The following is a 115,343-nucleotide window of genomic DNA, read 5'->3' as shown; positions in this document are numbered from 1 at the left end:
GCCAATTTGCTTAAGCGACAATTTAGAGCGGTTCTCGTCAATGGTTTTAAAGAACTGGTTCTGCGCCTTGTTTACCAGCAGGAAATCACCAAAGGTCGAGTTCAGGATATTCATGTTACCTAACGCAGTGATGGTTTTTTCGTAACCGGTATCGTCACCGCCGGTAACAAATAATATCTCGGTAGGCACAACTTCCTGGGCAATAGTTTTTACAGGTTTAAATCTGCCGCCAACATCCACCATACGGGTTATGGTATCGGTAGTGGTGCTTAGTGCCTTGTGCAGGTAAAACAATCCCTGGCCTTTTTGAGGAGTAACTTTTATAAACGGGCGTTTGTCTGCCGTGAACGAAGACACGTTACCCACCATTATGTAATTCTTAATACTGTCTGGCAGTTTACCCGCTTCGTACACGCCAATACTTCTTTGCTGCGTTTTTTTCATACGCGAATACGCCCAGGCTACCGCTTTAAGGTCATGCAGGGTTGGGTTAGCCGGGTATACTATTGCCTGTTTGGAATCAAAGCAGTTGCTAATATTGATGTTGTTAAAGAAGTTCTTGTTGCTTTTAATCAGCGACAGGTATGAGTAGTTTTTAATCTTAAGCCACATAGCCGGGTTATCCAGGTCGCGGCACTGGTCATCCGTAATGGTTAGCAGTGTTTTAACGGTGATCTTAAGAAAGTTATCAGGAGATACATCTGCACGGGTGAGGTTAAGCGTTATCTTCTGGATAGAATCTGCATTTAAACGCCCACTGAAAACCGGCTTAGAACCGATGAATACGTTAATGTAAGATTTATCGCGCAGCAATGCCTGCGACGGCTCATAATACAAAACTAGCTTGCTGCCATTTATTTCATACTGAGGTGTTATCTTGAAATAAAAGGAAGTGGCGCCACTCATGCCGAAAATAGGTTCGTCATCATTATGGCCCATAGCTTTAAACGAGATTATACTCTGCGCGAAAGTAGCACTGCTTAAAAGTATAAAAGCTAAAAAGGTAAAAAATCTCTTATTCATCCGATTGGTATCTGTTAGTTTATTACGTAAAATTCTACTCTGAAATAGTTACCGTTATCATCACTACGGTAGGTAAGTTCACCACCAAGTTCTTTGGTCATGAGTTTGGCAATAGAAAGGCCCAAGCCAAGTCGGCTCTCTACGTTGCCAGATGATGCATCGTTAAGCGTTTTAAGCTTGTTAAACATCATATCAAGTTCCTGCTGGCCTATAGCCACCCCTTCATCAATTATTTCGAAAACAAATTTCTGGCGCTGCAGGCTGGTAACAACCTTAATATTGTTATTCGTCTGCGAGAACTTGATGGCGTTTGATAGCAAATTTTGGAATACCTGCCCGGTGAATACCCTATCTAATTTAACATTAAGCGGCAGCTTAAGTATATTATCTACCAGGTGAATGTTCTTCATCTGGGCAGTTTCCTGTAAGCCTCTAAACACGTGCGTTACCTCGGAGTTTATATCAAATATCTCCATGTTAAACTTCATCTCCGGCGACTCAATCTCCTTAACGTCCATCAGCTTGTTCAGCATGTAAAGCATCTTATCGGCCGATTCGGCTATAAAATTGCTAAACTCCTTTTGGTCAGTACTAAGGCGATAATCTTCCTCGCGGAGCATATTGTTACTCATGGTTATCTGCCCAATAAGATTTTTCAGGTCGTGCCCGGCAATGTTTATAAAACTGTTTTTCTGATCATCCAGCTTGCGCAGTTGCTCATACTGGCGGTCTATAATGTTGTTCTTTTCGTTAATGTCGCGGTTTTGCTCCTTCAGCTGATCGTTGGACTTTTCTATCAATATTTGCGACCGAACATCACGAGCCATTACCTTGTACCGGGCATTTGGAATAAGGCACGATATAAATGCGATAACAAAAAAGAAGTTACCTCCGTTTTGAACAACAAGGTCCAGCGTGTATTCGCTAAACAATTTATAAAACAATGCCAGCAGCAGGATGGCCACAAGTGTTTGTATAATTGAGTTTACAGGCTCCCAAAACACCTGCAGGTTAAAAAATAACAGTATTGCAGAGTACGTAAGAAAATAAATAAGCTGATCCTGAATATTAACTACGTTGCACAAAATGGCGGAAGTTGCAGAGAGCAGGAAAAACGCGATATGCAGCAGCAAGCGATAGTTGTATTTTTTGGTTTGAAAGAAGTTGTACAAACCAAGTATAATAAGTACGGTTATTATGCGTACGATAAGAAACTGTAACCAAATGTTGTTGGCGTAAATAAAGTCGATTATACTAAAGATGGGGTACAGGAAAATTATTGACCAAATAATGTTATTGGTTTGGTACCACGCCTTTTTAAGGACTTCCTTCTTATATTCCTCTTTGGATATTTGAACAAACATAGGTTATAAAAATTTCCGATCAGTTAACTGCATATACAGGTTTGAAAAAAACAACACTCCATACAGGCACAAGTAAATTGCTAAATCAGCTGCTCGTTATTATATTAATGATTACGATGCAACCTTTTGATGCAAAAAGCAATCCAACACCTTCAAAAGAACGGCTGGTGGCCTTTAAACGTGCTAAAAGCCTCAACAACGGAATAAGTATCTCTTGGCTTGAACAGTATTGGAATAGCGATGTTTTACTTAAAAGCCCACTTTCGCAGAGCGATTGGGAGTTATTTAAGCGGCTTAAGATCCAAAGCCTGCGCTTACCGGTAGCGTTTGAGTATTTCTCTTCAAAGCAAATCCCCGTTGAGAAAGTATTTACACACATTGATGATGTTTTGAAACAATGTAAGGTTTACGATATAAAGTTGATAATAGATTATCACTATGGTAAAATAAATGATAATAATTTTAAAGGCGAAACATCCAAAGCTATTAACTTATGGTTATTGTTAACCAAAAGGTATGCTAAAGAAAGTGCCGACAGGCTGTTCTTTGAGATTTACAACGAACCTCCCCACATGGACCCCAAAGTGTGGAAAGATGCGGCTTATAACATTGTAACAGCTATACGGCAGAAAGACAAAAAGCGTACGCTGCTGGTTGGCGCATCTAACTATAACAGCATTTACGAATTGAGCCGTATGGAGCGCCTGGCAGATGAGAACATCATTTACACGTTCCACTTTTACGAACCCTTTTTATTTACCCATCAGGGAGCTGACTGGGTGGGCGACCAAATGGCTACCACCGGCATTCCTTTCCCGTATGATGCTAAAGCTTATCCTGCAATTAACCCTAAAGCAATAAATACACCAGGAGAAGCCAATTACAAGCAGTACCCAACAGACGGCAACGAGCAATCTGTAAAAGATAAGCTGCAAATAGCTAAGAGCTGGGGAGATAAATACTACGTGCCGCTTTTGTGCAGCGAATATGGCGTTTACCGCAAGTATACCGACGAAGGCAGCCGCAGCAGGTACGTTGCAGCCGTACGTAAAAGTTTAAGGCAGCTCGGCATACCGGGCATACTCTGGGACTACAATACAAACTTCTCTATTTTTAATGGCCCGCCAGCTATAAAAAACTTGTCTGAAAGCATGAAGAGGGCGATAGATTATGTATCTCCAAAACAATAGTTTCATTAAATTGCTTACCTTTGTAAGCTAAAAGTTTACTATGCAGTTTTTTGAGGAAAAACGTAAAGAGGTAATGGGCCATATACAGCAGTTTATGCTGGAGAAGATGATGGATTTTTTAAAACCTATCGATTCTATTTGGCAGCCGTCAGATTTTTTACCAGACGCTTCAAGACCTACTTTCTTTAACGAAATTAAGGAGTTGCAGGAAAGTGCCAGAGGCCTTTCTTACGACCTTATTGCAGTTTTAATAGGGGACACCATTACTGAAGAAGCTTTGCCCACATATGAATCATGGCTAACCATGGTTGAGGGCGTAAGCCGCGACGAAGAGGGTGGCTGGATGAAGTGGACCCGTTACTGGACTGCCGAAGAGAACCGCCATGGCGACCTGCTGAACAAGTACCTTTATTTGACCGGGCGTGTTGATATGCGCATGATGGAAATATCTACCCAGTGGCTTATTGCCGACGGGTTTGATATCGGCACAGGTCATGACCCCTACCGTAATTTTATTTACACTTCCTTTCAGGAATTAGCTACAAACATATCGCACCGCAGGGTGGCATCTCAAGCTAAAAAGGATGGCGATACCTTACTGTCTAAAATGTGCGGCGTAATTGCTGCCGATGAGGCAAGGCATGCCAAGGCTTACAAATACTTTATTGAGAAAATATTTGAAGTAGATGCCAACGAGGCAATGCTGGCCTTTGAGGATATGATGCGTAAAAAAATTGTAATGCCGGCACATTTCCTCCGCGAAGTTGGTTTAAAAATAGGCCAGACCTTTGGCCACTTTACTGATGCTGCCGAGCGCCTGGGTATCTACACCGCTATTGATTATGTAGACATCCTGAAAGAGCTTATAGTAGACTGGCGCATTGAAAGCCTTACCGATCTTCAGGAGGATGGTGAAAAAGCGCGCGACTACATCATGAAACTTCCTGACCGTCTGCTACGCGTCGCCGAGCGTATGCGCAACCCGGGGTTGGAGTACAAATTCAGCTGGATACACGGATAATTTTAAGTACCCGTTTTGTTTGCCTGCAATTAATCCCCTGCTTTCAAAAAAGTGTGGAAATTGAAGATTTCTGCTCAGATTTTTTACCTAAAATTGCTTTTTAGAGGTGATAAAACGCATTTATTGCAGGTGCTAGCCTTCTTGTACTAAATCAGTTCCCAGCCCGCCGGATACCTGTTCAAACAAGCTGTTTAATATGGATTCTATAGTGATAGAGTTAATGTCGTCGACATAGTGTTCATTGCGTGTTATCCAAAGCTGGTCGTCCTGCACCGCTATAGTGAACAGGGCACCTTCGTAAAATTCCGGTTGAGTTATGGTTATTCCAACAGGGGTATTGGTTACTGTAAAGCTAATGTCGCTGTTGCGTTGCTCGTGAAAGAACGGGTTGAGCTTATCGTGTATGTGCTGGTATAGCTCATCTATATTTACCGGCTTATGTAAGGTGATTATCTTCATGGTGCAGATGTTTAGTATATTTACAAGCAGGACGCACTATTGTTTACTAAGGCTTTTATAGTACTTAAAACAGCATTTGCGCTAACTGGTTAATCTAAAAACATCTTGTTGATATGAAATACAAGCTACTGGGCCGCAGCGGCCTTAAAGTATCTGAACTATGCCTGGGTACAATGGGCTTCGGCACCGAAGCCGGCTGGGGTGCCGATGCCTCAACCAGCTTCGAAATAATGGACGCCTATGCTGAGGCAGGCGGAAATTTCCTGGACACCGCTAATATTTACAAACTGGGTACCAGCGAAAAGATAATTGGCGATTACCTGAGTAACCACGACCGCGACTACTTTGTAGTGGCTACTAAGTATACCCTTAAGGACAATCAAACCAATCCCAACGCCAGCGGCAATAATCGCAAAAATATGATGCGCAGCGTTGAGGAAAGCCTCAAACGCCTTAAAACGGACTTTATAGATGTACTTTATCTGCACATATGGGACGACATCACACCTATAGATGAGGTACTCCGCGCTATGGACGACTTGATTAAACAAGGTAAAGTCACCTATGCTGCTATAAGCGATACACCTGCATGGGTGGTAGCTAAAGGAAATACCTTAGCCGAATTAATGGGCTGGAGCCAGTTTATAGCTTTACAGGTTGAGTACAGCTTACTGGCACGTACTGCCGAGCGCGAGCTCATTCCCATGGCAAAGCATTTTGGCATGACAGTTACGCCCTGGGCACCTCTTGCCGGCGGGGCACTTACCGGTAAGTACCTTAAAGGAGATAGAGGTCGTATAAAACCTGAAAGCAACCGCCTAAACGAGCGCGCCGAAAAGATAACCCGTGTGGTGATGGAGATAGCGCAGGAGCTTGGCGTATCTGAAAGCCATGTTGCCCTGCAATGGACAATGAGTAAAGGTTTCCAATGCATACCCATTGTTGGTGCAACAAAGATAGATCAAATAAAAGACAACCTAAAAACGGTGGACGTAAGTCTGTCGGCAGAGCAGATAAATAGGCTTAATGAAGTCAGTAAAATTGAACTGGGCTTCCCGGGTGATTTCTTTAATGAAGATGCCGTTAAGATGAATTCTTTTGGTGGCTTTTACGATAAAGTAGAGAAGCGGCGATTATGGTAAAGAAGTGTGCTTTCTTGCTTGTTGTTGCATTTGGAATGGTGATGTCTGGTTCGAAAGCTCAAGGCAAAAGGGTAAACATTGTGTTTATAGGTAACAGCATTACCTACGGTGCAGGCCTAAGTAATCCTTCAGTAGAAGCGCCACCTGCTGTTGCGGCAGACTGGCTTCGTAAACAAAAAGGTATCGATTCTGTAAGCTTCAGCAATCAGGGGCACAGTGGTTATACCACATTGGATTTCTTGCCGGGTACGCCAGCTTTTTCTGCTGTTGAAGATGCTGCTAAAATCTTTACGTCAGGACAGTTGGTGTTTTCAATAAAGTTGGGAACCAATGATAGCGCGGTACAGGGTACCCATGGCGCACCGGTCGCCCCACCAGATTACCGCACCAATGTTAAAGCGATAACAGATCGGTTATTAACAGACTTTCCTAACGCAATAGTAATCTATCAACACCCGGTCTGGTATAGTCCAAACACCTATAATGGTGCTAAATACCTGCAGAAAGGCTTGTCCCGGCTGGAAAGCTATATACCTGTTATGGATAATTTAGCTAAAGAATATAACAGTCGTGTATTTATCGGTGACAAAAGGGCTTTTAAATACTTTAAAGCAAATTACCTCACCGACTTCCAGGCGGAGCCTGGCAAGCAGGGCTCATTCTATTTGCACCCGAATGCTAAGGGTGCTGTTGCACTTGGCCAGTTTTGGGGTAAGGCCATTTATAAGGTCTTAAAACAAGCAGGGGCAAAGTAGTACGGAGATGCCGTGAAACCCTCAATAAAAATAAAGCACTCACTTGTAAATTAAACAATTAAGCGTATCTTTGCAGTCCCGAAAATGCGGGGTATATAAAAACGTTTAATTATTTAATTTAAAGCAAGTGAATACGTTAAGTTACAAAACTGTCTCAGCCAACAAGAAAACCGTTAATAAAGAATGGGTTGTTGTTGACGCTAACAATGAGATCTTGGGGCGCTTGTGCACAAAGATCGCGATGATGATTCGCGGTAAACACAAGCCAGGTTTCACCCCAAACGTAGACTGCGGTGATAACGTAATTGTTATTAATGCAGACAAGGTTCGCCTGACTGGAGACAAATTTGCGTCTAAGCAATATGTTTCATACACCGGTTATCCGGGTGGTCAGCGTTTCATTTCTCCTAAGGAGTTAATGGCAAAACATCCAGAACGCGTAATTGAAAAGGCTGTTCGTGGTATGTTACCTAAAAGTCGTTTGGGCCGTGCAATTTATGGTAATCTGCATGTATATGCAGGTGCAGAACATCCTCACGCGGCTCAGAACCCAAAAACCATTTAACTTTTAATTTTTAAGGAGAAAAAAACAAATGCCAACAACTAACACTTCAGGCAGAAGAAAAACCGCTGTTGCCCGCATCTACTTAAGCGAAGGCAATGGTGCTATTACCGTTAATGGTAAAGATTACAAAGAGTACTTCCCTACCTTACCTTTACAATACATCGTTATGCAGAGCACAGAGGTTTCTGGTTCTACAGGTAAATTTGATGTAAAAGTAAATGTAGCAGGTGGTGGCGTAAAAGGACAGGCAGAAGCCGTTCGTTTAGCTATTGCGAAAGCTATTGTTGAACTGGATGCGGATAAGAAACCGGCTTTACGCGCTAAAGGTTTAATGACACGTGATGACCGTATGGTTGAGCGTAAGAAACCAGGTCGCAAAAAAGCACGTAAGAGATTCCAATTCAGTAAACGCTAAAATTTTAGGAGGAAAACAACAATGGCAAGAACAACATATCAGGATTTACTGGATGCAGGTGTACACTTTGGTCACCTTACCCGCAAATGGGACCCGAAAATGTCACAGTACATTTTCATGGAGCGCAATGGTATCCACATTATCGATTTAAATAAAACCTTAGCAAAGGTTGAAGAAGCTGCTGCAGCTATAAAACAAATTGTAAAATCAGGCCGTAAGGTATTATTCGTAGCTACCAAGAAACAAGCTAAGGATATTGTTGCTGATTATGCAAAAAGCGTAAACATGCCGTACATCACCGAGCGTTGGTTAGGTGGTATGCTTACCAACTTTGCTACTGTACGTAAGTCAATCAAAAAGATGTCAAACATCGATAAATTGACTAAAGACGGTACTTATAACAACCTTTCTAAGAAAGAGCGTTTGATGATACAACGTGAGCGTATTAAGTTAGAGGCCCTTTTAGGTGGTATCTCTGATCTTAACCGTTTGCCTGCTGCATTATTCCTTATTGACGTTAAGAAAGAACACATTGCTGTATCTGAAGCTTTAAAACTTAACATCCCGACTTTCGCGATGGTAGATACAAACTCTGATCCTTCTAACATCGATTTCCCTATTCCTGCGAATGATGACGCTACCAAATCAATTTCTTTGATCACTGGTATCATTATCAAAGCTATTGAAGAAGGTTTGGACGAACGCAAACGCGAGAAAGAAGACGAAACTGAAAAAGAAGCAGCAGCTGCTAAAGCGAAAGCTGATGCTCCTGAAACTACCTCTGGCGGCCGTGGCAGCAGAAGAGTAGCAGAAGAAGCTGAGGCCGGTGCGCCAACTGCTGAGTCTACAGAAGAGTAATAATATTAAGTCGTGAGTATTAGGTCATAAGTCTTGATGTTATCAGGCTCCAGGCTTAATACTTGCGACTTTTCAACTTATAAAAAACAAGAAAATGTCTACAGTACAAATATCTGCATCTGATGTAAACAAACTGCGCCAGCAAACCGGTGCAGGCATGATGGATTGCAAAAAAGCTTTAACTGAAACTAACGGCGATTTTGAAGCTGCTATTGATTTTTTGAGGAAAAAAGGCGCTAAAGTTGCTGCAAGCCGTCAGGACCGTGAAAGTAACGAAGGTGTTGTAATTGCACGTACATCTGAAGATGGCAAACGCGGTGTTATTATCGAGCTTAACTGCGAAACAGATTTCGTTGCTAAGAACGCTGAGTTTGTTGCATTTGCTAACCAGATAGCTAACGCTGCTGTTGAAGGTAAACCAGCAGATGTTGCTGCATTGAACGAATTAGAAATTGATGTTGAGAATTCACGGATAAAGATCGGTGATGCTACTACTGATAAAACCGGTAAGATCGGCGAAAAGATCGGCGTATCTAAATACGAGGTTATCGAAGGCGAAAAAGTTATCGCTTACATCCACGGTAACTTCCGTTTAGCTGTTTTAGTTGGCCTGAGCAAAAATGTTGAAGGTGCTGACGAAGCTGGTAAAGACGTTGCAATGCAGATTGCTGCAATGAACCCTGCCGCTATTGATAAAGACGGCGTTGATGCTGCTACTATCGAGCGTGAGCTGGAAATTGCTAAAGAGCAAATTCGTGCAGAAGGTAAGCCAGAAGCAATGGTAGAAAAAATTGCTGCCGGTAAATTGAACAAGTTCTACAAGGACTCTACGCTGCTTAACCAGGAGTTTGTAAAAGACTCATCTAAGAGCGTTGCTCAGTTCCTGGATACTATTGACAAGGGCCTTACGGTAACCGCCTTTAAGCGGGTAGCTTTAGGAGCTTAATTATATTACCCCCCTCGTATTAACGAGGGGGATTTTTTTTGTCTTTAATGTTTGTAGAGACGCGATACTTCGCGTCTTTTGTGTGAGATAAAAAGTAGCATCATGATAACAGCTCTTCACAATCTTAAACTTATATCTGACGGAGTTATAACCGATGGTAAAGCAGTTCTAATTTCAGGCGGAACTGTAAATAGCGTTATAGACGAATCTGCTGTTCCGGCAGGGGCTGATAAAAAGAACTTGAACGGAGCCCACCTGGCACCCGGATTAATAGACCTGCAGATTTATGGCAGCGGTGGTAAGCTATTTGCCGGCACACCGGAAGTTGCTGCATTGAAGCAGTTAGAAGACGATTTACTTGAGCAAGGCACTATAGGCTTTTTGGCGACAATCGGCACAAACACCAATGAGATTGTTGAACAAGGAATTGAGGCAGCGAAAGCAATCCGCGCTCAATCACGTGGTAATTGCTGGGGCTTGCATTTAGAAGGCCCGTACCTTAATCCTGCAAAAAAAGGAGCTCACCCTGAAAAGTATATCAAGAAGGCTACTTTGGCAGAAGTAAAAAGCTGGGTTGAACGTGCTGATGGTGTTATAAAAATGATAACCATAGCGCCGGAACTGCAGGATCAGGATGTGATAGACTACCTTCATGCTCAGGGCATCATTATATCATCTGGCCATAGTAATGCTACGTATGAACAAGGTAAAGCTTTTTTAAACAAACCTATCCCGGCAGTAACGCATTTATTTAATGCTATGCCGCAAATGCACCACAGAGAGCCTGGCTATATTCCTGCCATCTTTGAAGAGCGTCCATACACAAGTATTGTTGCCGACGGCAACCATGTGGACTGGCCGATGATACGCCTGGCCAAACGCGAACTTGGCGATAAGCTTTTCCTGATAACAGATGCAGTTACTGCCACCAACGAGGGTGCATACCAGCACCGTTTGGATGGCAACAAATACGTAATGCCCGACGGTACTTTATCTGGCTCTAGCCTAAGCATGTTAAAAGCGGTACAAAACTGTGTTGAGTATGTTGGAATAGAACTGGCAGAAGCTATAAATATGGCTTCCCTTTATCCGGCGCAACTAGCCGGTAAACAAAAAAACGGCAAAATAGAACCCGGCTACAATGCAGATATGATTGTGTTTAACAGCGATTATAAGGTAACAGGCACTATTCTAAATGGTGAAATCTTAACCACCAGTATATAATTTTTTAACAATAGCATTTATTCTCTATTTTTGACAAACCCTCCTTATGAAATATAAAAGAGTTCTTCTTAAGCTAAGCGGCGAATCCCTAATGGGGCAAAGGCAGTACGGAATTGACAACAATCAAGTTCTACAGTACGCCCAAGACATAAAAGCAGTTAAAGAACAAGGCATTGAGATAGCCGTTGTAGTAGGAGGTGGGAACATCTTCCGTGGACTGAGCGCGGAGAAATCCGGAATGGAGCGCGCGCAGGCAGATTACATGGGAATGCTTGCGACGGTTATAAACTGCATGGCGTTGCAAAATGCTTTAGAAAGCGTTGGCGTAGAGACAAGGTTACAATCTGCTATTAAAATGGAGCAGATTTGTGAGCCGTATATCCGTCGTCGTGCTATGACGCACCTGGAAACAGGCAGAATAGTAATATTTGGTGCCGGTACAGGTAACCCATATTTCACAACTGACACAGCCGCATCTTTACGCGCTATCGAGATCAAAGCAGACGTAGTGCTAAAAGGTACACGTGTGGACGGGATATATACAGCCGATCCGGAGAAAGACCCTTCAGCAACCCGTTATGATGAGATATCCTTCCAGGAGGTCTACGACAAAGGATTAAATGTAATGGACATGACAGCTATTACTCTTTGCCAGGAAAATAAATTGCCTATTATCGTATTCGATATGAATAAGGCCGGCAATTTTATGAAGATTGCTAAGGGTGAGCCTATTGGTACACTTGTGAAGTAATTAGATAATTAAGGCACCTTAAGCAGCTATAACTAAAAAGGGATTAACATGTTGTTAATCCCTTTTTAGTTTATGACTAATTAAGCGTCTACCGCAAACCGTTCACCAATTTGCTGTCTCCACATAGCATAATATAAGCCTTTTTGTTCAATGAGCTCCTGGTGCTTACCAGCTTCAATAATGTGCCCTTTCTCCAGAACAAATATCTTATCTGCATGCATAATTGTAGATAACCTGTGAGCTATGAGTATTGTGATCTGGTCATTCATCACGGAAACATCACGGATGGTTTCTGTAATTTCCTCTTCCGTAATCGAGTCAAGTGATGAGGTAGCTTCATCAAAAACCAGGATGTCCGGCTGGCGAAGTAATGCCCTTGCAATAGATAGCCTTTGTTTTTCACCACCTGAGACCTTAACACCACCTTCACCTATAACGGTATCTAGCCCTTTGTCTGCCCGTGCGAGCAAGGTTTGACAAGCCGCTCTTTGAAGCACACTCATGCACTCCTCGTCAGTCGCTCCCGGCCTCACAAATTGAAGGTTCTCCCGAATAGTGCCGGAGAAAAGTTGAGTGTCTTGTGTAACGAAACCTATTTTCTCGCGTAGCTGATCAAGGTCTAATTCTTTACTTGCGATATTGTTGTACAAAATACCACCTTCTAACGGTTGGTAAAGGCCAACTAGTAGTTTAACCAGCGTTGTTTTGCCAGAGCCGGATGGTCCTACAAATGCAATTGTTTCTCCGCTGCTCGTTTCAAAGCTGATGTGGTTTAAAGCATTACGTTTAGCTGTCAGGTGCTTAAAGCTTACATCACTAAAAGTTAGCGTGTTCACTTTTTCTAATAAAACCGGCTTCTCAGGCTTCTTGTCAATAGGAGTGTTAAGTATTTTGGTAAAATTGCCCAAAGATACTTCAGCTTCGCGCCAGCTTAATATGACGTTACCGAGTTCCTGTAAGGGGTTAAACAGGAAGAACGAGTAAAATAAAAAGCTAAAGTACTGCCCCGGAGATATGTTCCCTTTAAATATAAGCATCAGCAATACCACCACCATAGCACTACGCACCAGGTTTACGGTAGTGCCTTGTACAAAACTCATGCTGCGCACGTACTTAACCTTTTTTAGTTCAAGTCCAAGTATTTTGTAGGTAGTATTATTGAGGCGTTTAATTTCCTGCTTGGCAAGGCCTAAACTCTTTATAAGCTCTATGTTCCTCAGCGACTCTGTAGTAGATCCTGCAAGCGCAGTAGTTTCGGCAACTATATTCTTTTGAATGCGCTTTATACGACGGCTCATGGCCATACTTACAAAAGCTATAATAGGTATAGCTGCAAAGTATACCAGCAGCACCTGGTAACTTACCATAGCAGAATATACCATCACAAATACCATCCCTATCAGGGATACAAAAAGGATGCTTATGAATGCTGTGATAAACTTTTCGCAGTCTTGCCTTACCTTTTGTAATATGCCCAGCGTTTCACCGCTGCGCTGATCTTCAAAAACCTGGTACGGAAGTTCGAGAGAATGTCTCAGGCCATCCGCGTACATTTCGGCGCCTACCTTTTGTACAATAATGTTGGTAAAATAGTCCTGGAAGTTCTTGGCTATTCGCGACACCATGGCCACGCCAATGGCCATACCCACCAGCATGATCACCTGATTAAAATACTGGTCTTCGGTAAGGGCTTTTCGTTTTTCTATAACACTATCTACAATTCGGCCGGTTATGTAGGGGTCAAGTAAGGAGAAACCAATGTTCATGGCAGCTAGCAGAAGAGCCAGCACAACTATCCATTGATGTTTTTTTAAATATGTAAGAAGTAAATTCATGTTGATGGCAAAATTAACTAAAGCCATCGGGTAAGCACCTCATCTCCTTTAATTTGACATTTGGGTTATTGATGTTGTAAACCCATGCCGGTCAAAATAACACCAACAAAAAAGGGAATAGCTAAGCTATTCCCCTTATATTTTACCCGTTTGAAATATTAGACGGTCATGATATCTTTTTCTTTTGCTTCAGATAGTTGGTCTACTTTAACAATATACCCGTCTGTAAGCTTCTGCACTTCGGCTTCTCCTGTTTTCATTTCATCTTCAGAAACGCCTTCAGATTTCAATTTCTTAATCTTCTCGTTGGCATCTTTACGGATGTTACGCACAGCAATTTTGCCGTTTTCAGCTTCGCCTTTGGCTTTCTTTACCAGCTCGCGGCGGCGTTCTTCTGTCAAAGGCGGAACGTTGATGCGGATGATAACGCCATCGTTTTGAGGATTAACACCCAGGTTAGCTTCTTTAATAGCTTTCTCTATTGGGTTAAGCAATGACTTTTCCCAAGGCTGAATTACAATAGTACGTGCGTCCGGAGTGTTTACACTCCCCACTTGCGATAGCGGAGTTGGTGTGCCGTAGTATTCCACTACTATATCGTCCAGCATGCTGGGGCTTGCTTTACCTGCGCGTATTTTGGTGAGTTCAGCATCGGTATGTGCAATAGCCTTATCCATTAGCGCTTTTGCATCACTTATTTGTTTTTTAATGAGTTCGCTCATTGCTTTTTAATTTGCCACAAAAATAGTAAAAAGTATTAAAGCCCCTAATTAGCTTGCAGATGAAACGGTAAGAGTTTTGAATTTGTTTTTAACGCTATAACCTATTCTTTAAGTTCTGGATGAGCCCTAAAAGCTCTGAAAATGTTAATGCATAAAAAAGCACGCTGACCTTTTTGGAAAGCGTGTATGCAAGAAAAAACGGAGCACTGTTTATAACAATGCTCCGTTCCTGTATTTATTGCCAGCGACCGCCGCCCCTGTTGTTATCTTTTGAGTAGCCACCGCCACCGCCGCTGCCGCCACGGTTACCGCCGCCGCCATAGCCACCACCGCCACCGCGGTTGCCGCCATAACCACCGCCGCCACTAGGCCTGCGATCGCCAGCTTTTTTCTCTTCTGCCTGGCTAACCGCTATAGAGCGGCCTGCAATTTGAGAACCATTAAGGCCGGAAATTGCTTTTTGAGCGCTTTCATCATCAGGCATTTCAACAAATCCGAAACCTTTGCTTCTTCCGGACTCTCTGTCAATAATAATTTTAACGGTGCTTACTTCACCATAAGCTTCAAAAAGCTCTTGCAAATCTGCTTCCTGTAACGAGTAAGGAAGGCTTCCAACGAAAATGTTCATTCAAAAAATTAGTTTAATTTGGCAAACCTGTTCATCTGCCATGTTTTGTTTTCACCAAATATAGAATAGATATTAATCACTTGTACAATAATTTATTAAACCAGGGCTTTTATTTTACCAATATAGGGCATTTTACAAGGTTTTTTAAACTACAGACAAGATTTTATAAATTTTACCATTCAAATTGATCTCTTCTCCTGCAGTTTTGCCTTTTAGTTTATATCCTATAGGTGAGGCAGGCGACACGGCAAAGTAGCTTTTTTCCTCAAAGTTAAGCGTCCCGACACTGATAGAAATGTAAAATATACCATTGTCGGTGGTTACCAAACTTCCGGCATCAACAGTATCAGAGCTGGTCTTGTAGCCAATCTGATTTAAAGCTACAAGCAACTTGTTTGCTTCGTTAAGCTGACTTAAGTTACGATTAGTTTCTTGTTGCGCCATTTCTCGTCCCGTTTCATATTTGTCGCCGGCACTACTTTTTGTATCGTTATTAGCTGCTTCCTGCGCTTCGGCTATTGCTTGTTCAGCGGCTTTCAACCTTTGCTTAACATAGCTAAGGCATAGGGTATGGAGTTGCTCTTTTATATTAATTGTCATAACAGGCTAAGATGTACATTTTAGCGGTCATATCAAGCCATAAAAACAAAAGCCCCGGAGCACTCGCTGCCCGGGACTTTCAACCTAAACCTTATCACAATTATAAGAGCTTTCGCACTTATGCTGTTATAACGATACTGACGGTCAAAATCGTATGTGCGTTGCTATTAACATTACGTATAAATGATAATTTTTCAACATAAATAGATTTCTTAAAACAATAAGAACGGTAAATATATTATGTGTGATGTGTTGCGTTAGGGAGAGCGTATACGTAATGCTTTTAAATAGGGAATAATGATACCTCAATTCAGATTCAAGGACGACACTTTAAAAGTGTACACCTCAACATTAATACTGCTATCAATTCTGTTATTACTTATTGGCCTTTTTGCTGTCATACCAATGCGGTAAAACTACCATAAAGCTTAAGCGCATCCTCAAACAAACTTTAGGCGAAATGGTTAATTGGTTTACTTAACAACAAACCACTAACCTGTAAAAACATGAATGTAAAACGAACCTTCGGAGTTGTACTAACACTGCTGGGTATCATCGGCCTAATTTGGACCGGTGTTCAAGTAATTCAACACAGCGGCCAGGTCACTACACAAGTTGTGATCGGCATAATCTCGATACTCTTTTTCTCGACGGGCATAAGCCTGGTGCGAAACACCAAAGACGAGGCTTAGCCTTACTCGGTAGCTGTTATAGCCCCGCTTTCAGAAATGCTTATGCCGGGGTTAGAGAAGTCAGTTTCTGTAAGAAACTTTATCCGCTTTGATGCCTTATTTAAGGTGTCCCTGCGCAAGCCAAATTCGTGGCTTTGTTTAAATGAAATAATTTGGCCGTCTAAAAAGCGGCCATTTTTTGTAAGCCTTAATTTCATCATTGGCGCCAACCCGCAAACACCGGCTACACTTACCGAACGGTAGGTGCAAAAATTACCCAAGCTATAAGCAATTAACTTGCCTTTATAAAGTTCCACAGCCCTGCTTACATGCGGGCCGTGGCCAATTACCAGATCGGCGCCGGCGTTAATAGCTGCATGGGCAAATGCTTTTACATTGCCGCGGCGTTCACCGTTAAAGGATTGCGCGCTATCGGGCACGTGTTCAAAGTCTACGCCCTCACCTCCGCCGTGAAAGGATACGAGCACAATATCATTCGTTTGTTTTAGTGTAGTAATGGTTTTAACAGCACCCGGTATATCCAGCAATGAAACTGTTTGACTATTAGGAGAAAAAGCACAGAAGCCATACTTAATGCCATTACGGGCAAATGTTGTTACCGGAGATGTTTTTAAGCCGGCATAATATATCCCTAAGCTGTCCAGTACGCGCATGGTTCGTTCGCGTCCAAGGTATCCAAAGTCATTGCTGTGATTATTAGCTACACTTAAAATATCAAACCCTGCATTTTTCAATATTCCACCATAGCTTTCGGGCATCTTAAAAAGGTATGGTTTGCTGCGGAACTTTAACTTCATTGCAGCCGGCTCCCCTTTGTCAAGTAAAACGCCTTCCAGATTGCCGAAGGTTAAATCAGCATCTTTAAGGTCGTTAATAGCATATCGTAAACTGTTGGTGCCGCTATCTGGCGGGAGCGTGGCTGCGTTAGGATAGGCTGTACCCAGCATAATGTCGCCTACGGCAGCAATTGTTATTATCGTGTCCGCTTTTTGTAGAGGTAATGTATCTATTTTAACAGATGCTTGTTTTTTATTGCGATCTTTTTTCTTAGACGGGTTATTGCAACTGCTTGTCGCAATAATAAAAATGAATAGCAGATAGATGTGAAAACGGATCGTCATAGCAAAAAAAATCCCTCCATAGTTAAATGGAAGGATAGAGATATAATAATTTAGGTTTAATTAGTTATTGTCAGGATCATTGCTGCTATCTGAGTTGCTGCTCGTTAGCTGATCTTTAAATTGCTCTAAAAGACGACCGCCTTTGTAAAAGTAACGGCTATAGTAAGCATCATCCAGACTGCTTATGGCAACACCTCTTGATGATGCATGCGCAAACCTGTTGTTGCCTAAATAAATACCAACGTGCGAGATGCTGCGGCTGTGAATCTTGAAAAATACTAAATCGCCTTCTTTAAGATCATCTTTACCAACAGGGTTTACCATGCTAAAAATATCACGCGAGTTGCGGCGAATGGTAAGGTTAAATACGTCGCCGTATAGTTGTTTGGTAAAGGCTGAGCAATCAATCCCTTTGCGGGAGCTACCGCCAAAGCGGTAAGGGGTGCCTATCCAATCGTGTACAAAGTTGAAAAGTTTCATGTTTGATGTAGCCGACAGTGCTACACCCATAATTTGAGAAAGATAGGTTTTAGCCATGCTTTCCTGATCGTCATCTTTGTCAGCAACAGCTGGTGCTGTTTTAGTTTGTGCCTGAGCAGCTAATACGCTGAAAAATAATGCAATAGCAATTGTAAGTTTCTTCATTTAATCTCTTTTTTGCTGCAATTAGGAACAGCAATTGTTTATTAAACTGGACGTTATGTCTATTGTTCTCTACAAAACTATACATTATAATTAAACCACCAAATTAAAATGAATTTATTTTCATGTTCTTTAGGGTGAAATTTTTTAAACCAATGTTAATAAAATATTGCCAAAGTAAAATTTAAGGGCTTGCTGATACCTTATAACTCTTTGAATTTCAATGGCGTAAATAGGCGACGACTTTTTATTACGAAAGTGGCTATCAGAAGGATGATTATGGACAATATTGGTTGAAAATAATTTTAGTTTAAATATAAATTTTGGCATAGCAGGAATGAACTGCTGATTGCTATTATCCAGAGTCGACTACTGATGTTGATTATATTGTTTTATTACCACCACATATTGTAAGGTCGCTCACAAAGAATATTATGCGTACATAGCTTTGCTCGGTGTTAAAACGCGTACATTGTACACCAGTCCGAATGTTATTTTGCAGTTGCCCGTATACAGCTATTTGCCTGTATGATTGCTAAATTCATCTGAAAGAAAACTTTACAACAAATTCGTTGCAGTTTCTGTTATTTGCAGGATATAATTAGATTTGCACATTCTCTTAAGCATTTTTATTGACTAAATGAGTTCCATCGAAATAACTAAAGACACCTACCTGATGTGGTATGAGTCTATGCTCCTGATGCGGAAATTTGAAGAAAAAACTGGTCAGTTATATGGTCAGCAAAAAATCCGCGGATTTTGTCACCTCTATATTGGTCAGGAAGCTGTTTTAGCTGGTGCCATGTCGGTTATCAGGCATGAAGACAGTCTAATTACCGCATACCGCGACCACGCTCACGCGCTTGCCAAAGGTACCAGCCCAAAAGCAGTAATGGCCGAAATGTATGGTAAGATCACCGGCTGCTCAAAAGGTAAAGGTGGCTCAATGCACATGTTTGATAAAGAAAACAACTTCTATGGCGGACACGGCATAGTGGGCGGGCAGGTACCACTGGGTGCAGGTATAGCCTTTGCAGAAAAATATAAAGGTACTGACAACGTAAACATTGTTTACATGGGTGATGGCGCTGTACGCCAGGGTGCCCTTACCGAAACATTTAACATGGCCGCTTTGTGGAAACTGCCTGTTATATTTATATGTGAGAACAATGGCTATGCGATGGGAACATCGGTAGCACGTACTACTATACAGCCGGATATCTATAAACTAGGCTTACCATATGGTATACCATCGTCACCTGTTGACGGTATGGATCCTGTTGCTGTACACAATGCAATGGACGAAGCAGTTTCACGTGCGCGCCGCGGCGAAGGCCCTACTTTCCTTGAAATGCGTACTTACCGTTTTAAAGGCCACTCTATGAGCGATCCTCAAAAGTATCGTACTAAAGAAGAACTGGAAAGCTATAAAGCGAAAGACCCGATAGAGGTTGTAAAGCAAGCCATTCAAAAAGAAGGTTATGCTGATGACCAGTGGTTTGAACAAATAGAAGCTAAAATAAAAGCACAGGTTGAGGAAGCGGTAGCATTTGCCGAAGAGTCGCCATGGCCTGACGGTTCTGAGCTGTATACTGATGTATATGTGCAACAGGATTATCCTTACATCCGCGACTAGTTTTATTATATCTACATATAACAATATAAACAGTATATGGCTGAAGTAGTTAAAATGCCAAAAATGAGCGATACCATGACCGAAGGGGTATTGGCTAAATGGCATAAAAAAGTTGGCGACAAGGTGAAATCGGGCGATGTATTGGCCGAGATTGAAACCGACAAAGCCACGATGGATTTTGAATCGTACCAGGACGGCGTTTTATTGTACATTGGTGTACAGGAAGGCGGTGCTGCCCCGGTTGATGCCGTAATTGCCGTTTTAGGCAAAGAAGGCGAAGATTATAAAGCGGCCTTAGATGGTGCCGGAGGCGGTAACGCTGCGCCTGCGAAATCAGAAGAACAACCAGCAGCAGAAGCTAAACCTGCTGCCGTTGAAGATAAAAAACCTGCTGCAACGGCCGAAAAGTCTGCAGCTGCAAAACCTAAGGTAGATACTTCAAGCATTCCGGCTACTGTTATTCGTATGCCGCTGCTAAGTGATACCATGACAGAAGGTACCATTGAAAAATGGAACTTTAAAGTTGGGGACAAAGTAAAAGCTGATGACTCGCTTGCTGATGTAGCTACTGATAAAGCTACAATGGAAGTAGTAGGTTACGAAGAAGGTACCCTGCTGTACATCGGCGTTAAAGAAGGCGAAGCTGCAAAGGTTAATGCAATTATTGCTATTGTTGGTAAAGAGGGTACAGATGTACAGCCTTTGATTGACAATGCCGACGGCAGCGATGGTACATCTACTGCTGCACCTGCAGAAGAAGCTACTACAAGCGTTGCTGAAGAAACCCCGGCTCCTGCTGAAGGTTCTCAGGCTGGTTCATCAGATGATGACAGCCGCGTTAAAGCATCACCGCTAGCCCGTAAGATAGCCAAAGACAAAGGAATAAACCTTAATGATGTAAAAGGCAGCGCAGAAGGCGGCCGTATCATCAAGAAGGACGTTGAAGGCTTTACACCATCTGCAAAACAGGCAGCTGCTACCGAAAGCGCACCTGCTGCAAAACCGCAGGAAACAGCCCAGGCTGCACCGGCAAAAGCACCTATCGTATTGCCAAGCTTTACAGGTGAAGAGAAGTTCAGCGAAAGGCCTGTTACGCAAATGCGTAAGGCAATCAGCCGCCGTTTATCTGAAAGCTTGTTTACTGCACCGCATTTTTATGTGACCATGTCTATAGACATGGATCAGGCTATTGCAGCACGCGTAAAGATGAACGATGTAGCACCTGTAAAAATATCTTTTAACGATTTTGTGGTAAAAGCCTGCGCTGTAGCCTTAAGGCAGCACCCGGCTATCAACTCTTCGTTCTTAGGCGATAAGATCCGTACTAACGAGCATGTACACATTGGTGTAGCCGTTGCGGTAGACGAAGGCTTGTTGGTACCTGTAATTAAATTTGCTGATAACAAATCATTAAGCCACCTTTCTGTAGAAGTAAAAGAGTTTGCCTCAAAAGCCAAGTCCAAAAAATTACAACCTGCAGAAATGGAAGGTTCTACTTTCACCATATCTAACCTGGGCATGTTTGGTGTTGACGAGTTTACGGCCATCATTAACACTCCTAACGCGTGTATACTTGCGGTAAGCGGCATACAGGCAGTACCGGTTGTTAAAAACGGCGCGGTAGTACCTGGCAATGTCATGAAAGTAACCTTGAGTGCAGATCACCGCGTGGTGGATGGCGCAACAGCAGCTGCCTTCTTGCAAACACTTAAGCAATTGCTTGAAGAGCCGGTAAGATTATTAATCTAAACGCGATTTCGCGAGTTTGAATATTAGGAGAGCGACGGGTTTACCCGTCGCTCTTTGTGTTTAAGAACCTTTTATTGTTACCTTGTTCCCATGGTCACATTTATTATACTAATTGCCTTTGTGCTCGTAATCGCTATTGGTAGTAAACGGAAAAACGGCGCTAAGTCAACAGGCAACTTGTTAACTGCCGAACAGAAGCAGCTGTTACAGGCACATGTTAATTTCTACGCTAAACTTAACGATGTGGACAAACTGCGGTTTGAAGATAAAATTGAACATTTTTTTGATGATGTACGGATAGAAGGTGTTGGTCTCGAATTAACTCAATTGGACAGGTTGCTTGTAGCCTCAAGCGCTGTTATCCCCATCTTCGGCTTTGAGGATTGGAGTTTTAGAAATGTTACCAATGTTCTTTTATACCCGGACACGTTTGACAAAGACTTTCAGTTTGAAGGAGAGGATCGTAACATAATGGGCATGGTTGGTAGTGGTTACATGAATGGACAAATGATCCTTTCGCGCCGTGCGCTCGAAAAAGGTTTTTCAAAAAATTCGGGTAAAGAAAATACCGGTATACATGAGTTTGTTCATTTGATTGATAAGGCTGACGGGGCGACAGATGGAGTGCCGGAAGCATTTTTAGTAAATGAATATGTTGAGCCCTGGCTAAAAATGATGCATAAAGAGATAGCACGGATTGAAGACGGGCATTCTGACATTAACCCGTACGCTGTGACTAATGAGGCAGAGTTCCTGGCCGTTACATCAGAGTACTTTTTTACCAAGCCAGATGAGTTTAAAACCAAACACCCGGAATTGTATGATCTGCTGAGTAAAGCATTTGGACAACAACCATCGCAAAAGTAATATGTCGTTTGGCAATAGAGTAATACAGTTTTATAAGGAAGTGGAATATGCCGGGCCGCCGTTGCCATCGGATATCCGCATCATGAATCCTTACAAAGGGGATTCGCAGGTAGCACGAATTTGCAAGGACTTTTATGGCAAGTACTATAATGATGAACGCCCTCGCCACTTAATCCTCGGGATAAATCCCGGCCGGTTCGGAGGCGGGCTAACCGGGATACCTTTTACGGATCCTAAGCGGCTTATCTCAGAATGCAATATAGCTTATGAGGGGAAACTTATGCACGAAACATCCTCTGTATTCATCTATGAGATGATAAACGCTTACGGAGGCCCGGAAGCTTTCTATCAGGATCTCTATATCAATTCGCTTTTTCCACTTGCACTCACCCAAATTGGTGCTAATGGAGAGGAAAAGAATTACAATTATTATGATAGTAAAGAGCTTTGTAATGTTGTAACGCCTTCTATTATTGAGAACATTAGAAAGCAGATAAGCATCGGGTGTTATACTGATGTTTGTTTTTGCTTCGGCACAGGGAAGAACGAAAAGTTTATCAATAAGCTAAACGACGAATACCACTTTTTTGACAGGATAGTCGCCCTGGAGCATCCACGCTTTATAATGCAATATAAAAGCAAATCAAAAGACTTTTACATCAACAAATACCTGGAGGCGTTCGCTGCAGCAACCTCTTCAAAGCCTAAATAACAATGTGTAATTTGGCATAAAGACGCAAAAAAATAATAATTTGCAACTTTAATGAGTTTCTTCAAAAAACCAATTACACCTGTTAACGACGATGATGACAAGCTGGTAGCCGGCTATCGCGCGCATGGCGACCTGGCCGTATTGGGTAAGCTATACGAGCGCCATATGCATCTGGTATACGGTGTTTGTCTTAAATACCTTAAGGACGAGGAGCAATCACAGGATGCTGTAATGGCGATATTTGAAGAACTGGTTACAAAAGTGAGGCAGCACGAGATTAAACAGTTCAAGAGCTGGCTTTATGTGCTCAGCCGTAATTATTGTTTGATGCAATTAAGGGCAGGAAAAAAAATAATTACGGTTGAACTTGAAGAGTTTATGGAATTTGACCCGATTGTGCATCCTGAAGAGAATGGACGCGAAGAATCACTCAATAAACTGGAGCACTGCATGGGTAAATTAACGCCTGCTCAAAAACAAAGCGTGCAATTGTTCTATTTGGAAGAGAGATGTTATAAAGATATAGCCGAGGTTACCGGCTTTACCATGAACGAAGTAAAAAGTTATATACAGAATGGCAAACGTAATTTAAAGATTTGCCTCGAACGGAACGGTGGATAAACAAAGGCACGATATAACCCTTATACAAAAGTACCTCAGCGGGGAACTTGATGCCAAAGCTATGCACCAACTAGAGCGGCAGGCACAGCATGATCCATTCCTGATGGATGCTATAGAAGGTTATGAAGCATCGGCAAACAATCAGTCTGCCAATCTTAGCAGGCTTTCGCAACGTTTGCAGGAAAGAGTGGAAGAGAAGCAGCGCCGCATTATTCCGTGGTGGATGATGGCTGCCGCGGCGGGCGTGATAGGCTTTATGGTGGTGGTTGGGTTACTCTACAATAGGAATAAACCCATCAATGCTCCTTTATCCGCGCGTAACGAGCACTTACCGCCAGCCGATACAATTCCGAAGTCCCTGCCGCCTGCTACGATTGATAGCGTTCCTGTGCTTGCAATCGCACCGCCACGTACAAAGGAGACTAAAGCAGCTCGTCAGTATAGAAACGACCGCACCCTTGTGGAAAGCGAAACCCCCCAAATTACTGATACAACCAGGACGATCGCCGCCCAGCCACAGGCTTCAGCCTCATCTGAGTTGCCGTTGGATGAGCGTGTAATGGACGTTATTGCCAAGCAAAGAGATTCCGGTGAAATGCCCGCGGTAGTTGCGATCAGCAAAAAGCCACTTTCGCAGCCATTAACAGGTAAAGTGGAGGGTGTAACCAAAAAGGAGCGTGAAGGCAGGCCGGAATATAACAATCGCTACTACCTGGGGGACCTTGCTACCGTACAGCCCCCGAAGGTTGATGTAAAGAGTAAAGTTATTGCGGCTGAAAACAATCCGGTTGCCGCTACCGGCACCGGGCTTGCTGCGCCTTCTCAATCAACAAGCCGCTTTAAAACTTCCACAGCAAAGGATTCGGCAAATACCTCAATGGGTTACATAGGATCCGCCAATGGGAAAGATGCAGGTTCGCAATTGGCAGAAGTTACGGTGGTACGAGCAGAGAGTACTGCACGCCCCCTAATAGGTATGGAGGCTTACAACGCTTACATAGCTCAACAGGCGGTGCTACCGGCGGGAGAGAAAACAGGTGACGTAAAATTGAAGTTTGACGTAAGCCCGAACGGAACCATCAGCAATATAAGCGTAGTAAAAAGCCTTAGCTCCATTGCTGATGCTAAGGCCAGGAGTATTGTTTCCAACGGCCCATCATGGAAAGGCAATGATAGCGGAAAGTCACAGCAGGTACTCTTCACTGTAACATTCCGCTCGTTGTAAGTTATCTTTTATTCTTATCGTAATAACCAAACACTTTCTGTAGTAAAGGGGTGGTTCTGGCAGAGAGGTTTTGCCTGATATTAAGCTCTTCTTTAGCTATCTCGTAAAACAAGCCATCTATGGCTTTTTGTGTAACATAGTCGGTTATGTCCGGGTTGATCTTGCTTACCAATGGTATTTTGTTGTAAGCCGCGGCTGCATCACCGTAGTATTTGGTGGCACCTACCTTGTTCAAACTGTTCTGAATAACAGGCTTAAAGCTGGATGATAATTGCAAAGTAGTGGTGCGTTTGAAGTACTGTGTAGCAGCATCCTGGTTGCCAAGCAAAATGTTGGTGACATCCTGTATGGTCATCTGCTTTATTGCATTCACAAATATAGGTTTAGCACCTTTGGCTGCATCTTCTGCAGCCCGGTTGAGCGACAACACTACATTGTCTGCCAGTTTACCCAAGCCAATACTGCGGAGGGTTTTTTCAACCTTCTGGGCTTCCGGTGGAAAAAGAATTTTTACGGCAGCATTTGCAAAAAAGCCATCAACGGTAGAAAGTTGGTCAGAGCTTTTACCTGTACCTATTTCCAGCGCCTGTTTAAGGCCGTTACTGATCTCGAGGTTTGTAGGGTTACCGTATTGCTGAATGGTTGTTTGAGCTACCTGGTTAAGCGTATCGCAGCTGGTTGCGGTGAAAAGCAGGATCGGAAATAATAGGAGTAAGGCTTTTTTCATGCCGGCAGTAAAGCAAAAGTACTGCCAATTAAGTTTAAGATAAAGCCCGTACCAGTACAAACACTAATCCTGCAAGCAGCGCGGAAATCGGGATGGTAATTATCCACGCCCATACGAGGTTTATAGTAACGCCCCAGCGTACAGCAGATACCCTTTTTGTAAGGCCCACACCAATAATAGAGCCTGTAATGGTATGTGTTGTAGATACCGGTATACCAAAGTTTTCGGTAATGAACAGGGTGATAGCACCTGCAGATTCTGCAGCTACACCTTCAAGCGGCGTAACCTTAGTTATTTTGGTGCCCATGGTTTTTACAATCTTCCAGCCGCCAGACATGGTACCCAGTGCAATTGCGCTGTAGCAAGCTACAGGTATCCAGTTTGGCATTGGTGTACCGGTTTTAATTACCTGGGATGATACAAGGGCAACGTAAATAATACCCATAACCTTCTGCGCATCGTTACCACCATGCGCAAAGCTTAATGCTGCCGATGATATCAGCTGACCACTTTTAAACCATTTTTCGGCCTTAACAGGCTTGGCGTTCTTGCAAATATGCAGGATGAGGATGGTCACCATATATGCAATAAACAAACCTATAAACGGGGCTAAAAAGATGTAGGCAATAGTAGTAAGCACCACCTTGGCATTCACTGCGGCGAAGGCGTTGGCGCCCATAAACATAGCGTTGGTCATGCCTGCACCGGCAAAGCCACCTATAAGCGTGTGCGATGAGCTTGAGGGGATACCAAACCACCAGGTGATAAGGTTCCAGGTGATGGCGGCAACAAGGCCGGCCAGTACCACTTGCATGGTTATAAACTGTTCCAGTACGGTTTTGGCTACTGTATTTGCAACGGAAAAATTACCCCCGTGGAAACCCCAGTACCGTACGGCAAAATAAGCAAGGAAGTTGAAGAATGCAGCCCAAAGTACTGCCTGGAAAGGCGTTAAAACCTTGGTAGAAACAATTGTAGCAATGGAGTTGGCAGCGTCGTGAAAGCCGTTTATAAAATCAAATATAATGGCCAGGCAAACTACAACAACAAGCAGGGTGGTTACCATGTAAAAAGTTTAAGGTATGCTTAGGCGTTTTTAACTAAAATAGATTCCATCACGTTGGCAGCATCCTCGCACATATCTGTAGCCGTTTCCAGCGCAGCCAGTATCTCTTTGTATTTAATTAGTTTAATAGCGTCGGTCTCGTACAGGAAAAGATCTGCAACAGCACGGTCAAACACGTAGTCGGCCTGGTTTTCTACGCTGTTAATGCGGATACAAGAATCGGCAATCGCACGCACGTTCTTCAAGTCTTTCAGTTCGCGTACAGCTTTTTCAAGGTCACCGCTGGCCTGCAGAATAAGGTCAGACAGTTTGCGAATGTGCTCGTTATAATCTTCTATTTTATACAGGCTCATCCGGTTTGATGCACCATGTATATAATCAGCTACGTCATCTATCGCGGTGGCCAGCGAGTGTATATCTTCACGGTCAAACGGGGTAATGAAGTTCTTGCCCAGTTCCAGGTATATCTGGTGGGTAAGTTCGTCACCTTTGTTTTCCAGCTTATCTATCTGGCGAAACAGTTCTTCTTGTGTAACCGGGTTAGTAGAGTTTACAGCTTCTACCAGTATAGTAGCCATAGTTACAACGTTGCTTGCTGCCTGCTCAAAAAGCGGGAAGAAAGTTTTTTTATCCTTAGGGACAAAGTATTGAAAGATACTGTTAAGAGACATTGTTATTAAATTTCAGTAAAGGTACGGATGCAATGTTAAATTAATGTTAACTTTTTAACACGGGTATATTGGGGAATGGCAAGGCCTGCTTAACTTTTTGCAGTGTAAAGCCGAAGGTAGATCCTACACCCTCTGTGCTTCTTACGTTAATGTTTTGCTGATGCGCTTCTACAATGTGCTTAACAATAGCCAGGCCCAGGCCCGATCCGCCAATCTGCCGGGAGCGGCTCGTATCGGTACGGAAGAACCGCTCAAATAGCCGCGGCAGGTTCTTTTCTTCAATGCCAAGCCCGTCATCAGTTACTTCTACCAACACCTGGTCATGCAGGGTAAACAGGCTTACAGATGTACTTCCGCCTTCCTTGCCGTATTTAAAGGAGTTATCTATAAGGTTAACCAGTACCTGTCGTATCTTCTCGCGATCGGCATTTACGTAAATACCGTCGTCATACTTCTGTTTAAATATTAGCTTGATGTTGTGATCCCTGGCCTTAAACTCCAGCGATTCAAACACTTCTTTTATAAGATCATTAATTTTAAACTTGCTGTAATTAATCGGGATCTCGCCTGATTCCAGTTTAGATATCTCATCAAGGTCTTTAATCAGATAGCTTAGGCGGTCTACATTTTTTGAAGCCTTTTTCAAAAACTGTTCTGCCATTTCGCGGTCGTCAAAACCATCGTCCTGCAGGGCTTCTATATAACCCTGTATAGCAAACAGCGGAGTCTTAAACTCATGAGAGATGTTAGAGAGGAAGTCCCGTCGAAATTTTTCCTGTTTACGCAGATCGTCAATCTCCGTTTTCTTAATCCGTGCCCACTCTTTTACCTCATTCTCCACATCTTTAATAGGGTTGGCGGTTACATGTTCGCCAAGGGCATCTCTCAAATCGCGGCCCAGTTTTAAGTTGTGGATAAGCTTATAAATAAGCTTGATACGCGAATAGATATACTTTTCGATAAGATAGTAAAATACGATATAACTGCTGATCAAAGTCACCAGGAAGGTGATGATCATATCGTACCACTTGTGCTGAAAATAATAGTTTACTGCCGACAAGCTGATAGCTACAGCCGCGGAATTGATGAGAACGAGCACACGCAAATTCATACACAAAGGTACACTTTGGAAATGAATGAAATAACAACCTGCTCCAGCCTCTGGTATTAAGTTATTGTTACTAATTAAAGTACTACTTGCTTACTTCGGCTTCTATAGTAATGGTAGCTTCGTCTGCCAGTACCAAACTGCTGCCACCCACGCCAAAATTTTTACGGTTGATTTTGAAGGAGCCCTTTACAACTGCTGTGCCTCCAGCTTCGGTGTAGGTGAATGGTACAGTTACCTGTTTGGTTTTGTCTTTAATGGTTAAGTTAAACTGACCAGTGTAGTTGTTGCCGCTATTGTGTTTAAAAGAAATAGAGCGCATTGTTATCTTAGGGTACTTAGCAACATCAAAGTAATCCTCTCCCTTTAGGTGATTGTCGCGCATCTCGTTATCGGTGTTAATAGATGCACTCTCTGCCGTGGCGTCTATCTTGCTTTTGGCAAGGTCTGAGGGTACAAACTGAACGTCGGCCTGTACGGTCCCTATCTTACCGCCGGTATTTATGCCCATGTTCTTTATCTTAAACGTTACCGAAGCTTTTGTAAGGTTGTTGGCAACCTGCGCAAAGCTGCTGAGTGTTACTGTTAAGATTAATATTGCTAAACTGAGTTTCTTCATTATACCGGGCGTGTATTTGGTGTGACTTTACTTTAGTGTTTTGGTTTAACTGATCAGCTAAAACTCTACATGCGCGCGCAGAGAGAAAACGTTTACCGGGCCGCGGTCTTTGTTATAAGCGGGGTTGGCAATAAACTGGTAATCGGGCGATAGCCATAGCTTTTTTTGATAAGCATTAATTTTATAATAAACCTCGGCAATCAATTCGGTGCTGTAGTTGAGCCGCCCGTCGCCTATGATAAAGCCGTAACCGCCCGCTTTCAGGTAATCGCGGTGCGGTGCAGATAGGCCGTTGCCAACAAATGCCAGGCCCAGTTCATCATCTCCACGGTTCCAACTGCCGCCCCTTAATACAGCCCCTAAACTTACAGACCGGTCTATTTCCGTAAAGGCCCAGGTCTCGGTCTTGCCATCATTCCAGCTTGCCTTGGCAAATACACCAAAGTCTCTGCTGAGGTATTGGTCGGCACTGATGCCAAAGCCGTACTTGTGCTTGCCGTAAGTAAGGGTAGTATCTACAATGGGGTTAACGGGGTTTAGCGCTAAAGCGTCTCTGTAAACACCCATTTTGCCATTGTTACGGAAACCAAGGATGCGTACTGTGCCGTTGCGGCCGTTCAGTTTATACCGTTTCTCGTATTCCAGGGTTTGCGTATTGGCGCGACTTACGCGCTGGTCCCATATTGCACCGTTTGCAGAGGTGGTTGTCATGGTGAAGGCAAATCGCAACGCCCATGTAGGCTGCCCCAGCTCGGCCATTGCGCCCATTACGTAACCACGGGTATTGGCCGGGTAGTCCCATGCCGCATTATCCATCAATGCCCAGTTCATGAACTGAGAGCGGGCATCATGGCTGAATTCGTTACCGTCGAAAAAATCTGCCATGCCAAATTTGCCGACCGTAAAATTTAGGTAACGCTTGCTGCGCAGGCCGCCGAGCTGGTTCACATCGTCTGCCAGGGTGTCTTTATCATTGCCCCACCCGAAGGTTTGGGTAAAGTAAAGGCGGGCTATGTATATCTTGGGTTCGGCACCGCCTACCCTGAAGGTTTCACCATTTGGAAAACCGGCAACGCCAAGTGTTTTACTTAATCCGGAACCGCCAGACATCTCCGGATTAAAATATGCCGTTGCTCCTTTCCACAGCCGTGCACCGCCAAATAAAGTTGTGGTAAGCGACGTTTGCGTTTCGCTGTTGGTAAGCAGGCTGTTTGCTCCGGAATAGTTGGCGCTAAAAGATGGCTTAGCTTGTGTAATAACGGTTTGCTGGAAGTGCAGGTTAAAACGCTGCTGTTTTAAAGTATCCTGCGCCCGGGCATATTGTCCGGCGAGCAGCGCGGCTAATAAGAGTAAGGTTTTGTTCATAACAGGCGTTTTATAATATTGAGTTATTGTACTTCGCTATAAAACTGCTGCAGGTAACTGAGCATAAAGTTGTGCCGTTGCTGAGCCAACTGCTTGCCGGTGGAGGTATTCATTTTGTCTTTGAGCAACAGCAGCTTTTCATAAAAGTGGTTAATTGTTGGCGCAGCGGAGTTTTTGTATTCCTCTTTGCTCATGTTTAGGTTGGGTTCAATTTCGGGGTTGTACAATTCGCGCCCCTTGAAACCTCCGTAGGTAAATGCGCGGGCAATACCAATGGCACCTATTGCATCCAGCCGGTCGGCATCCTGTACAATGGCAAGCTCTGTTGAGTGAAAGGACGGCTTATCAAAGCTCGCTTTAAAAGACATGTACCGGATGATCTGCTGAACATGCTCTATAATAGCCGCGTTTACGTTAATGCTTTTTAAGTAATCACCTGCGGTGCGCGGGCCAATTTCCTCATCGCCTCCGTGAAATTTGCTGTCAGCAATATCATGCAGCAGTGCAGCAAGTTCTACGGTGAGCAGATGGCAGCTTTCGCCTGCTGCAATGCGCCTGGCGTTGGTGTGTACCCGTTGTATGTGCCACCAGTCATGCCCGCCTTCGGCGTCGCTAAGGGTTTGTTTTACAAAAGCTATAGTTTGCCCTACTATATCTGCGTCGCTCATCAAATTTTGTTTGCGGCAAATATATTAAGGGATATTGATAACCCTGAAAATTATTGCGGGTCAGGCAGCTTCGGCTTTATCTGCTTTAATGAGGTCCATCAGCTCGGTTTCCAAAACTTCAGCTATCTGGAAAAGACGTTCCAATGTGATCTTGGTGTAGCCAAGTTCTATTTTGCTATATGCGTTCTGTGAAATTTTAAGTTTGGCTGCAAGATATTCCTGGGTATAGTTTAATTCTTCGCGTTTATTACGAATGTTAGCAGCAACGGCTTTAACTTTGAAACTTAGCAGATTCTTCATCTTTTTTAATTGTCGGAGGTCAATAATCGTATACTAACGAGAAGCGGATGAGTACGGATTTCTTTTTGTTAGGTTTAAATTAATTTTTTTTCCGAACGATGAAATCATTTGGCGCTGACTGGCGCCCGGGCAGTATTTGGCACGTGTTGTAAAAGGGAGATTTGCTACCTGTAATTTACCCTATACAATGCAAATAAATTTCAATTTAGCACTGTGAAATCGTGTGATTTTTAAAGGTGCCTGCACGAATTTTAAGCCAAAAACAGGCATAATGATGCTATTTGACGCCTTTTTTAACGGGACTGAAAAAGTGTTCAAAAACGCTTTTTTACCGCCGGGCACAAAAAAGCTGAACACTTTTCACATTTTGGCCCCGTTAACGTTGCTTGTTAAAGGTCGTACTTAACCACTACTACAGGCAGCAGGGTAGCGGCGTTTAGTGGCAGCTGGTCTTTAGTGAGGATAGGTTTACGTTGTTTAAAATAGGCGTAAGCAGCTTTCTGAACTTCGGCCACACCTGTAGCGGGTGCATTATAGCTTATTGAAAACGGTATAATAAAATCGTGAAACTTCTCTTTATTAGGGATGATCCATTTTTTGTTAGACTTTCTAAGTGCTTCTATTACAGGAAGAGTAAGCATGTAATCATCTGCATAGTAGATCACAATCTTCTGTATCTGTCCGCTGATATCGGCAGTGAATTTGATAACAGCCATGCCGCTTGCCTTTTTATCTTTTATATCCTGGCCTACCTGCAGGCTATCGGTAAAGAACCTAATCATGATAGGGCTTCCACCCTGAAAAGGAAACGCAAGATCACCTTCCTGCGCTTTCGCAAGGGCTGATGAAAGTATAAACAGGGCAATTATCAGGAGCTTTTTCATTTATTCTGCTTTTGGTTCGCGTTTAGTGCCTTCGTACAGTTCGTACTCAAAAAGGCGGCAGTCCAGCTTACCGTTATAAAATTCTATTTTCCGGGCAGCCTTTAAGCCAATCTTTTTGGCCAGGTCAGGATTGCCGGTGAATACATAACCACTTTTTCCTAAACACTTTTGTTTCAGGAAATCGCCTATGCGTTTATAAGTTATTTCCAGCTTAGTATGGGTTCCTAAACGCTCTCCATACTCGGGGTTAAACATTATAATGCCCGGGCCTTCGGGTACTTCTGTATCTGCAAAATCACAAACAGCAAAGTCTATCAAATGTTCTACACCTGCTGTATTGGCGTTCTTTCGGGCAATATCTACGGCATCATCTGAGATGTCTGTAGCTATTATTTTAAAGTTGATGGCCTTTTTGGCTTTGTCTTTAAGAGTGCGGCGTTCTGTAAAAAACACCTGCTCATCATACCCCAATATGTGCATAAAGCCGTAATTCATCCGAAACAGGCCTGGGTGTTTATCGGTTGCAAGCAGTGCTGCTTCTATAGCAAGCGTACCCGAGCCGCACATTGGGTTTACAAAAGTGCTTTGACGATCCCAACTGGTCGACATGATAGTGGAAGTAGCAAGTGCTTCCAGCATCGGCGCTTTGCCGGGTATTTTACGATAGCTGTGTTTGGCCAGGGTCTCGCCTGATGTATCAATAAAAACATCGGCCTTATTGTCCTGCCAGTAGAGATGTACAACAGTTTTATTTGCATCTGCACCAGAATTTGGACGGATACCTTTCTTTTGCTTTATCCTGTCTACAATGGCATCTTTTACCTTTACATTGGCAAATAGCGGCGTTAGGATATGCTTGTTGTTAACATTGGAAGTAACAGAAAAATACCCGGAAAAATCAATCAGATCCTCCCATTCTATTTTCACCAGTTCGTTATAAAGCTCATCCGGGTTCTCTGCTTCAAAACTCTTTAAAAGGTAAAGTATTTGACTAGCACAGCGCAGGTTAAGGTTTAGCGGGATGGTGTCTGTAACAGTTCCCTGCAGCTCTACGCCGGTTTGGAAAACACGGGTTGGTTCAAACCCAAGGGCTTCTACTTCCTGCTTTAAATATGGCGACAAACGCTTATTGCAGGTGATGATGATCTTACTTTCGTTGTGGAAAACTTGCATATAATAATTGGCGAATTTATGAATAAAAAGCCGCCGTTTTAATTTCATACTCTTAACTTTACATTTTAAATATTTCGGAAGCAATGGAGATCAAAGGTAAAGTACACGAAGTGGGCCCAACTGCCCAGGTGACAGAATCACTTAAGAAACGAGAATTAATAGTTGAATATATCGAGAACCCACAATATCCTGAGTATTTAAAGTTCGAGGCAATACAGGATCGTTGCGCACTGCTTGACAATATTAAGGTTGGTGACGATGTGGAGGTTTTCTTTAACCTGCGCGGACGCCCATGGACAGATAAAACAGGCAAAAAAAGCTATTTTAACTCAATGCAACTTTGGAAAATAAATGTGTTAAGTGGTGGTGCATCTGCAGCTCCGCAGTATGCTGCTCCTGCTGATATTAGCTCAGCACCAGATGATGATGATTTGCCATTCTAAGTTATCTTAGATTAATGGTTACTATACAGGATCCCGGCTAAACTAAATTGGCCGGGATTTTTGTTTACCAAGAATTGATATATAAAAACAGAGAAGATAATCTGCTATCTTCATGCTCATGAACGCTGTTCGCTCCTATTTTAACGATTTCTTCTCGCTCATTTTTCCGGAGCTTTGTGCCGCGTGCCATGTTACGCTTGTATCTAGCGAACACGTTATCTGTACACATTGTCTGTATAATTTACCTTATACAAATTTTCACGAACAGCCCGATAATATAGTAGCGCAACAATTTTGGGGTAAGCTGCCGGTTGCGGGCGCTTACGCATTGTACTATTTTAATAAGGGTAGTAATGTTCAGCGGATGATGCACCATTTTAAATATGATGGTATGCATGGCATTGGAAATGCGCTTGGTGCCATTGCAGGGCAGCAGCTGAATAAAAGTGAGGTTTTTAAGAACGTGGATTACATTATACCTGTTCCATTACATAACAAACGATTGCGCGAGCGTGGTTATAATCAGAGCGAGTGTTTTGCCGATGGGCTTGCAAGCAAGATGGACGCGACAGTGCTTGCCAACAATCTGGTTCGTACAGTGTCTACTAAAACGCAAACCCGAAAATCCCGCTTCTCAAGATTTGAAAATATGCAACAAGTATTTGCCGTAAAGCACCCGCAGCAATTACAAAATAAACATGTCTTGTTAGTGGATGATATTGTAACTACCGGCTCCACCCTGGAGGCGTGCGGTGCAGAATTGCTTAAGATACCTCAACTCACGCTAAGCATTGCTACCATCGCTTACGCGGTGTAGTCAATGTTAATCTTTATTGTTTTTGGTATCTGCTGAGTTTATCGTGCAATGTAGCAGGATCGAATGGCTTTAGTATATAGTCGTTCATGCCGGCGTTCTCTATTTCACCCATCTGATTACTTAGCATAGAGGCGGTAAGCGCTATTATTGGCAAGTTCTGGAAATACGGATCGTTAAAAGTGCGGATAACGCCGGTAGCTTCAAGTCCGCCCATTATAGGCATATGGATGTCCATTAGCACCACATCAAAATTCTTATGTTCCTGAAGCTTATCGATAGCTTCCTGACCATTTTCGGCAAAGTCTGCAGTGGCGCCCCATTTTTTAAGCACCTTATTTATAAGTAGCCTGTTTATTTGGTTATCATCAACCACCAGCACATGGATATTGAGCCCTGTTTCCACTTTGTTGTTATTATTTACGGTTTGGTCTTCCAGCTTTTTAAAAGTTATTGTAAACCAGAAAGTAGAGCCCCGTCCAGGTACGCTGTCAACGTTAATCCTGGAATCGTGCAACTCTATTAATCGTTTACTAATAGCCAATCCCAAGCCTGTACCACCGTAATTTCTGGTGGTATCAGCCTCAGCCTGCTTAAAAGATTCAAAGATGGTATTTAATTTGTCTTTTGCAATACCAATTCCAGTATCAGAAACTGCAAAACGTATCCTTACAGACTTCGTATCCTGTTCTATAACCTTCAAGTCGATATCCACACCTCCCGCTGATGTGAATTTAACCGAATTGCTTACCAGGTTCAGCAGTATTTGAACCAATCTGGCCCTATCACCAATAACAAAAGCCGGTATACTCTCTTCTATATTACTACGCAGATATATGCCGTTTTCCTGTGCTTTATACTGCATTGACAGCGTAACGCCCTCAATCATTTCTCTAACGTTTACCCTAGCTTTTTCAAGCTCGATATTGCCAGTCTCAATTTTTGTAAAATCCAGTACATCATTAATCAGCGTCATCAGGTTCTCGGCCGAAAACTTAAGAATGTTCAGGTTCTCTTTTTGAGACTCAGACGGATTGTCGTTCATCAACAAATGCGACATGCCGATTACAGCATTAAGCGGCGTACGTATCTCATGGCTCATTACGCCAATAAACATATCTTTTGCTCTGCTTAATTGTATAGCCTCTTCTTTTGCAGTGATAAGTTCAAGTTCAGCTTTTTTCTTTGCAGTAATATCAAGTATAACTTCAATGTACTTATCTACTTTCCCTGCATCATTGGTGATAACTGAGTTAATTACAGATATCCATATTGGGGTGCCATCTTTTTTGTAAACCAGTAAATCGACTTCAAAGGATTGCTTTTTCTCAGACAGTTCCCTTGCTTTAGAAATAATTGAAACGTCGGTCAGTTCCCCTTTCAAAACATCACCTAAATGGCCACCTTCAACATCAGCAAGCGAATAGCCTGTTATACTTTCAAACGCATCATTTACCCATTCTACTTTGCCGCTGCTATCGTTTATAACCACCCCGCTGGTTGCTTTACTTGCAACTAGCGAAAGCATGTTTAACTGTTCCTCGGTTTGTTTACGTGCGGTTACATCAACCATAACACCAATTTGCCGCTCTACCTGCCCTACCTCGTTAAACAGCGGACTGTTAGTTATAAATACCCAGGTAGGGGTACCGTCCTTTTTGTAGATTTTTAACTCGACCTCGTAAGACTTATTCTGCTTTACGGCGTCCAAGGCTTTTTCAAACACCCGCATGTCGGTGTCTTCTCCAAGGAGTTTTGTGCCCATGGTTTGGCCCCTTAGCTCATCCAGCGTATAGCCAATGATGTGCGACATTGAGTCATTCATCCAAATGATCTTACCTTCCGCATCACGGATCATAATGCCGCTTGGCGACTTCCTGGCAGCAAATGAGAGTATCTCCACATCCTGTTCGGCGCGTTTGCGGCTGGTAATATCAATAATTATGCGGATGAATTTTTCTATCTTACCAGTAGGGCCATAAATGATAGAATTGGTTACCGAGATCCAAAGAGCCCTGCCATCTTTAGTGGTTATCGATAGCTCCACTTCGTATGAACGCTTATTTTGAAGTGCATCTATAAGTTCGTTCTCAGCATTCTGGTCTTTAGGCTTGCCTTTTAAAACATCTCCTAAAAACCGTCCCTCAACATCTTTAATATTGTAACCGGTGATATCTTCAAAAGCCGCGTTGGTCCATAGTACCTTATCTTCTGCGTCGCTTATCAGAACGCCGTTCTTAATTTTACTGGCAACCAGTGAGAGCTGTTCTGTTTGGGTAAGCAGGTTTTTTTGGTAAGTAACGTCGCGGCCGCTTGCATACCATTTGCCATTCTTGTTCACAGCTGTCCAGCTGATCCACTTCATTTCGCCGGTTGAGGTAACGGCTTGCGTATCAAGTTCAAACGGCTCATGCGAGGCTACAGCCTTTTCTATAAGGGGAGCAAATTGTTCGCGGTTTTGGCCTGCTACAAATGACCATAACGATTTGCCAACGGCTTGTTCCGGACTGTAGCCCAGGATGTCGCTTACGCAGTTATTTATTAATTCGATGTTGGAATCGGCACCTGCAATGAAGTGTATTTCAGATGAACTGTTAAAGAGCGTGTAAAAATCTTTATGTGCCTGCAAGCTTTGCTCCAGTTCCTTCTTTTGCTTGCGGAGGATGAGGTGACTCATCACCTCGTCGGCCAGGGTGCTTAAGGCATCCTTTTGCTCGTCGCTTAGGTGTTTCGGCTGCTGGTCGAAAACGCAAAGGGTTCCAATACAGTAGCCATCCGGATCAATCAACGGCGCGCTGGCGTAAAATCGAATATGGAAGTTTCCGGTAACCATTTCTGTTTCGCAAAACAATTCGTTTTGAGAAGCATCAGGCACTTCTACCAGTTCTTTCTTTAGGATTGTGTGGCGGCAAAAAGAATCGACTTTAGGAATAAAGTCAATATCGTAACCCACTTTGGATTTAAACCACTGTCGGTCATTATCAATAAAGGTAATAAAGGCTAGCGGCGCCTGGCATATATAGGAGGCCAGGCGCGCAATAGCATCATACTCTTTTTCGGGCAGCGAATCGAGAATGTCGTACGAATGCAGAGCGGTTAAGCGTCCGCTTTCTTCGTTTTCTTTCATACCCTGCCCTACAGCCATTAAATTTAGTTTAAATGCTTGTCGCTATATAATGGATGATCTGCCATCAGCTTGTGCACCTTTTTACGAACTTTCTTCAAAACAGTTTCGTCTTCAGGGCTTTTTAATACATCATCTATCAATTGCACAATGGCTTCCATGTGCTTCTCTTTAAGGCCTCGTGTAGTTATAGCCGCTGTGCCTACACGTATACCCGATGTAACAAATGGAGATTTGTCATCAAAAGGCACCATGTTTTTATTGATGGTGATGTCTGCCTCGCCCAAAGCCTTCTCAGCAGCTTTGCCGCTGATGTTCTTGTTCCTTAGGTCGATAAGCATAAGGTGGTTATCTGTTCCTCCTGAGATGATCTCGTAACCCCTGTCAACAAAAGCTTTGGCCATTGCTGCGGCGTTCAGCTTTACCTGAACAATATACTTCATGTAGCTGTCGCTTAATGCTTCGCCGAAGGCTATTGCTTTAGCAGCTATGATGTGCTCCAGAGGGCCGCCTTGTGTGCCGGGGAAAACAGCCATGTCTAGGAGGTTCGACATCATTCTTACTTCACCCTTGGGTGTTTTAAGTCCCCATGGGTTCTCAAAGTCTTTGCCTAATAAGATAAGGCCGCCACGTGGGCCGCGCAAGGTCTTATGCGTAGTGGTAGTTACTATATGGCAATGCGGAAGCGGGTCTGTTAACAAGCCACGTGCAATAAGGCCCGACGGATGAGATATATCTGCCAGTACCAACGCACCTACTTCATCAGCTACCTGGCGAATAAAAGCGTAGTCCCAATCACGTGAATAGGCGGAAGCGCCACATACGATCAGCTTCGGTTTCTCGCGCAGTGCTACCTCTTTCAGCTGCTCATAATCAATATAACCGGTTTCTCTCTTCACACCGTAAAAGTGGGGTTCGTATAACTTACCGGAGAAGTTTACCGGTGAGCCATGGGTAAGGTGGCCACCATGCGAAAGGTCGAACCCTAATATCTTGTCGCCTGGCTGCAGGCAGGCCAGCATTACTGCGGCGTTAGCCTGTGCACCACTATGTGGCTGCACGTTTGCCCACTCGGCGTTGAAAAGCTGTTTTGCGCGCTCAATAGCAATGGTCTCTATCTCGTCGACTATTTCACAGCCACCATAGTAGCGTTTGCCCGGAAGGCCTTCGGCGTATTTGTTGGTTGCTACCGAGCCGGCGGCTTCCATCACTTGTTTGCTCACGAAGTTCTCGGATGCTATCAGTTCAATACCTTCTTCCTGGCGTTGCTGTTCCTCGTCTAGTAATTTGAATATTATTTTGTCTCTTTTCATTGCTGTGTGTAATGCGCGTAAAATTAGAGATTAGATGTGAGAAATGACACAGGTTATTGAAGATAAGCAATTAAGCATTTTAAATTGCAGTGCAACCTATCCTGTAACAACTGTATCACGACAGGGTGTTACACCTGATACACTTAAAAGTGCCCGTTTTTTACTAGTGTGCTAATAGTCAGTATATTATAAAATTTAGATGTTTAAACATGTTACAGTTTTGGCGGCCATGTTACAGTTTTTTTGATTTTTTGACTTGATGATACACCTCTTTGGTGAGTAGTGATTAGTCAGGGTGAGTGGTAAATGGTAACTTAATACTGCAAATTGCCGGCTTCAAAGCGCTAGTGCAAACTGCAATTGCACACCGCCTTACTCGCCCCTCGGCGCTATCCAAAAATTGTTGAAGCCGAGCCCTACCTGTATATCTATCAGTTCTTGCTGCAGCATCTCCAGCACCGCCAAAAAATTGTACACAAAATGCACTTTGTTCTCGCTTTTATCGGCAATGCTCTTAAAGTCCAGCCGTTTATTTATTTGCAGCAGGTTGTTTATTGCCTGCTTTTGCTGCTCAATGGTGTAGGGGTATTGTACAACGGTATGGGTTACCGGTTCGGTGCGGGTCATAAATTGCTGCATCACCCTGTTGTAAACCGTCATGAGTTTATACAGGTTAATATCAGACAACTCTTCGCCAGGTACGGCCACTTTCTCAACCTGTTCCAGATCAGTTTTGATGTTACCCCTGCGTTCCTGCTTAAAGCGTTCATCTTCAAACGGGCGCAGCTGCTCACACACTTCCTTAAACTTTTTGTATTCTATCAGCTTGCGAATGAGGCCTTCCTTTGTGTCCAATTCGTTTTCTTCACCTGCTTCGCTGTGCCGCGGCAGCAGCATTTTCGCTTTTATCCGCATGAGCGTGGCCGCAACAAAAATAAACTCGCTGGCCAGCTCCATGTTCAGCACCGTCATCTGGTGGATGTAGTTCAGGAAATCATCGGTTATCTTAGCGATGGGGATGTCATGCACGTCCAGTTCGTCGCGTTCTATAAAGAACAGCAGCAGGTCGAAGGGGCCTTCAAACTGCGGCAACTTTATGGCAAAACTGTCATCCGTCATGCTTCAAAAATACGTTTAAAGGCGGTAAGTTCCCCGTTTGCGTCACAAAACAATTAACACATTATAAACTTATCAATATAATACCTTACTTTGTATTAATATCTCTCAATTTGATTTGTCCATGCAGGTACCCGCCGGTGAATTGTTAAGTAAGATCGCTTTTCCTTCTGATCTGAAACAGCTTACAGAAGATGAACTAGAACAGGTTTGTAACGAGCTTCGCCAGTACATTATTGATGTAGTGTCGGTAAACGGGGGGCACTTTGCCGCAAGTTTGGGTACGGTAGAACTTACGGTTGCATTGCAATACGTATTGAATACGCCATACGATCAGTTGGTATGGGACGTTGGCCACCAGGCTTATGGGCACAAAATACTTACCGGACGCAGAGATACTTTTCATACCAACCGTATACATGGGGGCATAAGCGGCTTTCCAAAGCGCTCAGAAAGTGTGTATGATACTTTTGGGGTTGGTCACTCATCAACTTCGATATCGGCTGCTTTGGGCATGGCTGTAGCCTCTCAATATAAAGGAGAGACCGACCGCCAGCACGTGGCTGTAATTGGCGATGGCGCCATGACAGCGGGTATGGCTTTTGAGGCTTTAAACCATGCGGGTATAGAGAACAGCAACCTGCTGGTGATACTTAACGACAATAACATGTCGATAGACCCTAACGTGGGCGCGCTTAAAGAGTACCTTACAGACATTACCACTTCTAAGCCTTATAACCGTTTTAGGGATGATATAGCCAACGTGCTTACCAAAATATCGTCTATTGGCCCTGATGCGTTTAAGATAGCTAAGAAGCTTGAAAAGAGCATAAAGGGTACCTTACTTAAACGGAGCAACTTTTTTGAAGCGCTTAAATTCAGGTACTTTGGACCGGTTGACGGGCATGATGTTAAACACCTGGTAAAATTGCTGCAGGACCTGCGCAACATACCTGGCCCTAAGCTGCTGCATTGCATTACGGTTAAAGGTAAGGGATACGCACTGGCCGAAAAGGACCAAACCAAGTGGCACGCACCCGGCTTGTTCGATAAGATCACCGGGGAGATTAAAAAAACAAAGTACGACAAACCACAGCCTCCTAAATACCAGGACGTTTTTGGGCATACAATAATAGAACTGGCCGAAGCTAACTCTAAAATAATGGGCATCACCCCGGCCATGCCGTCGGGATGTTCACTTAACCTGATGATGAAGGCTATGCCAAACCGCGCATTTGACGTGGGTATAGCCGAACAGCACGCGGTTACTTTTTCTGCCGGTCTAGCTACACAGGGGCTTACGCCTTTTTGTAACATTTACAGCAGCTTTATGCAGCGCGCTTACGACCAGGTGATACATGACGTTGCTATACAAAAGCTTAACGTGGTGTTTTGCCTTGACCGCGCCGGTATTGCCGGCGCCGACGGCCCAACGCACCATGGCGCATACGATCTTGCTTATATGCGCAGCATCCCTAATATGACGGTATCTGCACCAATGAACGAGGAAGAACTGCGCAACCTGATGTATACAGCTCAACTGGACAATATGGGCCCGTTTAGCATCCGTTACCCACGTGGCAACGGTGTTATGGTAGACTGGCAGCGTCCTTTCAAAGCTATACCTGTTGGTAAGGGCCGTAAGATATGCGACGGGGAGGATGTCGCTATCCTTTCTATCGGAACTATTGGTAATGAAGTGGTTAAAGCTACCGCTATGCTAAATGAGGAAGGCTACTACCCTGCCCATTACGACCTGCGCTTTGTTAAGCCACTTGATGAAGCCTTATTACACGAGGTTTTCAGCAAATACGGTCACGTAATTACCGTTGAGGATGGCTGTCTGGAAGGTGGCATGGGCAGCGCGGTGCTGGAGTTTATGGCAGATAATAAATACCATGCTACAACTGTAGTTAGGTTAGGTATGCCAGACCAGGTGATAGAGCATGGTGAACAGCCGGAACTATGGGCCGACTGCGGTTACGATGCGGCATCTATTGCCGCCAAAGTGCGCGCGCTGGATATAAAACGCAACAAACATACAATAGCATCTTAATTTATTCTCTTTGCTTACGACAGCCATTACGACCGGAATGCCAGCGGTGCGGTGCCTCCCTGCTTTTTGAAGTAGTTGGAGAAATGCGCCACATCATCAAAGCCCAGGGTGTAAGCTATTTCCGCTACGCTCCAGTTGGTTTGCTTCAGCAGTATTTTTGCCTCCTGCATTACACGGTTGCTAATGATCTGGGTGGTGGTACTACCCATAGCTTCTTTTAAAACCTTGTTCAGGTGATTAACATGTATGGCCAGCCTGTCGGCATAGTCCTTTGGCGACCGCAAGCTAAGCCGTTGATGTGCCGACTCCAGCGGGAATTGCCTTTCCAATAGTTCTACAAACAAGGATGATATTCGTTGCGACGCATCCTGCGATGTGCTCACGGCAGACATGGGCTGTAGCTTTTGGCCGTAGTGGATCAGCTCGAGGACCAGGTTGCGCAGTAGATCGTACTTGAACTTATAATCTGCCTGCAGTTCTTTATGCATCTTACGGAAGATGTACTCAATTTCTTTAACCTCCTCGTCAGATAGCTGGAACACCGGCAACTGCCCCGGTTGAAAAATTGGAAGATCGTCAAGCAAAGCGCCGGATTTACGCTCGGCCAGGAAGTCGGGAGTGAAGATGCAGAACATGCCCGTTTGGTTGCCATTTGCTGGCACCCAATGGTAGGGGATCTTGGGTGTGGCAAAAAGCAATGCATTCTCTTCAATGTCAATTACCTTATCGGCGTACTCTGCAGTACTCTTACCACGTATCCAGCTTATCTTGTAATATGCTCGTCGCGTGTAAGGCATAACCCGGTTGCCAGTTGCTTTATCAAAAAGCTTCTCGGTCTCAAACACATTAAAATGCCCTATGTCCTTACTAATGCCTTCAGGCAGTTGTGCCGAGCTTTCCTTGTAAAACTGGTCTATGCTGGTATGGGGTGGCATTGGTGTTTTGTATAAATCAAAGTTAATATAAATTACTGCTGATGAAATGATATCCCCCTTAAACAGAAAAGCAGGTCTGTTAATGTACCTGCTTTTCTGCTAATAACTAAGCTTACACCTGCATGCCACCGGATGCTTCAATGCGCTGAGCATTTACCCAGCGGGCATCTTCGGTACACAAGAAAGCTACAACGCCGCCAATGTCTTCTGCAACGCCCAGCCGTCCTAAAGCCGTAACGCTGCTGATGTACTGTTTAAGCTGCTCGTTGCCGCGCAGGTGGCCGCCGCCAAAGTCGGTCATTACAGCGCCCGGGGCTACCGCGTTAGCTCTTATACCACGTGCTCCAAGCTCTTTAGCGAGGTAACGGGTAAACACTTCTATAGCGCCTTTCATGCTGGCATAGGCTGACGATCCCGGTGCGCTTACCCTGGTAAGGCCGCTGGAAATATTTATGATGCCACCGCCATCGTTAAGTACAGGCAATAACTTTTGTGTAAGAAAGTAAACACCTTTGTAATGCACGTTCATCACCTCGTCAAAAGCCTCTTCGGTCATTTCCGCAATAGGTACATATAACGCGGTACCGGCATTGTTTATTAAAAAGTCGATGCGGTTGGTATTGAAAGTATTTTGCAACACCTGCTGAAGTTGTTCTGTAAAGGTGACAAAGCTTTTTGTATCGCTTACGTTAAGCTGAAGCGCTGCTGCTTTGCGGCCGGTTGATTCTATTTGTGCTACCACGGCTAAAGCATCTTGCTGCTGGCTGTTGTAGGTTAATACCACATCAAGTCCTTTTTCGGCCAAACGTAAGGCCATATCTTTGCCCAACCCGCGGCTGCCGCCGGTTACTAGGGCTATCTTAGTTTTTTGTTCCATTTTGCATTTAAAATTTTGTTATGCAAATATGGGGCTAAAGTGAAGGCAGGTGGTTGGAGCATTCAATCCATTATTTGTAAAAATCAAATAAATGTTAGAATCAGAATTTTCCCAATTAAAGAATTTTCAGAATACGCCTACTTATTCAGCAACTCGCTTAACTTATCAGTAAGTGCGGTGTCTTTTAAATTCTTTGCTATTATTTTTCCATTCGGATCAATGAGGAAATTAGCGGGGATGTAAGTAACGCCATAGCTATCATGTACTTTCTTCGTGGCATCTAAAAGTTGGGGCCAGGGTAAGCCGTCTTCGCTTATTGCCTTAAGCCAGGACTTACGCGCGCCGGAATCATCTATAGACAAACTTAATACAGTGAAGTTTTTGTTTTTAAAACGTTCGAATGCCGCCTTTACATTCGGGTTTTCCTGTCTGCATGGCAGGCACCATGATGCCCAAAAATCAATTAACACATATTTACCCCGGTAATCCTGCAAACTGGTTAGCTGCCCTTTCGCGTCGGGAAGTAAAAAGTTGGGTGCAGTTGTTCCTAAAGCAGACCGTTTTGCTGATGCCAGCTTTAGAGCAAAGCTTTTTGCTTCGGAGCTGTTTTTTAACCCCGGCGCCAAGGTGTTAAATGCACTGTCTATACTGTTAGCATCCCATTGGTTCAGCATGTCTCGTAAGGTTGCAAAGCTAATATACGAATTAGGGTGCCGGGCAACAAACGCCATTTTTAGCGGAGCCATTTGCGCCAGTACTGCATAATACTGTTTTCGTTGCTGAGCTATATTGTCTACGTTTTTCTGTTGTTCGGGTGATAGCTTATCAAAGCTGTCGTTAACATTGCGTAACTCTTTGTAGTAAGGCTTTAAAATGGCTGTCAACTCCGTATAATCGTTGTTATTGGTCGTCCCTGTAATAAGAGCATATTTAAGCGAGTCTTTACTTATAACATTTATTTGCCCGGGTTCGACATAAAGCGTAAGGCTGTTATGTAAGATGTCAATGTCTGAAAAAGGATTTTCACGGGCAGACAGTGAGCCTTTTGCTTGCTTGTTTATTTTGCCAAAGAAAGTGAATCTATGGTTTTTAGCTACCGTGGAATCCTTGTGTAATTCTCCGTCCAGGTGGTAAGAGAAATATATCTTATCTCCGTCCTGCAGTTCATCAACTTGGCCGCTTACCCGATAGGTCTGCTGTGCGCGAACAATGACCGGAAAAGCAAATATTAGGTATAAAATAATCTTCATGGCTTTGTTTTTGAAAGATAGAAATTAGGTTTGAATATTGTGACGTGAGACAATCTTTTGTAATTTGCTATGCCTGATCTTGAAAACATAAATTTTCCTGCTAACGTCTTTGGGCAACTTGGCCCTGCTGACATCGCCAACCTCCTTCGAATAACCCGCACCCGTAAGCTTGCTGCGGGGGAGGTATATATTGAGGCCGGGTCCGACTCGCAGAAGCTTGCCTTTATCAACAGCGGCCTCATTCGTGTATATCATTTAAAACCAAACGGCGATGACCTGACGCTGATGCTAAGATGGGAGAACCAGTTCATCGCATCGGTAGACGGGGTTATTTACCAGCGCCCAAACCGGTTCATCTACCAGGCGATGGAAGACACCGAGTTGCTGGAAATGGATTATTATAAGGCCGAGAAGATAATAGGGGAGAGTTTATCGTTATCGTCCACTAAGCATTCGGTGCTGCTGCACATGCTTGGCGAAGCTATGGAACGCGTGGAAAGTTTTGTGCTGCTCACCGCTGAAGAAAGATACCTTAAGCTAATTGAAGAGCAGCCTACGCTATACAACAGAGTCCCCGATAAATACCTGGCTACGTTGCTGGGTATTACACCGGTTTCGCTTAGCCGTATCCGTAAACGCATAGCTCAACACCCTAAATAGCTTATTATCATTTGTTAATTTTTATGAGATAATGCCGCGGTAAATTTGTGATATTCATACCGATTAACACAAATGGAACAAATAGCAAAATTTTTTATAGTGGCTTTAACCGCATCGGTGCTGCGGTACTTTGTTATTGCAGGCTTAACCTTTTTCCTTTTTTATAAGCTTTTTTATAAACGCCTTACTTCATACAAGATTCAGAAGAAAGAGGCTGCCAAGGCTGATTTCATACGCGATATTTTGCACTCGCTGCAAACCACACTGGTGTTTGCTGCTATAGCGTGCGTAGTATTTTTAACTCCCGTAAAGCAGATAACGCAAATACCGCCAGCGGGTGAAGAACTGCCTTTATGGTGGGTGCTATTGAGCGTGCCATTGAGCCTCCTGGTGCACGACGCTTATTTTTACTGGATGCACCGCCTGCTGCACCATCCGGCATTGTTCAGGCATACGCACCTGCTGCATCATAAATCTACCAATCCATCGCCATGGAGTTCCTACTCCTTCCATTTCCTGGAGGCTGTTGCTGAAGGGCTGGTGTTATTTGTAGTTGTAGCGGTAATGCCGATGAATGCTGTTTCTATCAGCTTATTTATCCTTGCTGGTTTTGTTATTAATGTATATGGGCATTTGGGTTATGAGATAGCCCCGTTATGGCTCAGGAAAACGTGGTTGTTCGAGTTGGTCAACACTTCGGTTCACCACAATTTTCATCATAGTAAGTTTAAAGGAAATTATGGCTTGTACTTGCGTTTTTGGGACCGCACAATGGGCACCGAACACCCGGATTACGTAAAAGAATACGACAGGGTACAGGCGCAGCGTATAGCGGCTAAGCAGAACGCAGGAGAAGCGGCAAATCAATCTGCCGGCATGATGGCCGAAGTTTAATTGAATCGGAAGCTTAACAAAAAAGGCGATGAGTTAACCTCATCGCCTTTCTTGTTTTAATAAGCAGTGCTTAGTTCCTTGGTGTTGCCGGTGGCGGAGTTACTGCCGGCGGCGGAGTAGGCAAAGCTTTGCGAGGGATCATGGCTGCACGTTCGCTGGTGTTATATACAAATGATGCAACAATTGTAGCAGCTTGTTTCAGATCGTCTTCGCTCAGGCGGTCGTAAGTATCCTGGTTGCTGTGGTGGGTACGGGTATTGTAGTCCATGCCATCCTGTATGAACTGGAAGCCCGGTAGGCCAACAGCATCAAAGCTTTGGTGGTCGGTGCCGCCGGTATTGCTAACCGTAACGGTGGTTGCACCAAGGTCTTTGAAAGGTGCCAGCCAGGCTTTAAATATAGGTCCGGCGGCCGAATCACCCTGCAGGTAAATGCCGCGGATCTTGCCGGTGCCGTTATCTAAGTTGTAGTAAGCATCAAGTTTAGCCTGTTCTGGTTTTAGCTCCATGGTACGTGGGTCGCCGAAGTGTTGTGCCACGTAACCACGTGAACCAAACAAACCTTGTTCTTCACTGCTCCAAAGTGCAATACGTATAGTGCGTTTTGGTTTGTAACCAATAGCTTTAAGGATGCGCATTGCTTCCATCATTACGGCGCTGCCCGCGGCGTTATCTGTAGCACCTGTAGCGCCATGCCATGAATCAAGGTGGCCACCTATCATGATCACCTGTTCTTTTAATTTCTTATCTGTACCAGGTATTTCGGCAACTACGTTATAGCCTTGCAGGTCCTTGTTAAAAAATTCTGTTTTAATCTCGGCTTCCATTTCTACCTTCTGGCCGGCTTTTACCAGGCGAAGGATGCGCAGGTAATCTTCGCCGCTGGTTTCCAGTTCCGGTGCTACGGCCTTAGCGGTATCTGCGTAAGAAGCACCGTTAGTAGTAAATGTGGTACCGTCTGTACCGCGGCCCTGGCTAAGTATAAGGCCGACTTTTTCGTCAAGTAAAAACTTGTTAATTGCAGTACGCATGGCCAGCATGCGGCGGCGTGCTGCAAAAGCAGGGCTGTTGGCATCAAACTGGCGGCGCGGACCGGCAGGCTGCATAGTAGCAGCGGCCATTTTATCCAGCTGCTCATCAGTATAACGAGAAAGATCAGGGTTGGTGCTGCGGGTAAGTTTTTGCTGCGCATCAAATATCACAATCTTCCCGGCCAGTTTGCCTTTGTATTTGTCAAGATCGGTAGTGGTATCTGCCTTCACCAAAACAACTTCGCCTTTTACAATGCCGTTGGTGCTTGGTGTCCATGCTTTAGGGATAGCGATGATGGCGTGGTAGTAAGGCACGGTAATAGCTGCATAGTTCTTTTGTACTTCCCAGCCTTTACCAAATTTACCCCATGGTTCCAGTTTAGCATTTGCCATTCCCCAGCTTTTCAGTTGGTTAACAGCCCAGTCCTGCGCGCGTTTTAAGCCCGGTGAACCGGATAAACGTGGCCCCGCAACATCGGTAAGGTAAAATGCAGTCTCCATTACTTTGGAGTGGCTAAGGCCTTCCTCCCGTATTTTGGCTACGGCGGCTTGATCTACGGTTTCCTGCGCCAAGGCAGAACCGGTAATGCCTGCGAGTGCAACGCAGGTGTAAAGTAGTTTTAATTTCATATCGATCAGTTAGTTAAGCAATGAGCAAACTTATCTAATTTCGACAGGAAACTTTAGCGGCTGAGTTAACAAAGTTGTTACAAGATAAAATAATGGAAGTATATTTGGGTGTATGCCTATGTATCAGCTAACAGCTTATTACTGTGATTAAAATTGACATTTGGGACAAAAGGGTACAGGCTGTATTTCTTATTTCATGCGTGTTCTTATACTTAATAGTTAGCAATCCGAGAAGATTTTATGCCTCTGCTTTTCAGTCAGATGCTGAGCTAAATAAAGTAATCTTACAGCAGCTGAAAATGGACGGGCAGGTTGCAGAAAAGTTTCTCGATAAACGGAATCACCTCTATAAGGTCATTATTCTTCGGGAGAAAGAAGAATTGACCGAATACAGTTGCGAAGATCCTGTACCCACTGAACTATGGGACAAAATATCAGTGGGTATTTATATTAAAAAGAAGGAAAATAGCTTTGTATTTTACTTGAGCAGTAAAGATTGCAAAGATACGGTGAGAGCGACGTTTGATGGTGTCAATAATTAATAGAATAATCACGCGATCATACTTGTCGGTTCAATATCTTTCCTCTGGAAGGACAGTATAAAACTAATCTCTCCAATGTTAAAAACGTTACCCAGCAAGTGCAGCAATCGCGCCTGCGCGCATGCATCATTTAATTGATCAGCAGCTTGTAACCCTTTCCATGCACATTAATGATCTCAACCGAAGGGTCATCTTTTAAGTACTTGCGTATTTTGCTTAAGAAAACATCCATGCTACGGCCATTGAAGTAATTGTCGTCGTGCCAGATGTTCAGCAGGGCTTCTTCGCGGGTAAGCACCTCGTTCTTACGAAGGCACAATAACCGTAATAGCTGTGCTTCTTTGGTAGATAGCTTTTGATTCACATCTGACCGGGTAATGAGCTGAGTGGTGTAATCAAACTTGTAGCTGCCCAGCGTAAATTGTGTAGGGCTATCGTCGGTTTGCTTATCGGCTTTGTCGGCACGTTTGAGCAACGCGTTGATGCGCAGTAAAAGTTCTTCTATACGGAAAGGCTTAGTGATGTAGTCATCCCCGCCCAAATTAAATGCCTGGGTTTTGTCCTCTATCATGGCTTTCGCAGTAGCAAAAATAATAGGCACACCAGGGTTTATCTTACGTATTTCTTTACCCAGCGTAAAGCCATCTTTTTTTGGCATCATCACATCCAGAATGATCAGGTCGTACTCCTGCTTGGTAAAGGCCCGTAATCCTTCTTCACCGTCTTTGCAAAGCTCAACGTCAAATTTCCCTTTCAGTTGCAGGTAGTCCTGCAGCAGGAGGCCAAGGTTAGGGTCATCTTCAACTAATAATATCTTCTTCATGATGTGACGGTTTCAGGAATGTCAAATGATATCCCCAGGTTTATTTCCTACTGTTGTTAGTATGACGACAGGATACTGCGATTGTTACGTTGAAAACTGCTCACGTTAGTTATTAAGCCAGGGGAAACTTCAGTTCAAATTCAGAACCCTTATCTTTCTCGCTCTTTACGCTGATAGTTCCATCCAGCCTCTTCACAATGGTATTCACATAGCTCAGCCCCAGCCCAAAGCCTTTAACATCGTGCAGGTTGCCAGTAGGTATGCGGTAAAACTGCTCAAATATTTTGCTTTGCTGATCCCGGCTCATGCCTATACCTTTATCAGCTACCTTTACGCACAGTTCACCGTTCTTATTAGAGGTGGTAACTGTTATTTCAGGTGCATCTTTACTGTACTTAACGGCATTATCTACCAGGTTGTATATTACATTGCTAAAATGCAGCTCATCGGCGAGTATTGTTGCGTTCTCCGAGTGGAGGTGCATGTTAACCACGGCATTGCATTTTTGAAGTTTAAGAGCCATGCTGTCTAATACCACGCTGATCATATCGTTTGCATCAATCGGCTTCTTGTCAAGCTTAAAGTCGTTCTTTTCAATGCGGGCAATGTTCAGCACGCGTTCTATGTGGCTTCCAAGGCGCACGTTTTCTTCATAAATAACATTGGCGAGGCGTGCCACCCGTGTTTTATCCTCTGCTATTTCATCATCCTTTAGTGCCTCGCTGGCAATCATTATGGTTGACACAGGTGTTTTAAACTCGTGGGTCATGTTGTTGATGAAGTCTATCTTCATTTCGGAGATCTTCTTCTGCCTTAAAATGGAGAATATAGTATACCCAAAACAAAAGATAAGTACCAGTAAAAGGCCGCCGGTAGTACCCATGGTGGCGGTCATATTGCCAAGTATAAAGGAGTTCTTTTCCGGAAAAAAGAGTTTAATCTTCCCGGGATCATTAACTACTTCGTTGCTGAAAATGGCCTTCTGGTATGTATTGGCATCAATAAACTCCGGTTTTTTGCCCTGGGTGTCCATAGCACTCGAAAAAATAAGCGAATCGCTATTAGCAGTGGTCACCTCATAACTAAAAGGGAGAAAGATGCCCCTGTTGTGCAGTTCAAACCTTAGTAACGAATCTATCCAGAAGCCGTTGAGCCGCTTTTCCAGCGGTTCGCTTGATTTCCGGTATTCCTCAGCCAGGTTAGCTATTACGTTGGCGCGGGCCTTACTCTTGGGAGCATTTTCAATAGAGTCCGCCTCAAGCATTTTCTTTACCTGCTTAAACTGTTTCTCTTTTTGCAACCGCTGCTGCTCACGGACCCAAAGAGGATTGAGCGTAGCGGCTGTCACTACCTGCGGGCCAAACTGCGGATCTATGTAGGTGCCGCGTAAAGTATCATATTTATAAATGTGCCGTTTTACTGTTTTTGGCCCCTTAACAATCTCAGGGATCATTCTGGCCTGTACATTCCCAAACTCATCTGTTATTTCCTCAATGCGTATTCGCAGGTTAAGTGTGCCTTGCTGCATTAATGCGGCAACCTCTTCCTCCTGTTTTTTGTGCATGATCATCCGCTTAAGGCTGTCGCGGAGCACTGCCAGCTTACGTTCCCGTTTAGATCGTAGCTTTTTTAGTTTTATAGAGTCGTTAGCATCAACAGAGTTGCCGTTAATGCTGATCCTGGTTATAGATACAGAGTTTGGAGCAAACGGCCTTACTTTCGTTTTCGCGTTCAAAAACGTAATAGCATCCTGCTTGGCAACTTTCGTAACTACGCTGCTGAGTGCATCGTTCACTGAACGATTAAACTCTTCGGACTGCATTTGGTATGATTGGCGTAGAAAATAAAATTGCATAGCTACTACGCCCAGCAACGCAAGACTCATTAAACCAATTATCAGCGCGATACTCTTTTTCTTCATTCGTGAAACAAAATTATTTTAAATACCCTCCCGAATTTTGCATTTAACAAATTTTAACAAAAAACAACCTCATGTTTAACATATTGAGCTGTAGTTGTTTTATAACTTTGGATAGTTAAACTTTAATCATATGAAAAAGCTTTTCAAATCACGTTTCGAGATCGTCTTCTCGCTTAGTCTTGTTGCCATACTTGGCTTACCACCAATAGTACTTGCACAGGACACAAAAAGTATAGAGATACATATAAATAACGGGGACACCACCATTAACGGGCGCGACATTAAAAAGCTTACGCCCCAAGAGCGGAAAGATGCACTCGGTGAAATAGACAAGATTGGCAATATAACTTTTAAGCATTCTGATAAGGATGGTAAAAGAGACATAGTTATCCGCCGCAACAGCATTATTCGCCGCAATGGCAACGTTGATGACAAAACCCCACGTATGTTTGGCAACGGAGATAACGCTACCAGTCCATACACGATGGAGTTCTACAGAAATGGCGACACTGCCCGTAAAGCATTTCGTTTTAAGCTGCGTAAGTTAAGAGATGCAGACAGCACTTTCTCTTTCAGAATGGATGATAATACCGGCAACGTACGTATTGATGGAGACGGACCTTTACGAATGGATGGTCCACTACGTTTTGACGGAGGCGAACCGATGCGTTTGCGTTTACGCCGGCCGCGCGCACCACGTGAAATGAATTTGGGATTCGACGGAAGGAACGCGCAAACATTTAATTACTCAAGCATCGACAATGATGGTATTAGCAATGAAGTAAGTTTTCACGTTATTGATGCGCCGACGGAAACCGTTAAGCGAATGGCCGGAAATGGAAAAGCAACACTGCAGATAAACGATCTGAACTTGTCGCCTGAGTTTTCTACAGGTAAAACGCTTATCAGCTTCAGTTTAGCAGCTAAAAGCGCAGCTACCGTGAAAGTTAATGATGGTGATGGTAACACATTACTGAGCGATAAAGCAGTTGGTGGCAGCTTTATGAAGAAAGTTAGCATGCCGCATAATGGTATTTACTTCCTGGTGGTGAAGCAAGGAGGTGCAGTTGCCGTTAAGCGAATAGTAAAAGAATAGTGTGAATCTCCCGCTGCCAAGGTGGCCGGAGGTTGTTTAAACTGCTTCGGCTACTTTGGTTTTTTCTTTTATAGCCAGCTGTCCACAAGCAGCATCAATATCTTTACCCCGGCTGCGGCGCAGGTTGGTATTTATGCCCTGGCTGCGCAGGTAATCTGCAAACTTTTCAACCTTGTCTTCCCCTGCGTTAATGTAGCTGGCAAAGGCAATAGGGTTGTATTCGATGATATTGACCTTGCAAGGCAGGTGCTTGCAAAAACGGGCAAGTTCCATAGCATCCTGTATGCCGTCGTTCACCCCGTCGAATATAATATATTCATACGTTACCGGGTTTTTAGTTTTAGCAAAGTAGTACTTTAACGCATCTGCAAGGGCTTTAAGCGAGTTTTGCTCGTTAATAGGCATTATGGTGTTGCGCTTTTCGTCGTTAGCCGCGTGTAATGATAACGCCAGGTTAAACTTCACTTGATCATCGCCAAGCTTACGTATCATTTTGGCAATTCCGGCAGTGGACACGGTAATACGTTTAGCGGCCATGTTAAGCCCTTCAGGAGAGGTAATCTTCTCGATGGACTTGAGCACGTTTGCGTAGTTAAGCAATGGTTCGCCCATGCCCATGTACACAATATTAGAGAGTGGTATATCGTAATTTTCCCGGGCTTGCTTATCAATAAGTACCACCTGATCGTAAATTTCGTCAGGGTTAAGGTTTCGTTTGCGCTCCATGTAACCGGTAGCACAAAATTTACATGTAAGACTGCATCCAACCTGCGACGAAACGCACGCTGTCATCCTTTCACTTGTGGGAATTAAAACACCCTCAATAAGGTGATTATCATGTAATATAAAAGAATTTTTTATAGTTTTATCAGCACTAACCTGAGAAGTGTTTATTTTAACACCATTTATTATAAACTCTTCGTTAAGTTTGTTGCGAAGTTCTTTTGAAATGTTGCTCATGTCATCGAAAGACAAACAAGATTTTTTCCATAGCCATTCATAAACTTGTTTAGCTCTGAACGCCTTTTCACCCATACGGATAAAGTGCTGCTGCAGAGCCTCAAGAGATAAGCTTCGGATATCTATTTTATCTTTTTTTGCATTCACAGTACAAAAGTACCTAATTTTAAATTTTTCCGATGCTTTTTTAAAGTCATTCTTTTGTAGCATTAAAAACAATAACTATAAGTTAATTGTAATGTTAACGCAGACTGGGTTTAATTATAGATGATGCCAAGTTTATCTTAATGAAGACATTTGTAGCCGATTACGTTTATCCAGTTTGTGCCGATCCTATTAAAAATGGAATAGTAGTAGTAGATGATGGAGGAAAAATACTCTCCGTTTCTGATCCCCAATCATCCGACCCTCCCCCAGCAGACGCTCAGCACCTTAGGGGTGTTATTGTACCAGGGTTTGTAAATACACATTGCCATACAGAACTCTCTCACCTTAAAGATAAAGTTAAGCCCGGAGGTGGGCTTGTAAGTTTTATACAAGACGTACAAAGCTTTCGCAATTCAGAGAAAGAGGCTGTAATAGCTGCAGCTGAAAAAGCTGACCAGGAAATGATTGCCAATGGTATTGTTGCCTGCGCAGATACCTCAAACAGTAATATATCTCTTGGTATAAAGCAAAATAGCAAATTACATTATCATACTTTTGTTGAGATATTTGGCTTTTTGCCAGAGAATGCTGATGGCCTTTTTGAGAAAGCGCTGGCACTTGCAGAGGAATTTAAACCGCAATCAGTTTCTATCACCGCACACGCGCCTTACTCTGTTTCTAAAGAGCTTTTTAAGCTAATAAAGAAATACAGTGATAGCGGCGAAAATCTGCTAAGCATACATAACCAGGAGTGCGAGGACGAGAACAAGTTTTATCGTTACAAACTTGGCGGCTTTATAGATATGTACAAGCACTTCGGTATTAATATAGATTACTTCAGGCCACAGGCACGCAACTCCTTGCAATCTATAATCCCTTTGCTTACCAACAGGCAAAAGATATTGCTGGTACACAACACCTGCACCAACCTTAAAGACATCTACTTTATTAAGCGGTTTGATCGTAAAATAAATTGGTGCTTTTGCCCCAATGCCAATATGTACATAGAAAAGCGTTTGCCAAAGATAGACTTGTTTGTAAACCAGGGCCTAAATATTACCCTGGGTACCGACAGCCTGGCATCTAACGCTAAACTGTGTATACTAAGTGAAATGCGCACTTTGCAGGAAAACATTCCTTCTTTAAGCTTTGGTACCCTATTACAATGGGGAACACGTAACGGTGCTGAGTTTATGGGGATAGATGACCGGTTTGGTACCATAGAGGAAGGTAAAACGCCGGGATTAAACCTGCTTACCGGCCTGGAAGGTGGTAAAATTACTGCCGCTACCAGCGTAAGTAAACTGATATAGCCAGCACGGTTAGCACTCCTGCCCAAAAGTTTAACAACAATAATAATTTGCACGTGTTATACACGCGGCAAATAAAACGCGTTGTTTATTTTGCAGTCAGTAAAAACGTTGTTTTATGAAACACCTGGATATTATTGTTAAAGGGAAAGTGCAAGGCGTATTCTACCGTAAGGCCACCAAAGCCGTTGCAGACCAACTTGGTGTACGCGGTTTTGTTAAGAACGAAGATAATGGCGACGTTATCATCGCGGCTGAAGCTGACAATGCTACTATGGACATGTTTTTAGACTGGTGCCACGAAGGGCCCGAAGAAGCTAATGTAATATCAGTAGAGACGCATGAGGGTGAATTAAAAAACTATCGTAATTTTGAGGTAGTTAAAAAGAGTTTGTAATTTATAATCTCACCGTAATTGTCAACCGCTAAAAAGTTTGCCGGCCAAACGGCTATCTACGGGTTAAGTACTATCGCCGGCCGTGTTCTAAGTTTCTTTCTTACACCGCTTTATACGCGTACTTACTCTGCTAAAGTTTACGGGATATTTGGTAATCTGTACAGTTATGCATCTATGCTTAATGCCTTGCTGGCGTTTGGTATGGAAACTACCTTTTTCAGATATCTGAATAAAAGGCCGGACGATAAACAGGTGGTATACAACAATACGTTTGGTGTTATCCTTGCTGTGTCGGCAATGTTCCTGCTCTGTACGTTTCCTTTTGCACGTGGTATAGCTGGTTTTATACGGGTTGATTCGTCAACACCGATTGATGACTATGTGCTTTTTATTAAATTCTTTATCGGCACCCTTGTGGTTGATGCGCTTTGCGTTATACCTTTTGCGAAGTTGCGGGCTGACGGCCGACCAGGGCGCTATAGCTTGCTTAAGTTGATTAACATTATTGTGTTTGTTGGGCTAAACCTTTTTTTTATCTGGGGCGTTCCGTTCATCATCAAGCATGATTTGCCGGGCGCTGCCTGGTTTTCCAGCTGGTTTAAGCCACAATGGGTGGGTTATGTTTTCATGTCCAACACGTTGGCAAGCGCAGCAACAGCAGTTATGCTATTACCGGAATTTTTCAAACTTCGACCGCGGGTTAGTCGCTCATTATTTTTAGAAATGTTGAGGTACAGCTGGCCGGTATTAATTGCCAACTTGTCTTACCTGGTTAACGAAAACTTAGACAAAATTCTTTTAGGCAGGTTGTTGCCGGTTGATGACAGCGCAACCCAGGTTGGTATCTACACAGCCTGCTCCAAAATATCTATCTTCCTGAGCATATTTGTAAACGCATTCAGGTTGGGTGCGGAGCCATTTTTCTTCAGTCATGCCAAAAACAAGAATGCCACCCAAACTTACGCACGTATAATGCACTACTTTGTTATAGCGGTATGCATGATTTTTGTTGCGTTGGTTGCCAATATAGAACTGCTTAAGTACTTTATAAAAGGCCGTGATGCCAAACAGACAGAGTTGTTTTGGTCAGGCATCAGTGTGATACCGGTGTTGCTTTTTGGTTATGTAAGCCTGGGCGTTTACATGAACCTGTCGGTATGGTACAAGCTTACAGATCAAACCAAATACGGTTTGTATATCTCAGGCATCGGTGCAATAGTAACTATTATACTTAACGTTATTTTCATTCCTTATTACGGCTATATAGCCTCTGCATGGATATCTCTCACCGCTTACGCAACCATGATGGTATTATCTTACGTTTGGGGGCAAAAGAACTATCCTATTCCATATAATGTTAAAACACTTTTGACTTATATCGGAATCTCCCTTTTACTCGTTTATTTATCGTTCACGGTGTTTCATAGCAACATATTTATCAGCAATGGTTTGTTACTTGCTTTCGCACTTGGCACACTTTATACCGAACGTACAGGAATAAAAGCCATCTTAAGTAAATGAAGTCAGCTGCATTATTGGTCGTACTGGGTGTTTGTACCGCAAGCATTGTGAATGGCCAGGGCCGTGATAAGTTATCAACGGCTAAACCCATGTCTTACGCTGATAGTGTTAAGGTTAAGTACTTGTTTTTTGAGGCTATTCGCCAGAAATCCGTTGAAAACCGCAAGGATGCAGCCGACATATTTACGCAGGTTCTGGCTATAGACCCGGCAAATGATGCTTCGATGTACGAACTGGCCAACCTGGAGAAAACGCAGAATAATTACTCTGCAGCTGCTCCTTTGTTGGAAAAAGCGGTAGCAATAAAACCCAACAACGAGTGGTACTGGCTGGCCCTTGCCGACAGCTACGAGAAAAGTAATGACCTGCCCCGGCTGCAAAATGTGTTTGATCAGCTGATACGCATTAACCCGGATAAAGCCGATTACTACTTTGATAAAGCCAACGCTTTTTACCTGCAGCGTAGGTATGACGAAGCGCTTAAGTTGTACGATAAGGTAGAGCAGATAACCGGCCCCTCTGACGATCTGCAGAATAGCAGGCAGAAGATTTACCTGAAACAAGGCAATATTGAGAAAGCGGCCAGCGAACTTGAGAAATTAGTGACAGCTAACCCCACGGAGATAAAGTATTATTTGATGCTTGCGGAGCTGTACAATTCTAACGGGCTTAATGATAAAGCACTCGCCGCGTTGGAAAAGGCAAAAAAGACAGGCATCTCCGGCGGTTTGCTGCACATGGCCATGGCAGATGTATACCGCGATCAGAAAAAGTATCAGGAAAGCTTTAATGAACTGAAGCTTGGGTTTGCTGATCCTAATATTGATGTTGATCAAAAAGTTAAGATCATTCTTAATTACGTACCGCAGTTTGCAGATCCCGTTGCGAAATCAAGCGCGCTTACGCTGGCCAAAATAACTGCAGAAACCCATCCGTCGAGTGATAAGGCTTACGCCATCTACGGCGACATGCTGGTGCAGAATGAAAAGTATCGTGAAGCAAGGCCGGTATATAAGAAAGCTCAACAGCTAAATCCGCAATCGTATGCCGTGCAGGAACAGCTGGTTAGAATGGAAATGGCGGAGAGTGACTTTGACGCTGCGATAAAAGACGGAGAAGAAGCTTTGAGTTATTTTCCAAATCAGGCCTGGATGAACTACCTGGTAGGGGTGGCGTGGCAACAAAAAGGCAACAATAACAAGGCACTTGGTTATCTGAAAAATGCAGCTTCCTTAGAAGCGCAGGATAAAGAACTCCTCTCGCAATGTTACTCGGCTCTGGGCGATTGTTATCACTCCTTAAAAGACAACAAGAACTCTGACGAGTCATACGAAAAATCGTTAACCTACAATCCGGATAACGCATTCACTATGAACAATTATGCCTACTATTTGTCGGTAAGGAACGAACAGCTTGATAGAGCTGCGCAGTTATCTAAACGCAGCACCGAATTGCAGCCAAATACTGCTTCGTTCGAAGATACTTACGCCTGGATACTTTTTAAGCAAAAAAGGTATGCAGACGCTAAGGTTTGGATAGAAAAATCGTTGCAGCACGATAATAATAGCGCCACAAAGACAGAACATTACGGGGATATTTTGTTCTTTACAGGCGACACGGCGGCTGCGGTTAAAAGTTGGACCAAGGCAAAAGTGCAAGGTGGTACATCACCTTTGCTAGATAAAAAGATAAATGAAAAGAAGTATTCTGAATAAGATATTCATAGCAGTTGTACTAATAACGGCAATAAGCTGTAAATCAAAGAAGCTGGTAGTAGTCAACCGGCCTGCCAAGGATAGCACAGTTGTAAAAACAAACGATGTAGCCGAAAAACTTGCCGCCATTCGGGCAAGGCAGGTGACTTTTAATACTTTCAGCGGCAAGGCTAAAACCAAGCTTGACATCAACGGAAAAGACAACGATGTTACATTGAATATACGCGTGAACCGCGATCAGAAGATTTGGATATCTATAACCGCCATTGCTGGCATAGAAGTAGCCCGGGCGCTTATAACGCCAGACAGTATCCAGATCATTAACAGGCTACAGAGCGTATATTTAAAAAAGCCGTTTAGCTATGTACACAGGTATGCCAGTAAGCAAATAAACTACCGCACCCTTCAATCCCTACTGGTAGGTAATGCTATTCCTGAATTGCTTGCGGATGATGCAAAGCTTGCACCTGAAGGTACAAACACTGCAATATCAGGTAATTTACAGGGGCTCATATTTAAGTTGCTTTTAGGTGCCGACCTCAAGGTAACACAAACAAACCTGAGTAATCAGCAAGCTGGCCAAAGCCTGCAGGTAACCAACCGGGTGTTCATCCAGGCAGATAGCCGCGTCATTCCATCTCAGGTAGATATTTTGTCTGCAGCGCCAGGCAATAAAATATTAGTAAACCTCCGTTATACACAAGCGGAGTTTGATCGTCCGCTGGAGTACCCTTTCAGTATTCCAAAAAGTTACGAACCTGCTAATTAAAATTATATTTTTGATGGATGAAAGTTTTTAGAGCGCTCCTGATTATTGTTGGTGTATTTATAGCATCCGGCGCATTTGCACAAAGCAGTGCCGAGCTGAAGCGCAGGCGCGATAAACTTACCCAGGAACTTGAGCAGCTTAACAGTGAATATCAGCAAACAGCAAGCAATAAGAAGGTCTCTATAAAACAGCTTAATATACTAAAGGCGCAGATCAACCTTCGGGAAGAAAAGATACTCAACATCAACTCCGAGGTACGAAATCTTGACAATCAAATCTCCAAAAGCAATAATACCGTACATACATTACAATCGCAGTTAGATCAGCTTAAAAAGGATTATGCAGGTATGGTGCTCTTTGCTTACCGCAACCAGAGCGCCTACAACAAGCTAATGTTCGTTTTTGCTGCAAAAGACTTTAACCAGGCCTATCGCAGGTTAAAATACCTTCAGCAATTCGGCACCTACCGCGAGCGCCAGGCAGGTTATATACAAGGAACTCAAAAGGAGCTTCATGTAAAAATAAACGAGCTGGATAAAGATAAAAGGGAGAAAAGTAATCTGCTGACAGAGCAGGAGAAAGAAAAGCAGACGTTGGGTAAGCAAAAGAACGACCAGGTGCGGGTTATATCAGACCTGAGCAAGCACCAGGGCGAGCTTAAGCAGCAACAACGCGACATACAAAAAAAGATAGCTAAGACGACAAGAGAGATCGCTTCTGCCATTCGTAAAGAGATTGAAGCAGCAAGGCGTGAAGAGGAAGAACGGGCCAGGGCAGCCGCACGGGCAGCTGCAGCAAAAGCAAAAGCGGAAAACAGGGAAGCACCTGCAGCTCCTAAGAAAACTGCTGTTAAAACAACGAGCGAGATATTAAATGCTACGCCCGAAGCCGCTAAGCTATCTAACGACTTTTTGGGTAACCGTGGAAGATTACCATGGCCGGTTACAAACGGACAACTGATACATGGGTTTGGCACGTATACGGATAGTGAGGGTATTCGTAACGACAATAACGGCTATGAGATACGGACTGCCAATGGCGCTCCGGTAAGGGCTGTTTTCGATGGAGAAGTGTCGAGGGTGGTAGACGTTTACGGAACTTATACTGTTATTATAAAACATGGCGAGTACTTTACAGCCTACTCTAACCTTCGTTCGCTAACAGTGTCAAGAGGTCAAAAGATCAGTACTAAACAAACTATTGGTACTGTTTATACCGACCCGTTGAGTGGTGATGCTACTGTGATATTTTCGCTTTACAAAGGTACTACTGCTGTAAACCCTAAGTTGTGGCTTGCAGACAATTAGATAAACTTTGTAGCGTTGTAATTATGTATATTTGTAACCTTAATTGTGAGATAAGATGTTAAGCTCAGTTTTTTTGTTTCTTAATATTGGTTCCGGAGAAATGGTCCTGATCGTTTTTGCGGCGCTTATGCTATTTGGCGGTGAGAAATTGCCGGAACTTGCGCGTGGATTGGGTAAAGGTATTCGGGACTTTAAAGATGCCTCTGATGATGTAAAGCGTGAAATTAATAATCAGATAAATAACTACGAGCCAAAGAAAACGGAGGTAAAGCAACTTGCACAGGAAGAGGAAAAACCTGAAGAAGAGCAACACGTATACCCTCCTATAGAAGGAACAATGCCTGTGGCTGAATATACAGCTACTGATGTTATTGAAGAAACGGAGTTGCACAATCCCGAAGCGCCTGAAACTTACAACGACGATACTGAATTAAAGCACCCTGTTACGGGTTCGGCAAATAAAAACTCTATTATAGACCTTACTAAAACTACAGATATTGACACTGCCAGTACTAAGGTTGAGGAAGAATACAAGCAATCATAAGACATTTAACATAAATTAAACATTAAAAATCATGGGTGGATTAGGCGCACCAGAAATTATTCTGATCATCATCGCGATATTATTATTATTTGGCGGTAAAAAAATTCCTGAACTTATGCGCGGATTAGGTAAGGGCGTAAAGGAATTTAAAGACGCGCAAAATGGCGATAACGCCGCAGCTTCTGAAGAGAAACCAAAGCTGTAATTAGCTATTTAACTATACAGCCCACAGCGGCGAGAGATAATTTACAAAACTTATCTGTTGAAATATTTATGCTTCGACAGATAAGTTTTTTATTTTAGGCCCCATGGCTAAAATTTATTCCTCTTATGCAGAGCTACAGAGAGGCTTGCAAAGCGGTGAACTTAGTGCAGTTGGACTTGTACAAGATTATCTGCAGCAAATTAAAGCATACGCACACTTAAATGTTTTTAACGAAGTGTTTGAGCAAGATGCTCTTGCTTCGGCAAAGGAAGTTGATGCGCGCATTAAGGCCGGTAATGCCGGCCGTTTGGCAGGAATGGTCATTTCCATAAAAGATAACATCTGCTATAAAGATCATAAGGTAAGCGCATCTTCCCGCATCCTTGAAGATTTTACCTCTATTTATTCCGCCACCATTGTAGAGCGGCTGTTGGCCCAGGATGCTATAATTATTGGACGTTGCAATTGCGATGAATTTGCAATGGGTGCTGCAAACGAAAACTCTTTTTTTGGTCCTGTAAAAAATTTTGCTGATGAGACAAAAGTTTCAGGCGGGTCTTCCGGTGGGTCTGCTGTAGCAGTACAGGCAAATATGTGCCATGCTGCCATCGGTACAGATACCGGTGGTTCTGTACGTCAACCTGCTTCGTTCTGCGGTGTAGTTGGTTTTAAACCGAGTTATGGGCGCATATCGCGTTATGGTATCATATCATATGCGTCATCATTTGATCAGGTTGGTACACTAACCAGATCGGTAGAAGATGCAGCACTGCTGTTTGAGATACTTGCCGGTGCCGACGAGTACGATAGCACACTGTCTCAAAAACCTGTTCCCCCTTTAGCAAATTTTAAAAGTGACACAAGCAAAAAGAAAATAGCTTATTTGAAGGAAGCTATAACAAGCCCGGGTGTAGATGAGGAGGTAAAAAACAAACTCAGCAGCTATATAGATAAACTGAAAGCTGAAGGTCATGTAGTTGAGCCAATATCATTTGAGTATCTGGACTACCTGGTGCCATCTTATTATATACTCGCAATGGCTGAGGCTTCGTCAAACCTGGCCCGATACGATGGCGTGCATTACGGCTACCGCAGCCCTAATGCAACTGATCTTACATCTACTTATAAGATATCGCGCTCGGAAGGGTTTGGTAAAGAAGTTAAGCGCCGTATAATGCTTGGTACATTTGTGCTTAGCGCGGGATACTATGATGCATATTATGCTAAGGCGCAAAAGGTACGAAAGCTTATCCGGGACAAAACAAATGAGATTTTAAAAGAGTACGACTTTATACTTACGCCTACGGCACCCGAGCCTGCTTTCGAGATAGGCAAAAAAGAAAAAGATCCGGTAGTAACCTATCTTTACGACATCTTTACTGTACAGGCGTCACTGGCTGGATTGCCGGCCATTTCTCTTCCTGTTGGCAATAACACCAACGGTTTGCCGTTAGGATTGCAGTTGCTAGCCGGGGGATTTAAAGAAGAAGATTTGTTAAACTTCTCCGAATATTTCCTTGGGCTATAAAAAGTTAATATATTAGTATGTAAATTTCGCGGAGCTTAACCATCTTCGCAAGCCAAATATGAGGAGATTCCTAATTCTTTTCATCTGTATGGTGGTGTTGCAGTCGCTCAAGGCTCAGCCCTTCCAGGCAGATACATCTGCATTGCTGCCTGTTAAGGAGGTAGCTGTTTCAAAATATCAAAATGTAATTTTTAAACGTCGTCTGGATTCTATTCAGAAGGATGTTCCGTTGGATTACAACGAAGTGGTGCAAGGGTACATCGATCTTTACGCGGGCCGCCGTGACGAAATGGGCCGCATACTAGGCCTGTCGCAGTATTACTTCCCCATTTATGAAAAAGCTTTCCGTGATGCTGGTGTACCGGACGAGATCAAATATCTGTCAGTTGTCGAATCCGCTTTACAGCCAAACGCTAACTCCCGCGTAGGCGCTGGTGGACTATGGCAATTTATGTCTGAAACGGCCAAGATATACCATCTTTCAATAAACGATTACGTGGACGAGCGCCGCGACCCAGTACTTGCCAGTCAGGCCGCTGCTGCGTATCTTAAAGATGCATACCAACAATTTGGCGACTGGCTACTGGCTATAGCATCTTACAACTGCGGAAAAAGCAACGTAGAGAATGCCCTTGCACGCACCGGCGCTAACGATTACTGGTCTATCCGTCAGTTATTGCCTGCAGAAACAAGAGGTTACGTACCAGCGTACATTGCGGTAACTTATGTTATGAACTATTATAAACGGCACGGCATATATCTGCAGGCATCGGACATTCCGTTGCAGAATGATACGGTAATGGTTAACCGGATTGTGCCAATGAGCCGTATTGCTGCGGCAGTAGGGATGGATCTTAAAGAAGTAGCGGTACTTAACCCAAGCTACCGCATGATGATTGTAAACGGCACGCCTTCGTCTCCCCGCCGGATACTGGTACCAAAGTCACGTAAGGACAGGCATGCTATTTTAATACAGGCCATAGATAACCCTAACTACGTTATTCCTCCTTATCGCCCGGTGTATGCACCGGTAGCGCAAACAAGGGCGTTAGTGCCGGCAGCCGCTTCCTCAACTGCCAGTCCGCAAAGCGCGGTAGTGACTGTAGCAGGCAATGTCCCCGCTCATCATACTACAGTAAAGGGGGAGACTTTAGAAGACATAGCTACCAAATACGGACTTAAAGTGGACGACCTTTTGCAGTGGAATAAGCAGCTTGGCAATAGCAAAACCGTACGCCTTATGGGCGGCTTAACCGTAAACCTTAACCGGGGTTAGATGATACAACTTATTGGCCCGGTGGCGATTTATTCGGCACCGGGTTTTTTATTAGCAGCTTTCAAAAAAAGTAATTGTAATTTTGGGGGCTCGAACTTTAGAGAAGATGAACAAAGCCAATCGTAAACAGGACGCCCTTAATTACCATGCTAAGGGACGACCGGGGAAGATAGAAGTAGTACCTACCAAGCCGACTAATACACAACGCGATCTTACTTTGGCCTATTCGCCTGGCGTGGCTGAGCCTTGCCGTGCAATAGCAGAAAATGTAGATGATGTTTATAAATATACTGCAAAGGGTAACCTTGTAGCAGTTATAAGCAACGGTACCGCAGTGCTGGGCCTGGGCAATATTGGCCCGGAAGCCAGTAAGCCTGTGATGGAAGGCAAGGGCTTACTTTTCAAGATCTATGCCGATATTGACGTATTTGACCTGGAGGTAAACGCGAAAAGCGTAGATGACTTTGTAAACATAGTTAAAGCGCTTGAGCCTACCTTTGGTGGGGTAAACCTCGAAGATATTTCGGCTCCCACCTGTTTTGAGATAGAACGCCGTTTAAAGGCCGAGATGAACATCCCGGTAATGCACGACGATCAGCACGGTACCGCTATAATATCCGGCGCTGCGCTGATGAATGCTTGCGAGATACAAGGCAAAAAGCTTGAAGAAATAAAAATGGTTGTGAACGGGGCTGGAGCGGCTGCTGTTTCCTGTACCAAAATGTACTTATCGCTGGGTGTAAAAAAAGAGAACATTGTGATGTTCGATATTAACGGTCTGCTAAGTACTAACCGCACTGACCTTGACGATATTCGGAAGGAGTTTGCAACTACCCGTACGGACATTGAAAATTTAGCCGACGCAATGAAAAATGCGGACGTATTTGTTGGCCTTTCTGCAGGTAATGTAGTTACACAGGAGATGCTGGTAACCATGGCTGAAAATCCTGTTGTATTCGCAATGGCTAATCCAGAACCGGAAATTAGCTATGACCTGGCAACCGCTGCGCGTACGGATATTATTATGGCTACCGGCCGTTCTGATTATCCTAACCAGGTGAACAATGTTTTGGGCTTTCCATATATCTTCCGTGGCGCATTAGATGTGCGCGCAACTGCTATAAACGAGGAGATGAAGATAGCGGCTGTTAAAGCTATAGCCGAAATGGCTAAGCGGCCCGTTCCCGAAGCTGTTAACCTGGCATATAACACCACAAATTTAAAGTTTGGCCGGGATTATATTATACCCAAACCAATGGATCAGCGCCTTATTACCGAGGTGTCGTCTGCTGTTGCTAAAGCAGCTATTAATTCCGGGGTGGCGCGAAAGGTTATTACCGACTGGGACGCTTATCATGAGGAATTACTATCTCGCCTTGGTACCAACAACAAGCTGATGCGTGATATCACCAACAAAGCTAAACAAAGCCCTAAGCGCGTAGTATTTGCGGAAGCAGACACCTATAAGATATTACGAGCCGCGCAAATAGTGAAGGACGAGGGCATAGCAACACCAATCCTGTTGGGCAATATTCAGAAGATCAAGCAGATCATGTATGATAATGAGCTTGACCTGGGTGAAGTGGAGATGATAGATACGCGTGACGAGTGCGACAGGAAAAAGGACTTTGCAGAGTTCCTGTACAAAAAACGTCAACGAAGAGGTATTACCCTTTCAGAAGCTAAAAAGCTGGTTACCGACCGTAACTATTACGGCGCCTGCATGGTACAGTTTGGCCAGGCTGATGCGTTAATCTCAGGCCTCACTAAAAACTATGCAGATACCATAAAGCCTGCCTTGCAGGTGATTGGTACCGACGAAGGTGTTAACCGGGTTGCGGGGATGTACCTCATGATAACAGAAAAAGGCCCGGTATTTTTCGGTGATACAACGGTTAATATAAACCCAACAGTTGAGGAGTTAGTGGACATTACGGTACTCGTAGAAAAAGCAGTATCTTATTTTATCTCCAAACCGAGAGTAGCACTACTTTCATATTCAAATTTCGGTTCAAATAAAGGCGACATACCCGATAAAACAGCGGAGGCTGTACGCATATTGCATCAGCGTTACCCTAACATGGTAGTTGACGGCGAGATGCAGGCCAACTTTGCGCTTAATGCCGAATTACTAAAAGACAATTTCGCATTCTCAACGCTCAACGGCAAACCGGCCAATACACTTATATTCCCGACACTGGCATCAGGCAACATTGCTTACAAACTATTGCAGGAAATAGGCGGAGCAGAAGCTGTAGGTCCAATTTTGCTTGGCTTGAAAAAGCCGGTACACGTGTTACAATTAGGTAGCTCTGTTCGCGAGATTGTGAACATGGTTACCATTGCCGTTGTGGATGCACAGGAAAAAGACCGTACTACAAACCGTTAATCAAGACTGAGTAAACTCTATATGTACGATTATATTGACGGGCGCTTAGCATTTAAAAGCCCTGCCCATGTTGTTATTGATGCCGGAGGAGTAGGGTACCATATCAATATATCGCTGAATACTTTTTCAAAAATTGGCGATGCGGAACGGTGTAAGTTATACATCTGGATGCACGTAAAAGAAGATGCGCATACCCTTTACGGCTTTGCAGAAGAGGGTGAACGCAGGCTGTTTCTTCATTTGGTTTCAATATCTGGTATTGGCCCCTCTACCGGAAGGATGATGCTCTCCAGTATTACCCCAGCGGAAATACAGCAGGCCATAGTTCAGGGCAATGTACCGTTGATTCAGAAGATAAAAGGTATTGGCCCTAAATCGGCACAGCGCATCATATTAGAACTGCAAGACAAGCTGCGCAAGGAAGGGCCGGATACGCTTACTGTTATGCCAGCAAATAAAACAGTTAAGGATGAAGCACTTTCTGCGCTGGTAATGCTGGGCTTTACACGTGCTGCTGCAGAAAAGGTTTTAGATGCCGAGCTTACAAAAAATAGTGGTACGTTAACAGTTGAGCAGCTGATTAAATTTGCTTTGAAAAGCTTATAATTACCTAATAATTGTAACACTTGGTTAAAAGATTTACTTGTAAAGTTTTTATAGGTATACTTTTTTTATCTGCTTTTTGCGGAACTGGTAATCTATTTGCCCAAATACAGACCCCGCAACAGCCTCCTCCCGGGCAGCAGACGCCGTTTAATCCCCAGAACCAACCTGTTCAACAGCCCAATTTGCAAAATCAGCAACCCAGTCAGCAACAGCAGAGGGTTAACCAGCAAAACCAAACTCCTGCACCAATAGACACCACTAAACCTCGCAATAATGTTCCTTTAAGTAATGCTCCTAAGCTTTCCAAAACCCGTCAGCAGCAAGCCCGTGAAGGCATTTTTGAACTAGACCCACCCGGGCTGGTAAGAAGCGTTGAATACGATCCTTTAACCAACAAATATATCTTGTACGAACGCGTGGGTAACCTGCTTTATCGCCCACCGGTATACCTTACATTTAACGAATATTTAAAGCTGCAGCAAAAAGGTGTACAGCGCGAGTATTACCGGCAATTGGCAGATAATTACGCGTATGATTCGCAGCAGCCAGGCTTTATTCCGCAAATTAACGTCAGGAGCAAAACGTTTGAGCAGATTTTTGGGAGTTCTACTATCAACATCCGTCCGCAAGGCTCAGCTGAGGTAATACTCGCCGGCCAGGTTAATAAAAATGAGAACCCGTTATTCAATACACGCCAGCGTAATCAATTCAACTTCAATTTTGATCAGCGCATTCAATTAAATGTTACCGGCGACATTGGCGACAAGCTAAAGATCAGCACCAACTATAATACAGAAGCGCAATTTCAATTTGAAAACCAAATCAAGCTTGATTATACCGGCCACCCGGATGAGATAATCCAAAAGATAGAAGCGGGTACCGTAAGCATGCCGTTGAATACCTCGCTGATAACAGGCAGTCAGGCCTTATTCGGCTTAAAGACAAAGCTTAGGTTTGGTAAGCTAGATATTACCAGCATCCTGTCACAGCAACGTTCACAGTCTAAAACTATTACGATCACTAATGGATCTCAGCAGGGGAATATAGCTTTAACACCTGCAGACTACGAGTCTAACAAACACTTTTTTCTTTCGCAATACTTCAGAAATAATTACAATCGGGCACTGGCTAATATTCCTATCATTAGCTCCAATATCACCATCACCAAAATTGAGGTTTGGACAACCAACCGTACCAACGTAACTACCGATAGTCGCGATATATTAGCGTTTCTTGATCTTGGTGAGAACAGACCATATAATACAGCATTGGTACAAGGGGGCCCTGGTTTTAGCGGCTTACCTGCAGGTTTCCAGGGGCCAGGCTTCACCCAACAATCTAACTCGCTTTTGCAAAACCTGCCTGCGAGTGCCCGCGCCACTAATTCTAATGATGTTGCCAACTATTTCAGAACCACCGGAGCTACAGATAACTACGCCAAGTTAACCTATGCACGCAAGTTGGTTCAGGGTAAAGAGTATACCCTTAGTCCGCAATTGGGTTATATCTCGCTTAACTATCCCCTGAACAATGACGAAGTACTTGCCGTGGCGTACCAATACTCTTACAATGGAGTACAGTACCAGGTAGGGGAGTTCAGCAGCGATGTAGCTGTGGACCCAGCCACGCCGAAAACCTTGTTTGTAAAGCTTTTAAAGAATGAGCTGCTGAAAACCAACCTGCCAACCTGGGATTTGATGATGAAGAACATCTATTCTTTAGGTGCATTTGGTATCAGTCCAAACAATTTCAGGCTAAATGTTAGCCGTTTGGATGATAAATCAGGTATCGAGAAAACCATTATGGATGAGGGGCAGAACACCAGGAGCAAACGCTGGCTGCAACTTACCGGCTTAGATAACTTAGACCAACAAAGCGACAAAAGACCCGATGGCTATTTCGACTTTTTGGAGGGTATAACAATCGACTCGCAAAATGGCCGTATTATGTTCCCGGTTCTGGAGCCTTTTGGTTCTGACCTCGCTAAACAGTTTACCCCTACCGAGCAGGACTTGGTAAGCCGATATGTTTACCAACCGCTTTATGATTCTACTAAAACCATAGCGCAGCAGTTTTTCCCCAAGCTAAACCGCTATTTAATAAAGGGAACGTACACCTCTACCCAAGGATCAGAATACCAGTTAAATGCAGTTAACATTCCGCAGGGTTCAGTAGTGGTCACCGCCGGTAATCTTAAGCTTAACGAAGGATCGGACTATACAGTTGATTATAGCTCAGGAAGAATTCGGGTGCTTAACCAGGCACTCCTTGCTTCCGGGCAACCCATAAATATCAAAATTGAAAATAATGAGCTTTTTGGCGTTCAGCAAAAATCTCTTTACGGAACCCGGTTAGACTACCGTTACAGCGACAAGCTTGCTTTGGGTGCTACCTTCATGCATTTAACTGAGCAGCCTATCACCCAGAACGAACTAGTAGGCGAAGAGTCTATCTCTAACTCTATTCTGGGTTTTGATGCAAATTATAGCTCTAATTCGCGGTTTCTTACAAAGCTGGTAGATAAAATACCACTGATTAACACCAAGGCGCCCTCTACCATAAATCTGAGTGGTGAGTTTGCTAAGCTGATGCCCGGGAGCCCTGGCGCGTTGAATTTTGCCGGATCAAAGAACGGCACATCGTACCTTGATGATTTTGAGAACAGCCGTTCTATTATCGACATAAAAAGTGCTATAAGCTGGCAGATATCCGGCACACCGCAAATGTTCAGCGAAGCGCAATTGTTTAATGATTTGAGTTATGGTTATAATCGGGCACGTCTGGCATTTTACAACATCGACCCGATATTCTATACTAATGCGGGGAATATCCCAATTAACCGTGCCGACCTTTCTAATCATTACAGCAGGCAGGTAATAGAGCAGGAAGTATTTCCTTATAAGCAGTCGGTAACCGGGCAGCCGTTAACACTGGCAACACTCAACCTCGCTTTTTATCCCACTGTTCGTGGGCAGTACAACTACACCACCACTGGTCTGAACCCCGACGGTACACTGCAAAACCCACGCAATCGCTGGGGAGGTATTTTCCGCAAATTAGAGACGAACGACTTTGAGTCGCTTAATGTGGGGTATATAGAGTTTTGGATGTTAGATCCTTTTATCTATAAACCGGCATCACAAGGCGGGGACCTTTACTTTAACCTGGGAAGTGTGTCAGAGGACATCCTTAAAGACGGACGCAAAAGCCTGGAAAACAGTTTACCTGTTGATGGTAGCACCGACAAAACTGACGAAACGGTTTGGGGTCGGGTATCAAGATTACAGCCCGTTATAAATGCTTTCGACAACAATCCGGATTCAAGAAAACTGCAGGACGTAGGTTTAGACGGATTGAACGATGCTGATGAAGCAACAAAGTTTGCCAGCGTAGTAAACCAGGCGAAAGCGGTACTTAGTCCGCAAGCTGCCGCAAGTTTAACTGCCGACCCATCATCTGATGATTATCGTTACTACCAGGGGCCGGAGCTTGACCAGGCAAGAGCGAGCATACTTGACCGGTACAGCCGCTACAATGGTGCCGAAGGCAATTCTAAAACTGCAGAGCAATCACAGGCGGAGTTAGGCTTACAAACATCGGCATCAACATCGCTGCCGGACGGTGAGGACATTAACCGCGATAATAACATGAGCCAAACCGACGAGTACTTCCAATACCGGGTGTCAATTCGCCCACAGGATATGCAGGTTGGGCAAAACTTTATAAGCGATAAGGTAACATCTAACATCAAACTGGCTAATGGGCAAACTGAAGCGGTTACCTGGTACCAGTTTAGGATACCCATTACCGACTATCAAAGTAAAGTAGGCAACATCCAGGACTTTAAAGCGATCAGGTTCATGCGAATGTTCATGACCAACTTTGCAGATACCTCTATCCTTCGTTTTGCAACCATGCAATTGGTGCGCGGCGAATGGAGGGGATTCAATGCTGAGAATAATCCACTTAATATTATTGCAGACCCATCTATACCAAACCCAACCATTGATGGCTCTTCGCTGGACGTACAGGCTGTAAACATAGAGGAGAACGGTAACCGTACGCCTATCCCGTACGTAGTTCCCCCTGGTATAAACCGCCAGCGTAACTACAATAACCTGCAAACCGATACCAAGCTGAATGAGCAATCGCTCTCGTTAAAAGTGAGCAGCCTGCGCGATGGTTATTCAAGGGCCGCGTTCCGCACTTTCTTTAATGATCTTAGATCTTACAAGAAAATCCAAATGTTTGTTCACGCAGAAGGCGATCAGCTGAGGGATAATGATGTGAACGCTTTTGTAAGGTTAGGCGTAGACTATCAGGATAACTACTACGAGTACGAGATACCACTTGCAGTTACCCAACCAGGCACACGCGATCCGGGTGCTATATGGCCAGCAGCAAACGAGTTGAACCTTACACTGGATGTGCTGACAAGCGCAAAGGTAGCACGTACCAATGCGAAACTTAATGGACAGCCATGGCCATTTACCACACCTTTTGTTTATACCGACGGTGTAAACAAGGTAACCATTAAGGGTCAGCCGGATTTAAGCCGCTTGCGAACGATAATGCTAGGAGTACGCAACCCATACAAACCGACTAACGCAGGTACTGACGATGGGCTGGACAAAAGCGGAACGGTATGGTTTGACGAATTACGCCTTACAGAATTTGATCAGCGCGGCGGTTGGGCGGCTACCGCGAGAGCTGATGTGGCGCTTGCGGACTTTGCTAACATAACGGTATCCGGCAGTAAAAGTACCATAGGCTTTGGCTCACTTGATTCCCGTGTAAGCGAACGCAGCAGGAGCGATAATCAGTTGTATGATATTTCTGGTAGTGTAGAACTGGGCAAGTTTTTCCCGGCGAAAAGCGGCATTAAAATACCAGCCTATATTAACGTAAGCAACCAGGTAGCAACCCCGCAGTACGATCCGCAATCTCCTGATGTGGAACTAAAGAAAACTCTGGCAGCAGCGCCCAATAGTAAAGCGAGGGATTCCATTAAAAATGTATCGGTAGATTATACCATGCGTAAAAGCATCAACCTTACCAATGTACATAAAGAACGGACAAATCCAACAGCACCTGTGCATGTGTGGGATGTGGAAAACTTCAATGCTACTTATGCCTATACCGAGTACACCCACCACGATTTTATAGTAGAGAACGACTTTGCCAAGACCTACCGCGTAAGTCTCGCTTATAATTACAGTAACCAGCCCAAGTATTACTCCCCACTGCAAAAGGTTATCAAAAGTAATTTGCTGGCATTAGCAAGAGATTTCAATTTCAGCCTGCTGCCATCAAGGCTGAACTTTAGCATCAATTTCGATCGGTATTATTCAGAAAATACCTTGCGTAACAACGATCCGAATAACTTTATCCCTATACCAACAACCTTTAACAAGAACTTCAATATTACCCGGGTATATGGTATTGGGTGGAACTTGTCTAAGTCGTTGCAGATGGATATAGATGCTACAAATCTCTCGGTAGTAGATGAACCTGCGGGCCGGGTTAACGGGCTTAAACGTGATACCTTATGGCAAAACTTAATGCGGTTAGGGCGTACCACAAACTACAATCACACTATTAACTTTAACTACACCACGCCGGTAAATAAAATACCGGGTTTAGATTGGACTGCTTTGGTGACCAGGTACAGCACGCACTTTAACTGGCAAAGCCAGCCCGAGTTTGCCATTAACAACCCGGATTATAATGTTGGGAACAGCATTCAAAACTCGCGTACGGTTCAGCTTAACCCAACGTTGAATTTCAATATTTTTTACAATAAGTTTGCTGCATTACGTAGAAACAACAATGGCGATCGAGGTGGCGTGGGCAAGTTCCTGCTGAGAATAATAACCGGGGTTAAAAATATTAGCGGTACTTATACCCGTACAGAGGGCACCTTCCTGCCTGGTTATCTACCACACTCCAACTTTTTTGGGCAGGACTTTACTTACGATGCCCCGGGCATAGGTTTCTTGCTGGGCAGCCAGGCGGATATCCGCAGCCAGGCTATCAACAATGGCTGGATAACTTCAGACACCTTACAAAACCAGCTATTCGTAAAAACCTTCAATGAGGACATTCGCCTGCGGAGTATTATAGAACCTATTAAAGATCTCAGGATAGAGTTAATCGGCTTCAAAACACAGGACAAAAACTACCAAACTAACTTTAAATATTCCACCGTTACCAATAGCATTGAGAACCTAAGCCCGGTAACATCAGGTACGTACAGTGTTTCTATATTATCATTAGGTACCGCTTTTAGCAGTACCTCGGGTATAAGTAACAAATCATCAACTTTCCAGCAATTTCTGGAGAACAGGGCTGTGATTTCTAAACGCTTAGGGATAACAAACCCAAACTCCGCAGGACAGATCGGTGGCTTCTCAGACGGCTACGGACCTAATTCGCAGAACGTATTGATACCTGCTTTCCTGGCGGCATATACTGGTAAGAGTGCCAGCAGCACATCCCTTAACCAGTTTCCTGGGATACCTATCCCCAATTGGCAGGTTACTTATAATGGTTTTGGCAAGATGCCATTCTTTACAGAACTTTTCGACTCGTTTGATATCCGCCATGGCTACCGGTCGTCATATAACGTAAACGGCTATACCACCCTTCTGCAATACCAGGAACTTAACGGCGGGGTAGCCTCACGGGATGTTAACGGCGACTTCCTGCCGTTTTACCAAATGACCCAGGTGAGCATATTTGAACAGTTTGTTCCATTGCTTGGTGCCGATGTGCGGTTCAAGAACAGTATGACTGCTAACCTGGAGTTCCGTAAGAGCAGGTCGCTGGCTTTAAGCTTGCTGAACAGCCAGCTGGCGCAGCAAACCGAGAACATTATAGTGTTTGGTTTTGGCTATCGTCCTAAAAACTTCAGAATGCCGTTTGGCTTGTTTGGTGGGAAGGCCAATAACGACATCAATTTTAAGCTGGATGTTGCCGTGCGCGACAATAAAACCCTGATTTACCGTGCTGATATAGAAGAGGCGGAAATATCATCTGGTGCCAAGAACATCACCATGCGCCCATCAATAGACTATGTGGTTAACCAGCGTTTTAACTTGAATATTTTTTACGACAGCAACATTACCAAGCCTTATACTTCGCAAACGTTTAATACGTCCTTTACCAACTTTGGTATCAACTTAAAACTGCTGCTGCAGTAAGCGGGCAAAATCATCCGGGTGTTCAAAAGTGTTCAGCTTTTTTTGTGTGCCGGGCGAAATTTACGTTTTTGAACACCTGGCGTAAAAGCCTTGAAAAACGCCCCTGGTCACACTTATATGGCGCTTTTTTGCTTTAAAGTAACGCAGCAACCTTTAAAAACCACACCGTTTTACACAGCTAAATTAAAATATATTTGCAAACAGGGTTTTTATTACAGGTGAAAACGGGTGCCTGGGAGAGTTAATTTTTCTGGTGCTTTTTAGCTGCTTCTTTACGTTTTTTCTCCAGTTCTTCGCGCGCTTTTTTGGCTTCTTCTTCAGCTTTCTTTTTTGCTTTTTCAGCTTTTTTCAAGGCACGCTCTTTTACTTTCTTGTCGTGCTTGTCCATCTCTTTTAACGCCTGTTCCTCTTTGGCGCGGCCAACTCCTGCATTAGGCTTAATTCCGCTGAACAGCGTTTGCCATACCGTTTTAAAGAACGGGAAGGTAGGGGGCCGCACGAACCTCACATTGGCCGATCTGGGTACGGCCTCGCCATCGTCTGGGTTATCGTGTTTAATGATGAGCGAATTTACAAAGAGAGATGCCAGTGTTTTATTCTTATAGGTCTTAATGGTGTCGGCCTTAAGCATCTTTATTTTAAGGTTATTATACAACAACGTTACTTTACCGGTAGAGACCTTGCTGGTGCTGTTAATATCAAAGTCGAGGCTGTTTAGCTGTCCTGAGGTTATCTTTACCATGGCGAGCGGCATAGTAGCCGGGTTAACTGCAGGCATAGATACCGCACCCAAATGCCCGCTGTAGCTGTAACTATAAGCAGGGTCGGTAAGGTTGAAGGCAAATTTCAGGCGCATTTTGCCCTGGTTCATGAAATTAGTGTTAAGCAATGCTACAGCACGGTGGTTTTTAGCAAGGCTGTCTTTATTGTTGGTGATGTTGGTAATGGTGCCGTTTGTATTGTTAAAGGCAACATACCCCCGTTGTTTCGACTGCTGTCCAAACTCGTTATAGTAAACATCAATATGCCGCAGCCTAAGCGTGTCAATGTTTACAGCTGCCTTAATGGTTTTTAATCCATATTGGGGGAAGGTAACTATCCGGTCGGTTTTTTTAATAGCCGCATTTGGATTGCTGTATACAGAAAATGAGCCTTTGGTCAGGATCAAATTGGCCGTGTTAAAAGTATGGAACTTGTGGTACGTCAAAAAATCAAACCGTTTAAGCTGTACGGTGTCAAAGTGCAGGGTAAACCTGTCTTGCTGGCTGTCGTCAAAGAACATCTTTGAATTAACCGGTTTAAGGTTCACATCTTCCAGTGTTAACGCTGATGTTTGTGTAGACAGCTTTGCCGATTTTACATGATAAGTATAAAGCCCATCGGCAGATTTGCCTGTATAATTGTACACCTCGGCGCCAATGTCTGCGCAGTACAACAGCCTGCTGCGGTCTGTCTGTGTAGCCGAGTCTATCAACAGGTCGGTAGCTTTTAAGTTGAGCTCTTTTAACTGAGAAACCTGCAGCTTTGATCCGGAGTAATCCTTGTATTTAAATTGCACGTCGTTAAGGTATATATCGCCAACATGAATCAGCTTTAACGATTTAGATATTTTTTGCCAAAGGGTACGCTTGTCCTTGGTAGTGGTGTCGCGCTGCCGCACCGGGTTGTAGCTTACTTCCAGCTCAGGAGCGCTTAACGTTATCCGGCTAATGTCCAGTTTCTTTTTAAAGTACAGGGTAAAAGGGTGTATGTGCGACACCACCAGCCGTTTCACATGCAGCTTGTAAAGGTTGTTTGGTCCAAACCCCTGTTTTACTTTTCGGCGGTAAACTGCCGTGTCGGGCGTTAAGGTAATGTCATAAAATATTACCTCGCCCTTTAAAACATGCAGACTGGCGTTGGTGTAGTCTACCCGGTAAAGGCTGTCGGTTTTTTCCAGTATTGCGGTTTTTACCTTATCAGACAGGATGGGCGACCAGTAGTGGTTTATGAGCAGCGCTGGTATAAATACCAGCAGCAGTAAAATTGTAAATACAATAAGAAGTACCTTTTGCCATTTATGCCTGATTAACTTACCCGCCATTTTGCTGTTTTTCCTTTTCTTTAGCGGCCTTTTCTGCTGCCTTTTGTTTTTCCTTTTCGGCTTTTTCCTGTGCCTCTTTCAATTTTTTAGCAGCTTCTTCTTTTTCTTCGGCAGCCTTTTTCAACGCCTTTTCTTTTTTGCGTTCTTCACGGCGTTTTTTCCGGTTCTCTTTAAATTGTTTAAACTTATCAAGCACGCTGGTAACCTGTGCTACGGTCTGGTTCACAAAGTTCTCGTTCTTTTTATCATAGCCCACACTCGGCTTTAATCCATCCAGCAAGCCTTTGTATAAAAAGCTGAAGAAGGAGGTATGCGGATCGCGGGCTACATTAATTGGCCCCGGCCTGAATTTACCATTTTTAGACGGGTTATCATTATCTATAAAAAAGGTGTTTGCCACTCGCGAGATCAATCCCTGGCGTTGCAGCTCTTTAACACCCTCCTGCTTCTTTAACAGATCAACGCTTAAATTATGATAATAGAACTCCAGCTGGCCTTTTGCCCGGTAATTGTTGGCATTTACATTAAAGTGCAGTTTGTCGATATCTGCCGATTTCACATGCACCAGTGCCAGCGGCTTAACCAGCTTATCAAGCACTTGTCCGTTAAACTTCCCAAGCGTGCCGTTGTAATTAAACGAGCCATCTTTGGCGTTCAGGTTAAACCTGAAGTTCACATTCAGGTTGCCGGCATTCATAAAACGGGTGTTTATGCGCGCCGTCATGAAAGGGTTCACCTTTTTGGCAGCCGGGTCATTGGTAAGGTTCATGATAACGGCGTCGGTATTCTTAAACAATATCTCGCCGGTAATGCCTGTGTTGGCGTCTGCCTCCAGGTACTTAATATCTGTACTGTTTATGTTAAGCCTTTTTAGCCGCATGTCCAGCGCTACTTTTTGTAGTGCCTGGTGAGGGTCTTTACCAATCTTAATTGTTTTAGGGCCTTTGTATTTGTTGTTGCTGTAAATTTCTACGTAGCCATTCTTTAGGTTCATTACCCCCGCATAAAGCTTTTGGTCGCGTAAGAAGCGCTGCAAGTCAATATCGGTAATGGCAATCTGTCTAAAGTTTAAGGTGAACCGCTCGCCGGGCTTACCCGTCTTTTTATAAAAGCCACTCTTACTGTACAGCGGCGTGTAAGCTACTTTGTCCAGTATAATGCTGCGCCTGGCGGTAGAGAAGAGGATTTGCTTAAGCGATATTTTGTAGAGCTTATTACCGGTAAGCACCGAATAGTTCTTCACTTTAACATCAACACCTTTGGTGTAGTAGAACCGGTTGGGGTCATCGCCGGAAAGGGAATCGATTAATACATCGGAGATATGTATATCCAGGTTCTTTAGTGCGGTGGTTTTTGGCGCACCATCACTACGGTTAATGTAATTAAGGCTGATGTCTTTAAGAGAAATTGAGTCTATCCGCAGTTGTTTAAACGTTTTTTTGATGATCTCGTACGGGCTTTTGGGTTTGCCTACTTTAACCGTGTCGTTAAAACTAAAGCGTTTGTTTACTACAGTTAAGCTCGGCTTTTCTATAGTGATGTCCTTGATGTTCAATATTTTGTCCTGGTAAGCGCGCTTCGCGCCCAGGTTTTTTATCGACAGTTTTTTTACACCCAGGGTAAAAAGGTTATCGGGAGCCTTTTTATTCGCCACCATTTTAAGGTAAACATTGGTATCAGGCTTAAGCTTAAAATTGGTAAGCGTAACATCGCCAGAGGCTATGTTCAGGTCAAAATCCGAGTATTCTATACTGTAAAGGCTATCTGTAGTCTTTAAAATAAGCGACTTTAACTCCTGTTGTAAATAAGGTTTCCAGCGGTCTTGTGCAACATATTTGTTGTATGCATAGTAAACGCCTATAGCCAATACCGCCACTATCCCCAGCAATATAAAAGGCCATTTTCATACACGTTTTTTTTCCGGGGCTTGTTCTTCCATTTTATGGCGTATTGTAATTCAGAGTTATAACAACGCAAACATTAATTTGTTACCCACCCGCTGACAATCTGTCATTCTTTTGATGAAATTGTGTATTTTTGCAGTTCAAAAATTTTCAATTTACGAATGGAGTTTTTAATACAGGATAAGGCGCACGATGAGAGCAGGCAGGGTGAAGCGCTTGTTTTAGAGCCGAACGGTAAGCACAACGGCCGTAAGCTTTACATAGAAAGCTATGGCTGTGCCATGAACTTTAGCGACAGCGAGATAGTGGCTTCGATACTGGCTGATAAAGGTTTTGAAACCACGCAGGATTTTAACAATGCCGACGTTATCTTCATAAACACCTGTTCTATAAGGGAAAATGCAGAGGTACGCGTACGCAACCGTTTAAAGGAATTTGCCGGTGCCAAGTTTAAAAACCCGGGCATGGTAGTAGGGGTGCTGGGCTGTATGGCCGAGCGTTTAAAGGCAAAATTTTTAGAAGAAGAAAAACTGGTTGACGTAGTTGTAGGCCCCGATGCTTACCGCGATCTGCCAAACCTTATAGAGCAGGTTGACGGAGGGCAGCGGGCAGTAAATGTTTTGCTAAGCCGCGAAGAAACCTACGCCGATATAAGCCCTGTTCGTTTGAATACAAATGGCATCAACGCTTTTGTATCTATTATGCGCGGGTGCGATAATATGTGTTCATTTTGCGTGGTGCCTTTCACCCGTGGCCGCGAACGCAGCCGTGATGCACACTCTATAGTGGCAGAATGCAAGGACCTTTTTGATAAGGGATACCGTGAAGTTACGCTATTAGGGCAAAATGTAGATTCTTACAAGTGGAGTGCTACAACTGCAGAAGATGGTGAAGCACTTACAGCAGGAGCCGAAGTACAGGTAGTAAATTTTGCCAGCCTGCTGGAGATGGTTGCATTGATACACCCCGACCTGCGTGTGCGCTTTTCTACGTCGCACCCGAAGGATATTACTGACGAGGTGCTGTATACCATAGCCAGGTACGACAATATTTGCAACTACATACACCTGCCGGTGCAAAGCGGTAATACCCGTGTGCTGGAACTGATGAACCGTACTTACACCCGCGACTGGTACATTAACAGGATAGACGCGATCCGTCGCATCATCCCTAACTGTGCTATTTCAACGGATATCATTACCGGTTTTTGTACAGAAACGGAAGAAGAACACCAGGAAACATTGAGTATGATGGATTACGTTAAGTACGACTTTGCTTATATGTTTATGTACAGCGAGCGCCCTGGCACTTTAGCCGCAAAGCGTTATGCTGATGATATACCGGAGGCAGTGAAGCACCGCAGGCTAAAAGAGGTGGTTGCCAAGCAGCAGCAGTATTCTCACGTGCGCATGCAGGAATCACTGGGTAGGGTAGAGCGCGTGCTGATAGAAGGTTTTTCAAAAAAATCAACTAACGACTACGCCGGCCGCAGTGATAAGAACGCTATGGTGGTTTTCCCTGTTCATGAAGATTACAAACCAGGGCAGTACGCCAACGTGCTGGTAGAGCGCTGCACAACAGCTACGCTGATAGGAAGAATTATCCCCCAAACCCCCTGAAGGGGAGTTACGTCCGCATTGGACGTAAATAAAGGGAAAATATCTATATAGAATAAAATACACACAAAAACTCCCCCTTTAGGGGGCTGGGGGGTATGGAAGTACAAGAAATAAAACAACGCTTCGGGATAATTGGCAATTCGCCTTTGCTTAACCGGGCTATAGTTATAGCTAACCAGGTTGCACCGACTGATATCTCTGTTTTAATAACGGGAGAGAGCGGCAGTGGTAAGGAAGTATTTTCGCACATTATTCACCAGATGAGCCCGCGCAAGCACGGGCCTTTCATTGCCGTGAACTGCGGTGCAATACCTGAAGGTACTATTGACTCCGAACTTTTCGGTCACGAAAAGGGCGCTTACACCGGCGCCGTTGGCGAACGTAAAGGCTACTTTGAAACAGTTAACGGCGGTACCATCTTTTTAGATGAGATTGCCGAGATGCCACTGGGTACACAGGCCCGCCTGCTAAGGGTGCTGGAGTCTGGTCAGTACATCCGTGTTGGCTCATCCAAAGTAGAGAAGACCAACGTGCGGGTTATCGCCGCTACCAACGTAGATGTATACGACGCCGTAAAGGCAGGAAAGTTCCGCGAGGATCTTTACTATCGTTTAAATACAGTGCCGTTGCGCATACCACCCCTTCGCGACCGGAAAGAAGATATTTTCTTGCTGTTCCGCAAGTTTACGGCAGATTTTACTGATAAGTACCGCACGCCACCTATTCAGCTTGATGATGAGGCACAACAGGTACTCATTAATTACTCGTGGCCCGGCAACGTGCGCCAGCTGAAGAATATGGCAGAGCAGCTGGCTGTGCTGGAACGTGACAGGGTAATTACAGCGCCTACTTTGTTAACTTATATACCGCATGAAGCCAGCCGCAGCAATTTGCCAATGCGTTTGGATGCGCAGCCAAAGGAAGATTTCTCTGAAAGGGACATCCTTTACAAAGTGTTGTTCGACATGAAGCGGGATATGGTCGAGCTTAAAAAGCTGGTTGCAGATATTATTGAGCATGGAGGTGTATCGCCAAACTATGCCAACCATACACAAACGCTTAACCAGTTATACAGGGATATTGAGTTGCCTGTAAACAACCATACCGAGCCACAATTTACTTTGCAACAGCCCGTTAATAACAACGCGGCCAATAACGGCAACAACAATGATGCTTTCCATATTACGCACGATGCGGAAGAAGTAGAAGAGTCGTTGTCGCTGGTTGATAAAGAATCGGACCTGATACGTAAGGCTTTGAAAAAGCACAAGGGCAAACGCAAGCTTGCCGCAAATGAGCTTGGCATATCAGAACGTACACTGTACCGCAAGATAAAAGAACTTAATTTATAACCTCACCAAATGCGTAAAAGGGTTTTCCTGAATAGTTTGTTATTGGCGGCTGTTGTGCTGGTGTTTAATTCGTGCTCTTATAAAATATCCCTTAACGGCGCTACCATCCCTGATGATCTTAAGACGGTCAACGTACAATTCTTTGAGAACAATGCGCAGTTAGTGGTACCAACACTTAGCCAGCAGTTTACCGAGTCGCTTAAGAACAGGATTCGTACGCAAACCAGTATAAGCATTGTGCGGGGTGAGGCAAATGCTACGTTCTCGGGTGCGATCACCGGCTACAGCATAGCGCCGGTGTCTATCCAGGCAACCAATCCTAACAACCCACCAATAGCAGGCGCCAGCCGTTTAACTATTACGGTTAGCGTTAAATACACTTACGATGCCAATAAAAAGTATAATTTTGAGGAGTCGTTTACAAAATCCAGAGATTTCACGGGCGATATATCATCACAAGAGCAGCAGCTTATACAGGAAATAAACAAGCAGCTTACCGACGATATTTTCAACAGGGCTTTTAATAATTGGTAAGCAATTTGTAGTTTTAGGGCAGGTGGATCAAAACTTGGAGAACAGATATAAGGAGATTTTGTGGGAGCTGCTTGCAAACCCGGCAGAGAACGGGCAGCAGCACAGGCAGGCGCTTGAGCGTTTGGTGCAGGACAACCCGCAAAGCGGACTGCTGCAAATGATGTACGCCCGTACCGGCGAACCCTCAGACCTTGCTAAAGCTTCGGTTTATTTCACCCCTTCAACCCTTTACAAGATCATAAACGATCCGGACAGCCTTTTACCTGTCTCCAGGGATCGTATCAATAAATCATTAGGCAGCAGCGAACCGGCGCAATCGGCAGCATTAGTAACCACTGAGGTTATTGTTGAACAGGAAGGTACACAAGAAGCTCCGGTAAGCGATGAGCCTGTTGCTGCAGAAGAAAGCCTGATAGTTACGGAAGCTCCGGCACAGGAGGAGGTTGTACCAACGGAACCGGCAATTGAAGAATTACCACCAGCTTTACCAGAGCATGTTGAGGAAGCAGTAGCTAACGACCCTGAAGAACAGCATTACGCTGAACCTGTCGAGGAGCCTTACCAGGAACCTGCACCACTGGTTAGTGAACCGGAAGAAGAGGAAAGCAACCCGTGGGATATGTCTAAACTGGCAGAACCTGTAGTTGAGGACGAAACCTTCAGCAATACCGAAACGATGGGGCATGAAGGTATTTGGGAAGCAACGTTTCACCAGCCTGAAAGTGTTCTGGAGGGGGAACCTACGCCAACCTTCTCTATCCCTGCATCAAGTGAGTTTAACATCCCTACATATGATCATTCGCTGTCTGCTTATGAGATGGAAGCTATCGGACTAAATCCTGTAGAGCCAACTGAATTGACAGTAGATTACCCTGTAGAAAATGTTTTTCATAAACAGGATGAGATAGATGACGAGGTTTACGACGAGATCGTCAGCATAGACGAAATTGGCATTGCGGGATTATCCAATAAGTTCGCCTTGGATGCAGATGAAGCTGCGGAGCAATCCTCATTAGTTGAGGAGGTACCTGCGGAAACCTCCACTCCACAGCCGTTTGATCCTGAAACAGAGCGCCTTATTTATGGCAACATTGCCGCTACAGATTACCTTTCTTTTGATAAAAAGCTGGATGAGTTACGTACAGGTTTCGCAATTGTAGCAGAGGATGCTGATCAAGCTGAGCCTGAAAGTCCCGCTCAACAACCATCCGAAGACGAGATAGAAGAGCCTAAGAGCCATCAAGCATCAACTGAAGAGCCCAAACCAACCGAACCAGAACCCGCAGTTGCAAGGTATAACGATGACACTATGCCGTACAGCTTCCTGTGGTGGTTGGATAAGACCCGTAAGGAGCATGCTTCCGTTAACCAGCCATACGCCGAGCCGGTAAATAAAGCGGCACAGGCTGAGGCAACCATGCAAGAGTCAAAAAAGGCATCAGGTGATGAATTACAGCAGCAATATTTCGAAAATATTGTAAATCTCACATCGGTTAGCAGCATTGGTATTGTTGATCCGCCAAAGGTTGAATTCGACCACAACAAAAAAGAGGACGTAATTATAGAACGTTTTATACAGACCGATCCGCAGATAAAACCATTATCTGCAGATAAACTGGATAATGAAAATAAGGCAAAAAAGAGCTCCGAAGATCAGGATGCATTGGTGACCGAAACGCTGGCACGCATATACAGCGACCAGATGCTATATCATAAAGCCATAGCTACTTATAAAAAATTGATGTTGAAGATTCCGGAAAAAAAGCTTTACTTTGCAGCCCAGATTGAACAATTAGAAAAAAAGACCAATTAATAACAATATAAATGGCTTCATTATTAATAATCATTACCATCATTATATGTGTCCTTTTAGGATTCATCGTGTTAATCCAAAACCCTAAAGGCGGCGGTTTATCTTCAAATTTTTCAAGCTCATCTCAACTAATGGGTGTGCAGAAAACCGGCGATTTCCTGGAAAAAGGTACCTGGGTTTTAGCTATAGCCATAATGGTATTATCACTTGTTATTAACGTATCAGTTAAAGGTGGCGGCGGCCAGCGTTCAGAAGATCCTGCTTTGATGGAGCAGATCAAGAAAGCTTCTAAACCTGCAAATACAGCGCCTGCGGCAGCACCAATCAACCTGCCAACTACACCGGCTACAACTCCGGCTCCTGCTCCAAAGAAATAACTTTACGTCACAACGAAATACTGAAAGGCCTTGATTATTCAAGGCCTTTTTTGTTGATGACCATTGCCTGACAGCATGACACAAGTGCATTCTTGTTAGCGCTTATGCCTTAACCTCGCATTAACATAACTGCCAATACATCATAAAAAATGCCATTTGCGCACATTTTTGCTGCTTGGCATAGTTGATGATAACACTACAGCGAAAACTTAATATTATAAATCAAAATAGTTAGTACTATGTCATTAAACATTAAACCAAGTGCAGACAGGGTAGTCGTGCAGGCTGCTGCTGCCGAAACTAAGACCGCTTCTGGTATTTACATTCCTGAAACTGCTCAGGAGAAACCACAAAAAGGAACTATTGTAGCGGTGGGCCCGGGTAAATATGCCGACAACACAGGTACACTTATCCCAATGACCACTAAAGTTGGCGACGAAGTATTATACGGTAAATACGCCGGTACCGAGATCTCTGTTGACGGTAAGGAGTATCTGATCATGCGCGAATCTGACATTTACGCTGTTTTTAACCAATAAGTGATTAACGATTGACTGATAAACAGCAATTCAAAAACATTCACTAAATCATTAATTCACTAATACAAACATTTTAATAAAATGGCTAAGCAAGTAAAATATAACGTAGAAGCCCGCGACGCTCTAAAACGCGGTGTTGATACCCTGGCAAATGCAGTAAAGGTTACCTTAGGCCCTAAAGGCCGTCACGTAATCATCGACAAGAAATTTGGTTCACCATCAGTAACTAAGGACGGTGTAACTGTAGCAAAAGAAATTGAACTGAAAGACCCTGTTGAAAACATGGGCGCCCAGATGGTTAAAGAAGTAGCGTCAAAAACTGCTGACATTGCCGGTGATGGTACTACTACTGCAACTGTATTAGCTCAGGCTATTGTTACAGCTGGTATTAAAAACGTTGCCGCCGGTGCAAACCCAATGGACCTTAAACGCGGTATTGACAAGGCAGTTGCTGCTGTTGTTGAGAACCTGCGTTCACAAAAACAAGATGTTGGCGACGATTTCGGCAAGATCAAACAAGTAGCTTCTATTTCTGCTAACAACGACGAAGTTATTGGCGAAATGATAGCTGACGCTATGAAGAAAGTTGGCACCAGCGGTGTTATTACTGTTGAAGAAGCAAAAGGTACTGAAACTGAAGTTAGAACTGTAGAAGGTATGCAGTTTGACCGTGGTTACTTATCTCCATACTTCGTAACCAACTCCGATAAGATGGAAGTAGAATTGGATAACCCATACATCCTTATCTACGACAAGAAGATCTCTTCAATGAAAGAGTTACTTCCTATCCTTGAGAAACAAGTACAAACCGGAAAGCCATTGTTGATCATTGCTGAAGACCTTGACGGCGAAGCGTTAGCTACATTAGTAGTAAACAAGATCCGTGGTTCACTGAAAGTTGCAGCTGTTAAAGCTCCTGGTTTTGGCGACCGTCGTAAAGCTATGCTGGAAGACATTGCTATCCTTACCGGTGGTACTGTAATTTCTGAAGAACGCGGTTACAAACTGGAAAGCGCTGACCTGAGCATGTTAGGCCAGGCAGAAAAAATCTCTGTTGATAAAGACAACACTACCATCGTTAACGGTGCCGGTGATGCAGAGCAGATCAAAGCCCGTGTTGGTGAGATCCGTGTTCAAATTGAGAACACTACATCAGACTACGACAAAGAAAAATTACAGGAACGCCTTGCTAAATTAAGCGGTGGTGTAGCTGTATTATACATTGGCGCAGCTTCTGAAGTAGAAATGAAAGAGAAAAAAGACCGTGTTGACGATGCATTGCACGCAACCCGTGCTGCTGTTGAAGAAGGTATAGTTGCAGGTGGTGGCGTAGCCTTCATCCGCGCTGTTGCTGCTTTAACCGAACTGAAAGGTGCTAACGACGACGAGAACACTGGTATCCAGATCATCCGTCGCGCTATTGAAGAGCCTCTTCGTCAGATCTGCCAGAACTCTGGTATCGAAGGTTCTATAGTTGTGCAGAAAGTTAAAGAAGGCACCGCCGACTTTGGTTACAACGCACGTACCGATGTTTACGAAAACTTAATTGGCGCCGGTGTTATCGACCCAACTAAAGTAAGCCGTGTGGCATTAGAGAACGCAGCTTCTATCGCTTCAATGCTGTTAACTACCGAGTGTGTTCTTGCTGATGAGCCGGAAGACGACAAAGGTGGTGCTGGTATGCCTCCAATGGGCGGCGGCGGCATGGGCGGCATGATGTAATACCCTCTAAGCCCTAACGGGAATAGAAAACCTTATATAAACCCTGTACACAAAAGTGTACAGGGTTTTTTGTTTGTATGTTTTTTGCTATTGTAGGAGCCAGGTTAAAATGTAGGTTTTAAGGGTGTTCTACCAGGTTTAGACCTCATTGTAGCGTTGCTATAACAATTTTACGTAATCAAATTGTTATAGCAACGCTTAGGCATAGCGTTTGAACATACGCTTATGTTATGAAACATTTGATAAACAAGAAGACGCAGATACACAGCAGGATAGTGGAGTGGGTGCTGTTTAAAGGCCCGGAGCTCTTCGTGGCCATTTATAGTTAAATCAAAAATCCTTAATTTTGGCCCCGTCTATGGAGCTAAAAGAATTCTACCACGATATACATGTTTGGCTGGTTACTAACGGCCCCCGGTTCATAATAGGAATAGTACTTTTCTTCGCCGGTTTATGGTTCATTAAATTTTTAAGAACAAAGCTTACCAGCCGCATGCACAAGCATGAGGTTCATTCATCGTTACGCCCCTTCTTTCTTAGTTTAAGTATTACTGCTTTATATGTGCTGTTGGTAATATCGGTGCTTAGCGTAATGGGTTATCCAATAACCATTTTTGCTACGCTGGTAGGTGCCTTAGGTGTAGCTGCCGGTCTGGCTTTATCAGGCACGTTACAAAATTTTGCAGGAGGAGTGCTTATACTCCTGTTAAAACCCTTTGATGTAGAGGATCACATTATAGCACAGGGGCAGGATGGCCGGGTACAGGGCATCCAATTGTTCTACACCGAAATACTTACTGCTGACAACAAAACAGTTATTATACCCAACGGTAAGCTGTTTAACGAGGTGATCACTAATATAACCCGCCAAGGCAAGCGCCGGCTGGATATAGACTTTAAGCTGAACTACGGCGCGGATATAGAGCAGGTAAAAGGCATCATAAACAATGCCATCAAGCAAACGCCTAACATTTTAGATGAGCCTGCATCGCGGGTGGGTGTGCTTACGCTGGACGCCGATGGTATGCATTTTACAATAAGGGTATGGGTTGATCCGTCATTTTTTCTGCATACCAAAATAGCACTGCAGGAAAAAGTTGTGAACGACGTAAAAGCTGCTGGCATTAAGCTGCCGGGAATGGCTTAGGCTGGTACTTTCGACCGATGCTTTTTAAATCTTCTGCCGGGCTTTTAACTCCAGGTATTTGTTGATGGTAGTCACGGTCAGATTTTTTGGTGTGCTAAGTATAGATTGTATGCCATTAGCCGCAAGCTCTTTTACAATCAAGCGTTTATCATAGGCAAACTTTTCAGCAATTGTTTTTACATAAATGCTTTCCACATCGTTTGCAGGCTGCTCGGTAACGTGTTTTAGCTCCGTGTTCTCAAAAAATACAACCAATAACAAGTGATGCCGCGCTATTCGCTTGAGAAATGGCAGGTGCCGTTGCAAAGCTGGCAGGCTTTCATAGTTGGTGAAGAACACCAGCAAACTCCGTTGCTTTACAACGTTGCGTATGGTGCTGTACAGCGCTTCCATATTAGTTTCGAGGTAGCGTGTTTTTTCTTTGTACAATACCTCCAGTATCTTATTAATCTGCGCATGCTTTCTGTCCGCTTGCAATACGCTCCCTGTTTTTTCTGCAACCGTTATCAGTCCGGCTTTGTCCTGTTTCAGCAAAGCGACATTTGATAGTACCAGGCTAGCATTAATGGCATAGTCGAGCAGGCTTAAACCCTCGAAGGGCATTTTCATAACGCGCGATTTATCGATGATGCAATAAACCTGCTGAGACTTTTCATCTGTATAGGAATTGGTCATTAGGGTGCCGTGCCTTGCAGAAGCTTTCCAATTTATTGATCGCGGATCGTCTCCGGCCACATAGGTCTTGATCTGTTCAAATTCGCGGCTTTGCCCTAGTCGTCTGATCTTTTTTATGCCGAACTCGTTCAGCCGGTTAGAAATGGCCATGAGTTCATATTTGCGCATCTGCAAAAAAGACGGATATACCGGCAGAGTTTCGGCTTGTTCAAAATTATGGCGGCGGCTTAATAAGCCAATCGGCGATCTTGCAAATACCCGGATGCTGCCAAACTCATACTCGCCTCTTTTTACAGGCCTTAGGCTATAACTAATAAGCTTATGTTCGCCAGCCTTTAACGTTGTTTTAAACCAAACATCCCGTTTTTGAAACTGCACGGGAATCTCATCAATTATTCCTGCCGAAATGGTGAATGGATACCTATTCTCAATATAAATGCCCAATTCATTATCATCACTGTTGCTCAGGCGTTCGGGTGCATGACGTTTTGCAAATACAGCAGTACGAACTCTATACAACATCAAAGCATCAACAAGAATAAGCAGCACCAGTAACCAAAATGTTAACTCGGGTATGATGCCCAGCCACGGAAAGAAAAAAGCGAATAAAAAGAATACAGAACAGGCCGAAAGCGCTAAGAAAAAGCGGCCTGTCAAGAACAAGTTGGTGTAAAACAGATTAATGAGCTTCTTCAACAGCTTAGCGTGGTATTTCTATCTTCTGTATAATTTGAGCGATTACTTCATCAGGCGTAACACCTTCCATTTCTTTATCAGGCGTAAGCATAATGCGATGCCTCAGCACAGGCGCTGCTACTAATATAATATCGTCTGGCGTTACAAAATCGCGGCCGTTTATTGCTGCAATTGCCTTAGCCGCATAAACAATGGCTAAAGACGCACGTGGCGATCCTCCAAGATAGATAGAACGGTTACTTCGTGTTTCGATAACTATCCTTGCTGCAAAGGCCAGGATCTTTGGCTCTACATACAACGCACGCACCTGCTGCCTTAAAGCAACAATGTCGCTGCCCGAGAGCACAGGCTTAACTTCGCTCACCTGCTCGAGCGTTTTTTGCTGATGCTGTTGTGTCAGGATAGTTATTTCTTCCTCAAATGACGGGTATTTTATTTCAATCTTGAAAAGAAAGCGGTCCAGTTGGGCTTCAGGCAGGCGATAAGTTCCTTCCTGCTCTACCGGGTTTTGCGTAGCCAATACTATAAATGGCTCATGCATTTTGTAAGTGTGGCTGTCTATGGTCACCTGGCGTTCTTCCATTACCTCAAACAATGCCGATTGTGTTTTGGCCGGAGCGCGGTTAATCTCGTCTATCAGGATAATGTTACCAAAAACAGGGCCCTGTTTAAACTCAAAAGAAGCTGTTTGCAGGTTGAATACTGATGTACCCAGCACATCAGACGGCATAAGGTCGGGCGTGAACTGTATGCGGGAATATTGTGCGTCAACAGCTTTGGCTACAAGCTTTGCCGTGAGGGTTTTTGCAACGCCGGGCACACCTTCTATTAATATGTGGCCATCTGCCAATATCCCGGCGATAATTAAATCGATTACCTGTTGCTGGCCTACAATGATGGTAGACAGTGTGGCTTTTATCTGCTCGACAGCGTTGCTGAGCCTGCCCAGATCGGTACGTTGTTCAAAATTTTCGTTTTCCATTTATGAGCCGGATTGCTTGTGAAATTTTTCTATTAACTGGTTTAATGTAATAAGCTCCTGATCGGTAACCTTGCTTTGTGGCAGCAGGTAGTTAATGTACCGCACCAGTTCATCAGCAAACTGATCGTCGATACCGGTTTTACTTGCGAGCTGATCTACAAATTCGCGCTGAAACGTTCCCGCTTTTATGCCAAATGTGTTGCGCAGGTGCTCCGAAAAGTACACGATCTTTTTAGACGCTATATTGGCGTTGTCACGTTGTTCATAGTAGACCTTGCCAACTACGTTTACAAACTCCAGCGTGCTATTGGTTAACGGGTCTACAATAGGTATGATGCGCTGCCGGCGTTTTACCTCGTAAATAACAAACAGCAACATCCCGGCTAATGCAATGTAGTAAGCCCAGCGCAGCGCTGCATACTCAAAAAATACGCGCATGGGGGATGTGTTTACTGCTATGTCGTGGTTTTGGAACTGGTCCCAGTATACATGGCTAACATTTGCGGGCAAGTACGACAATACTTTTGAAGCATAATCTGCACCCATCGGCTTTAACAAGCTATAGTTGGTGAGCAGCTGCGGATTTGCGAATAAGAACAAGTTGCCTTTACCATAACGATACCGGATGAAGTTACTGTTGCCGTATTCGTTACGGCCTAAAACAACTGCTTTAGCCGTATCAAACTTACTAAAGTATTGGTCGGCTATGTGCTTGTCAAATTGATAGTCAAGATCTTTATTTACCTTACGGCTGGTGAAATTCAGAAATGGAGAATGCTTGCCGAACTCGTTGCTGATGCTGAGTTTCAAAGTATCAGCAAGGGCATCGCTCATGTCAAATGTACTGATGAGTACCGAATTGCCTCTGCTAATGAATTTCACCATCGCTGCGTAATCGGTTTTGCTGAAGTTGACGGCTTTGGCTGTAATAAGATAGTTGCCGGGCACCATCGTGCTATCATTGAACACGCGATAGGCGCTCCTGTTGGTGCGGGTGACCGTAGCAGCGGGGAAGATGTCGTTTAAGCGATTATACAGGATGTATGTACCAAAGGGGATCTTATCGTTGTACTGTAGAGTAGTGTCCCAACTTGTTGGGTTTGGTTTGTTGTACTGAGCAACCACATATACCAACAACAATGCAATACCTATACTTATGTAGATCTTAAAATCTCTCATGAGGCATTGCTTTTAAAGTTGTTAAACATTTGGCTTATCTTACGGTAGCTTTCGGCAGTTATTAGGAAGTCGCCGTACCATGCATATTCAAACTGTCGCGTCAGCTGTTTAAAAGTATCTTTTTGGATGTTATCAGTTAACTCGTTTATGTAATTGGTATTTGTCTTATTTATTTGCCAGTTGATTAATTCGCTGTCGCTTAGTTGTTTTAAGCAGCGCAGGTATAGCAGCCTTACAGCCAGCCGGTAATTATTAACTGAAACGGCTTTTTCAATCTCCGCATCAAAGTCAATCTCGTGTATGTTCTCTTCAGACTCTGAATAGGCTAAAGATGTATAAGGTTGGCGCCTGAAGATGCTTAATGGGTCGATACCGGTAAGTTTGAGAATGATTAACACAATAACCAATGGTCCGCCTATTAAGATCAACCATTTAAGAGATATCAGGAACCATCCCAAAGCTTTTCCGCCACCGCTCGTTTCAAACAACGACCAAAACCATTTCCAAAAGCGCGTCCAAAGTGATGGGCCGGAGTAGTTTTGCTGATAGTCGAACTCCGGCTGTCTTTTTAACTTTTCTATAGCCGTCTTGTCAAACGTTCGTTGCGCAACTGTGCCCGTATCAATCACCAGTGTAGCCGGGCGGTGTACCTTAGCGGTATCTGGCGCTGCATGGCTCAGGGTTGCAGTAAGCAGGAAAATAAAAAGGGAGGCAGCTTTTAACATTAATACTCCTCGTTTGGAAAGCCGGTTTGAGGGTTGTGCTCGCCGAACTTGCTAATGCGGTCCATTAGGCTGCTGCCTTCTTTGGTTTCTACCAGGTTATAATACAACAGGCATATGCCTATTGTAGGAATAATGAACATCAGTTGAGCAAGCTGCTGCATAATAGCAGAAAATATAATGCTTCCCAAAGAAAGGTTCTGCATTTTACCAGGAGTTATAAATGCGCTTGCCAGGTTTGCCGCCGATGCAGGTATAGTAAATACCATAGACATTATATAGGCGATAAGCCAGATTACGAACAGGCTGCCGGCGGTTATCCACCAATTATCTTTTATGAGTTGAAAACTGCGGCTAAAAGCAAACCCAAAGCCTGTGTTCTCCATGATCATAATAGGGTATATAAGACCAAAGATGGGGAACAGCCAAACACCCGGTATCAGGCAAAGAGCATAGGCGAAGCTTAGCAAAAGCACCATTACTATGCTGGCCAATAAAACGCGCAAATAATAATATTTAAAAAAGTTCCATATCTCCTCGGATGTTGGTTTTAAATTTCCTTTCTGCTTGTAAATAGCTAAATAACATAGTATTGTTGTAATGCCAGCACAGTAACCCGATATACCTACAACGATCATTGTTGTATAGCTACCCCAAATGCCGGAAATAGATGAGAAGGTCCTCGGGCCTTCAATATTCACCTCATTCATGATCTTCATCATTCTTACTTGTGACATCGCGAAAGCCACGCAGCCGAATACCATGAAGATGCCGCAAAATATAAAATAGTTCTTCAGCAGTTCTTTAAAGTTCTGTTTTATAAACATGAAAGTATCGCCAATTACCTCGCCGAAATCGCGGGTTTTTGCCAGTTCAATTTGAGGTTCCATACAATGTTTTTTTGTTGAGTGCCCGTGGATATAACACCACGTACCATATTATAAATGTGAGTGAAGACGCAAGGATACTAACACTGAGCCATGCAGGCATTTCGGTGTGCCGTGTTACAAAGCCCTCAAAAAAGGCGGCAGTGATAAATATGGGTACCAGGCCTACGGCAATCTTCATACCGTCCATTGCTCCCCTTTTTAATGAAAACAACCGGGTGTATGTTTTAGGAAACAAAAAGCTGTTGCCTAATACCAGCCCTGCAGCGCCGGCAATGATAATTGCCGAAATCTCCAGTGTGCCATGTATCCATATCACCAGCACCGATTGCATGCCGAGTCCTTTACTGAAAAAGTAGTACTCAAATGCACCCAGCATTAAACAGTTACGAAACAATTGATAAACAGTCCCTATTGAAAAAATCATACCGCTTACAAAGGTGCTAAGTGACACATAGATATTGTTTACGGCAATCATGAAAAACATCGAGAACTCGCCGCTTTGTTTATACACCCCAAACGGGTCGCCCTTGGCTATATTAGCGTTTGTCATGTCTACATACTCATCACCCATTATCAGCCGGATAAAATTTTCGTCATACTTTGCCGACACCCAGCCAATAAGTGCAAATACAAGGGAAAAAGTGAATGAGTAAAGCAGTTGCTTGCGGTAGCTATAAAATAATAGCGGCAGCTCAAACCTCCAGAAAGTTATGAAACGATTGCCCTTTTCGCTTTTGTTCTTGTAGATGGATTGATGAAACCTGCTGGCCAGTCCGTTGAGGTACGTAGTGGTTTTAGATTTTGGGTAGAATGTTTTGGCGTAGGCCAGATCGTCTGTGATTTGTATGAAGCTGTCTGCTAGTTCATCCGCGTCACTGGTGGTAGATGACTCAAAGCGCTCCCATTTTTTAGAGTTCTGCTTAACAAAAATAGGTTCGCGCATTAATCCGGTCCGGGTTTTATTATGGCGTTAAAATAATCACAAAAGTTTTATTATTCAATAAAAAACAGGCATTTTGAGCATAAATATTTCTTTGCATGCAAACCGTACGGATAACCACATCACAAAATATAGATATTGATTACGAACTTGCCGGGTTAGGTGAACGTATAGTTGGCAGCATTATAGACTTTGCTATATTCTTTGTGCTGTACTTCTTTTTTATCATACTGGGCATCAGCCTTAACATGCAGGATTTTTCGGGTTTGTTTGTAATTATCATCTATGCAGTGCTGTACGTTTTTTACGACCTCGCTTGTGAGGTTTTCATGAACGGGCAGTCCATCGGAAAAAAGATAATGAAGGTAAGGGTGATCAGCCAGGATGGTGCACAGCCCAGGCTAAGCCAATATTTATTAAGGTGGCTGTTGAGAATTATAGATTTTGGCCTTACTGCGGGCTCCGTGGCTTTAGTAACGGCTGCAATAAGTACGAAAGTACAGCGATTAGGCGACCTGGTAGCGGGGACTATCGTTATAAAAACACAGCCGCGTACCAATATGAGTCAGATCGCATTTGTTGCTGCGGAAGATAATTATATACCACTATTTCCGGAAACTGCCCAACTTAGCGGTGAAGATATAGACCTGGTGAACGAAGTGATAAATACTTACATTAAAACAGATAACAACGTAGTGGTTTATAATATGGCCCAGCGAATAAAAAAGCACCTTGGCATTGCTCCACCGGCTGAAATGAATGACCTGCGGTTTTTGCAAACCATAATTAAGGACTATACGCATCAGATTGCCCGTGCTGAAGTTATTTAATGCAGGTAAGTATGCGTCATTTTAAGGCAGTAACTGACAAGTATGACCGACGCCATACTTATATAGATGGTTTTTTTTATGATCGAACGGTTGTCGTCCAGCTTCCAAAACCGTTCTAACCCGCTGTACGCAAATACCACTAATAAAGGAATGGTAGCAGGATACAATATAAAGCTTTGATGTAAATTGCCCTGAAGAAGGGCTAATACCGAACGCTGGAACCCGCAGCCCGGACAATCTATCCCGGTAAGAAATTTAAAAGGACAGGGAAGTAAATACCCCTGCAGCCATGCACCAAATAGTACGAGGTTGCAGGGGATATATAAACTATTAAGCATTAAACTTGCGGGGGCGGTGGTGTATTAAAAGGATCCCGGTAATTGTCTGCCGGATCATACGGTTTAAAGCCGGCTGCTCCTGCGCCCGCACCTGCAGGCCCAACATAGCGGTAGTTGCCGAAACCTAATAGCGGATAGAAAACAAACGGAAGCAGCAGTAGTCCGATAGTAAAACCTTCGCTTTGTCCGAAACTTTTACTTAACAGATTTATCATCCACACGGCAAAAATGATATTTACGCAAGGCACAAGCAGCAATAGAAACCACCAAAGCGGTTTACCAATGATCTCCAGTAACACAATAATGTTGTAGATCGGGATTATAGCAGCCCAACCGGGTTTGCCTGCTTTTTCATACATTTTCCACATGCCAACAATGCTGATGATCCAAATGATAAGCATTGGAATAGAAAAAATTGCCGCCATCACAGCAAAAATGGCACCGCCTGAACCTGAATCGTAAGTTTCCATAGATGATAAGATTGATGTTTAAATTTTCGTTCAAGTTATTTATTCGATCTGAATTAATACATACTAATCAAAAAATATTCTGTTAGTATCAGTAGTTTTGCACAAATGCAGAGAGAGCAGATTTCCGTCTTCGATATGTTTAAGATAGGCATTGGCCCGTCAAGTTCACATACGCTTGGCCCGTGGCGTGCTGCCCAGCAGTTTCTGCACATAATAGAGCAGCAGGATGCTTTATCTGCCGTTGTGGAGGTTAAGGTGCTGCTTTATGGTTCTCTTGCGAAAACGGGGAAAGGCCACGGTACCGATATTGCCATTTTGCTGGGGCTTAGCGGTGATGACCCGGTAACATTTGAGGTGGATAAAATAGATAGTAAGATAGGCGGAATAAATCTTAGTCATACTTTGCTACTGGCCGGTAAAAAATTGATCAGTTTTCATTATGAAGACGACATGATCTTTTTGTTTACAGAGAGCCTGCCTTATCATCCAAACGCGGTTACCTTCCAGGCATTCTTAAGTACGGGTAAAGCAATTACTGCCACGTTTTACTCTATAGGTGGCGGCTTTGTGGTTAAGGAAGGTGGCCAAACACAACAACGTGCAGAAGTTGACCTACCTTTCCCGATAGACACCGCGGGCGACCTGCTGCACTGGTGCCTTAAAACCGGCCTAAAAATATCTGAAGTAGTACAGGAGAACGAACTAGCGTGGCGACCGGAAGCAGAAACCAGATACGGAATACTGAATATATTTAAGGTAATGCAGGAATGCATGTATCGCGGCTGCCATACTACCGGCAGCCTGCCAGGAGGGCTTAATGTTGCCCGCCGTGCATCTGCCCTGAACAAGCGGCTTATAAATGGCAGAACTTATAACGACTACACAGGCTGGGTTATTGCGATACGCCAAACCGGCAACAGTTTCCAAAGCATATTAGATTGGGTAAGCTGTTTTGCCCTTGCCGTAAATGAAGAGAATGCTTCCTTTGGCCGGGTAGTTACCGCGCCTACTAACGGTGCTGCAGGGGTGATCCCGGCGGTACTGCAATATTTTATTTGCTTTTGCGACGGCTTTGATGAGGAGCGTATTATACAGTTCCTTTGTACTGCTTCTGAAGTAGGCAGCATATTTAAAAAGGGGGCTACCATATCTGCTGCTATGGGCGGGTGCCAGGCAGAAATTGGCGTGTCATCAGCTATGGCTGCGGCGGCACTTACCGAAGTGCTTGGCGGTAGCCAACGCCAGGTTTTGATGGCTGCCGAAATTGCTATGGAGCACCACCTGGGTATGACGTGCGACCCTATTGGCGGATTGGTACAGGTGCCTTGTATAGAACGCAATACCATGGGCGCTATAAAGGCTATTACCGCAAGTCAGCTGGCATTGCAGAGTAACCCGGACAAAGCTAAGGTAAGCCTTGACGCGGTTGTAAAAACCATGTGGCAAACCGCACTGGACATGAACTCCAAATACAAAGAAACCAGCGACGGGGGACTTGCTATAAATATCCCTATCAGTTTGCCGGAATGTTGAGGTCAGAGCTATGAAAGTAATTTTCCTATTAATGTTGAAATAATTATGCCCAAAAGAAACACAATCAACGACAAAATCCAGTTTTCTTGAATTATTTGAAATAAACTTTGGGGAGTTAAGCCATATAGTTTAAGTAAGTTACTATTCGTTTTTAAATCGTCTTCATGAATTCGAGTTATTATGTTATGAATATTGTCTACTTTTCTCAAGGTAGACTGATGTAATCTTACATATTCTCGATTATTGAAAGCTTCTGCCTCTTCTGCGCCAGTCAAAAAATTAATCATAGTAATGTTGTTTTTCCGACAAAGCGTTTCGATTCGAGGATGACCAATATAACTATTACCATATATATCGATAAGTAATTTACCAATATCAATTTTCGCAGAGTCTTCAATATTGATAGGTATTCCTCCTAAGACCGAATATCGATGAGCAATTGCTTCAAATCCATAGTTAATATCACGCATATTAAGATGGATCCATTTAGCTCGTTTATGACTATCAACGAATTGATAGAACTCGTCGAGCATTACTTTTTCCAACTCATCATAGTTGTCAGCGATTAAATTAAATGCAACATTTTTAGTTTCAGCAATCTTGTGAATTGAAAAAGATTTAGTTTGACCAGTATCAAAATATTTTACTGCAATAGATGTTACACGAGGAGTTCTCCCATCAGTGATATTGTAAAAGCTTTCGCATGAATAGTGTATAATCAAACAGTTTGATTGCTGTTCGTTGATGCTGCTTACTATTTCCTTTCCTTTCTTTCGTTTTTTTATTCTGCTTGATGCTCTACTCATTTGATAAATATAAATTAATTTATAAATGATATATTTAGAATGAGTTTTAATTCTCGTTTATGAAAACCGAACTTCAAAAAATGCTCGACGGTGAACTGTACGTGGCCGGCGATCAGCAGCTTGTTGATATGCGCAGCCGTGCCCGGATGCTGCTGAGCAAATACAATCAGATGATTGCTGAACCGTTGGAACCTCGCACCGCCATATTAAAACAGTTGCTTGGAGAGTGCAGCACACTAGATATACAGCCGCCATTCTATTGCGATTATGGTACCCATATACAGGTTGGCGAAAACTTTTTCATGAACTTTAACTGCGTGATACTGGATTGCGCTATGGTTACTATAGGGGATAACTTTATGGCCGGCCCATGTGTGCAGATATATACAGCCTATCATCCGCTGCAGGCAAGCGAACGCATTAAAGGTCCTGAACTTGCCAAGCCGATAACCATTGGGGACAATGTATGGATAGGCGGGGGCGCAATTATTTGCCCCGGCGTAACTATTGGTAATAATACCACTATTGGCGCAGGCAGTGTGGTAACGAAAGATATCCCGGATAACGTATTTGCGGCGGGTAACCCATGTAGGGTGATCAGAAGCTGTTGATAAATTGAACACTTACAAAACATCTCATTTACCTAACTTTCCGCACTAAATAAAACGCCATGCAAGAGCCAAACGCTTTAAATCAGGTTGCCGAATTTCACAGAACATTTAAACATCCGGTGGTTGATAGTCCGGCTATTCCCTCCAAAGAGCGCTGCGCGTTGCGGGTATCTTTGCTGGCGGAAGAAGTGAATGAACTACAGGAAGCCATTGCAGATAACAACCTGGTGGAAATTGCCGATGCCTTGTGCGATATTCAATACGTACTTGCGGGAGCTATACTTGAGTTTGGTTTAGGAGAAAAGTTTAAGGAGTTGTTTGACGAGGTTCATCGCTCAAACATGAGTAAAGCGTGCAAAACTATTGAGGAGGCTGAACAAACCATTGCTCATTACAAAGCTAAGGATGGCAGCGAATCTCACCATAAAGAAGAGGATGGCTTATACCTAATCTATCGTACTAACGATAATAAAACGCTCAAGTCCATCAACTATTCACCTGCAGATCTGGGCGGAATTTTGCTTTAACCAGCTGTCAATTAATCATCTTTTTAACTATGGCAGCAGCTTTGTCTGCCCACCAGCCATACATTTTTCCGGAATAGTGCAGCTTATCCGGCGCGTAGATATCCGGACTGTCGGCGACATCTCGTGTAAGGCTGGTAATGTTAATGTAATTGGCACCGGCTATTTTGGTGAGTTCTTTATTTATGTCGTTATAGGCGTCAATCTCAGCCGCAATTTTAGGTGGATTACGACCGGTTGCAAACGGGGTGGCGCCCCAATCAGGGATAGAGAGAACAATAACATGTATTGCATTTCCTTTGGCGTAGGCAATGGCGGAATCTAAAAGTTGTTTAAACTCTGTACGATAAACTTCAATTGGCTTTCTCTGGTAATGGTTGTTAACGCCTATTAATAGGGTGACAAAATCATAGGTGTGTTTTATGCTTGTATCTTTAATAGCTTTCAAAAGTTCATCCGTGCGCCAACCATTTTGAGCTACTATAACAGGCCTTGAAGTTTTGATTCCCTTGCTGTTTAATTTAGCTGCTAACAGGAACGGGAACGTTTGTGCAAGTGGCATTAGCCGACCAACGGTATACGAGTCGCCCATCGCCAAATAGCTAAGGGAGTCGGTTACGGCTACAAGTTGCTGAGCTTTAACAGCTGCCGTGGTAAATGCCAGGATTAAACACAGCAATACCCTGTTCATATTATTGCAGCTGGCTTTTAACAGCGGGTAGTAGCTGCTCTACCCACAGGCTGTACATTACTGCAGAGGGATGCAATCCGTCATTGGCGGTAAGGTTAGTATCTGCAGATGCTTTCTTAGATATAAGAGTGATGTTTGTGTAACTGAGCCCTGAACTTACGGTTTCTGCAGCGTTGATCGCATTAAACTCATCTATTTCCTTCGCAATCTGCTGCCGGTCGCGGCTGTTTGCGAAAGGTGTCACGCCCCAGTCAGGAATGGATAATACAAAAACATGTGCCTTGTTACCGCCAGCGTAATCTATCGCGGTTTGTAAGAGTTGTACAAACTCTTTACGGTAATCTTCTTTGCTGCAGCCGCGGTACTGGTTGTTCACGCCTATAAGTAAGGTTACAATATCATATGTTTTGCCCTTTGTATCGCCTGCTTCAATAGCGCTAATAAGCTCACCGGTGGTCCAGCCCGTACGTGCAATAATGGCAGGCGCATCGGTAGGATATCCTGCAGCCGTTAGTTGCGTAGCAAGTTGGTTTGGAAAATTCTGCTTCAGATCGACAGCTTCGCCAATGGTGTAGCTGTCACCGAGTGCCAGGTAGGTTAAGGGTTGTTTTCCGGGCATAGTTGTAGCTTGTGTATTTATTACCGGTGAAGGTGATTTTCCGCACGCGGTCATGGCAATTATCAGGGCCAATAAGGTAAATGATTTCATATGATCTCCATACCAAACAATACGGAAATATGTCTGGTAAGGATTTCCTGAACTTCTTTTATGTTTACTTCCCGGCCTAGTTCCTGCTGCATACTCGTCACGTTCTTGTCGTCAATTCCGCAAGGCACAATGTTCTTAAAGTAATCTAGGTCAGGATTAACATTCAACGCCAAACCGTGCATGGTAACCCACCGGCTGCAGCGCACCCCCATTGCGCAGATCTTTCGGGCCTTTTCGTTATCTGCATCAAACCATACACCAGTATAGCCGGGATAGCGTCCAGCCTGCAATCCGTAATCTGCAAGGGTGAGGATCACGGCTTCTTCAAGCGTGCGTAAATACAAGTGTATATCAGTAAAGAAATTGTCAAGGTCGAGTATCGGGTAGCTCACCAATTGGCCTGGGCCGTGATAAGTAATATCGCCACCGCGGTTAATAGGGTAGTATACCGCGTTTTTCTCCTTTAATCCATTTGCGTCTAATAACAGGTGTTCTGGCTTGCCGCTTTTGCCCAGCGTATACACGTGAGGGTGTTCTACAAAAATAAGGTAATTAGGCGTAAGCGGCTCTTCGGCCGGTTCTCCTCCTGCTCCTGTCAGTACTTGCCGGTTGCGTATCTCAGTCTTTAACTTTACGGTTTCGCCGAAGATTGCTTCCTGCCTTTCCCAAGCTTCTTTATAGTCGGTAAGGCCCCAATCTTGTAAAACAACTTGTTTGTTCTTCCTGCTCATCCCTTTACGTATCCAATCATATAATCATCGTATTGCAGGTAATTAACCTCGTAATCAATATGCATATCAGCCTTGGCAAGGCTTACATCTACAATGCCGTGCCCTTCAAAAGAGAACGGCTTTAACGTGATATTGTCCAGAAAAGATACTTCTTTCTGCCCGTGACACTTGTAAACGGCCTCCTTAGCACACCAGGCTACATAAAGCTGTTGTATTTTTGTGCGTTCGTTAATGCCGGCAAGTTCATCCTGGTTCATAAATTTATTGGCAATCCGCTCTACCTTCTGCTTTATTTGCTCAATGTCAATTCCAACCGGACTTGTTTTGCTGATCATTACAGCAGCGTAATCAAAAGAGTGGCTTAATGATATATGGTAGGGTAAAGTAACCAGGTAAGGTTTACCATGAGCGTCTACCTTGCAGTCAATGTATTCATCCGTTTTCAACATCTTGCGAAGCAGTACGCGGGTGCCCAGCCAATGCAGGTAGCGCTTGCTTGCGCTTAGCTGTTTAGTAAAGGCCTTTTCGTGGTCGTCCAGCTGCAGCTGGTTATATAGCTCGTCGGCACCTTCTTCTATCCGCCATAAAGCAAATTCAGTATCATCATCTACCTGGTGCCGGTACGCAATAGCCATGAAGTAAAAGTGCAAAAACCTAAACAAACTTGTATCAAACAAATATAATATTTCGTTATCCGTTCAGCTCCGGGTGTAACAAATCATCGTAAGTATACGTCATATCCGTACCAAACACTTTATATCATCACAATGAAAAAAATATACATAGCTGCTGTAATACTTATAGCTGTGGCGCTAAGCGAAAGCTGCCGTAAACTCCAGATACACGGTAGTGCAATGCAGACGCAAAACGTTGTAAGATAACTCCTGCAGAGACATCTGATCGGGCTATTTTTGAGGAAAACTTATTAGCTAATGTGCAGAACAAAAATTGCCTGCAACAGCAATTAGCGCTATTTTTAGTCCCTCAATAAATAGCCATAATGATCCTGTCAGACAAGCGCATCCTCGAAGAAATAGAAAAGGGAAGTATTATAATAGAACCTTTTAACCGCGAGCACCTCGGCACCAACTCTTACGATGTGCATTTAGGCAAGCATCTTGCCACCTACAAAGACCGCGTGTTAGATGCAAAACTGCACAATGAGATCATAAATTTTGAAATACCGAAAGAAGGTTTTGTGCTTCAGCCAAACACCCTTTATTTGGGCGTAACAGTAGAGTATACCGAAACTCATGGCCATGTACCTTTTTTGGAAGGTAAGTCGAGCACGGGAAGACTTGGTATTGATATTCACGCTACAGCCGGTAAGGGTGATGTAGGTTTCTGCAATACGTGGACGCTGGAGATATCATGTACGCAGCCAGTTAAAGTATACCCCGGTATGCCAATAGGCCAGCTAATTTACTTTGTGGTAGAAGGGGAGATAGAGACCTTTTATAACACCAAAAGTAACGCCAAATACAACAAGCCTACCACACGCCCCGTGGAAAGCATGATGTGGAAAAACAAGTTTTAAACCGGGCTGTATGTATAAGTAGTGCAGGTATTTAACGTTATATACAGCACGCTTATACAATTATGAATTACAGACGTTTTCTTGCATGCATTGCGGCACTCGCGGCACTGCTTATCACATACAGTTTTGTTTCTGTTGAGGACCCGATAGACCGCATCCGCCAGCAATTGGACAGGTGGGTTTCTGCTCACCCTGTAGAAAAAGTTTACCTCCAGTTTGATAAACCTTATTACGCCGCCGGCGACGATATCTGGTTTAAGGCCTACGTAGTTGCCGGACCGGATCATAGACTATCGACCCTAAGTGGTGTAGTGAATGTTGACCTGCTGGACGCTGGTAATGTTACCAAGCAATCGATAAAGTTGCAGCTTGCAAACGGTGTTGCTGCCGGTGACTTTGCCCTGCCTGATACTCTGCGAGGCGGTAACTATCACATTCGGGCGTATACCAATTATATGCGCAATGCCGGCAACGAGTACTTCTTCGACCATGCATTTACTATCCTGAGTGGAATGGCTTCTAAAGGTCCTTCAGGAAACATAACTGTTGCTGCGGGTTCAGATAACAAGCAATCAATTAAACCAGATATTCAGTTTTTCCCGGAGAGCGGTTACCTGGTAAATGGTCTCCCATCCCAGGTGGCGTTTAAAGCCGTGGGGTCAAATGGCTTAGGTGCAGATGTGCATGGCGTTGTTGTGGATGGACAGGGCAAGCAGGTCGCGTCATTCAACAGTACACATCTGGGCATGGGTAAGTTTAACCTTACGCCCGTAGCTGGGGGCAGTTACGTGGCCAGGATAACCACGAGTGATGGTACGCAAATGACCGTACCGCTTTCCAAGGTGCAGGATAGGGGTTACGTAATGACTGTTACTGATAATGGGCCTAATGTAACTGTGAATATCTCGGCATCGCGCACAATAACCAATAGTGCATCAGCCCCTTCGCTTACCTTAGTTGGGCAAAGTAGTGGCAGGATATATTTTTCTTCAACAGGTAAGCCGGGTAGTACAGCATTCACAACCACAATAAGCAAAGAGAAGTTCCCGTCCGGCATTGCGCGGTTCACACTGTTTACTGCCGGCGGCGAGCCGTTGAACGAAAGGCTGGTGTTCATCAACAATAACAAGTTGGCGTTGACATTTTCTGCAAGTAACAGCTATTCACCAAGGCAAAAGGTGAAAATAGGGGTAATTGCTACCAACGACGGCAAACCTGTAGCAGGCAACTTTTCAGTGTCTGTAACTGACGAGAGCAAAGTACCGGTAAACGAAAACACAGAAAATAACATTTTGGCCAGCCTTTTACTTACATCAGACCTTCGCGGCTATGTGGAACAACCAGCATATTATTTCAATAGCCAAACAAATAAAGTTCAGACCGAGTTGGACCTGCTGATGCTAACGCAAGGTTATCACCGTTTTGACTGGAGGGAAGTTATAAACGGCAGTTCGCAACAGGATACCTATAACCTCGAGAAAGCGCTACAAATATCTGGTACCATTACCAGTCCTGATGGGAAGCCTGTTGCGGGAGGTAAAGTTGAGGTAATAGACATTGATAATATAGATTACACACTAGACACGCTTACCGATGCTAATGGACGGTTTTCATTCACCAACCTGGCTTTTGATGATAGCCTGCGCTTAATAGTACAGGCACGCAACGCGAAAAATAAGCGCGATGTAGTAATTCATCTGGACTCGATAGCCCCTCTTTCGAAAAGTACAGGTAAAATTGCTCCTGACCTTTCGATAGACATACATAATGAGCTAACAGTTTACAGCCAAAGTGCAAAGGCATTGTATGTTGCACAGCGGCAGTATAATGTTGGCAACCATGTTATCCCATTGCAGGAGGTAGTCATCCGGGAGAAGAAGCAGGCACTTAAGCATTCCGCAAATCTTAATGGCCCGGGCAATGCCGACCAGGTGTTGCTTGCACATGACATGCGTAATTACGGGTGTGTATACCTGGCAGACTGCCTGCAGGGCCGTCTGCTCGGCGTAATATTCAGAAATGGCATCCCATATTCAACGCGTGGGTATCGTCCAATGCAGGTGATACTAGATGGGGTGTATGTACAAGGCGATTTCATCAACACCATCAATATAAATGATGTAGCGGGTATAGAAGTGCTGCGAAACGCCGGTACTGCCGGTATCTACGGAGGCAGAGCGGCAAACGGTGTTATTGTAATTACTACAAAGCGAGGCGACGAGCCTGAGACTTACGCCGGGCCGATAACCGGGCGGGGCATAAAGGCTTTTTACCCTAAAGGATATTACAAAGCGCGCACCTTTTACTCACCCAGGTATGACGCACCTAAAGAGAACAAACAACTCGCAGATCTGCGCACCACCATTTACTGGAACCCTAACGTAACAACCAGTGCTGACGGGAAAACCGCTTTTGAATACTTTAATGCAGGTAGCAGGGGTAAATACCGTGTGGTAGTTGAAGGTATTGACAGCGAAGGCAATGTGGGCAGGCAGGTATACAGGTATAATGTTGAATAATTTGATGCTAACGCGGATTTTATCTGTTTCAACTACGCTTTTTTGAGTAAATTTGCTGTAGATATGCCAACCGAAGTACAGGAAGAGACCTTCACGCTAGAAGAGGTATTGGCCGGGCTGAAAGAGATGCACCGCCTTATTTTGTGGAACGATGACCATAATACATTTGACCACGTTATTCATTGCATGATGAAGTACCTTGACTATTCTGAACCTCAGGCCGAAAAGATAGCCTGGAAGGTTCATAACGATGGTAAATGTGCTGTACTCGAAGGCTCATTTACCGAGATGGAGATCTATCGTAAAATACTCCAGCAGGAAGGTTTAACCGTTAGTGTAGATTAGCACAGCCTTGTAAATGTGGCTATTATCCTCCAAACCGAACGCTTAACCTTAAGTGAGCTTACCTTATCAGACGCTCCCTTTATTGTAGCCCTGCTTAATTCGCCGGGCTGGCTCAAGTATATTGGCGACAAAGGTGTCCGTTCTATCAGCGATGCTGAGCGCTACATCCTCAACGGCCCGGTAAAAAGTTATCTTGAAAACGGGTATGGCCTGTGGCTGGTGAGCCTTACTGCAACTTCTATCCCAATTGGTTTGTGCGGCATCATAAAACGGGACACTTTACCCACACCAGACATTGGTTATGCCTTAATGCCCGATGCTTATGGCCAAGGCTATGCGCATGAAATAACTTTGGCTGTTTATAGGCATGCTGTTTCGGTATTGAAGATTCCGTCACTTTGCGCAATTGTTACACCTGGAAACACAAGATCTGTAAATGTTTTACTGAAGCTAGGGTTTACGCAACAGCCTGACATTGTGTTGCCCGGTAGTACTGATGAAGTTCTGTATTTTATAAGTTGATGACTGAAATTAACTTCGGACTCTAAAGTGATTGCTTATTGGAAATACCAACATTGGGCACGCAAAAAGAAGGATAAGCTCATCTCAAACATGCAATAATATACATTAGTGAATAAAGCTTAATAACAAAGGGCGGCACATTGCTGTGCCACCCTCCCACATTAACACTATCTAGAACTAGGCGTTTATAGCGCCTATTTTCTTAAGTAGTTTCCGGTTCTCCCGTTTATGAAGGAACCTGTAAACTACGGAATAAATTATAGGAAGAATAAGCAGCGTAAGTACACTGGAAGTAATAAGCCCGCCTATTACTACTATTGCCAATGGCTTTTGCGTTTCGGAACCGATACCCGTAGATATAGCTGCAGGCATTAATCCGATTGCCGCCATTAACGCTGTCATAACCACAGGGCGTACGCGTGACACTACGCCGCTGAGCACTGCTTCGTCAAGCTGCATACCTTCCTGCAGGTTCTTGCGGAACACTGAAATTAGAATAACGCCATTTTGTATACAAACCCCAAACAGCGCTATAAAGCCAATGCCTGCTGATATGCTAAAGTTTATGCCGGTGATATGCAATGCCAGTATACCACCTATAAGTGCAAACGGTACGTTCATGATCACCAAACCTGCATCCTTGGCATTGCCAAAGGTTATGTACAGGATAAGGAAGATGACGAGCAAGCAGATAGGTACCACGTGTGCAAGGGTATTTGATGCGCGTATCTGGTTTTCAAACTCTCCGTTCCAGGTGAAAGAATAACCCCTGCCTAATTTTACACGCTGATTCACTTTCTGCTGTGCTTCGGCAATGGTGCTGCCAAGGTCACGGCCCCGTACAGAGAATTTTACAGCTATATAGCGCGTGTTGTTGTCACGGTATATAAACGCGGGCCCTGTTTGCGTGGTAATAGTGGCAATTTCTTTAATTGAAATTTTTGATCCGTTAAGTGTTGGTACCATCAGGTTTTCTATTTTGTCCTGAGTGTCACGATACTGTTTTTGGTAACGTATCCGGATATCAAATTTACGTTCGCCTTCGTAAAGCTGAGTGGCTGCTTTGCCACCAATTGCCATCTCTATGGTGGCATTAGCGTCCGCTGTAGAAACCCCGTACAAGGCCATCTTGCGCTGATCTAGCTCTATTCTGAATTCCGGCTGGCCAAGGTTCTTTAAAATACCCAAATCTTCAACCCCTTTTATATTCTTGAGGGTTGCCATCACGGAGTCTGCCTTTTGATCAAGCACTGTAAAGTCCGGTCCAAATATTTTAACCGCCATTGATGCCGGCACCCCGGCGACAGCCTCTGCAACGTTGTCTATAATAGGCTGCGAGTAGTTAAATATTATGCCAGGGAACTGGCTCAGTTTATTATCAATTTCGGCAATAAGTTCCTCCTGTGATATCTTTCGTTTCCATTTATCTTTAGGTAAAAGGTCCACCTGTATCTGCACATTAAAGAAGCCTTTAGGATCTGTGCCGTCGTTTGTACGGCCTACCTGTGAGAGGGTTTGCTTAACTTCCGGAAAGGTTGATAAAACCTGGCGCATTTTGTTTGTAACGGCTACTGAGCTTTCCAATGAGGTACTCATTGGCAGTTGAGCAGTAACCCAAAGCGCACCTTCATTTAGCTGCGGAAGAAATTCTGTACCTAAAAATTTAGCCGAAAAGAAGGTTACTGCCATAAAGCTGAATGCTACTATAAGGCTTAACTTTTGATTGCGATAGGTAAAGGCAAACATTTTGCGAATGCCGTTCTCAAAAAACAGCACCACCGGGTTATGCTTCTCACGTACATTCTTTTTTAGTAGAATGCTGGCAAGCGCAGGTACTAGTGTAAGCGTGAACAGTAATGCCCCCAGTAAAGCAAACCCTAAGGTATAGGCCAGTGGCGAGAACATCTTGCCTTCTACCTTTTGAAAGGCAAAAATTGGGATCAGGCACGTGATTATAATTAACTTGGAGAAGAATATAGCTTTGCCCATTTCGGCGCCCACGTTCTTAAACAAGCCTAATTTTGCCAGGCCGTTGAATTTTTGCATACCTACTTCCCTTGCCCGATGGTCGAGCGCTACAAAAATGCCCTCTACCATTACCACTGCACCATCTATGATAATCCCGAAGTCAACCGCTCCCATCGAAAGGAGATTGGCCGTCATGCCCTTTATACGCATACACATAAAGGCGAAAAGCAGCGCAAGGGGGATAATTATAGCAACGGTCAGCGTCGTGCGCCAGTCGGCCATAAACAGGAATACAATAACCGTAACCAATATTATACCTTCCAGTAAATTATGTATAACGGTTTCGGTACAAAAATCTATAAGGTTGGTTCGGTCGTAAAAGGTGTCTATCTTCACGTCTTTCGGCAACACATTGTTATTAAGTTCGGCTACTTTTTCGCGAATCCTGGTTAACACTTCAGCCGGGTTTTCACCTTTCCTCATAACAATAATGCCTTCTATAACATCGTTATTCCGGTCTCGGCCAACCTGCCCCAATCTTGGTAAACCGCTCTCTTTAACATCAGCAATGTTTTTTGCAAGGATGGGCACGTTATTAACGTTTTTTATGATGATGTTTTCTATCTCGCTAATGTTGTTTATTAAGCCAATGCCGCGCACTACAAAAGCCTGATCATTCTTTTCAATCACATCCCCACCAACGTTTATATTGCTGCGGTTAATGGCGTTAAATACATCCAGCGACGTGAGGCCGTATTTTTGCAGTAAGGATGGGTTTACACTCACTTCATAGGTTTTTTCTTCGCCGCCAAAGCTGTTAACATCTGCAACACCGTCAATAGATTTAAATTGACGATCCAACACCCAGTCCTGAATGGCGGTAAGCTCATGCAGGGTCTTTGTCCGGCTTTTGAGCGTATAGCGGTAAATTTCGCCGGTAGGGCCATAGGGCGGTTCCATTTCGGGCTTAACGCCTTCAGGCAGATCTACGTTTTGCAAACGGCTTAACACCTGCTGACGTGCAAAAGAATCGTCTACATCATCATCAAAAATGATACGTACGTATGAAAGGCCAAATGATGAAGTTGTGCGCAGGTTAACCTTTTTTTGTACCGAGTTTAAAACCGTTTCCATCGGGACGGTTATCATCTTTTCTACTTCTTCTGCGCTTCGGCCGGGCCATTGCGCTATTACAATTATTTGGGTGTTTGTAACATCCGGAAAGGTTTCTATGGGAGTGTTGAGATAGCTCCATACCCCAAGCGCGGCCAGTACAGCGGTAAGGAAGAATACCATTGCCCGGTGTCTGAGCGAGAAATATATTATGTTTTTAATTAGCTTATCCATGATTTTGAAGGTTCTTTAGCACGTATCCTTTTTTAAGGAGATGTTTGTGTGAGCAATGGAGGGCTGCAGGAGTTAGTCTTCCGTTAATGCATTATAAAGCAAGAGCTGGCTTTTTGATATCACCTTATCACCGGGCTTCAGTCCTGCAGCTATATAGGTAATGTCGTCAACGGTTTTTATCACGTTAACTTCGCGTACCTGCAGGTCGCATTTGCTGTTATACACCACTACAAAGTTTTTACTGCTGTCAAATATTACTGATGATGCAGGTATGGAAACTGAACTGTTTGCTTCCTTATTGGTGATTATCACATTAGTAAACATTTCCGGTTTTAAAAGCATGCCCGGGTTGCTCAGCGCTATGCGTACTTTCATTACTTTGCTGTCCGGGTCAAGTACCGATCCCACCTGGTCTACCTTACCTGTAAAGGCTTTGTCGGGATACGCCAGGGTAGTTATTTTGGCATCGTAGCCCAATTTTACCTTCGCTATATCACTTTCAAATACATTGGCCCAGATCCAAACATCTTTCATATCAGAGATGGTAAATAAGCTGTTGTTATTATCGGGACGGATAAAGTTGCCTGCAGCAATATTCTTTTCTACTATGTAGCCGTCGCCGGGTGCTTTAATAACAAGCGTTCCGCTGGAGTTGGTGTTACCGCCGCCGTTAATAGCTATCTGGTCGCGTACTTTGCTGTTAGATGCAAGTGCTTTGTTATAATTTTCTTTAGCTTCGGTGTAATCGCGTTCGCTTGATATGCCGTTTTTGTACAGGTACTCGGCTTGTTCAAGCTGGCGTTTGCTGATGGCAAGATCGGCCCGGGTAGAGGTCAGGTCGGTGTAGTTTCCCGCCACATCAGCACTGCGAATAACAGCAAGCACTTGTCCGCGCGATACCTTGTCGCCCAATGATACTTTTACATCAAGCACCTGCCCGCTGGTAAACGGAAATACCTTAACTACCTTGTTCTCGTCAAACGACACCTCGCCAGATAAGGAAAGCTCATCCTTCATTTGTGTGGTTTTTGCAGTGTCTATCTTCACCATCTTGGCAAGTGAATCGCTAATGCATACCTGCTTGGTTTCCATAGTGCCACTTTTTTCGTGCTGGCAGGCTGCAAGCCCCAGTGTGGCAGCAGCAATTATATATATGATGCTATTTTTCATTTGTTAGTTTTTGTAAGTGAGTTTATAGCGGATTAATTACTGTTGAGCCTACTGCGTAATTAACATCGGCAATGGCTTTCTGCAGGTTAAGCTGTTGTTGAAGTATTTTAAGTTTGGTTTCCCGATAGGAATCAAAAAAGTCTACAAATTCCTGCAGGCTGATTTGGCGCTGCTGAAAAGCCTTGAACATGCCCCTGTAGATTTGATCGTACTTGTTATAGAAGTCAGTCTCCTGGTTACCCAGCAATTCTTTACTAATGTTGTACTGCTGTACCGCCGAGTACACATCATTCTTTAATTGCAGTTCGCTGTTCTTTACAGTTGCTTCCTGCTCCAATACATTTAGCCTTGCAGATTTGATATTTCCCTGATTGCGGTTGAAGAAGGGCAATGGCAAGCTTATCTCGAGGCCGACATAGTTGCGGGCGTAACTGCTGTTTTGGTCGTAAGTTCCACCTATAGTAACATCAGGTACGGCAAGTGCTTTTTGCAATGCAAGGTTATGGTTGTTCTGCTCAAGAAGATATCGATCTGCAAGGTAATCGGCGCGGCTTGTACGGGCCTGCTCAGCAAGCAGGGCCGCGTTCAAAACCGCATCAGGGGTATTATATGTTATTTGGGGTAGTATAAATTTATCTGCATCTACTACCAGCAGGGTTTTCAATTCGCTTTCCAGGCTATTCAATTGGCTGTCTATTGCAACCAGGTCGTTTCGTAGGCCAAACAATAAAGCTTTTAAACGTACTACATCTTTAAGGGAGTTATTACCTGCTTGGTAGGCTTTGTCGGTAGCGTCTACTATACGCGTGGCTGATGCAATTTCTAACTGGTACACCTTTCGCTGATCGTTCAGGCTTGCTATCTGGGCAAGGTCCAATAGGAGGTTGTAGTGCAGGTTACGTAAAAGGTCGTCAAACTGGGCCTGCTGTATTTTGGCGTCGTCGGTTGCGATTTGTATTTGCTTGCCGCGCTTGCCGGCTGTTTTTATTACCTGGCTTAGCTGCACCAGTATCTGGCCGTTTGTGCCGCTGTGGTCAAAAAACTTGTGGGTAGCATCGGTAATGTTCTGGTCGGTACTCAACACAGGATTGTCCCACAGCCTGGCCTGCTGTATTAAAGCTTTTGAGGCATCTACATTGTATTTTTGCGCGAGCAATTGCAGGTTATTGGCCATAAACATTTGCTCGGCGTCTTTAAAAGTAAGCCTGAGGGTATCTGTTTGAGCATTTGCCTTTGAGATGGTTACGGCTGCCATTAACAATAGCAGCGATAAAAGGCGGATTAACTTAGTCATGAGTGCAATAGTATTTACAGCACCAAAACTATAGTAGCGGTATTAGAAGCGAATTAGAACCAGATTAAAAGCAGATTAGAATTCTTTACCGGCAGAAGATCGTAGAAAATTGATGGTAAAAGTACTTCCTGACGGAGTGTTTGGCTTTAACTGTATTGTGCCTTTAAACAGGCTAACAATTTTGCTGGTGATGTATAACCCAATACCACTGCCGTTAATTGCACGATCTGCATTTCCCCTGTAAAAAGGCTTAAAGATGTTGTTTGCGTCTTCAGGTGCAATGCCATTACCCTCATCAGACACCTCTAGTCTGAGTATTTCTCCATTCGCTGTAAAATTTAGCGTTACGGGTTTATCTCCGGAGTATTTAAATGCGTTATCTACAATATTATTGAGAGCTATGAAGAGCATTTGTTTGTTAGCGTCAACTGTTAAAGCATTCTCGTCTTCAGGCATTACGCCAAGGTTTACCTTTAATTTGCCCGCACCTTTCTTATCGGTCCATATGTCTGCCAGTTCCCATACCAGCTCATCAAGCCTGACTGGTGATAGTGCTGCGCGGGTATAATGGGCTTCTACCTGTGCTAACTGCATAAGGCTGGTAATGGTCTCCTGCAATTGACGGCCATCTGCTGCAATAGAGCTTAGCACCCTCAGGTACTCTTGAGTATCTCTTGGCTTACTAAGGGCAACATCAACCTCGCCCATTATGCTGGTGAGCGGTGTGCGGAGTTCGTGGGAAGCGTTAGCAACAAAAGTTTGCTGCAGTTCAAAAGCGTTCTCCAGGTGCTCCAGTAATAAATTCACATTGTCAATCAATTCTGCTATTTCATCGCGATTCTTTACCTGTTCTACACGCAGGTGAAGGTTGGTAGCCCTTATGCGCCTCACCTGGTTGATGACGTTGTTTACCGGAGATAACGCCCGCTGTGCAAACATCCGCCCGGCAAAAAACAGTACAACGCTAAAAATAGTAAACATGAGCACTGATATATTGCCCAGCCTGCGCATTCGCCGCGGAGAATTATCATCGATAGCAGATGCCAGTATCACAAAGTTTCCCTGGTTATCCTGGTAATATTTGCCTACTACCTTTCGCCTTCCATCTTCGTATTCTATGTATTTCTCACGCCGAACCTGTTCAATAACCTCACTGCGCCAATACACGTTGTGCTGAGCCTTAAAAGCAGTAAGGTTGTTATCGTCGTAAACCCTCAGCACTTCATCAGGTAGCTTTGCCAGGTACTGGTGCTGTACAAGTTCTATAGTTTTCGGTGCCAGTTCGTCCGCTTTAAGGTAAAGCTTTGCCGCAAGGTCCACACGGTCGGTAAGCCGGTTGTAAAAATCGGCAGTAGAAAAAGAAAGCACCGCAATGTACACCGCAACAAGGCAGGCCAGCAGCGCGCCAAGGCTAATAAGCGTGAAATAAAGCGAGAGGCGGTTCTTAATCTTCATTTCTGCGCTACGCTTTTAGTATATAGCCCATACCAATAACGGTGTGAATAAGCTTTTGATCAAACCCTTTTTGAATTTTATTACGGAGATAGTTCATGTACACGTCTACCGTGTTGGTGCCGGTATCAAAATTAATCCCCCAGACCCTTTCAAGAATGAAATCGCGGGAAAGTAATTTATTGGGGTTTTGGAGGAACAGCTCCAGCAGGTTGTATTCCTTTGCGGTAAGTGCAATTTGCTTGCCGTCGCGTTCAGCAGTTTTATCCCAGGTGTTTAGTTTAAGGCCATGAAAACTTAAGATATGGTCCTCCTCAGCAGGGAGGTGGTTCCTGCGCAATAGTGCTTCTATGCGTGCAAGCAGCTCGTTAAAATGAAACGGTTTCACCAGGTAATCGTCTGCACCGGCATGCAACCCGTTTACGCGGTCGTCTACAGTGTCCAGCGCGCTTAGCATCAGTACAGGCAGGTAGGGGCGGTGTTTGCGCAGTTGCTTGCATAAATCTATTCCGCTTATACCTGGTAGCATCACGTCCATTATTACTACGTTGTAGCTTTGTTCCATCAGGGCAGCCAGCGCATGTGCCGCATCGGCAAAAACATCAACGTGGTAGCCATTTTCCTGTAATCCTTTTTTGATGAACGAAGAAACCTTGTCCTCGTCTTCTACAAGGCATATTTGTTCGTGCGCCATTGTTAGGTATATAGTTGTAAAGGTAAGCTATAAATTTCTGCACTTCAAAAATGCAGTTTTATAGAAGGAATATCCAGCGCGGTAATTTTATTTAATTCAGTTAATGCGAGTTACAAATAATTTGAAATATTTTTTTGATGAATTAATTGTAAACTCTATATTTGCAGTCCCAAAACAAAGGGAGCTTAGCTCAGCTGGTTCAGAGCATCTGCCTTACAAGCAGAGGGTCACTGGTTCGAACCCAGTAGCTCCCACACTATAAAGCCCTTCAGAGATAATCTGAAGGGCTTTTGTTATTTATTCTGGTAATTAACATTCTCGAAGTTCTCTTCATGATAGCACATTGTTAGTACACTGTTAGTACGACAGTCAGCCATAAAACTTCTATTATTATGGTTTACTTCAAGCTTCTTTTGAATGACAAAAGACTAAAAGCAGATTCAATTTATCCGGTAGTAGTGCGAGTAACGTATCAAAGAAAGAACACTACCTTCAACACAGGCATTAGAATACAAGCTGACCAATGGGATGTCAATTCACTACAAGTACGGTATCAGAACCCCAACGCCCAAATTTTCAACAAGGCCATTAGTGAGTTTTATAGCCGAGTCCAAAACATTGGGTTCAAACTAGTTGATGAAAACGATTTTTCTTTTGCTTTACTGAAGCAGCGGTTAGAGGCAACTGATCAACCATTATCAAGTAAAAAGGCTACTACCTTTAAAATCTTTACAGATCAGTTAATAACGGATATGCTATCGATCAATCAAACTGGCAATGCAATTGTCTATCGTACCGCTTCAAACAGGCTCCTTACTTACGCACAAAGTCCAATGCTTCGATTCAGAGATATTGATTATAAATTACTAAACGGTTTTAAAACCCGCTTGATTAAAGATGCCGTAAAACAAAATACGATAAGCAACTACTTCAGAACGCTTCGTGCAATTTACAACAAGGCCATAAAGGCCAAGTTGATAGAAAGAGCGGAGTATCCTTTCCTCGACATTTCGGTTAAAGCAGAAAAGACAGCAAAACGAGCGATGGCGATAGATGAGTTGTTAGCAATTATGCGCATTACGTTGGAACCGAGGTCACCAAAATGGCATGCTCGTAATTATTTCCTTCTTAGTTTTTCGCTTATAGGTGCGTCTTTTACAGATCTAGCTTACCTAAGACCAACTAACCTGAAAAAAGGTCGTCTGACTGTATGTTATGGAGATGTTGACCACCTGATTCCGGGCCAAACTGACCAGGCAATTAGCTGACGTGGGGCGTGCAGCAAACGCTATAAAAGCGTGTACAAAAATAGTTATTTAAAAGGTATTTTCATT

103 protein-coding genes and 1 tRNA gene (1 of these 104 running past the window's edge) are annotated in these 115,343 nt (G+C 43.9%); 55 read left to right on the top strand and 49 right to left on the bottom strand.

Annotation, left to right across the window (positions count from 1 at the left end):
* On the bottom strand, positions 1-1,023 hold the start of the coding sequence (locus DYU05_RS20040) for a cellulose biosynthesis cyclic di-GMP-binding regulatory protein BcsB (protein ID WP_117384951.1). The gene continues 1,068 nt to the left of window position 1, outside the view; the window shows 1,023 of its 2,091 coding nt (coding positions 1-1,023); it begins with the start codon at positions 1,021-1,023; its stop codon lies beyond the left edge, outside the window.
* A gap of 14 nt (positions 1,024-1,037) precedes the next feature.
* The gene (locus tag DYU05_RS20035) at positions 1,038-2,387 is read right to left on the bottom strand and encodes a sensor histidine kinase (protein ID WP_117384950.1); all 1,350 of its coding nucleotides are present in this window, start codon (positions 2,385-2,387) and stop codon (positions 1,038-1,040) included.
* Between the two features lie 107 nt (positions 2,388-2,494).
* Between DYU05_RS20035 and DYU05_RS20030 the strand changes: the two genes are divergently transcribed.
* Both DYU05_RS20030 and DYU05_RS20025 read left to right on the top strand, forming a co-directional pair.
* The gene (locus DYU05_RS20030; protein ID WP_117384949.1) at positions 2,495-3,577 is read left to right on the top strand and encodes a glycoside hydrolase family 5 protein; all 1,083 of its coding nucleotides are present in this window, start codon (positions 2,495-2,497) and stop codon (positions 3,575-3,577) included.
* A gap of 40 nt (positions 3,578-3,617) precedes the next feature.
* The gene (locus DYU05_RS20025) at positions 3,618-4,598 is read left to right on the top strand and encodes an acyl-ACP desaturase (RefSeq protein ID WP_117384948.1); all 981 of its coding nucleotides are present in this window, start codon (positions 3,618-3,620) and stop codon (positions 4,596-4,598) included.
* Between the two features lie 132 nt (positions 4,599-4,730).
* Here DYU05_RS20025 and DYU05_RS20020 read toward each other — a convergent pair whose 3' ends face one another.
* Positions 4,731-5,057 (bottom strand): hypothetical protein, encoded by a 327-nt coding sequence (locus DYU05_RS20020; RefSeq protein WP_117384947.1) that lies wholly within the window; start codon positions 5,055-5,057, stop codon positions 4,731-4,733.
* A 113-nt stretch (positions 5,058-5,170) separates the two neighbouring features.
* Here DYU05_RS20020 and DYU05_RS20015 point away from each other — a divergent pair, with 113 nt between their 5' ends.
* From DYU05_RS20015 to pyrH, 8 genes are all read left to right on the top strand, one after another.
* Positions 5,171-6,199: an aldo/keto reductase gene (locus DYU05_RS20015; RefSeq protein WP_117384946.1), complete on the top strand. Its 1,029-nt coding sequence runs from the start codon at positions 5,171-5,173 to the stop codon at positions 6,197-6,199.
* The gene (locus DYU05_RS20010; protein ID WP_205771938.1) at positions 6,193-6,954 is read left to right on the top strand and encodes a GDSL-type esterase/lipase family protein; all 762 of its coding nucleotides are present in this window, start codon (positions 6,193-6,195) and stop codon (positions 6,952-6,954) included. Before DYU05_RS20015 ends, DYU05_RS20010 begins: the two co-directional genes overlap by 7 nt.
* A gap of 127 nt (positions 6,955-7,081) precedes the next feature.
* Positions 7,082-7,519, top strand: coding sequence for a 50S ribosomal protein L13 (gene rplM, locus DYU05_RS20005; RefSeq protein WP_117384945.1), 438 nt, complete (start codon positions 7,082-7,084; stop codon positions 7,517-7,519).
* A gap of 28 nt (positions 7,520-7,547) precedes the next feature.
* On the top strand, positions 7,548-7,934 hold the full coding sequence (gene rpsI, locus DYU05_RS20000; protein ID WP_117384944.1) for a 30S ribosomal protein S9: 387 nt from the start codon (positions 7,548-7,550) through the stop codon (positions 7,932-7,934).
* 21 nt (positions 7,935-7,955) lie between these two features.
* Positions 7,956-8,792 carry a 30S ribosomal protein S2 gene (gene rpsB, locus DYU05_RS19995; RefSeq protein WP_117384943.1) on the top strand — a complete coding sequence of 279 codons (837 nt, stop codon included), beginning with the start codon at positions 7,956-7,958 and terminating at the stop codon, positions 8,790-8,792.
* 94 nt (positions 8,793-8,886) lie between these two features.
* Complete coding sequence (gene tsf / locus DYU05_RS19990; protein WP_117384942.1) at positions 8,887-9,738, top strand: translation elongation factor Ts; 852 nt, start codon at positions 8,887-8,889, stop codon at positions 9,736-9,738.
* A 102-nt stretch (positions 9,739-9,840) separates the two neighbouring features.
* Positions 9,841-10,962 (top strand): N-acetylglucosamine-6-phosphate deacetylase, encoded by a 1,122-nt coding sequence (nagA, locus tag DYU05_RS19985; RefSeq protein ID WP_117384941.1) that lies wholly within the window; start codon positions 9,841-9,843, stop codon positions 10,960-10,962.
* Positions 10,963-11,008: 46 nt separating this feature from the next.
* Positions 11,009-11,713, top strand: coding sequence for a UMP kinase (gene pyrH / locus DYU05_RS19980; protein ID WP_117384940.1), 705 nt, complete (start codon positions 11,009-11,011; stop codon positions 11,711-11,713).
* An 80-nt stretch (positions 11,714-11,793) separates the two neighbouring features.
* Here pyrH and DYU05_RS19975 read toward each other — a convergent pair whose 3' ends face one another.
* From DYU05_RS19975 to DYU05_RS19960, 4 genes are all read right to left on the bottom strand, one after another.
* On the bottom strand, positions 11,794-13,548 hold the full coding sequence (locus tag DYU05_RS19975; protein WP_117384939.1) for an ABC transporter ATP-binding protein: 1,755 nt from the start codon (positions 13,546-13,548) through the stop codon (positions 11,794-11,796).
* Positions 13,549-13,706: 158 nt separating this feature from the next.
* Positions 13,707-14,270 (bottom strand): ribosome recycling factor, encoded by a 564-nt coding sequence (frr, locus tag DYU05_RS19970; protein ID WP_117384938.1) that lies wholly within the window; start codon positions 14,268-14,270, stop codon positions 13,707-13,709.
* Between the two features lie 235 nt (positions 14,271-14,505).
* Positions 14,506-14,898 (bottom strand): RNA recognition motif domain-containing protein, encoded by a 393-nt coding sequence (locus tag DYU05_RS19965; protein ID WP_117384937.1) that lies wholly within the window; start codon positions 14,896-14,898, stop codon positions 14,506-14,508.
* 144 nt (positions 14,899-15,042) lie between these two features.
* Positions 15,043-15,498 carry a 3-oxoacyl-ACP synthase gene (locus tag DYU05_RS19960; RefSeq protein WP_117384936.1) on the bottom strand — a complete coding sequence of 152 codons (456 nt, stop codon included), beginning with the start codon at positions 15,496-15,498 and terminating at the stop codon, positions 15,043-15,045.
* Between the two features lie 506 nt (positions 15,499-16,004).
* On the opposite strand from DYU05_RS19960, the gene DYU05_RS19955 reads away from it, so the two are divergent.
* On the top strand, positions 16,005-16,190 hold the full coding sequence (locus DYU05_RS19955) for a hypothetical protein (protein ID WP_117384935.1): 186 nt from the start codon (positions 16,005-16,007) through the stop codon (positions 16,188-16,190).
* A gap of 2 nt (positions 16,191-16,192) precedes the next feature.
* Here DYU05_RS19955 and DYU05_RS19950 read toward each other — a convergent pair whose 3' ends face one another.
* Both DYU05_RS19950 and DYU05_RS19945 read right to left on the bottom strand, forming a co-directional pair.
* The gene (locus DYU05_RS19950; RefSeq protein WP_117384934.1) at positions 16,193-17,311 is read right to left on the bottom strand and encodes a CapA family protein; all 1,119 of its coding nucleotides are present in this window, start codon (positions 17,309-17,311) and stop codon (positions 16,193-16,195) included.
* A 60-nt stretch (positions 17,312-17,371) separates the two neighbouring features.
* Positions 17,372-17,956 (bottom strand): C40 family peptidase, encoded by a 585-nt coding sequence (locus tag DYU05_RS19945; RefSeq protein ID WP_117384933.1) that lies wholly within the window; start codon positions 17,954-17,956, stop codon positions 17,372-17,374.
* Positions 17,957-18,593: 637 nt separating this feature from the next.
* On the opposite strand from DYU05_RS19945, the gene pdhA reads away from it, so the two are divergent.
* The 6 genes from pdhA (at position 18,594) to DYU05_RS21560 (ending at position 24,763) form a co-directional block, all read left to right on the top strand.
* Positions 18,594-19,589, top strand: coding sequence for a pyruvate dehydrogenase (acetyl-transferring) E1 component subunit alpha (pdhA, locus tag DYU05_RS19940; protein ID WP_117384932.1), 996 nt, complete (start codon positions 18,594-18,596; stop codon positions 19,587-19,589).
* 36 nt (positions 19,590-19,625) lie between these two features.
* Positions 19,626-21,338 carry a pyruvate dehydrogenase complex dihydrolipoamide acetyltransferase gene (locus DYU05_RS19935; RefSeq protein WP_117384931.1) on the top strand — a complete coding sequence of 571 codons (1,713 nt, stop codon included), beginning with the start codon at positions 19,626-19,628 and terminating at the stop codon, positions 21,336-21,338.
* A gap of 90 nt (positions 21,339-21,428) precedes the next feature.
* Complete coding sequence (locus DYU05_RS19930; RefSeq protein ID WP_117384930.1) at positions 21,429-22,205, top strand: M90 family metallopeptidase; 777 nt, start codon at positions 21,429-21,431, stop codon at positions 22,203-22,205.
* 1 nt (position 22,206) lies between these two features.
* On the top strand, positions 22,207-22,917 hold the full coding sequence (locus DYU05_RS19925; RefSeq protein ID WP_117384929.1) for a uracil-DNA glycosylase family protein: 711 nt from the start codon (positions 22,207-22,209) through the stop codon (positions 22,915-22,917).
* A 51-nt stretch (positions 22,918-22,968) separates the two neighbouring features.
* Positions 22,969-23,538, top strand: a complete 570-nt coding sequence (locus tag DYU05_RS19920) for an RNA polymerase sigma factor (RefSeq protein WP_117384928.1) — start codon at positions 22,969-22,971, stop codon at positions 23,536-23,538.
* Positions 23,531-24,763, top strand: coding sequence for an energy transducer TonB (locus DYU05_RS21560; protein ID WP_117384927.1), 1,233 nt, complete (start codon positions 23,531-23,533; stop codon positions 24,761-24,763). The genes DYU05_RS19920 and DYU05_RS21560 overlap by 8 nt, the downstream gene beginning before the upstream one ends.
* A 1-nt stretch (position 24,764) precedes the next feature.
* On the opposite strand, the gene DYU05_RS19910 is transcribed toward DYU05_RS21560, so the two are convergent.
* From DYU05_RS19910 to DYU05_RS19860, 10 genes are all read right to left on the bottom strand, one after another.
* Positions 24,765-25,490, bottom strand: coding sequence for a DUF4197 domain-containing protein (locus DYU05_RS19910; protein WP_117384926.1), 726 nt, complete (start codon positions 25,488-25,490; stop codon positions 24,765-24,767).
* 34 nt (positions 25,491-25,524) lie between these two features.
* Entirely contained in the window at positions 25,525-26,556 is a 1,032-nt protein-coding gene (locus DYU05_RS19905; RefSeq protein WP_117384925.1) for an inorganic phosphate transporter, read from the bottom strand.
* A gap of 20 nt (positions 26,557-26,576) precedes the next feature.
* Complete coding sequence (locus DYU05_RS19900) at positions 26,577-27,227, bottom strand: DUF47 domain-containing protein (protein ID WP_117384924.1); 651 nt, start codon at positions 27,225-27,227, stop codon at positions 26,577-26,579.
* A gap of 46 nt (positions 27,228-27,273) precedes the next feature.
* The gene (locus tag DYU05_RS19895; protein ID WP_117384923.1) at positions 27,274-28,338 is read right to left on the bottom strand and encodes a sensor histidine kinase; all 1,065 of its coding nucleotides are present in this window, start codon (positions 28,336-28,338) and stop codon (positions 27,274-27,276) included.
* Between the two features lie 82 nt (positions 28,339-28,420).
* Positions 28,421-28,954, bottom strand: coding sequence for a YceI family protein (locus DYU05_RS19890; protein WP_117384922.1), 534 nt, complete (start codon positions 28,952-28,954; stop codon positions 28,421-28,423).
* Between the two features lie 57 nt (positions 28,955-29,011).
* A complete protein-coding gene (locus DYU05_RS19885) occupies positions 29,012-30,319 on the bottom strand; it encodes a carbohydrate porin (RefSeq protein ID WP_117384921.1) in 1,308 nt (435 codons plus the stop codon).
* Between the two features lie 23 nt (positions 30,320-30,342).
* Positions 30,343-30,987 carry an HD domain-containing protein gene (locus DYU05_RS19880; RefSeq protein WP_117384920.1) on the bottom strand — a complete coding sequence of 215 codons (645 nt, stop codon included), beginning with the start codon at positions 30,985-30,987 and terminating at the stop codon, positions 30,343-30,345.
* Between the two features lie 60 nt (positions 30,988-31,047).
* Positions 31,048-31,287 carry a helix-turn-helix domain-containing protein gene (locus DYU05_RS19875; protein ID WP_117384919.1) on the bottom strand — a complete coding sequence of 80 codons (240 nt, stop codon included), beginning with the start codon at positions 31,285-31,287 and terminating at the stop codon, positions 31,048-31,050.
* Between the two features lie 389 nt (positions 31,288-31,676).
* A complete protein-coding gene (locus DYU05_RS19865) occupies positions 31,677-32,171 on the bottom strand; it encodes a hypothetical protein (RefSeq protein WP_117384917.1) in 495 nt (164 codons plus the stop codon).
* Complete coding sequence (locus tag DYU05_RS19860; protein ID WP_117384962.1) at positions 32,172-33,344, bottom strand: THUMP domain-containing class I SAM-dependent RNA methyltransferase; 1,173 nt, start codon at positions 33,342-33,344, stop codon at positions 32,172-32,174.
* Positions 33,345-33,427: 83 nt separating this feature from the next.
* Between DYU05_RS19860 and DYU05_RS19855 the strand changes: the two genes are divergently transcribed.
* Together DYU05_RS19855 and DYU05_RS19850 are read left to right on the top strand one after the other, a co-directional pair.
* Complete coding sequence (locus DYU05_RS19855) at positions 33,428-33,787, top strand: DUF3127 domain-containing protein (RefSeq protein ID WP_117384916.1); 360 nt, start codon at positions 33,428-33,430, stop codon at positions 33,785-33,787.
* Between the two features lie 118 nt (positions 33,788-33,905).
* The gene (locus tag DYU05_RS19850) at positions 33,906-34,604 is read left to right on the top strand and encodes a ComF family protein (protein ID WP_117384961.1); all 699 of its coding nucleotides are present in this window, start codon (positions 33,906-33,908) and stop codon (positions 34,602-34,604) included.
* A 13-nt stretch (positions 34,605-34,617) separates the two neighbouring features.
* Here DYU05_RS19850 and DYU05_RS19845 read toward each other — a convergent pair whose 3' ends face one another.
* The 3 genes from DYU05_RS19845 to DYU05_RS19835 form a co-directional block, all read right to left on the bottom strand.
* Positions 34,618-37,746 (bottom strand): PAS domain S-box protein, encoded by a 3,129-nt coding sequence (locus DYU05_RS19845; RefSeq protein ID WP_117384915.1) that lies wholly within the window; start codon positions 37,744-37,746, stop codon positions 34,618-34,620.
* 5 nt (positions 37,747-37,751) lie between these two features.
* Positions 37,752-39,038 (bottom strand): serine hydroxymethyltransferase, encoded by a 1,287-nt coding sequence (locus tag DYU05_RS19840; RefSeq protein ID WP_117384914.1) that lies wholly within the window; start codon positions 39,036-39,038, stop codon positions 37,752-37,754.
* Positions 39,039-39,410: 372 nt separating this feature from the next.
* Positions 39,411-40,157 carry a segregation and condensation protein A gene (locus tag DYU05_RS19835; RefSeq protein WP_117384913.1) on the bottom strand — a complete coding sequence of 249 codons (747 nt, stop codon included), beginning with the start codon at positions 40,155-40,157 and terminating at the stop codon, positions 39,411-39,413.
* A gap of 121 nt (positions 40,158-40,278) precedes the next feature.
* Here DYU05_RS19835 and dxs point away from each other — a divergent pair, with 121 nt between their 5' ends.
* Positions 40,279-42,210 carry a 1-deoxy-D-xylulose-5-phosphate synthase gene (dxs, locus tag DYU05_RS19830; RefSeq protein WP_117384912.1) on the top strand — a complete coding sequence of 644 codons (1,932 nt, stop codon included), beginning with the start codon at positions 40,279-40,281 and terminating at the stop codon, positions 42,208-42,210.
* 26 nt (positions 42,211-42,236) lie between these two features.
* Here dxs and DYU05_RS19825 read toward each other — a convergent pair whose 3' ends face one another.
* The 3 genes from DYU05_RS19825 to DYU05_RS19815 all read right to left on the bottom strand — a co-directional run bounded on the left by DYU05_RS19825 (position 42,237) and on the right by DYU05_RS19815 (position 45,272).
* On the bottom strand, positions 42,237-43,145 hold the full coding sequence (locus DYU05_RS19825) for a helix-turn-helix domain-containing protein (RefSeq protein ID WP_117384911.1): 909 nt from the start codon (positions 43,143-43,145) through the stop codon (positions 42,237-42,239).
* Positions 43,146-43,257: 112 nt separating this feature from the next.
* Positions 43,258-44,022 carry an SDR family NAD(P)-dependent oxidoreductase gene (locus tag DYU05_RS19820; RefSeq protein WP_117384910.1) on the bottom strand — a complete coding sequence of 255 codons (765 nt, stop codon included), beginning with the start codon at positions 44,020-44,022 and terminating at the stop codon, positions 43,258-43,260.
* Positions 44,023-44,159: 137 nt separating this feature from the next.
* Positions 44,160-45,272, bottom strand: a complete 1,113-nt coding sequence (locus DYU05_RS19815; protein WP_117384909.1) for a TlpA disulfide reductase family protein — start codon at positions 45,270-45,272, stop codon at positions 44,160-44,162.
* 69 nt (positions 45,273-45,341) lie between these two features.
* Between DYU05_RS19815 and DYU05_RS19810 the strand changes: the two genes are divergently transcribed.
* Both DYU05_RS19810 and DYU05_RS19805 read left to right on the top strand, forming a co-directional pair.
* Positions 45,342-45,932, top strand: a complete 591-nt coding sequence (locus tag DYU05_RS19810; protein WP_117384908.1) for a Crp/Fnr family transcriptional regulator — start codon at positions 45,342-45,344, stop codon at positions 45,930-45,932.
* 72 nt (positions 45,933-46,004) lie between these two features.
* On the top strand, positions 46,005-46,826 hold the full coding sequence (locus DYU05_RS19805; RefSeq protein WP_117384907.1) for a sterol desaturase family protein: 822 nt from the start codon (positions 46,005-46,007) through the stop codon (positions 46,824-46,826).
* A 70-nt stretch (positions 46,827-46,896) separates the two neighbouring features.
* Here the strand turns inward: DYU05_RS19805 and DYU05_RS19800 are convergent, their stop codons facing one another.
* Positions 46,897-48,486: a M28 family metallopeptidase gene (locus DYU05_RS19800; protein ID WP_117384906.1), complete on the bottom strand. Its 1,590-nt coding sequence runs from the start codon at positions 48,484-48,486 to the stop codon at positions 46,897-46,899.
* Between the two features lie 143 nt (positions 48,487-48,629).
* Here DYU05_RS19800 and DYU05_RS19795 point away from each other — a divergent pair, with 143 nt between their 5' ends.
* Entirely contained in the window at positions 48,630-49,028 is a 399-nt protein-coding gene (locus tag DYU05_RS19795) for a hypothetical protein (protein ID WP_117384905.1), read from the top strand.
* A 130-nt stretch (positions 49,029-49,158) separates the two neighbouring features.
* Here the strand turns inward: DYU05_RS19795 and DYU05_RS19790 are convergent, their stop codons facing one another.
* Positions 49,159-49,851, bottom strand: a complete 693-nt coding sequence (locus tag DYU05_RS19790; protein WP_117384904.1) for a response regulator transcription factor — start codon at positions 49,849-49,851, stop codon at positions 49,159-49,161.
* Between the two features lie 112 nt (positions 49,852-49,963).
* A complete protein-coding gene (locus DYU05_RS19785) occupies positions 49,964-51,772 on the bottom strand; it encodes a sensor histidine kinase (protein ID WP_117384903.1) in 1,809 nt (602 codons plus the stop codon).
* A 130-nt stretch (positions 51,773-51,902) separates the two neighbouring features.
* Between DYU05_RS19785 and DYU05_RS19780 the strand changes: the two genes are divergently transcribed.
* Positions 51,903-52,868: a T9SS type A sorting domain-containing protein gene (locus tag DYU05_RS19780; protein ID WP_117384902.1), complete on the top strand. Its 966-nt coding sequence runs from the start codon at positions 51,903-51,905 to the stop codon at positions 52,866-52,868.
* A gap of 36 nt (positions 52,869-52,904) precedes the next feature.
* Here the strand turns inward: DYU05_RS19780 and rlmN are convergent, their stop codons facing one another.
* On the bottom strand, positions 52,905-53,975 hold the full coding sequence (gene rlmN, locus DYU05_RS19775; RefSeq protein WP_117384960.1) for a 23S rRNA (adenine(2503)-C(2))-methyltransferase RlmN: 1,071 nt from the start codon (positions 53,973-53,975) through the stop codon (positions 52,905-52,907).
* Between the two features lie 140 nt (positions 53,976-54,115).
* Between rlmN and DYU05_RS19770 the strand changes: the two genes are divergently transcribed.
* From DYU05_RS19770 to sov, 13 genes are all read left to right on the top strand, one after another.
* Complete coding sequence (locus DYU05_RS19770) at positions 54,116-55,288, top strand: amidohydrolase family protein (RefSeq protein WP_117384901.1); 1,173 nt, start codon at positions 54,116-54,118, stop codon at positions 55,286-55,288.
* Positions 55,289-55,403: 115 nt separating this feature from the next.
* Complete coding sequence (locus DYU05_RS19765; RefSeq protein ID WP_117384900.1) at positions 55,404-55,682, top strand: acylphosphatase; 279 nt, start codon at positions 55,404-55,406, stop codon at positions 55,680-55,682.
* Between the two features lie 18 nt (positions 55,683-55,700).
* On the top strand, positions 55,701-57,203 hold the full coding sequence (locus tag DYU05_RS19760) for a lipopolysaccharide biosynthesis protein (protein ID WP_117384899.1): 1,503 nt from the start codon (positions 55,701-55,703) through the stop codon (positions 57,201-57,203).
* Complete coding sequence (locus DYU05_RS19755) at positions 57,200-58,918, top strand: tetratricopeptide repeat protein (protein ID WP_117384898.1); 1,719 nt, start codon at positions 57,200-57,202, stop codon at positions 58,916-58,918. Before DYU05_RS19760 ends, DYU05_RS19755 begins: the two co-directional genes overlap by 4 nt.
* On the top strand, positions 58,896-59,687 hold the full coding sequence (locus tag DYU05_RS19750) for a DUF4292 domain-containing protein (protein ID WP_117384896.1): 792 nt from the start codon (positions 58,896-58,898) through the stop codon (positions 59,685-59,687). The genes DYU05_RS19755 and DYU05_RS19750 overlap by 23 nt, the downstream gene beginning before the upstream one ends.
* A gap of 17 nt (positions 59,688-59,704) precedes the next feature.
* Positions 59,705-60,994, top strand: a complete 1,290-nt coding sequence (locus DYU05_RS19745) for a murein hydrolase activator EnvC family protein (RefSeq protein ID WP_117384895.1) — start codon at positions 59,705-59,707, stop codon at positions 60,992-60,994.
* A gap of 55 nt (positions 60,995-61,049) precedes the next feature.
* Complete coding sequence (locus DYU05_RS21370) at positions 61,050-61,538, top strand: Sec-independent protein translocase subunit TatA/TatB (protein WP_235854071.1); 489 nt, start codon at positions 61,050-61,052, stop codon at positions 61,536-61,538.
* A gap of 31 nt (positions 61,539-61,569) precedes the next feature.
* Positions 61,570-61,743, top strand: coding sequence for a Sec-independent protein translocase subunit TatA/TatB (locus tag DYU05_RS19735; protein ID WP_117384894.1), 174 nt, complete (start codon positions 61,570-61,572; stop codon positions 61,741-61,743).
* A gap of 103 nt (positions 61,744-61,846) precedes the next feature.
* Complete coding sequence (gene gatA, locus DYU05_RS19730) at positions 61,847-63,271, top strand: Asp-tRNA(Asn)/Glu-tRNA(Gln) amidotransferase subunit GatA (protein ID WP_117384893.1); 1,425 nt, start codon at positions 61,847-61,849, stop codon at positions 63,269-63,271.
* Between the two features lie 58 nt (positions 63,272-63,329).
* Complete coding sequence (locus tag DYU05_RS19725; RefSeq protein WP_117384892.1) at positions 63,330-64,547, top strand: lytic transglycosylase domain-containing protein; 1,218 nt, start codon at positions 63,330-63,332, stop codon at positions 64,545-64,547.
* 106 nt (positions 64,548-64,653) lie between these two features.
* Positions 64,654-66,936: an NADP-dependent malic enzyme gene (locus DYU05_RS19720; protein ID WP_117384891.1), complete on the top strand. Its 2,283-nt coding sequence runs from the start codon at positions 64,654-64,656 to the stop codon at positions 66,934-66,936.
* 21 nt (positions 66,937-66,957) lie between these two features.
* Positions 66,958-67,542, top strand: coding sequence for a Holliday junction branch migration protein RuvA (gene ruvA, locus DYU05_RS19715; protein ID WP_117384889.1), 585 nt, complete (start codon positions 66,958-66,960; stop codon positions 67,540-67,542).
* Positions 67,543-67,724: 182 nt separating this feature from the next.
* A complete protein-coding gene (sov, locus tag DYU05_RS19710) occupies positions 67,725-74,744 on the top strand; it encodes a T9SS outer membrane translocon Sov/SprA (RefSeq protein WP_117384959.1) in 7,020 nt (2,339 codons plus the stop codon).
* A gap of 241 nt (positions 74,745-74,985) precedes the next feature.
* Here the strand turns inward: sov and DYU05_RS19705 are convergent, their stop codons facing one another.
* On the bottom strand, positions 74,986-76,827 hold the full coding sequence (locus DYU05_RS19705; RefSeq protein WP_117384887.1) for an AsmA family protein: 1,842 nt from the start codon (positions 76,825-76,827) through the stop codon (positions 74,986-74,988).
* Positions 76,817-78,715: a hypothetical protein gene (locus DYU05_RS19700; RefSeq protein ID WP_133300271.1), complete on the bottom strand. Its 1,899-nt coding sequence runs from the start codon at positions 78,713-78,715 to the stop codon at positions 76,817-76,819. Before DYU05_RS19700 ends, DYU05_RS19705 begins: the two co-directional genes overlap by 11 nt.
* Before the next feature lie 177 nt (positions 78,716-78,892).
* On the opposite strand from DYU05_RS19700, the gene miaB reads away from it, so the two are divergent.
* From miaB to DYU05_RS19660, 8 genes are all read left to right on the top strand, one after another.
* Positions 78,893-80,350 (top strand): tRNA (N6-isopentenyl adenosine(37)-C2)-methylthiotransferase MiaB, encoded by a 1,458-nt coding sequence (gene miaB / locus DYU05_RS19695; RefSeq protein ID WP_117384885.1) that lies wholly within the window; start codon positions 78,893-78,895, stop codon positions 80,348-80,350.
* Between the two features lie 95 nt (positions 80,351-80,445).
* The gene (locus DYU05_RS19690) at positions 80,446-81,702 is read left to right on the top strand and encodes a sigma-54 interaction domain-containing protein (RefSeq protein ID WP_117384884.1); all 1,257 of its coding nucleotides are present in this window, start codon (positions 80,446-80,448) and stop codon (positions 81,700-81,702) included.
* 9 nt (positions 81,703-81,711) lie between these two features.
* Positions 81,712-82,236, top strand: coding sequence for an LptE family protein (locus tag DYU05_RS19685; protein ID WP_117384882.1), 525 nt, complete (start codon positions 81,712-81,714; stop codon positions 82,234-82,236).
* Positions 82,237-82,270: 34 nt separating this feature from the next.
* Positions 82,271-84,049 carry a hypothetical protein gene (locus DYU05_RS19680; protein WP_133300270.1) on the top strand — a complete coding sequence of 593 codons (1,779 nt, stop codon included), beginning with the start codon at positions 82,271-82,273 and terminating at the stop codon, positions 84,047-84,049.
* Positions 84,050-84,060: 11 nt separating this feature from the next.
* Positions 84,061-84,426, top strand: coding sequence for a preprotein translocase subunit SecG (secG, locus tag DYU05_RS19675; protein ID WP_117384879.1), 366 nt, complete (start codon positions 84,061-84,063; stop codon positions 84,424-84,426).
* 239 nt (positions 84,427-84,665) lie between these two features.
* On the top strand, positions 84,666-84,965 hold the full coding sequence (locus tag DYU05_RS19670) for a co-chaperone GroES (RefSeq protein WP_117384877.1): 300 nt from the start codon (positions 84,666-84,668) through the stop codon (positions 84,963-84,965).
* Between the two features lie 81 nt (positions 84,966-85,046).
* On the top strand, positions 85,047-86,687 hold the full coding sequence (gene groL / locus DYU05_RS19665; RefSeq protein WP_117384875.1) for a chaperonin GroEL: 1,641 nt from the start codon (positions 85,047-85,049) through the stop codon (positions 86,685-86,687).
* A gap of 358 nt (positions 86,688-87,045) precedes the next feature.
* Positions 87,046-87,834, top strand: coding sequence for a mechanosensitive ion channel family protein (locus DYU05_RS19660; RefSeq protein WP_117384874.1), 789 nt, complete (start codon positions 87,046-87,048; stop codon positions 87,832-87,834).
* Positions 87,835-87,858: 24 nt separating this feature from the next.
* Here DYU05_RS19660 and DYU05_RS19655 read toward each other — a convergent pair whose 3' ends face one another.
* From DYU05_RS19655 to DYU05_RS19630, 6 genes are read right to left on the bottom strand one after another with little or no spacing between them, the layout of a single operon-like run.
* Positions 87,859-89,205, bottom strand: a complete 1,347-nt coding sequence (locus DYU05_RS19655; RefSeq protein ID WP_117384873.1) for a DUF58 domain-containing protein — start codon at positions 89,203-89,205, stop codon at positions 87,859-87,861.
* A gap of 4 nt (positions 89,206-89,209) precedes the next feature.
* Entirely contained in the window at positions 89,210-90,187 is a 978-nt protein-coding gene (locus DYU05_RS19650; protein ID WP_117384872.1) for an AAA family ATPase, read from the bottom strand.
* Positions 90,188-91,366 carry a DUF4350 domain-containing protein gene (locus DYU05_RS19645; protein WP_117384870.1) on the bottom strand — a complete coding sequence of 393 codons (1,179 nt, stop codon included), beginning with the start codon at positions 91,364-91,366 and terminating at the stop codon, positions 90,188-90,190.
* On the bottom strand, positions 91,363-92,091 hold the full coding sequence (locus DYU05_RS19640; protein ID WP_117384869.1) for a DUF4129 domain-containing protein: 729 nt from the start codon (positions 92,089-92,091) through the stop codon (positions 91,363-91,365). Before DYU05_RS19640 ends, DYU05_RS19645 begins: the two co-directional genes overlap by 4 nt.
* The gene (locus DYU05_RS19635; protein WP_117384867.1) at positions 92,091-92,978 is read right to left on the bottom strand and encodes a hypothetical protein; all 888 of its coding nucleotides are present in this window, start codon (positions 92,976-92,978) and stop codon (positions 92,091-92,093) included. The genes DYU05_RS19640 and DYU05_RS19635 overlap by 1 nt, the downstream gene beginning before the upstream one ends.
* Positions 92,962-93,921 (bottom strand): stage II sporulation protein M, encoded by a 960-nt coding sequence (locus DYU05_RS19630; RefSeq protein WP_117384865.1) that lies wholly within the window; start codon positions 93,919-93,921, stop codon positions 92,962-92,964. The genes DYU05_RS19635 and DYU05_RS19630 overlap by 17 nt, the downstream gene beginning before the upstream one ends.
* A gap of 95 nt (positions 93,922-94,016) precedes the next feature.
* Between DYU05_RS19630 and DYU05_RS19625 the strand changes: the two genes are divergently transcribed.
* Positions 94,017-94,748 carry an RDD family protein gene (locus DYU05_RS19625; protein ID WP_117384864.1) on the top strand — a complete coding sequence of 244 codons (732 nt, stop codon included), beginning with the start codon at positions 94,017-94,019 and terminating at the stop codon, positions 94,746-94,748.
* Here the strand turns inward: DYU05_RS19625 and DYU05_RS19620 are convergent.
* Positions 94,745-95,086 (bottom strand): DUF2752 domain-containing protein, encoded by a 342-nt coding sequence (locus DYU05_RS19620; RefSeq protein WP_117384863.1) that lies wholly within the window; start codon positions 95,084-95,086, stop codon positions 94,745-94,747. The genes DYU05_RS19625 and DYU05_RS19620 overlap by 4 nt on opposite strands.
* Complete coding sequence (locus tag DYU05_RS19615) at positions 95,086-95,556, bottom strand: DUF5684 domain-containing protein (protein WP_205771936.1); 471 nt, start codon at positions 95,554-95,556, stop codon at positions 95,086-95,088. The genes DYU05_RS19620 and DYU05_RS19615 overlap by 1 nt, the downstream gene beginning before the upstream one ends.
* Before the next feature lie 105 nt (positions 95,557-95,661).
* Between DYU05_RS19615 and DYU05_RS19610 the strand changes: the two genes are divergently transcribed.
* Positions 95,662-97,089 carry an L-serine ammonia-lyase gene (locus tag DYU05_RS19610; protein WP_117384862.1) on the top strand — a complete coding sequence of 476 codons (1,428 nt, stop codon included), beginning with the start codon at positions 95,662-95,664 and terminating at the stop codon, positions 97,087-97,089.
* 8 nt (positions 97,090-97,097) lie between these two features.
* Here DYU05_RS19610 and DYU05_RS19605 read toward each other — a convergent pair whose 3' ends face one another.
* Positions 97,098-97,895: a hypothetical protein gene (locus DYU05_RS19605; RefSeq protein WP_117384861.1), complete on the bottom strand. Its 798-nt coding sequence runs from the start codon at positions 97,893-97,895 to the stop codon at positions 97,098-97,100.
* A gap of 59 nt (positions 97,896-97,954) precedes the next feature.
* Here DYU05_RS19605 and DYU05_RS19600 point away from each other — a divergent pair, with 59 nt between their 5' ends.
* Entirely contained in the window at positions 97,955-98,506 is a 552-nt protein-coding gene (locus DYU05_RS19600; protein WP_117384860.1) for a sugar O-acetyltransferase, read from the top strand.
* Between the two features lie 59 nt (positions 98,507-98,565).
* Positions 98,566-99,033 (top strand): pyrophosphohydrolase domain-containing protein, encoded by a 468-nt coding sequence (locus tag DYU05_RS19595; RefSeq protein ID WP_117384859.1) that lies wholly within the window; start codon positions 98,566-98,568, stop codon positions 99,031-99,033.
* A gap of 7 nt (positions 99,034-99,040) precedes the next feature.
* On the opposite strand, the gene DYU05_RS19590 is transcribed toward DYU05_RS19595, so the two are convergent.
* Genes DYU05_RS19590 through DYU05_RS19575 form a run of 4 tightly spaced genes read right to left on the bottom strand, consistent with a single transcriptional unit; the run spans position 99,041 to position 101,796 of the window.
* A complete protein-coding gene (locus DYU05_RS19590) occupies positions 99,041-99,721 on the bottom strand; it encodes an SGNH/GDSL hydrolase family protein (RefSeq protein WP_117384858.1) in 681 nt (226 codons plus the stop codon).
* Between the two features lies 1 nt (position 99,722).
* The gene (locus DYU05_RS19585) at positions 99,723-100,430 is read right to left on the bottom strand and encodes an SGNH/GDSL hydrolase family protein (RefSeq protein WP_117384857.1); all 708 of its coding nucleotides are present in this window, start codon (positions 100,428-100,430) and stop codon (positions 99,723-99,725) included.
* On the bottom strand, positions 100,427-101,161 hold the full coding sequence (gene lipB, locus DYU05_RS19580; RefSeq protein ID WP_117384856.1) for a lipoyl(octanoyl) transferase LipB: 735 nt from the start codon (positions 101,159-101,161) through the stop codon (positions 100,427-100,429). The genes DYU05_RS19585 and lipB overlap by 4 nt, the downstream gene beginning before the upstream one ends.
* The gene (locus DYU05_RS19575; RefSeq protein ID WP_117384855.1) at positions 101,158-101,796 is read right to left on the bottom strand and encodes a 4'-phosphopantetheinyl transferase family protein; all 639 of its coding nucleotides are present in this window, start codon (positions 101,794-101,796) and stop codon (positions 101,158-101,160) included. Before DYU05_RS19575 ends, lipB begins: the two co-directional genes overlap by 4 nt.
* Positions 101,797-102,161: 365 nt before the next feature.
* On the opposite strand from DYU05_RS19575, the gene dcd reads away from it, so the two are divergent.
* The 4 genes from dcd to DYU05_RS19555 all read left to right on the top strand — a co-directional run bounded on the left by dcd (position 102,162) and on the right by DYU05_RS19555 (position 106,084).
* Positions 102,162-102,698 carry a dCTP deaminase gene (gene dcd, locus DYU05_RS19570; RefSeq protein ID WP_117384854.1) on the top strand — a complete coding sequence of 179 codons (537 nt, stop codon included), beginning with the start codon at positions 102,162-102,164 and terminating at the stop codon, positions 102,696-102,698.
* Between the two features lie 62 nt (positions 102,699-102,760).
* Positions 102,761-105,217 (top strand): carboxypeptidase regulatory-like domain-containing protein, encoded by a 2,457-nt coding sequence (locus DYU05_RS19565; protein WP_117384853.1) that lies wholly within the window; start codon positions 102,761-102,763, stop codon positions 105,215-105,217.
* Between the two features lie 63 nt (positions 105,218-105,280).
* A complete protein-coding gene (locus DYU05_RS19560) occupies positions 105,281-105,562 on the top strand; it encodes an ATP-dependent Clp protease adaptor ClpS (RefSeq protein WP_117384852.1) in 282 nt (93 codons plus the stop codon).
* 15 nt (positions 105,563-105,577) lie between these two features.
* Positions 105,578-106,084: a GNAT family N-acetyltransferase gene (locus tag DYU05_RS19555; RefSeq protein WP_117384851.1), complete on the top strand. Its 507-nt coding sequence runs from the start codon at positions 105,578-105,580 to the stop codon at positions 106,082-106,084.
* 177 nt (positions 106,085-106,261) lie between these two features.
* Here the strand turns inward: DYU05_RS19555 and DYU05_RS19550 are convergent, their stop codons facing one another.
* The 5 genes from DYU05_RS19550 to DYU05_RS19530 form a co-directional block, all read right to left on the bottom strand.
* Complete coding sequence (locus DYU05_RS19550) at positions 106,262-109,399, bottom strand: efflux RND transporter permease subunit (protein ID WP_117384850.1); 3,138 nt, start codon at positions 109,397-109,399, stop codon at positions 106,262-106,264.
* 72 nt (positions 109,400-109,471) lie between these two features.
* A complete protein-coding gene (locus DYU05_RS19545) occupies positions 109,472-110,569 on the bottom strand; it encodes an efflux RND transporter periplasmic adaptor subunit (RefSeq protein WP_117384849.1) in 1,098 nt (365 codons plus the stop codon).
* A gap of 22 nt (positions 110,570-110,591) precedes the next feature.
* Positions 110,592-111,863 (bottom strand): TolC family protein, encoded by a 1,272-nt coding sequence (locus DYU05_RS19540; protein ID WP_117384848.1) that lies wholly within the window; start codon positions 111,861-111,863, stop codon positions 110,592-110,594.
* A gap of 75 nt (positions 111,864-111,938) precedes the next feature.
* Entirely contained in the window at positions 111,939-113,318 is a 1,380-nt protein-coding gene (locus tag DYU05_RS19535) for a sensor histidine kinase (protein WP_117384847.1), read from the bottom strand.
* A gap of 7 nt (positions 113,319-113,325) precedes the next feature.
* The gene (locus tag DYU05_RS19530) at positions 113,326-114,009 is read right to left on the bottom strand and encodes a response regulator (RefSeq protein WP_117384846.1); all 684 of its coding nucleotides are present in this window, start codon (positions 114,007-114,009) and stop codon (positions 113,326-113,328) included.
* Positions 114,010-114,188: 179 nt separating this feature from the next.
* Between DYU05_RS19530 and DYU05_RS19525 the strand changes: the two genes are divergently transcribed.
* Both DYU05_RS19525 and DYU05_RS19520 read left to right on the top strand, forming a co-directional pair.
* A tRNA-Val gene (locus DYU05_RS19525) sits at positions 114,189-114,263 on the top strand.
* A 138-nt stretch (positions 114,264-114,401) separates the two neighbouring features.
* Complete coding sequence (locus DYU05_RS19520) at positions 114,402-115,277, top strand: phage integrase SAM-like domain and Arm DNA-binding domain-containing protein (RefSeq protein ID WP_117384845.1); 876 nt, start codon at positions 114,402-114,404, stop codon at positions 115,275-115,277.
* Positions 115,278-115,343: the final 66 nt, after the last annotated feature.

This window comes from Mucilaginibacter terrenus, from assembly GCF_003432065.1.
In the GTDB taxonomy this organism is placed as follows: domain Bacteria; phylum Bacteroidota; class Bacteroidia; order Sphingobacteriales; family Sphingobacteriaceae; genus Mucilaginibacter; species Mucilaginibacter terrenus.
Note: the sequence above shows the minus strand (reverse complement) of the source record. Positions and strands in the feature narration are given on the sequence as shown.

What these genes read in the sequence shown, in the direction of transcription:
- DYU05_RS19925 (WP_117384929.1), top strand. Translation starts at nt 22,207, where the DNA reads ATGTCGTTTGGCAATAGAGTAATACAGTTTTATAAGGAAGTGGAATAT.
- dcd (WP_117384854.1), top strand. Translation starts at nt 102,162, where the DNA reads ATGATCCTGTCAGACAAGCGCATCCTCGAAGAAATAGAAAAGGGAAGT.
- DYU05_RS20030 (WP_117384949.1), top strand. Translation starts at nt 2,495, where the DNA reads ATGATTACGATGCAACCTTTTGATGCAAAAAGCAATCCAACACCTTCA.
- DYU05_RS19705 (WP_117384887.1), bottom strand. Translation starts at nt 76,827, where the DNA reads ATGGCGGGTAAGTTAATCAGGCATAAATGGCAAAAGGTACTTCTTATT.
- DYU05_RS19920 (WP_117384928.1), top strand. Translation starts at nt 22,969, where the DNA reads ATGAGTTTCTTCAAAAAACCAATTACACCTGTTAACGACGATGATGAC.
- dxs (WP_117384912.1), top strand. Translation starts at nt 40,279, where the DNA reads ATGCAGGTACCCGCCGGTGAATTGTTAAGTAAGATCGCTTTTCCTTCT.
- DYU05_RS19935 (WP_117384931.1), top strand. Translation starts at nt 19,626, where the DNA reads ATGGCTGAAGTAGTTAAAATGCCAAAAATGAGCGATACCATGACCGAA.
- DYU05_RS19550 (WP_117384850.1), bottom strand. Translation starts at nt 109,399, where the DNA reads ATGGATAAGCTAATTAAAAACATAATATATTTCTCGCTCAGACACCGG.
- DYU05_RS19685 (WP_117384882.1), top strand. Translation starts at nt 81,712, where the DNA reads ATGCGTAAAAGGGTTTTCCTGAATAGTTTGTTATTGGCGGCTGTTGTG.
- DYU05_RS19660 (WP_117384874.1), top strand. Translation starts at nt 87,046, where the DNA reads ATGGAGCTAAAAGAATTCTACCACGATATACATGTTTGGCTGGTTACT.
- DYU05_RS19885 (WP_117384921.1), bottom strand. Translation starts at nt 30,319, where the DNA reads ATGAACAAAACCTTACTCTTATTAGCCGCGCTGCTCGCCGGACAATAT.
- DYU05_RS19790 (WP_117384904.1), bottom strand. Translation starts at nt 49,851, where the DNA reads ATGAAGAAGATATTATTAGTTGAAGATGACCCTAACCTTGGCCTCCTG.
- DYU05_RS19620 (WP_117384863.1), bottom strand. Translation starts at nt 95,086, where the DNA reads ATGCTTAATAGTTTATATATCCCCTGCAACCTCGTACTATTTGGTGCA.
- DYU05_RS19535 (WP_117384847.1), bottom strand. Translation starts at nt 113,318, where the DNA reads ATGAAGATTAAGAACCGCCTCTCGCTTTATTTCACGCTTATTAGCCTT.
- tsf (WP_117384942.1), top strand. Translation starts at nt 8,887, where the DNA reads ATGTCTACAGTACAAATATCTGCATCTGATGTAAACAAACTGCGCCAG.
- DYU05_RS19615 (WP_205771936.1), bottom strand. Translation starts at nt 95,556, where the DNA reads ATGGAAACTTACGATTCAGGTTCAGGCGGTGCCATTTTTGCTGTGATG.
- rpsB (WP_117384943.1), top strand. Translation starts at nt 7,956, where the DNA reads ATGGCAAGAACAACATATCAGGATTTACTGGATGCAGGTGTACACTTT.
- DYU05_RS19900 (WP_117384924.1), bottom strand. Translation starts at nt 27,227, where the DNA reads ATGTCTCTTAACAGTATCTTTCAATACTTTGTCCCTAAGGATAAAAAA.
- DYU05_RS19625 (WP_117384864.1), top strand. Translation starts at nt 94,017, where the DNA reads ATGCAAACCGTACGGATAACCACATCACAAAATATAGATATTGATTAC.
- DYU05_RS19845 (WP_117384915.1), bottom strand. Translation starts at nt 37,746, where the DNA reads ATGGCTGTAGGGCAGGGTATGAAAGAAAACGAAGAAAGCGGACGCTTA.
- DYU05_RS21370 (WP_235854071.1), top strand. Translation starts at nt 61,050, where the DNA reads ATGTTAAGCTCAGTTTTTTTGTTTCTTAATATTGGTTCCGGAGAAATG.
- nagA (WP_117384941.1), top strand. Translation starts at nt 9,841, where the DNA reads ATGATAACAGCTCTTCACAATCTTAAACTTATATCTGACGGAGTTATA.
- DYU05_RS19965 (WP_117384937.1), bottom strand. Translation starts at nt 14,898, where the DNA reads ATGAACATTTTCGTTGGAAGCCTTCCTTACTCGTTACAGGAAGCAGAT.
- DYU05_RS19630 (WP_117384865.1), bottom strand. Translation starts at nt 93,921, where the DNA reads ATGCGCGAACCTATTTTTGTTAAGCAGAACTCTAAAAAATGGGAGCGC.
- DYU05_RS19860 (WP_117384962.1), bottom strand. Translation starts at nt 33,344, where the DNA reads ATGCAAGTTTTCCACAACGAAAGTAAGATCATCATCACCTGCAATAAG.
- DYU05_RS19585 (WP_117384857.1), bottom strand. Translation starts at nt 100,430, where the DNA reads ATGAAATCATTTACCTTATTGGCCCTGATAATTGCCATGACCGCGTGC.
- DYU05_RS19670 (WP_117384877.1), top strand. Translation starts at nt 84,666, where the DNA reads ATGTCATTAAACATTAAACCAAGTGCAGACAGGGTAGTCGTGCAGGCT.
- lipB (WP_117384856.1), bottom strand. Translation starts at nt 101,161, where the DNA reads ATGAGCAGGAAGAACAAACAAGTTGTTTTACAAGATTGGGGCCTTACC.
- DYU05_RS19640 (WP_117384869.1), bottom strand. Translation starts at nt 92,091, where the DNA reads ATGTTAAAAGCTGCCTCCCTTTTTATTTTCCTGCTTACTGCAACCCTG.
- DYU05_RS19815 (WP_117384909.1), bottom strand. Translation starts at nt 45,272, where the DNA reads ATGAAGATTATTTTATACCTAATATTTGCTTTTCCGGTCATTGTTCGC.
- DYU05_RS19855 (WP_117384916.1), top strand. Translation starts at nt 33,428, where the DNA reads ATGGAGATCAAAGGTAAAGTACACGAAGTGGGCCCAACTGCCCAGGTG.
- DYU05_RS19905 (WP_117384925.1), bottom strand. Translation starts at nt 26,556, where the DNA reads ATGGTAACCACCCTGCTTGTTGTTGTAGTTTGCCTGGCCATTATATTT.
- DYU05_RS19735 (WP_117384894.1), top strand. Translation starts at nt 61,570, where the DNA reads ATGGGTGGATTAGGCGCACCAGAAATTATTCTGATCATCATCGCGATA.
- DYU05_RS19770 (WP_117384901.1), top strand. Translation starts at nt 54,116, where the DNA reads ATGAAGACATTTGTAGCCGATTACGTTTATCCAGTTTGTGCCGATCCT.
- DYU05_RS19835 (WP_117384913.1), bottom strand. Translation starts at nt 40,157, where the DNA reads ATGACGGATGACAGTTTTGCCATAAAGTTGCCGCAGTTTGAAGGCCCC.
- DYU05_RS19520 (WP_117384845.1), top strand. Translation starts at nt 114,402, where the DNA reads ATGGTTTACTTCAAGCTTCTTTTGAATGACAAAAGACTAAAAGCAGAT.
- DYU05_RS19590 (WP_117384858.1), bottom strand. Translation starts at nt 99,721, where the DNA reads ATGAACAGGGTATTGCTGTGTTTAATCCTGGCATTTACCACGGCAGCT.
- DYU05_RS19810 (WP_117384908.1), top strand. Translation starts at nt 45,342, where the DNA reads ATGCCTGATCTTGAAAACATAAATTTTCCTGCTAACGTCTTTGGGCAA.
- DYU05_RS19650 (WP_117384872.1), bottom strand. Translation starts at nt 90,187, where the DNA reads ATGGAAAACGAAAATTTTGAACAACGTACCGATCTGGGCAGGCTCAGC.
- DYU05_RS19540 (WP_117384848.1), bottom strand. Translation starts at nt 111,863, where the DNA reads ATGACTAAGTTAATCCGCCTTTTATCGCTGCTATTGTTAATGGCAGCC.
- DYU05_RS19960 (WP_117384936.1), bottom strand. Translation starts at nt 15,498, where the DNA reads ATGACAATTAATATAAAAGAGCAACTCCATACCCTATGCCTTAGCTAT.
- DYU05_RS19595 (WP_117384859.1), top strand. Translation starts at nt 98,566, where the DNA reads ATGCAAGAGCCAAACGCTTTAAATCAGGTTGCCGAATTTCACAGAACA.
- DYU05_RS19895 (WP_117384923.1), bottom strand. Translation starts at nt 28,338, where the DNA reads ATGAATTTGCGTGTGCTCGTTCTCATCAATTCCGCGGCTGTAGCTATC.
- miaB (WP_117384885.1), top strand. Translation starts at nt 78,893, where the DNA reads ATGGAGTTTTTAATACAGGATAAGGCGCACGATGAGAGCAGGCAGGGT.
- DYU05_RS19975 (WP_117384939.1), bottom strand. Translation starts at nt 13,548, where the DNA reads ATGAATTTACTTCTTACATATTTAAAAAAACATCAATGGATAGTTGTG.
- DYU05_RS19890 (WP_117384922.1), bottom strand. Translation starts at nt 28,954, where the DNA reads ATGAAGAAACTCAGTTTAGCAATATTAATCTTAACAGTAACACTCAGC.
- DYU05_RS19610 (WP_117384862.1), top strand. Translation starts at nt 95,662, where the DNA reads ATGCAGAGAGAGCAGATTTCCGTCTTCGATATGTTTAAGATAGGCATT.
- DYU05_RS19530 (WP_117384846.1), bottom strand. Translation starts at nt 114,009, where the DNA reads ATGGCGCACGAACAAATATGCCTTGTAGAAGACGAGGACAAGGTTTCT.
- gatA (WP_117384893.1), top strand. Translation starts at nt 61,847, where the DNA reads ATGGCTAAAATTTATTCCTCTTATGCAGAGCTACAGAGAGGCTTGCAA.
- DYU05_RS19850 (WP_117384961.1), top strand. Translation starts at nt 33,906, where the DNA reads ATGAACGCTGTTCGCTCCTATTTTAACGATTTCTTCTCGCTCATTTTT.
- DYU05_RS19690 (WP_117384884.1), top strand. Translation starts at nt 80,446, where the DNA reads ATGGAAGTACAAGAAATAAAACAACGCTTCGGGATAATTGGCAATTCG.
- ruvA (WP_117384889.1), top strand. Translation starts at nt 66,958, where the DNA reads ATGTACGATTATATTGACGGGCGCTTAGCATTTAAAAGCCCTGCCCAT.
- DYU05_RS20010 (WP_205771938.1), top strand. Translation starts at nt 6,193, where the DNA reads ATGGTAAAGAAGTGTGCTTTCTTGCTTGTTGTTGCATTTGGAATGGTG.
- DYU05_RS19875 (WP_117384919.1), bottom strand. Translation starts at nt 31,287, where the DNA reads ATGAAGAATCTGCTAAGTTTCAAAGTTAAAGCCGTTGCTGCTAACATT.
- secG (WP_117384879.1), top strand. Translation starts at nt 84,061, where the DNA reads ATGGCTTCATTATTAATAATCATTACCATCATTATATGTGTCCTTTTA.
- DYU05_RS19645 (WP_117384870.1), bottom strand. Translation starts at nt 91,366, where the DNA reads ATGAGAGATTTTAAGATCTACATAAGTATAGGTATTGCATTGTTGTTG.
- DYU05_RS19785 (WP_117384903.1), bottom strand. Translation starts at nt 51,772, where the DNA reads ATGAAGAAAAAGAGTATCGCGCTGATAATTGGTTTAATGAGTCTTGCG.
- DYU05_RS19575 (WP_117384855.1), bottom strand. Translation starts at nt 101,796, where the DNA reads ATGGCTATTGCGTACCGGCACCAGGTAGATGATGATACTGAATTTGCT.
- DYU05_RS19745 (WP_117384895.1), top strand. Translation starts at nt 59,705, where the DNA reads ATGAAAGTTTTTAGAGCGCTCCTGATTATTGTTGGTGTATTTATAGCA.
- DYU05_RS19865 (WP_117384917.1), bottom strand. Translation starts at nt 32,171, where the DNA reads ATGAAAAAGCTCCTGATAATTGCCCTGTTTATACTTTCATCAGCCCTT.
- DYU05_RS19805 (WP_117384907.1), top strand. Translation starts at nt 46,005, where the DNA reads ATGGAACAAATAGCAAAATTTTTTATAGTGGCTTTAACCGCATCGGTG.
- DYU05_RS19950 (WP_117384934.1), bottom strand. Translation starts at nt 17,311, where the DNA reads ATGACGATCCGTTTTCACATCTATCTGCTATTCATTTTTATTATTGCG.
- DYU05_RS19955 (WP_117384935.1), top strand. Translation starts at nt 16,005, where the DNA reads ATGAATGTAAAACGAACCTTCGGAGTTGTACTAACACTGCTGGGTATC.
- DYU05_RS19765 (WP_117384900.1), top strand. Translation starts at nt 55,404, where the DNA reads ATGAAACACCTGGATATTATTGTTAAAGGGAAAGTGCAAGGCGTATTC.
- DYU05_RS19820 (WP_117384910.1), bottom strand. Translation starts at nt 44,022, where the DNA reads ATGGAACAAAAAACTAAGATAGCCCTAGTAACCGGCGGCAGCCGCGGG.
- DYU05_RS19725 (WP_117384892.1), top strand. Translation starts at nt 63,330, where the DNA reads ATGAGGAGATTCCTAATTCTTTTCATCTGTATGGTGGTGTTGCAGTCG.
- DYU05_RS20020 (WP_117384947.1), bottom strand. Translation starts at nt 5,057, where the DNA reads ATGAAGATAATCACCTTACATAAGCCGGTAAATATAGATGAGCTATAC.
- DYU05_RS19635 (WP_117384867.1), bottom strand. Translation starts at nt 92,978, where the DNA reads ATGGAACCTCAAATTGAACTGGCAAAAACCCGCGATTTCGGCGAGGTA.
- pyrH (WP_117384940.1), top strand. Translation starts at nt 11,009, where the DNA reads ATGAAATATAAAAGAGTTCTTCTTAAGCTAAGCGGCGAATCCCTAATG.
- DYU05_RS19545 (WP_117384849.1), bottom strand. Translation starts at nt 110,569, where the DNA reads ATGAAAAATAGCATCATATATATAATTGCTGCTGCCACACTGGGGCTT.
- DYU05_RS19945 (WP_117384933.1), bottom strand. Translation starts at nt 17,956, where the DNA reads ATGAAGAAACTTACAATTGCTATTGCATTATTTTTCAGCGTATTAGCT.
- DYU05_RS19600 (WP_117384860.1), top strand. Translation starts at nt 97,955, where the DNA reads ATGAAAACCGAACTTCAAAAAATGCTCGACGGTGAACTGTACGTGGCC.
- DYU05_RS19750 (WP_117384896.1), top strand. Translation starts at nt 58,896, where the DNA reads ATGAAAAGAAGTATTCTGAATAAGATATTCATAGCAGTTGTACTAATA.
- DYU05_RS19560 (WP_117384852.1), top strand. Translation starts at nt 105,281, where the DNA reads ATGCCAACCGAAGTACAGGAAGAGACCTTCACGCTAGAAGAGGTATTG.
- DYU05_RS19825 (WP_117384911.1), bottom strand. Translation starts at nt 43,145, where the DNA reads ATGCCACCCCATACCAGCATAGACCAGTTTTACAAGGAAAGCTCGGCA.
- DYU05_RS19565 (WP_117384853.1), top strand. Translation starts at nt 102,761, where the DNA reads ATGAATTACAGACGTTTTCTTGCATGCATTGCGGCACTCGCGGCACTG.
- DYU05_RS20025 (WP_117384948.1), top strand. Translation starts at nt 3,618, where the DNA reads ATGCAGTTTTTTGAGGAAAAACGTAAAGAGGTAATGGGCCATATACAG.
- groL (WP_117384875.1), top strand. Translation starts at nt 85,047, where the DNA reads ATGGCTAAGCAAGTAAAATATAACGTAGAAGCCCGCGACGCTCTAAAA.
- DYU05_RS19780 (WP_117384902.1), top strand. Translation starts at nt 51,903, where the DNA reads ATGAAAAAGCTTTTCAAATCACGTTTCGAGATCGTCTTCTCGCTTAGT.
- DYU05_RS19755 (WP_117384898.1), top strand. Translation starts at nt 57,200, where the DNA reads ATGAAGTCAGCTGCATTATTGGTCGTACTGGGTGTTTGTACCGCAAGC.
- DYU05_RS19880 (WP_117384920.1), bottom strand. Translation starts at nt 30,987, where the DNA reads ATGAGCGACGCAGATATAGTAGGGCAAACTATAGCTTTTGTAAAACAA.
- frr (WP_117384938.1), bottom strand. Translation starts at nt 14,270, where the DNA reads ATGAGCGAACTCATTAAAAAACAAATAAGTGATGCAAAAGCGCTAATG.
- DYU05_RS20035 (WP_117384950.1), bottom strand. Translation starts at nt 2,387, where the DNA reads ATGTTTGTTCAAATATCCAAAGAGGAATATAAGAAGGAAGTCCTTAAA.
- DYU05_RS19910 (WP_117384926.1), bottom strand. Translation starts at nt 25,490, where the DNA reads ATGAAAAAAGCCTTACTCCTATTATTTCCGATCCTGCTTTTCACCGCA.
- DYU05_RS19930 (WP_117384930.1), top strand. Translation starts at nt 21,429, where the DNA reads ATGGTCACATTTATTATACTAATTGCCTTTGTGCTCGTAATCGCTATT.
- DYU05_RS19720 (WP_117384891.1), top strand. Translation starts at nt 64,654, where the DNA reads ATGAACAAAGCCAATCGTAAACAGGACGCCCTTAATTACCATGCTAAG.
- rpsI (WP_117384944.1), top strand. Translation starts at nt 7,548, where the DNA reads ATGCCAACAACTAACACTTCAGGCAGAAGAAAAACCGCTGTTGCCCGC.
- DYU05_RS19800 (WP_117384906.1), bottom strand. Translation starts at nt 48,486, where the DNA reads ATGAAATTAAAACTACTTTACACCTGCGTTGCACTCGCAGGCATTACC.
- DYU05_RS19605 (WP_117384861.1), bottom strand. Translation starts at nt 97,895, where the DNA reads ATGAGTAGAGCATCAAGCAGAATAAAAAAACGAAAGAAAGGAAAGGAA.
- pdhA (WP_117384932.1), top strand. Translation starts at nt 18,594, where the DNA reads ATGAGTTCCATCGAAATAACTAAAGACACCTACCTGATGTGGTATGAG.
- DYU05_RS20015 (WP_117384946.1), top strand. Translation starts at nt 5,171, where the DNA reads ATGAAATACAAGCTACTGGGCCGCAGCGGCCTTAAAGTATCTGAACTA.
- DYU05_RS19840 (WP_117384914.1), bottom strand. Translation starts at nt 39,038, where the DNA reads ATGAAAAGAGACAAAATAATATTCAAATTACTAGACGAGGAACAGCAA.